Raw genomic sequence first — 115,343 nt, 5'->3', positions numbered from 1 at the left:
GATGGGGATGTAGAGTCCATAGAGTTTAAAAATGTATCTTTTAAATATCCTAAAAGCGATAGATTAGTATTGGATAATGTTTCTTTTAAGATCAATAAAGGGGAGAAGATATCCATAGTAGGGCTTAATGGTGCGGGAAAGACTACTTTAGTAAAACTTATCTGTAGACTTTATAGGCCTACTGAAGGGAAAATATTGATAAATGGTAGGGATATATTTGAATATGAGCATGAAAGCTATATGAAAAGAATTGCTGCAGTTTTTCAGGACTATAAGTTGTTCAACTTTAGTATAGAAGAAAATATAACTGGAAAAGAGTTAAATGAGGATTCCAAGAAGGCCTTGAATTTAATAGAGGAAGTGGGATTAAAGGATAGAGTTGAAAGCCTTCCTGATGGAATAAAGTCCCTCTTGGGCAAGGCCTATGATGAAAGGGGAGTTGAATTATCTGGTGGGGAGCAACAGAAAATTGCCATAGCAAGAGCTCTTTATAAGAATTCTTCCTTAGTCATATTGGATGAACCTACATCAGCTCTTGATCCAATTGCAGAAGCAGAAATATATGAGAACTTCAATAATTTAGTAGGGGATAAAACTGCATTCTATATTTCCCATAGGATGTCAAGCAGCGTTTTTTGTGATAAGATATTGGTAATAGATGGCGGGGAGGTCAAGGATTTTGATACCCATGAGAATTTAATGAAGAAAGAAGATAGTCTATATTATAAACTATATAATGCTCAAGCTGTTAACTACCAATATAATTAATATCATTTCTACGAGTTCTATTTAAAGAACTCGTTGTTTTTATGTTGCTCTATGGAATTATAATAGTTATAATGATTATTATCGAACATATAGTAATATATGATTAGGTTATTTTTAGAATTAAGTTTAGATTAAACTTTGAGTATCATAATTATTTTCATTTTTCTGTTGACAATGATAATGTTTTAGTGTACTATACAATTAATACTGCAACACAGCATTAGTTACATACATATAATATTATTTAAAGGTTTATGCATTATACTAACTAGATATAGGGAGGGAAAACATGGCATTTATTGAAATCATAAAAGCAATTATTTTAGGTATTATCGAAGGAATAACGGAGTGGCTGCCCATTAGTAGCACGGGACATATGATAATAGTTGATGAATTCTTAAAACTTAATGCCTCTGAGGAATTCAAGGAAATGTTCTTTGTTGTTATACAATTGGGAGCAATTTTGGCAGTAGTTTTACTCTATTTTAATAAATTAAATCCTTTTTCTACTAAGAAGACTAGTAGAGAAAAAATAGATATCTGGAATCTATGGTTTAAGGTAGTTGTAGCCACAATACCTGCAGCAATTATTGGGTTTCTGTTTGACGATTTATTAAATGAACTATTTTATAATTATAAGACTGTAGCTATAATGCTTATTGTATATGGTGTACTTTTCATTATAGTTGAAAATAGAAATAGGTATAGGAAACCTTTAGTGAAGGACCTAAAAGACTTAACATATAAAATTGCCTTATACATAGGCTTATTCCAGGTATTAGCGTTAATACCTGGCACATCCAGATCAGGTGCTACTATACTTGGAGCTATGATAGTGGGTACATCTAGGAAAGTTGCAGCAGAATTTACATTCTTTTTAGCAATTCCTGTAATGTTTGGAGCTAGCCTATTAAAATTAGTCAAATTTGGATTAGCTTTTGCTGGCTTAGAATTAATTATACTATTAGTTGGAACTTTAGTGTCTTTCTTGGTTTCAATAGTAGCAATTAAGTTTCTGTTAAGATATATTAAGCGAAATGACTTTAAAGCTTTTGGATACTACAGGATTGTATTGGGTTTAATAGTAATATTATACTTTGCTCTTATAAACTGAAATGCGGTTTCCTTGGAAGCCGTATTTTTTTAAAAAAAAGGATTGTATAATGATGGAAAAATTTTTATAATATAGTAGGCACGTTATATAGGACAAAAGACCTATTGATGATATAATAATTAAGTGTACTGTTTTTAAGGTTGTGTTTTATATGTATGGGATGAGATTGACCAAGGAGGGAAATCTAAATTTGGATGCCTATTCTAATGATAATGATTTAACATTAAAAACCCTAAGTTATGAAAAACTGGAGGTTTTAGATAAGTTTATCAATGTGCCAATGATTCTATTAAATGATAAAGAAGTTTTATATTTAAATGGTGGTTGCTTGGAAGTGCTAGGATATGAGAAAGGTAGTTTAGCAGAGGATAAACCTTTAGACCTATCAAAATTAATTCCAGATGAAAGCTCTATCGAATTTATTAGTTCTGTTATTAACAACGTTATATCCCCTGTTAACCATAGATTTACTATGTATAATAAGTGTAATGAAAGAAGACATTTTGAGCTTAAAGGAGAAATAGTAATCTATAATTCAGAAAAATGTATCCTAGCTACCTTAAGGGATATTTCATATTCAAAGGAGTTAGAGTCTTATATTTTCAGGATTTCTGAGCTTAGAAGATTAATGCTTGAAGTAACAAGGCTTGCTTTAGAAATAGATGATATACACCAATTGTTCCAATTGATTTTAGAAATTACATTGAAATGCATTGAAGGCGGTACAGTTGGGACCATAATGATCAATAAGGGTGACCATTTTATTGTTGGTTCACAAGTAGGTTTTTTCGATGATATAAAGGACTTTAAATTGCCCTTTGAAGATGCTTTCCTATACAGGGCTACCAATGGAAAGATGGATAGGATTGCAATTATTTCAGATTTGATGAATTCTAACAAGTATTATCGCATTAGAACTAAATACGGAGAAGAGATTTTTATAAAATCTTCCTTATCAGCTCCAATCTACGTAAGGGGAAAATTATTGGGTATGATTAATATTGATTCAATAGAAAATAACTCTTTTGATGAAGATGACGTAAAAACTATGGAGTTCATTCGTAATTATATTGAAATTATTATTTCAAATTACCTTTTATATGAAGAAAAATGTCATTTGGCTAAGTATGACTATTTAACTCAATTTTATAATAGGTCCTGCTTTGAAGAAAAAACTGGGGTTATATTAGAAAATGCTGCAAGCTGTAGCGAATCTTTTAATTTAATTATTTTCGACATTAATGATTTGAAGGAGGTTAATGATTCACTAGGGCATTTGGCAGGGGATGAAGTAATTAAAAAATTCGCTAGCATACTTAAGAATAATATTAGAAAAACTGATATTGTAGGTAGGCTAGGGGGAGATGAATTTGTTGGGGTCTTTTTCAATACTAACAAGGAAAATCTCAACAAAAAATTTCTAAATTTATTAAAAAAAATGGAAAGTCAAACTATTATGATAAGAGGTAAAGAAATCAAATGTACCTTTAGCTATGGTATAGCAAATTTTCCGGAGGATGGAGCAACTTTCAAAGAGTTAGTATCAGTAGCAGATAAAAGGATGTATCAATTCAAAAAGGAATACAAAGCAAAATTATAATATAATCCTATATTGATTTATAGGATTATATTATATTGCCTAACATATCTGCAAGGGTTATGTCTTCAGGATTCCAATGTCTATGCTTAAGGTTTAAAACCGTATATGGTTTATTAAAACTATCTATTAAATAGAATAGATGGTGGTCTAACCAAGGGGGAGTCCAAGCTCCAGAGCGAGCAATGTGTATAAAGGATATATCTGGCAGGTCTTTGATTTCATCCATAGTAATATATTCAATATTGAATTTACTATTAATTTCTTTGAATTGGTCCTTATGTTCAAAGGAATAAGGGCTTAATATAATATATGCAGTATCTATAAAGGACTCCCATAATAGTTTTCCCAGCCAATTGGCGCAATTTACTTCGAATTGGAGGGAATTTAATCCTCCATAGCCTAAATCCGTATGGGCATCGAATGAATAGATAGTATTACATTTATTTTCCTTTGCTATATAATAGCTAGTTTTATGGGAATCAGATACGTATATATTTGCTTTATCTAATTTGAATTTAGTGTTAATATCGTTGATAAAGGAGTTTAATAGGTTGGAATCCACATTGACCGTTGTTTCTAAATTTTGACCTTTCCTTTTATAATCAAAATACCTTTCATACCATTTTAAATTCCTGTACCTATTATTTTCCATGTATGAGCCAGTCCACTCTCTTTTTAAAGGTATAAAATAATCCCAGTCAATACTTAGTATATTGACCATTCTATTACCCCCTTATACCTTTTTGACTATCGATTTAGATACTAATCCATTTTTAGGACAGCTTCTGTGGCTTTATTTGGAATGCCGATGTCTTCTACTACGACATCTCCAGTGTAATATATATTATTGGCAAGTCCTTTTTTCATCAGATGGAATGTAATGGTCTTATTAGCTTTAACTGAAATTCCTAGTGGGACGCCTGTATCACCATCTAATCCTGATGGGATATCTATAGAAAGGATTTCCTTTGAATAGTAGTTTATAATTTCTATAGTTTTATAGAACAAGTCTTGAACCTTTCTTGTTAGGCCAATTCCAAAGATGGAATCTATAGTTAAATCTCCATTTTTAGCAGCTTCCTTTAACTTTTCTAAGCCTCCATCATTCTTTATATGTGTAAAATTTGTATCCATGTTTTTGAGTATATTAAGGTTAATATTAAAATCCTTGGTTCCCTTATCTAGATTTCCTATTATGAATAGGTCAATTTTTTTATTTATTAATGCTAAATGACGAGCTAGGGCTAGTCCGTCGCCACCATTATTGCCCACTCCACACACAATGGTAAAGTAGTTCTTATTTTTTAGATCAATATTCTTTAATACTTTTAAGGCGGCATTTTCCATTAGTACTATGCTTGGAATTCCAATATTATTAATTGCATAGCTATCCATAGCTTTCATTTGGCTACAGCTGATGGTTAACATACTCATCCCTCCTTATAACATTAGTAATGCTTTAGTTTAATTATACAATAAAATATTTAATAATAGATAAATAAGTTTTTATGAATAAAAGCAGGAAAAAAAATAATTTTAGCGAAATATAATATAAAATGCTATAAGGGAGGTTAAAAAATGAAGTCTAAATATTATGCTGAACCATTTAGAATAAAAATGGTGGAACCTATAAAGATTTTAACTGCTGAAGAACGGCTGGAAAAGATTAAAGAAGCCCATTATAATCTTTTTTATTTAGACTCAGAGGATGTTTATATTGACTTGTTAAGTGATAGTGGTACTGGTGCCATGAGTACAGCTCAATGGGCTGGGATGATGGTTGGAGACGAGGCCTATTCAGGTTCGAGGAATTATAAGCGATTAGTAAGAACAGCTCAGGATATTTTTGGCTATAAGTACATACAGCCAGTACACCAGGGAAGAGCAGCAGAAAAGGTAGTTTTACCTATTATATTAGGACCAGGCAAATATGCCATATCCAATATGCATTTTGATACCACAAGAGCCCATGTGGAAATAGCGGGAGCAAGGGCTATAGACTGTGTAGTGCCAGAGGCTTTAGATACTGAGGTTTACAGTCCTTTTAAAGGGAATATGGATACCGTCAAATTGAGACAGCTTATAGAAGAATATGGGCCAGAAAATATTGGAGTCATCATAATGACTATTACCAATAATAGTGCAGGTGGTCAGCCAGTTTCCATGTCAAATCTTAGAGAAACATCTGAAATAGCTGAAGAGTATAATATACCTTTATTAATAGATGCAGCAAGATTTGCGGAAAATGCTTACTTTATTAAGAATAGAGAAGAAGGATATCAAGATAAGTCCATTAGGGAAATAGTCCTTGAAATGTTTAGCTATGGGAAAATGTTTACCATGAGCTCTAAAAAGGATGCCATAGTCAACATAGGTGGGTTAATAGGAATTAAAGATGATGAAAAATTATATGAAGAAGTCAAGGCAAGGACCATATCCTTTGAAGGTTTTATTTCCTATGGTGGCTTGGCAGGTAGAGACCTTGAAGCATTAGCTATTGGTCTAGAAGAGGGAATTGAATATGATTATTTAAAATATAGGATAGGGCAAATGGAGTACCTGGCAGCCAGACTTGATGAGGCTAATATTCCTTATCAAGCCCCAGTTGGTGGTCATGCAGTGTTCATAGATGCAAAGAAACTGCTTCCACATATACCCTATTATGAGTTTCCAGGTCATGCTTTGGCAGTGGAATTATATAAGGAGGCAGGAATTAGAAGCTGCGATATAGGTTCCTTTATGATAGGCAATGACCCAGATACGGGAGAACAGATCCAATCTCAATTTGAATTTACTAGGCTGGCCATCCCAAGAAGGGTTTACACTCAGTCCCATTTAGATGTGGTTGCTGATACTTTAATAGCTATTAAGGAAAGGGCTGATTCCATATCTGGATACAGGATAATCTGGGAACCTAAGATTCTTCGCCATTTTACAGCCAAGTTGGAACCAGTTAAATAGTGTTTTATTAAGACCATATCTGCTATTGGATATGGTCTTACTTATTCAAGATAAGCCTTCTTAACCTTTTCGTCTTTCAAGAGATCTTTTGATCTTCCTTCCAACTCAATTTTGCCATTTTTAATTATATATGCTCTATCTGTCACATTGAGGGCCATATTAGCATTTTGCTCCACCAATAAGATTGTAGTACCCAATTTATTTATATTTTCAAGTATGGAGAATATTTCCTTAACTATTAAAGGAGCCAGTCCCATAGAGGGTTCATCCAGTAGAAGATACTTTGGCTTTGCCATTAAAGCTCTGCCTATGGCCAACATCTGCTGTTCTCCACCAGAAAGGGTTCCAGCAATTTGATTTTTCCTTTCTTTTAGCCTAGGAAATAGGGAAAACACTTCATCATAATCCCTTTTTAAGTTTCCTCTATCCCCTCTTATATAGGCTCCCATCTCAAGATTTTCCATTACCGTCATATTGGCGAAAATCCTTCTGCCCTCTGGTACATGGGAAATTCCCATTCTAACTATATCTGAAGCCTTTAATGAACTGATGACCCTTCCCTTAAACTTTATTTCACCCTTTTTAGGCTTATTTAGTCCCGATATGGCCCTTAAAGTAGTACTCTTTCCTGCTCCATTAGCCCCTATTAGGGTTACCATTTCTCCTTCTCCTACTGTAAGGTTAACTTCCTTTAAAGCTTGGATATTGTCGTAAAATACATCTATATTTTTTAGTTCTAACATTCTTTTACCTCCTCACCAAGATAAGCTTCTATAACCTTCTTATTGGCCTTAATTTCTTCAGGCAATCCGCTGGCAATTAGATTTCCATGGTCGAATACAAATATCCTATCGCAAACCTCCATTACTAAGCTCATATCATGTTCAATTAAGATTATAGTTAAATTATAGGTTCCTCTAATCCATTTGATCAAATTGGTAAGATTATTGGTTTCATTTGGATTCATACCAGCAGCAGGCTCGTCCAACAACAGTATTTTAGGTTCAGTAGCCAGTGCCCTTACTATTTCTAGCCTTCTTTGTTCTCCATAGGAAAGATTTTTGGCTAATTCGTCTTTTTTATCTGCTAAATCGAATTCTTCCAATAATTTCATCGCTTTTTCTGTAGCTTCTCTTTCAACTTTATAATAGGAAGGGAACCTAAATAGAGTAGTAAAAAGGCTGTAATTTAAATTGCTATGGCAGCCTAAGAGCACATTATCTAGTACTGTCATATTTTTAAATAGCCTTATATTTTGGAATGTTCTCGATATGCCATATTTGGCTATTTTATAGGGTTTTAAATCTTTGGAACCTATTTTTACATCTAGATTAAACTCTATTTCTCCTGAACTGGGGGAGTATATGCCCGTTAATAAATTGAAGAAAGTGGTTTTTCCAGCTCCATTTTGGCCAATTATTCCTACTATTTCCTTGTTCTTTATGTTTAAAGATATGTTCTTGATGGCCTGTATTCCTCCAAAGGATTTGGAAAGATTAGTAACTCTTAGTACTGCCATAAGCCTTTCTCTCCTCTCTAGGTAACTTTTTTCTAGGCAAATTAATTAATTTGAATTCCTGTTTTCCCATAATTCCCGTTGGCCTGAAAACCATTATTCCAAATAGTATGAGGGCATAAATTATCATCCTTAACTCTGAAACGCTTTGAAGCAGCAAGGAGATTATGGATAATAAAACTGCACCTACTATTGAACCGGTGATACTGCCTAACCCACCAAATACTACTATTACCAATATATCTATAGATTTCATAAATCCAAAGGAATCGGGCTTAATAAAGTAGAAGTAATTTGCATAAAGGGATCCTGCTATTCCAGCAAAGAAGGCACCAATAGCAAAGGCCAATACTTTGTAGAAGGTCGTATTAATTCCCATGGCCTCGGCGGCTATTTCATCTTCTTTAATGGCAATACAAGCTCTTCCTCGGTAGGAGTTTATGAAGTTTTTAATCAATAAAACTGTAATAAGGGTCATTGAAAAAGCCCAGGTCCAATTGGTGTACTTAGGAATATCATTAAATCCTATAGCACCCCCAATATAGTCCGTGTTCAATGCTAGGATTCTCACTATTTCATTAAAGCCTAAGGTGGCAATGGCTAGATAATCACCCTTTAACCTTAAGGTAGGGATTCCTATTAATATACCTGCAAGTGCTGCTGTGATCCCAGAAACTATTAATGCTATAAAAAAGGGTTGCCCTAATTTTGCTGTGAGAATGGCTGAAGTATATGCCCCTATGCACATGAAAGCAGCATGTCCTAGGGAAAACTGCCCGGTAAATCCGGTTATTAGATTTAATCCTACAGCTAGTATTATATTGATGCAGATTATGATTATATTAAGTTCCATATATGAGTCTATGAATCCCAAATTTATTGCCATTTGAACTGCAATAAAAGTTACAATTAGTATTACTACCTTTATTATATTTTTTCCTTTAAGTCTATCCATTTTATACTATCCTCCTATACCTTTTCCTTTAAAGCTCTGCCTAACAATCCATTAGGTTTTATTAAAAGGACTAGAATTAAGATAATGAAAGAGACTGCATCTTTAAAGATTGAACCTCCATTAGCGCTAACAATAGTTTCGATCATTCCTAAAGTGAAACCACCAAATACAGCCCCAGGAATAGCTCCAATTCCCCCTAAAACAGCTGCTACAAAGGCCTTTATCCCTGGTAGGGAACCCATTAAGGGATTTATGGTATTGTAGTAAACTCCTACCAAAACCCCTGCTGCTCCGGCTAATGCAGACCCAATAATGAAAGTAAAGGAAATTATCTTGTCCACATTCACACCCATAAGCTCTGCAGCATCCATATCATAAGATGCAGCTCTCATTGCTTTGCCCATTCTAGTGTTGTTGATTATATATTGCAATGCTGCCATTAGAATTACAGTAATTACTACTATGATTATATTTTTAATATCCAGCACTACCTTTCCATCAAACAATTGAATGCTGTTGCTCTTAAGAATTTCAGGGAACGTTCTCGTTTGAGGGCCTACAAAGTACATCATGGTATATTGTAAAAATAGGGATACGCTTATTGCAGTTATTAGGGCAGAAATTCTAGGTGAATTTCTAAGGGGTTTATAGGCCACCTTTTCTATTAACATTCCCAACAGGCTGCATATAACCATGGATATTATTAACGAAGGTAGCAACCCTAGACCAAAGTAAGTGGTTAAAGCGTATCCTACAAAAGCTCCAACCATGTATATGTCTCCATGAGCGAAATTTATAAGTCCTATTATTCCATATACCATTGTATATCCTAATGCTATTAATGCATATATTCCTCCAAGGGATAGCCCGTTTATCATTTGTTGTATAGCTTGCTCCATACTTTAACACCTCTCTATCTAAATTATTTTGTTAATACTCAGGTAGATAACCTGAGTATTAACAATTTACTGTTCTGGGTCTAATTTCATCAAGAATGTTGGTTCTCCATCTACTATTTTAATTATGGTTACCGATTTTATCGGGTTATGAGATTCGTCAATAGTTAATGTTCCTGTAATTCCAGCGAAACCATCTGTTTCCTCAAGAGCTACTTTTAATTTTTCTGGATTGGCTTCTCCAGCTCTTTCTAATGCATCGGCTACTAAATACCCTAAGTCATATCCTAGAGCGTTGAAAGCATCTGGTTCCTTATTGAATTTCTTTCTAAAGTTTTCTTTGAATTTCAATACCTGTTCTGAATCATCCATTGGTGAATAATGGCTGGAATAATATATGTCGTTTAAGGCATCCTTTCCTGCCAACTCAAATAGTTTTGGAGATTCATATCCATCACCGCCAAGGATTGGTACATTTAATCCAAGTTCCCTTGCTTGTCTTATTATTAGCCCCACTTCTTCGTAATATCCTGGAACATATAGAAGCTCTGGGTTTTCCCCTTTCAAATTGGTCAAAACCGCTTTAAAATCCGTATCTCCAGCTGCATAGGCCTCTACACTTAATATTTCTCCTCCTAATTCTTTAAAGGTTTTTTGGAAGGATTTTGAAAGTCCTTGTGCATAGTCGCTGGTAGTATCTGCTAACACTGCTGCTTTTCTTAATCCTAAGTCATTGTAAGCAAATTGTGCCATCATAACTCCTTGGAAGGAATTATTAAAGCAGGTTTTAAAAGCATATTCTTTTACATTTCCATTTGCATCTAAGGTTACATCATCAGCCGTTGCGGAAGCTGAGATCAGTGGTATTTTATTCTGCATTGCAGCGGGTATGGCTGCTTTTGTATTTCCAGAGGTAGCTGGTCCTAATAGAGCTACCACATTTTCTCTAGTAGCCAATCTAGTTGAGACGTTAGCAGATTCAGTAGCATCAGATTTATTATCTATTACAACTGTCTCTAATTCCTTACCTAGTACTCCTCCTGCTGCATTTATTTCTTCAAAGGCTAGAAGAACTCCATCTTTTAAGTTTGTTCCATAAGTAGCAGTATTGCCTGTAAGCTCATAGTTTAGACCTATCCTAATTTTGTCAGATTCGCTTATATTTGAATTTGAAGCGGAACAACCAACAATAAGTATTAACACCAATAGGGTTAATGTTGCTAAAGATAGTTTTTTGATCATATACAATCACTCCTTAAATTTAATATTTTGTATAACTGCAATAAACCAATAATTCCATCATCACTATTATCCATAAGATCACCTCCTGTGAAATAATGTAAAGTATATAAAAAATGCCTCTATATGTTTTTAACATATAGAGGCTATGTAAATAGCGGTACCACTCTATTTCTTAATTATCTCGCGATAATTAACTCACTAGGTTCGATAGGAATAGTATATTCCTATTTAAACCTTGGCCTTATAACGGAGCCTACCGATACAACCTACTACTATTACAGGTTCAGCTGTATAACTCAGAAGTGAGAGATCCCTATCAAATCAAAACTGGTTCTCAGCTACCCCAGCTCTCTGTATTTGATTATTTAGATAGTTCACGTCTTCGTCATAGTATGTCAAAAATATGGTCGAATTTTTATTTTACAAACTAATATAACACAAAAAAAATAATTGTCAATAGAAATTATGCAATTTTATTTAAATAAATTTCAAATGTTAAATACTTTAAAAATTTTAAAAGAAACAGATAAAGAAACTGGCAATAAAAACATTGAAAATTACAACACAAAAGAGGCGGAATTGTCAGAAAATATAGAAGGAAAACATTTTCATACACAAAAATTGAAGGGGATAGTTATATTAGCTTCAATTATCAGAAAATAATGATGTTTTATTTTATTAATCCCCGAAAAAGTCTATTTGGAAACTTAAAATGATAGGGCATTGGAATTAAAATTTAATTAATCTAGAACTTATGATATAATATATTATAATAATATTAGAATTGTTATGAATATTGCATATAATAATCAATGGCAATCAATAATTTCCATTAGAGAGAAGGGAAATAATGCGTAGTCCTACTTATGGCAAGGTAAGTTATGAAAAGATGATCGAAATAATCAAGGAGTTCATTAACAAATCTCCTGATAGCACTTATCATATATCTATAGGTACTGACAGCCAAAATTTCAGTTATACTAAGCTGGTTATAGTAATAGCAGTTCACAGGGTTGGCAGTGGCGGTATATTCTTTTATGATATAAAAAATGCAAAAAAGATAACCAATATTAGTCAAAAACTATTTTTGGAAACTAGTGCAAGCATTGATTTAGCAACTAAACTTTCAAAAAGCTTGCATAAGGAAGGCATAAACTTAGGGATTAATATCCATGTAGATGTAGGTAAAAATGGAAAGACCAAGAAATTAATTCCTGAAATAGTAGGTTGGATAAAGGCTTGTGGATTTAGCTGTGAAACAAAACCCGATTCATATGCTGCTTCTTGTATAGCGGATAGATATACTAAATGAGCTTAGGGGGACAAATGGATGAAGCAAAGAAGAATTGAAGATTATGGAATAAGTATCGGAACTTTGCCGAAAGGAAAACTCAATAAGATTACCGATGTAAGGGGAATCAAAGTAGGACATTCAACAATTGATAGGGAAAATATTAAAACTGGGGTAACCGTGGTTATTCCGCGAGAGGAAAACATATATTTAAATAAACTGATTGCTGCTTCTTATGTATTAAATGGCTATGGTAAGACTATAGGATTGGTACAAATAGAGGAGTTGGGGACCTTAGAATCCATAATAGCATTAACTAATACATTGAATGTAGGCCTAGTTCATGATGCTCTAGTTGAATACATGATAGAAGAATGTAAAAAGGAAAATTTTGAACTTACTACCTATAATCCAATAGTCTGTGAATGTAACGATAGTTTCCTGAATGATATATCTTTACGGGCTGTTAAGAAGGAACATGTGTTTGGAGCTATAAAAAATGCGATGGTAGATTTTGAGGAAGGCGATGTGGGTGCAGGAAAGGGAATGAGCTGCCATCAGCTTAAGGGTGGAATAGGTTCAGCGTCTAGAATTGTAGAACTGGATGGTGAAAAATATACTGTGGGTGTATTAGTTCAATCTAATCACGGAGCCTTGAAGGATTTAACCATTAATGGGAAAAATATTGGAATAAAGATAGCTGAGAGCTTGAAAGCGAAGCAAGAGGCAGATGAAGGATCTATAATATCCATAATTGCAACGGATATACCCCTTAGCAGTAGGCAATTGAAGAGAATATGTAAAAGGACTGGGGTAGGATTGGCAAGGCTTGGTTCCTTTATAGGTCATGGTAGTGGAGAGATAGTAATAGCCTTTTCAACGGCCAACACAATTCCCCATAATAGGGATGAGGCAATACATAGTATTAAAGTGTTAAATGAAAATAAGATAGATTTAGTCTTTAGAGCAGTGGCTGAATGTGAGGAGGAGGCGGTTTTAAATTCCATGATAACAGCAGAGACCGTTACTGGATTTAAAGGAAGAACAAGGTATAGCTTAAGGGCTTATATAGAGTATTTAACTGATTGCTAATAAAACAGCATGGCTAATTTGCCATGCTGTTTTATTTTTAGATCAAAGCACTAATGGAGACTTAATTGGATTTAAACAAAATGCAAGATAAAAAAATAAACTTGCAAAAATCTATTGCAACTAATTTTGTTTTATGTTAAAATTGTTTCAATCATTCATACTCACAGTTTAAAAATAACAATAAAAATAAGGAATTGAAGAGTGGCGCGCCTTTGTTTACAAAAATTTACAACAATACTAGATGAATAAAAAATGAATGAAAAAGCAAATTAACTTGCAAATACATAATTAGGAGGATTGAAAATGGTTTATAATGGTGTGGATACTTTAAGGCCAAATCTATTTAAAGACATATTCCCTTATGATGAGCTACCTAGGATTAAGTTTAACAATATTCAACTGCCTATGGAAATTCCAGAGGAGATCTGGATTACGGATACCACTTTTAGAGATGGGCAACAATCTATGTCATCCATGACAGTGGACCAGATGGTGAGGATTTATGATTATCTCCATGAGTTGGATAATGGTTCTGGTATTATTAGACAGACTGAGTTTTTCCTTTATTCGGAAAAGGATAGAAAAGCAGTAGAAAGGTGTATGGCTAGAGGATATGATTTTCCTCAGATTACCTCATGGATTAGGGCTAATAAAGAGGATTTCAAGCTGGTTAAGGAGATGGGAATTAAGGAAACGGGAATTCTCATGTCCTGTTCAGATTATCACATATTCCATAAACTGAATATGACTCGGAGGGAGGCTATGGAGAACTATCTTTCCATAGCAGAAAGTGCATTGGAAAATGGGATAATTCCCAGATGCCATTTCGAGGATATAACTAGGGCAGATTTCTTTGGATTTGTAGCCCCATTGGCTAAAAACTTAATGGAATTATCTAAAAAGTATGGGTTGCCAGTTAAAATAAGGGCCTGCGATACATTGGGCCTTGGAGTACCCTTTGTAGGAGTGGAGTTACCCCGGTCTGTACCTGCCATAATCCATGGGCTAAGGTACTATTGTCATGTACCCTCTGAGTCCATAGAGTGGCATGGGCACAACGATTATAATAAGGTGGTTGTAAATTCTACCACTGCCTGGTTATATGGTGGAGCTTCTGCTAACTGCACCTTATTTGGAATTGGGGAGAGGACTGGTAACTGCCCTCTTGAGTCCATGGTGTTTGAATATGGGCAGATTAAAGGGAATACTAAGGATATGAACTTGAAGGTGATCGTGGATATAGTAGATTATTTTGAAAGAGAGCTAGGCTATAAGGTTCCAGAGAGGACTCCCTTTGTTGGAAGTGAGTTCAACGTTACTAGAGCTGGAATACATGCAGATGGAATCCTTAAGGATGAAGAAATATACAATAGTTTCGATACTGACAAAATTTTAGGCAGACCACCCTTGGTGGCAGTAAATTCCTATTCTGGCTTGGCTGGAATTGCTGCATGGATAAATGGCTATTTCAGGTTGAAGGGTTCCAAGAAAATAGATAAAAGGGACCCAAGGATTCTCCCAATAAAGAAATGGGTTGATGATGAATATGCCAATGGTCGTACTTCCATCATTAGAAATGATGAGTTGGAGGAACTCGTATTTAAATATATTCCAAACATATTAGATGAACGGGATTCGAAAGCGATTTAGACTGGAGGTAATAGAATGGGATTAACTGTTACAGAGAAGATAATCAAAGAACATCTAGTAGTTGGTGAAATGAAAAGGGGTAAGGAAATCGGAATAAAAATAGATCAAACCTTAACCCAAGATTCGACGGGAACCATGGCCTATTTGCAATTTGAAGCCTTAGGTATTGATAGGGTGGAGACAAAAAAATCTTTAGCTTATATAGACCATAATCTATTGCAGACGGGACCAGAAAATGCAGATGACCATTTATATATTCAGAGCATAGCTAAAAAATATGGGATATACTATTCTAAGGCTGGCAATGGGATTTGCCATCAGGTACATCTGGAAAGGTTTGGAGTGCCTGGAGAAACCCTATTAGGTTCCGATAGCCATACTCCAACATGTGGAGGGGTAGGGATGCTTGCTATTGGAGCAGGAGGGTTGGATGTGGCTGTAGCGATGGCAGGAGGAGAATATTATATTACCATGCCTTATATTGTAAAAGTAGAATTAAAGGGAAAGTTAAGAACGGGTGTTTCTGCTAAAGATATCATATTAGAGGTTTTAAGAAGATATAAGGTTAAAGGAGGATTGAACAAGGTATTTGAATATGCTGGGGAGGGAATAAAGTACCTTACTGTACCAGAAAGAGCGACTATAACCAATATGGGGGCAGAATTGGGATCAACCACTTCCATATTCCCTTCCGATGAAGAAACCTATAGATTTTTAAAGGCTCAAGGAAGAGGGAGAGATTTTACTCCTATAGAAGCTGATTTTGATGCCCATTATGATGAGGTTATAATCATAGACTTGGATAAATTAGAGCCTTTAATAGCTTGTCCTCATAGTCCGGATAGGGTAGTGCCAGTATCTTCCTTGAATAGGATTAAAGTAAATCAGGTAGCTATAGGAAGCTGTACCAATTCTTCTTACATGGATTTGATGAAGGTAGCTAAAATATTAGAGGGAAAGACTATAGGGGAGGAAGTTTCTCTAGTTATATCCCCTGGTTCCAAACAGGTTCTCAATATGCTAGCTCAAAACGGAGCCTTAGCAAAGCTTATATCTGCAGGAGCCAGAATATTGGAATCAGGTTGTGGCCCCTGTATTGGTATGGGACAATCCCCTAATACGGACGGAGTCTCTTTAAGAACTTTCAATAGGAATTTTAAAGGAAGATCTGGAACGCCTTCTGCAAAAGTCTATCTGGTAAGCCCTGAAACTGCTGCAGTTTCTGCTTTAACTGGATACATCACAAACCCTGAAGAATATGTTAAGGATATAAATATAACTATGCCTGAAAAGTTCTTAATCAATGATAATTTAATAATTAGTCCAGCAGAAAAGGGAGAAGATGTAGAAATAGTTAGAGGTCCAAATATTAAGCCTTTCCCAAGAAATAAGGCAATGGATGAGACTATAGGTGGGAAAGTGTTAATAAAGGTAGGGGATGATATTACCACCGACCATATTATGCCTTCCAATGCAAAACTCCTACCCTATAGGTCGAATATTCCCTATCTGTCCAACTATTGTTTGATCCCTTGCGATAAAGATTTTCCTAAAAGAGCAAGAGAATTTGGAGGAGGCATTATATTGGCTGGACATAATTATGGACAAGGTTCTAGTAGAGAACATGCAGCCTTGGTGCCCTTGTATTTGGGAATTAAAGCTGTAATAGCTAAATCATTTGCAAGAATTCATAGGCAAAATTTAATCAATAATGGAATACTTCCTTTAATCTTTGAAAAAGAAGAAGATTACGGGCGAATTGATGTGTTGGATGAATTACTAATAAAAAAAGTATTGACACAAATGAAAGGGAATAAGATAATAGTAAAAAATATTTCAAAAGATGAGGAATATGTTCTGCTGCTAGATGTAACTGAAAGACAGAGGAATATATTAAAATCTGGCGGACTACTAAACTATATAAAAGCCAGATCTTCTCATAGATAGGAGGAGTGGATATGGCATATGATATAACATTAATTCCAGGAGATGGTATAGGACCAGAGGTCATTTCTTGTACAGTTGAGATCATAGAAGCTGCAGGAGTTCCTATTAATTGGCAACAGGTAGAATCTGGAGCTAAAGCGGTGGAGAGTGTTGGTACCCCCCTGCCGGACCATGCAATGGATAGTATAAAGAAAAACAAAATAGCTCTAAAGGGGCCTCTAACCACACCTATTGGGGGGGGTTTTAGGAGTGTAAATGTAAGGTTAAGAAAGGAATTAGGGCTATTTGCTAATATAAGGCCTATTAAATCCTTTGAAGGGGTTAAGGCTCTTCACAAGGATATGGATTTGATAATAGTTCGAGAGAATACGGAGGACCTTTATATAGGCAAAGAAAGAATGATAGACGAAAACAAGGCAGAAAGCATCAAGATAATCACTAGGGAGGCTAGCGAAAAGATTTGCAGATATGCTTTCCAAATGGCTAAAGATTTAAATAGAAAAAAAGTAACTTTAGTCCATAAGGCCAATATTATGAAATTAACCGATGGTCTTTTTTTGGAATCGGGAAGAAAGGTAGCTAGAGATTATCCAGAAATAGAATTTGAGGAAATGATTGTAGATGCTATGAGCATGAAATTAGTCCAATTTCCCCAGGATTACGACATAATAGTAGCACCTAATTTATATGGAGATATATTATCCGATTTAGCCGCAGGTCTTATTGGTGGATTGGGTTTGGCTCCAAGTGCTAATATGGGGGAAGACATTGCCATATTCGAACCTGTTCATGGTTCTGCTCCTGATATAGCCAATAAAAACATTGCCAATCCTATTTCGGCCATATTGTCTGGAGTTATGATGTTAAAACATATTGGGGAGTTGGAAGCAGCTACAAGAATAGAAAGGGCTGTATCAGCAACATTAAAGGTAGAGGGAAACTTAACTAAAGATTTAGGCGGATGCCAGGGAACTAAGGAATTTGCTGAAAAGGTGATAGAAAGAATCACATAAACATTAGTAGCATAATAAGGTTAAGGGTGATGGATATGAGGAAAAGATTTAAAAAGGTGTTAGTAGCCAATAGAGGAGAAATTGCCATTAGGATATTTAGAGCATGTAGTGAGTTGGGAATTAGAACTGTTGCAGTTTACTCTAATGAAGATAAAAATTCCCTCTTTAGGGTAAAAGCAGATGAATCCTATTTGATTGGAAGGAATAAAGGACCTATTGAGGCCTATTTAAGTATTGATGAGATTATAGAATTGGCCCTTAAAAAAGGGGTAGATGCAATTCATCCTGGATATGGATTCTTATCTGAAAATCCAGAATTTGCAAAGAAATGCCAAGAGGTAGGGATAGAGTTCATAGGTCCCACCTATGAGATGATGGTGAGTTTAGGGGATAAGATTAAATCTAAAAAATTGGCCCATAGCTTGGGAGTACCTATTGTCCCTGGAATTGAAAGGGCAATTAGTTCTGTAGAGGAGATTATGGAATTTGCCAACTCCTATGGCTACCCTATCATGTTGAAGGCCTCTGCAGGAGGTGGCGGCAGGGGTATGAGAGTGGTAAGAAGCGAAGATGATCTAAAAAGACAGTTCCAAAGCGCTAAGGAAGAGGCGAAGAAGGCTTTTGGGATTGATGATATTTTCGTGGAAAAATATTTAGAAAAGCCAAAGCACATAGAGGTTCAAATATTAGGGGATAAATATGGCAATATAGTACATCTATATGAAAGGGATTGTTCTATTCAAAGAAGACATCAGAAAATTATTGAATTTACACCTGCATTTTCTATTTCCGAGGAACTTAGGCAGAAGATTTGCGACGATGCATTAAAAATTGGAAAGGCTATCAATTACAGGGGGGCGGGAACTGTTGAATTCTTATTGGATAGGTATGGTAACCATTATTTCATCGAGGTAAACCCTAGAATACAGGTGGAACATACTGTTACTGAAATGACTACAGGCATTGATATAGTGCAGGCACAGATTTTAATAGCAGAAGGTTATTCTCTTGATTCAAAAGAAATAGGGATAAAAGGGCAGGGGGATATTCAGCCTAGAGGTTATGCCATCCAATGTAGGGTGACTACTGAAGACCCATTGAAGAATTTCATACCGGATACGGGTATCATTGATCAATATAGGACTGGTTCTGGATTTGGAATAAGGTTAGATGGAGGCAATGGGTTTACAGGCTCCATCATTGGACCTTACTATGACAGCCTACTGGTAAAGGTTACAGCTTGGTCTCGAACCTTTGAGGATGCAAGTAGAAAGTTAGTTAGAGCATTGAAGGAAGTAAAGATTAGGGGAGTAAAGACCAATATTCCATTTTTAATAAATGTTTTAAACCACAAGGAATTTTTAAGTGGCAAGTGTGATACTGGATTTATCACCTATAATCCAGAGTTATTTAATATAGAGACTAAAGAGGATAAAGAGCTTAAGGTGTTAAAATTTATTGGTGAAAAGGTGGTAAACGAAACAAAAGGATATAAGCCCGATTTCAATATTCCTAGGGTACCAAGGGTGGATAATACTAACCCAAGTCCTGGTACAAAACAGATACTGGATGAAAAAGGGCCGGAAGGATTGGTAAAATGGATTAAGGATAATAAGAAGCTGTTGTTGACTGATACCACCATGAGAGATGCTCATCAGTCCTTGATGGCTACGAGGATGAGAACCATAGATATGCTTAGGATTGCTGAGGCTATTTCTGTATTAGGGAAAGGATTATTTTCCTTGGAAATGTGGGGAGGAGCAACATTCGATGTAAGCTATAGGTTTTTAAAAGAATGTCCTTGGAAGAGGCTGGAATTGTTAAGGGAGAAGATTCCCAACATACTATTTCAAATGTTAATTAGAGGAGCCAATGGAGTTGGATATACGAATTATCCAGACAATGTTATAAGAGAATTTATAAAAGAGGCGGCTAATAGCGGAATTGATGTATTTAGGATATTTGATTCATTAAACTGGTTGAAGGGTATGGAGGTAGCCATATATGAAGTACTAAAACAGGGGAAAGTGGCTGAAGTCTGCATCTGCTATACAGGAGATATTCTTGATGATAGAAGGGATAAATATACATTAGAATATTATATAAAGACTGCAAAGGAAATTGAAAAGACAGGAGCTCATATTTTAGGGATTAAGGACATGTCCTCTTTATTAAAACCACAAGCTGCATACAAGCTTATTAGTGCATTGAAGGAAGAAATAGATATTCCGATACATCTCCATACTCACGATACCAGTGGAAATGGTGTGGCAACCATTCTGATGGCAGCTCAAGCGGGTGTGGATGTAGTGGATACTGCCTTTAATAGTATGGCAGGCTTGACAAGCCAACCAGCACTGAATTCTGTAGTTGCAGCTTTAGAATATACGGAAAGATCTACTGGTTTAGATTTAGATGATTTACAGAAAATTTCAGATTACTGGATGGATATAAGGCCAATATACAGCCAATTTGAATCCGAGTTAAAGTCTGGCACAGCAGAGATATATAAGTATGAGATTCCTGGAGGACAGTATTCTAATTTAAGGCCTCAGGTCGAGAGCTTTGGACTAGGTCATAGATTTGATGACATTAAGGAGATGTATAGGATTGTCAATGAAATGCTTGGGGATATAGTAAAGGTTACTCCTACATCAAAGGTGGTAGGAGATTTGGCCATATTTATGGTACAAAACGATTTAACCCCTGAAAATATCTATGAAAAAGCAAAGGGTATGGCTTTTCCAGATTCAGTGGTGGCTTATTTTAAAGGTATGATGGGTCAGCCTATAGGTGGTTTTCCTGAGAAATTTCAGAAATTGGTGCTTAAAGGAGAAAAACCAATAACCTGCAGACCCGGTGAACTATTAGAAGATGAAGATTTCGATAAAATTGCTAACTACTTGAAGGAGAAATATAATATTGAGCCAACCATGAAAGAGGTGCTGTCCTATGCTTTTTATCCTAAGGTATTTGAAGAGTATTTAGAATTCATTGTAAGAGATGGTGATTTTAGCAGAGTAAGTAGCGATGTGTTCTTCTATGGTATAAAGGAGGGAGAAATAGCTGAGGTCGAAATCGAAGAGGGAAAGATACTGGTAATTAAACTACTTGAAATAGGAAAGTTAGACGAGGAAGGCTATAGGACACTATATTTTGAAGTAAATGACAGCAGAAGAGCCATAAAGATATTCGATAAAGCAAGCAAAGTAGTTGATAAACCTGAGTTCATTCAGAAGGCAGATCCAGATAATAAATTGGATATAGGTGCTAATATACCAGGGATAGTGGCTAAAATATTGGTTAAAGAAGGAGAAAAGGTTGAAAAGAATCAATTGATGGTCATAATAGAGGCCATGAAGATGGAAACTCATGTAATATCAGCTGTGGAAGGTACAGTTAAATCTATTTTCGTTAAAGAAGGCCAGAATGTAGAATTAGGCGAGTTATTGATTAGATTAGAATAATTTTTTGCTCCTCCCTTTTGAAGTAAACATCAATTAAATTATTTGTAGGTTAATGTGGTATAATGTAGAAAAAAAGGGGGGAGCTAGTTTGATTCTCACAGTAAGTCTAAATCCTTCGATAGGAAGAAGGTATAATATTAAAGATTTTCAGTTAGGCAAATCCTTTGTAGCTACAGATATCCAATATACTGCTGAAGGTGGCGGGTTAAATGTGATGAATGTGATAAAAGGCTTTAATGTTCCGGTGATGGTCACTGGTTTTTTAGGTGGTAGAAATGGTGATTATATTAAAAAAGAACTAGACCTTATGGGAATCAGACAAGAATTTATCCCCATTAATGAAGAAAGTAGAAGCTCCATCTCAATTATTTCTGAAAATGGAATTAGTACGAAAATATCAGAAAGAGGACCATCCATATCGGGAAATGAAGTATTGGCCTTTTATGAACTTTATAAAGAGATTATAAAAGAAGTAGATATTATTTGTGCTTCAGGAAGCCTTCCTCATGGTTTACCTCCTGAAACCTATGCTAACCTAATCATTATGGCTAAAGAAGTAGGGAAGAAATTCTTCTTAGATACCAGTGGAGAAGCTTTAAAGCTAGGAGTAGATGCTAAACCTTTTTTTGTCAAGCCCAATCGGGAAGAACTAGAAGAGATAATGGGGTGCAAAATTCAATCGGAAATGGAACTAGTACAAGCTGGTAAATACTTAGCGGAAAATGATATTGAAATAGTGATTATTTCATTAGGAGATGAGGGTTCTATAGCTTTTCATAACGGATATATCTATAGGATTAGGGTACCTAAAATAGAAACTATAAATCCAGCAGGTTCTGGTGATGCTATGGTAGGAGGTTTTGTGGCATCATTATATAGGGATTATGATTTTGAATTTGCACTAAAGGTTGCAGCTGCCTGTGGTACAGCCAACGCTATGGAAAAGGAAACGGGTAAAGTTGATATGTTCAATATGAAAAAGATAATGAAGGATGTGATTATTACTAAATCCAAGTTCTGAAGCAAGTAAAATTCATATGTTATATTTAAAGTATCGTAAGCAGGGATGTAGGCTAGGTTGATATACGAAAGACATAAATAATTACAGAAATCATATAATAAGTATATCGTTATGAGAGGAGGTTTTATAAACAGAATGGCTGAAAATAGATATGATGGAATTAAAATATTTAAGTTTATCTTATATGCAGCAATTGGAATATTCATGTTCTTCGTTCCTATTAAAGTGAATGGTAATAGTTCTATTCCACTAGACCATATTGTTAACTATATTAAAACATTGCCTTACTTTGAGCCTGTGTATTCAGGTTTAATAGTAACTGTAGGCGGAATATTGCCTTTTGTAAACAAAACTTGGAACAAGGATAAAACAACAGCAGTTTTTTCACTCATTAAGATATTAGGAATTGTATTCATATTGATGGGGATTTCTAATAGAGGACCAGCATTTTTAATGGCTGAAGGCGTAATCCCATTTATCTACAGTAAAATCGTCATCCCAGTAATCACAATAGTTCCGATTGGATCAATATTTCTTGCATTTTTAGTCAATTATGGTTTAATGGAGTTTGTTGGAGTTTTTATGCAGCCTATTATGAAACCAATTTGGAAAACACCCGGAAGGTCTGCTATAGATGCTGTAGCCTCGTTTGTTGGCAGTTATTCACTAGCTTTGCTTATTACTGATAAGGTATATCAAGAAGGTAAGTATACTGGAAAGGAAGCTGCTATTATAGCAACTGGTTTTTCAACTGTATCTGCCACCTTTATGATTATAGTGGCTAAAACTTTAGGTATTATGGATCAATGGCTCTTATATTTCTGGTTAACATTGATTATTACATTTATTGTAACAGCTATAACAGCAAGACTTTATCCTTTAAACAAGAAGCCAGACACATATTATAATAATCAGGAAGGATATCCAGAAGAATTATATACTGGTAATAGGTTTAAGCTGGCATTAGAAGAGGGGATGGAGGCCTTTGATAATGCCCCAACTGTTGTGCAAAGTACATTGGATAATCTGAAATCTGGAGTTATACTAGCTTTATCAATTGGGCCATTGCTAATGTCCATTGGTGTTATAGGGGTAGTTCTAGCTGAATATACGCCCTTGTTTGATATAGTTGGATATATATTCTATCCATTTACCCTTATCACAAGAGTACCTGAGCCACTATTATCAGCTAAAGCAATGGCTCTTAGTATAGCAGAGATGTTTCTACCAGCATTAATTGTAACAGAAGCTCCTATTATCACTAGATTTCTTATAGCCATAGTGAGTGTATCTGAGATATTATTCTTTTCTGCTTCAATACCATGCATTATGGGTACCAAAATACCAATTTCATTAAAAGATATTATCATAATATGGATAGAAAGGGTTATATTATCCATACTTATAACAGCGCCAATATTGCATATAATGTTTTAGACTATGAATAATACGGAGCCTTATGCTCTGTATTTTTTATAGTCAATTAATAGAATAATATGTAAATAAAATGTTGACTTTATACTAAACACATTAAGGGAGTTATTAACGTTATTTGATATAGAAAAAAATATATAGACCGAGAATTACAGTGCTAAGTATATTTAAATAAAATTTTTAAGTGTGTTAATAATTTCCTGCCAAATATGATCTCTATTTCCCTCTGTTATTCTAATTATCATTACATCTTTCCTATTTCGAATATTGTTCAAAAATTCACAGTCCTCATCCTTTAAAACTCCAAATACTATTTTTTGGCTATCCAATAATTCAAATATTTTAGAGGTAAATACATCTATATTCTTTTCTGATGAGCCTAATTCATCTAGTACTATAATATCGTCACTTTTTAGGCTTTTATCTAAGAGTGGTGCCAACCCCTTTTCAAAAGCTTCAGGAAACCATATCTTTGAGTTATCCCTAGAATCAGATCTAACTATTGTATATTGTTCATTAGGGTTTTTTACTGATTTCGCAATATATCGTCTATAATAGCCTTCATATATTCTTTCTGTAATATAGCCGCCGATGGACAGGTCTATATTATTTAAAACCTTTTTTAATATTGTAGATTTACCTATTCCAATTCTTCCGGTTAAAAATAGATTATTCAATAAAAACACCCCGTTACAATTTGTCTATATAGTAATAGTTTAGCATATTTAGAAAAAGATTAAAACTGCCAAAATATCTTATAAACACTGTTTGATATTATGGATAATTTTGATACTATACAGCTTTACATAGGAAGATTTGTATGTTAAAGTATTAATAAGTAGAATAGTTGAATAGCTCCATAGTCTCCGAGCATTTTGGCCTGGGAATTTACACTATAAATTTATGGTCAACTTGCCGATAGGGTTTGACTGGAAACGGTCAAGCCTCCCAGTGGAAAGGAGAAGTTTAAAGATGCGGCATTTCCATCTGGGATGCTGCTTTAAATTTTTCCTCTCCCTTTATTTGCTTTAAATTTAGTTTTGACTAAATTTAAATAAATTAGAAAGGTGGAGGTATTATGTTTATCAAAAAATTCAAAATTGTCTCAATTATTATGGCAATGGTATTAATATTGTCACAAGGAATAGTATTTGCAGGTAATGTTAACGCTTTTGCCATTAAAATTTCAGGACCAGGTGTGGAAAAGGAATTGGAATTTAGCCTTGATGATTTAAAAGCTATGCCAGAAGAAGCCCAAATTAATGAAGAATACATATACAACAGTAAATCGGGTCAAAAGTCTGTAAAGGTTAAAGGGGTTAGCTTAGCTTACATATTAGAGAAAGTAGCTGGATTAACTGTTGAAAATGCTTTGGTAAATTTTGAAGCATCAGATGGATATCCAATAGATCCACAGACTTTACAAGATATATTAAACCAAGATTTAAAATATGTTTTAGCTTATGAGATTGATGGAGAGCCAATCGATAATGACGATAACCCAGAGAGTGAGGAAATAGTCATCTATAGAAAGTTAAAAGAAGAAGGAGAATTTGGTACTGTATTTAAATTGGTAGTAAGAATAACTGTAGGAGAAGCTATTGAACAAGCAGAGGAATCGGTTAAAGAACTAACAAAACCGGAAATAGAGCCAGTAAAAGAAATTGAGGAGATTGTATTTACCGACATTACAGAAGAGTATAAATTTGCAGAAACAGCCATCTATGAACTTGCTAAGAGGGGAATTGTAAGCGGAGTAGGTAATAATATATTTGCTCCAGGTGATGTTTTCACAAGAGCTCAGTTCTGCAAGATAGCAGTTGAAGCTATAGGCTATGAACTAGAGGAATATTCTGGAAACTTTACCGATGTAAAAGCTGAAAACTGGTTTGCTCCTTATGTAGAAGCAGCCGTTAGAGAAGGCTTATTTACGGGGTATACTGATGGAACTTTCAGACCAGATAAAGAAATAACTAGAGAAGAATTAGCTGCTGTTGTGGGAAGGGCTGCTGTACTAGCTGGTCTAGTAGATCAGGAGAAGATGAACAAGTTTGTAATGGAAAAAACATCTTTTGAAGATAAGGACGAAGTTTCATCATGGGCAGCTAACCAAGTGGCGTGGTTAGATGCTCAAGGCGTATTTAAGGGAGTTGCTGAGGAAAAATTTGAACCTAAAAAAGTGGTTACTAGGGCAGAGGCAGCTTTAATAGTATATAATGCCTTGTTTAATAAATAGTTTTAATAAATAGATGAAGAGGGAAACAATGGTTGTCCCTCTTTATCCATAATGGAAGGAGGTAAACTATGAAAGGTAAAAGAAATAGATTATTTTCAGTCCTATTAATAATAGGGATGCTACTTTCCAAATTTGCCTTTCTAGGGGACATAGTTGAAGCTGCAGCAGTTGAACTATTGATTACAGGTACAGGAGTTTATGAGGATGTCAAAATTACAGAATCCGACTGGGATAAGTATCAGATGGTGGAAAGATATTTTTCTGGAAACAATAGCCTATATTTCCACAAGATCATCAAGGTAAAGGGGTATGACCTATTCGAATTAATAGGTAAGGATAACCTAAAGACTGACAAGGACTATCAGGTTAAGTTTACCTGTGCTGATGGTTTTGAATTTACTAAGACCATAAGCGAACTTAAAAACACCTATTTCTTCCGAGATTTCACTGAAAAGACCAAGGAAAAAGTTGAGCCCATGATAGCTAAGTATACTTTGGAGTTGGTCGATTTCCCTAAAAACAATTTTTCACCTCCAATTAGATGGGAAGATAAAGAGATTGCCAACAAGGATTTGGACAAGGGTTTTCCAAAATTAGCTTTTGGTCAGACAAGTATTGATGATATGAACCTATCTCAATGGGGAAAAGAGGTTGTGAAGATAACCATTGGCGATGAGAGGCTATCTGAAAAGCTTAGCCAAGGAATTAGCAAGGATTCACCCTATAAGCACATTAGCTATGTTGGGGCTCCATATAATATAGATGCCATAACTGGCGCAACCTTTACCATCGAAGGTCCTGGGGTGGAAGGCTATAGGGCTATTTCCTTGAGGCAGATCGAAGAGGATGTTGCTGGTCAGGAACAGGTTACATACTATGAAAAGGTAGATGGGAAAGTTGTTCAAAACAACTATGAAGGAATAAATGCAAAATACTTAGTAGACAACTACGTAAAGGTTACCCCCAAGGCAGGAAACCTAATATTTAAGGATAAGTCCAGAAAAACCATCTTAACTATACCTATAGAGGAAGTAGGCTATTACACTATTGCCTATGGAATAAATGAGGTACCCTTTGTATATTTGGACACAGATGCAGGTTACAGGCCTGAAAAATATAACGCCAATGGCTGCTTTAAGCTAGTATATGAACAGGATAAGAACACAGCCAAGGAATTCTCAAATGTTGCTTATATCTACGTAGAGGAGAAGGATGCAAAGAATATATACGAGCATACCTATCCGCCTTATGATGACCTTAAATATACCAACTATGAGATAATTATCCATGGTAATAAGGTGAATGGGGAGGTAAGGCTTAAGGTTTCTGATATAGAGGCCATGGATGATCTAAAGTATGAAGATGAGTACAGTTTATCCAACAGCGAGTACTTCTGGTATTACAATCGGTATAAGGGGATTCCACTATGGGATTTACTCCTTAAGATAGGAATAGACCCCAATATAGATGAAAATACTAGTGTCCAGTTTATAGCAGCCGATAGGTATTATTTTGCACCAATGACTATCAAGGAGATAAAGGATAGTTCATTGTATGGATATTATGAAAAGAATCCAGAGGATTTAGGTGATGGAAGATTTGATGGTTCTAGTGAAGTGCCTCTTCATACGGGGATGCCTGTATTAGTAGCCTATGGTTTTAACGGATACCCCTATGTCATAAGGTCTACTGATGAAGGATATAATTCTGGTTTAGGTAATGATGGAGGGCCTGTAAGGGTTATATTTGGTAAGAAGGATTATAACGATCCTAATGGGTCTAATCAAGTACAGTTTTTGAAGGAGATAATCATTGGAGGAGGAGAGCCTGTATCCTTTGATGAGGACAGGAAGGATTCTGGAGAATCCACCTACAAGGAAGTAGGTAAGGATGCAGCCTGGAACCACAACCAAGGAGTTTATACACAATACCTAGACATGCCAGTTTTAAGAATAACCGGTTCCCAAATTAAGGAACCTATGACCTTTACTCTAAGGCAATTAGAATCCTTGACAGATCATATAGTCAGGGATGTATATACTGGAGATGGTGTGCGTGAATTTGAAGGCATAGTCTTGTGGGATATTATATCCAAGGTTGTAGGACTTAAGGAAGGTGTAGAGATACCCAGCAGCGTAAGGGTATTTAGTGGGCCGAATTATAATCAAATTATAAGAAGTAGCAAGGATCTAATGGAGGGCATAGTAAATTCAAAAGGGGAGTTGAAGAAGATAATATTGGCTTATGCAGTTGATGGATATCCGCTAGTACCAAATGAGAGCGATGGAGGCTATGCATATAATAACGCTTTTGGTCCATTAAGGCTTATATTTGAGGAAAGCAAATCCATGTGGGTTAAATGGACGGACTGTATTGTGGTAGGTAACGGAGACTATGAAGAGCCTAAGATGGAAGATGTGAAAGATTTAGGTATACCCCTTATTGGCACTGGAGGTTTTGAAGATATTAAAAACCATTGGGCTAAGCAGGAAATAGAAGAGATGGCTGCTATGGGATATGTAAAGGGAAGCCAGGACAAATTTAGGCCCAATGATGATATTACAAGGGCTGAGTTTATAGCAATACTGGTTAGAATATTGGGATTGGATTCTTTTGAATTGGACAGTCCATTTAAGGATGTAAAGGATTCAGATTGGTTTTATAAAGAGGTATTATCTGCTGTAAATGCTGGGCTTATTAAGGGCTATGGCGATGGCAGCTTTAGACCTAATGCGCCAATAAAAAGGCAGGAGATAGCTTCTATATTAGCTAGCCTATTAGATAATGAATTAAGTGAGGAAGAGGTAGCATATATATTGTCTAATTTTGATGATGAAGTTGAAGGATGGGCCAGGGATTCGGTAGCTAAAGCAATAGATGCAGGAATTATGAAGGGCTTATTAGGTAGTATTATTGGAGGAAATAATAATGCAACTAGGGCAGAAGCTACGGTTATGTTACTGAGGTTTATTAAAAACTAATGCGGCAATAGGATTTTCCTATTGCCCTATTTAGGAGGGTTCTATGAGAAGGTTTAAGCTAATCAAATTAGTTATTATCATCATTTTAACCATTTCCTTATCATTAACAGGATGTAAATCTAAAGATAGGAGTGAGAACATTGCCATAGATCTGGAACAGGAAAAAATGGTAGACCTAGCTGAAGAGGAGGAAATGGGCACAGATACTGGAGGAGAGGTTACTCCTACAGAGGAGGAAGCAGTTCAAGAGGAAATCGAAGAAGTTGAGGAAGAGGAGGTAGTTAAAGAGGAGACTACTGATCAGGCTCAAAAACCTAAAGAAACCGAGCCTCAAAAAGCTGATGAGGAGGAAGTAGTGGAAGAAGAGGCAGCTCTATTAAAGATAGAGGGAAAGGTTGGCAAGGAGTTGAAGCTGACCTTAAAGGACCTTAAGGCTATGGATGATATCATATTCCAAGCTGACTACTATTCCATAAACAATTTTGGAACGACTGCCCATACTAATTTTAAGGGAGTTAATTTGTGGAAGTTGCTTGAAAAAGCAAATATATCTTCAGAAGCTGCTAAAGTTTCTATCATTGCAACGGATGGTTACAGTATGGAGTTTACTGTTGAAGAGGTTAAGAGGCAGGACTATATAGACGAAACGGATCCAAATAAAAAACTTCCCATGATAATAGCTTGGGAAGAAAATGGAGTAGAATATGACCCAGTAGAAGGACCTCCTTTTAAACTAATAGTAGGCCAGAAGGAAGCAGGAGATGTGAACAAGCCACAATGGGTTTCAAATATAGATAGAATTGTAGTGGAGTAGGTAATAAGATGATGAGGGGCAAAAACTTTTACATAATTTTTTTAGTAATAGTAGTTACCATAGTAGGCCTACTTTTTGGCATGAAGAATAAAGCTTCTGAAGAGGAACTTAAGGTTAGGGCCTTTTTTCCCAATGCAAAAAAGGTTAGACTAGTAAAGAATATTGCAGATGATATGTTTATCTCCATTAATTTTCCTGGGGTAAAGAGGGCCTATGAGGTAGATGGGGACTTGAAGGTCTTTGTATCCAGCTGTGTAGGTTATAATGGGCCTGTAGATGTGTTGGTAGCAATAGATAGCAGTACCGATGAATTGCTGGGAATAGAGATATTGGATCATGAAGAATCCTTAGATTATGCAGAACATATTGAATCCAACTGGTTTCTGGATAGGTTTAAAAATATAGTGGCAAACAAATACTTAAATCTGGTGGTTTTAGAAAAGGAAAAGCCAGAGGACATCATTCAGGTGACGGGAGCAACGGTTAGTTCCCAAGCTGTGGTCAATGCAGTTAATGCAGCTATAGGTGCCTACCAATATTTGATGAAGAGTTTAAAGATGGAAGGGGTAGCAGATGTGGTACCTCAGGAGATGTGGGAGAAGGACAGCAATAGCTTCGCCATAAATTGGGAAGGTGGTTTAATTAGGATTAATACTGAGAAAATAAAGGAATATGAGCAAGTGGAAATAGATGTAATCCTTATCAATACCACAGGTACGGAGACCCCCCTAAGTGTAAAAGGCCCTACCCTTCGAGATATTCTAGAAGGAGAAGGGATAGACTTAAGTGACTATGAGGGCATAGGGGTAACAGGCCGGGATGGGTATTATACCTTGATAGATAAAGAAAAATTGGAAACCAACGATGTGATACTGGCCTGGGAAGTTAATGGCAAGCCCATTAAGGAGGATGAGAAGCCTGTAAGGGTAATTTTGCCTAATGAATTGGGGCCCTATTGGGTGAAGATGGTAACAAACATCGACCTGTACGACAAAATTTCTCCCAAGGATATAGATAAGGTTCATATATTTGAACCCTTAGTGGAAGATATTGAACCCTACTACTATGAATACTACGGTAGTAAGGATAAATCCTACGAATTAGGCAGGATTTTAAGCAAGTTCGACGAAGTAGATGAAAAGGGGTTTTTTACCATGGTTTCTGTCGATGGTTATGTTAAAAATGAAACCATATCTATGGTCAGGCAAAGATACTTTATAAAGGTTGAAGGGGATAATGCCCCAATGAATATAGCCCCTACCTTTAAACTGGGCATGAATGTAAAGCATATGACCCATTTTTCCACTACCAAGGATGCTGTCATATTCCCAAATAAAATGTCGCAAGTGGTTAGAACCAAGGACATAGGTGGTAAGGAAGGGTTACTCTTGGAGGATGTATTGTTAACAGCAGGGATGAGATGGAGTGAGGAAGCTAGATTTGCTCTAGCGGATAGAAATGGCGGAGAAAGGGAAATATCCTATGAGGAAATGCTCAATTCCTATATGGTGTATGATGAAAACATGGTAAGCATCTACCAGGGCGACAGGGAGCTAATGAAGGATATAATAAGGGTTGAGAAAAGATGAAAATAGGCAAGAGAAGTATCATACAGATAGCTTTTACCTTATTTACCATAATAACTTGTATAGTATATTATCTATATATCAATGGGCTTGTGGACTCTAAAGTACTATCTATAGGGGATATCAACCCCTATGGGGGCTGGAGTGCCCTAAAATCTACTTTTACTGATCCATCCTACAAGTGGAGGGGGATAAGCAGGTCTATTGCCCTTACCATTGGAATATCCCTTGTTGCCCTATTAATGGGCAGGTTCTTCTGTGGATATATGTGTCCCATAGGAGCCCTACAGGATTTCTTTAAATATATGGGAAGAAGGCTGGGGATTAGGGGGAGAAGGCTTCCAAGAGGGAGTTATTTCAAACCTGAAGTATTAAAATACTTAATATTGTTAATAGTCCTAACATTGAGCATTTTAGGTCTGGGGAACAGGGTATCGTTCTATTCTCCCTGGCTTGCTTATTTAAACCTATTCCTAGGCTTTAATTTGCAGGTAGGTTTTTTTATACTATTGATAATAGCCTCAACTTCCCTATTTATAAAAAGGGCTTTCTGCAGGCTTTTGTGTCCATTAGGGGCTTTTCAGAGCTTACTTACTGTCCTTGGCCCATCTGGAATCTATGCCAATGAAAGGTGCGGTGGATGTACCTATTGTTTAAGGGATTGCGCTGTTGCCATAGATAAGCCTGATAATGGTGAGATTTCGCCAGAGTGTATTCGGTGTTTAAAATGTGTGGAAACCCAATGTATAAGGCATACTGAGGGCTATACTTTAAAATTTGTAAGGCAAACCCTTAATAGGAATTCCTATATAGCCATTAGTCTTACCTTGATAATAGGAATTTATCTATTCTTTCCATCAATTAAAGCAAACAACAATACCCAATCTATAATGGATTTAGGTATTTTAAAGGATGGAACCTATATTGGGACTGGAATTGGTTTTGGTGGCAGGATGCAGGTAGAGGTAATTATAAGAAATGGGAGGATTGTAGATATAAATCCAACTGACCACAATGAAACTATTGGATATTTTGAGGAGGTTTTTAGGAGGATTTCCATAAATATAATTGAGAGCCAAAATTTCAATGTGGATGCTATAAGCGGAGCTACAGCCACAAGTAGAGGTTTTATAAATGCGGTTAAGAGCGGAATTAATCAAGCCTTAGAGGAAAATAGGAGGATAAGATGAGTATTAAAAAGATAATTGCCATAGGAACTGTAAGTGGGTTGATAATTATTTTTGCCTTTTCATTAGGATTTTTTGCAGAAGAGGATATTTTTATAACCATCGTTCAAGGAGAAGCTGAGAAGATTGTTGATAAGGAATTTATATATAGTCATTCAGAAGCAATTGTTTTTCCTGCTGTAGTAAGGAGTAGCGGGAAAAAGCCTATTGAAACGGAATATAAGGGTATTGAATTATCCACTTTCTTTTCATCCTTGGGTATAGATACATCTGGTGCAAAGAGGATAACCTTCAATGCAACAGATGGATATAGGATAATTTTGAAGGTTGAGGAGCTTTTGGAACCAAACAATGTTTATCTCACTTTTGAAAGGGATGGAGAGCTTATGAAATCTAAGAAACATGGAGGCAATGGCCCCTTTCAGTTGGTAATAAGAAGAGATCCTTTTAGTCAACGCTGGATTAAACATGTTGAAGAGATTATTATAGAATAGCTGAAGGGCTTGAGGATTTTGGAGGAAAAACTATGTTTAAGAATTTGGTGAATAAATTTTCCATTTTTGAAATAATAGTAATTGCACTAATGGCTACCTTAGGTATTGCCACCAAGCCAGTTATAGTGCCCTTGGCCCATATCATCACCGGTCCCCTATTCATTCCCGGTGGGGCTATTGCAGGAGGCCTATATATGATGTGGATAGTGTTGGGAATGGGCTTAATAGGAAAGGTTGGAGTTGCTACCTTAATATCCCTAGTTCAATCCATCATGGTGGTAAGCCTTGGCATATACGGAACCCATGGAATTGTAAGCTTTTTTACATACATAATTCCCGGATTGGTTGTAGACCTTTATCTTCTATTGATTAAAAGAAGGGAGTTTAATCCAGGTAATTATTTTATAGCAGGAATATTAGCCAACATAAGTGGAACTTTTCTAGTTAATTTGGTGTTCTTCAGGCTGCCATTAATACCTTTAGTACTGACTTTAACTTCAGCTTCCCTTTCAGGAGGAATTGGCGGATTGATAGCCTATAATATAATTAAAGGTTTGAAGAAAAATAACGCATTAAAAAACCTAATAGACAAAGGAGGACACGATGAATAAGAAGTACATATTTCTACTTTTCCTATTTAGCTTAATAATGCTATTGATACCTTCCTGTGGGAAGTTGGGTTCAAGGGATGGGGAAGTTACTAGTGATGATAGAAGGGAAATGGGAATGAATATAATCGATGGGGAAAGGAATATAAAAAGTATATCTCCAAAGGAATATAGGGAATTTAGGCTAGAGGATCTTATAGATGAGGAATATGATAGAGCAGTGATAATGGGTAGATTAGGCCAAGTGGAAAGCCTTCAAGAAGGGGGGTATTTCCTAACTAATAACGATGTTATCGGTTACATGGACCGAACTGGCACAGCTCTAGTTGAGGATGTGATAGGTGTAGTATTAAATCCTCCTAATAAAAACATTACCCATGCCTATGAGGATATGTCTAATTTTTTGGTAGAGGAAGATGTATTGTTTATTTTGTTAGATGGATTGGGATACCATCAATACCTATATGCTATTGAAGGGGAATATTTACCCTTTTTAAAGGAACAAGCAAGGGCTGAAAAGGCCATGTCAGTCTATAAACCTGTAACCAATGCAGGATTAGCTGCCATAATAACAGGCAGGTATCCTATAGAAAATGGAATCCATTCTAGAAATGAGAGGGAGTTAAAGGTTGATTCCATATTCAAGTTAGCAGAGGAATTGTATAAGAAGACCTTATATGTAGAAGGGAATATAGGTATACTTAAAACGGAAATTGAACCCATCTTGCATTTGGATGAAAATAAGGATGGTTTTACCGATGATGAAGTATTTAAAGCTACTATGGAGGCTATAAAGGAAGGCTATAATTTTATATTTACTCATTTTCATGGAATTGATGATTGCGGCCACGCCTATGGACCCCTTTCTGAGGAAACTATGGAGTTTATCAAACGGATAGATGGCTATTTAGAAGAAATGGTATCCAAGTGGAAGGGGAAGGTAATTATAACTGCAGACCATGGAATGCATTCAACTGATGATGGTGGTGATCATGGCCTATTTAGATATGAGGACCTAATGGTTCCTTATATAATTCTTGAAGGAGGGGGCCAATTTGAGTAATAAAACCATTGGTATTATTATATTGATATTAGTAATTATACTGGGGGTTTTTGCCTTAATGAATAGAGAGCTTGTAAAGGATAAAAGGGGGGCCTTGGAAATGGCTGAAATAATCGTAAAAGGGGATGAAATGGAGAGCATGATAAAATTTGAGGATATAGTTGAATTAGGAGAAGTAGAGTTTTTGGCTACCCTAGACACTAGCGATACAGACCCGCAAGACTACAGCTATACTGGAATACCATTAATTAATTTAATTGAGGAAGTGGGAATATCTATAGCTGATAAAAGGCAGGTAATAGTGCGGGGGATAGATGGTTATACCGTTGTTTTTAGCATAGATGAGGTGATGGATGAGGATAATATTTATTTGGCCTATAAGATAAATGACAGATATCTGGATAGCAGGGAAAGGGGAGGCAGTGGGCCTTACCAGATAATTGTTAAGAAAGACCAGTTTAGCCAAAGATGGTGTAAATTCGTTGTGGAGCTGGAAATAAGATGATTAAGCCAGTGGAAGTACATAATTTATATTTTAAATATAGGATAGGTTCAGATTATATATTAAAGGGAGTAGACTTAAGCCTAAACAGGGGAGAAGTATTGGCTATTACAGGATTAAGCGGATCTGGTAAGAGTACCCTCTTAAATATCATCTGCGGGATTATACCCCATATTAGGAAGGGCAAAATCCAAGGGGAAGTTAAATTATGGGGGAAGGATGTTAAGGACTTAAAAATAGCCCAAATAACTAAAAAAGTGGGGATAGTATTCCAAGACCCAGATACTCAGCTATTTTCACCTACTGTAGAAGATGAGATTGCCTTTGGGCCAGAGAATCTAATGGTGGAAAGAGGAGAAATAGGAAGAAGAATCGAAAAGACCCTTAAATTAGTTCAAATGGAAGAGTATAGATGTGAAAATCCTAATAATCTATCTGGAGGGCAGAAGCAGCTTATAGCCATTGCTGCAGTATTAGCTATGGAACCGGAACTCTTATTATTTGATGAGATTACATCACAGGTAGATGAAGAAGGTAAAGGGAGGATAAAGGATATAATATCCAAACTGAAAGAACAGGGAAGGACTATTATATTGGTAGATCATAATAGGGATATATTAGAATTAGCAGATCGGCTAATGGAGCTTAAGGACGGGAAATTAGAGGTTAAAGGCTGGTGACCTATTTGGATTTTATAGAAATAAAGAATTTACATTTTGAATATGTAAATGGAAGGCCTATATTTAATAATTTAAGCTTAAGGATAAGAATGGATGAAGTTACAGCCCTACTGGGTTCCAATGGAAGTGGAAAGACTACCTTGGGTAAGCTTATAATGGGGATTTTAAGGCCTATTAGGGGACAAGTTCTTATATCCAATAGGGATAATTCTAAAATGACCTTGGCAGAAATAGGTTCCAAGATAGGGTATCTATTTCAAAATCCAGAAAAGCATTTTTTTTGTAATACGGTAGAGGAGGAATTGGGATTTGCATTGAAGTTTAATGGCTGCGAAGAAGCTTTTATTAAAAACAGAGTAGAAGGCTTACTAAAAGAATTTCACTTGGAGGGTTTAAGGGAGAGTTTTCCATTACTGTTAAGCCAAGGGGAAAAGCGAAGGCTTGCCATTGCCACCATATTGATTAATGAACCTGAATATATGATTTTAGATGAACCGACTAATGGGTTGGATTTTGAGAGGAAAAGAATACTCGTAGGAGTACTAAGGGAACTAACAGAAAAAGGAGTTGGAATGACAATTATTAGCCATGATCATTCCTTTATTGAAGAAATTGCCCATAGGAAAATAGAAATCCATAGGGGTGAAATAATATATGACCAGAGGATTTAAATTAGATCCCAGAACCAAGCTTCTTATGGTCTTTTGCTTTTCCACTTTAGCCATTATAAGTGAAGATACTCTTTCCCTTTGTATTATATTAATTTTAACCTTAATAGTGACTTTGTTTTTTAAGGTGAATTTGAAGAGGAGTTTAAATAAGGTAAAGAGACTTTTATACATGATAGCTGTTATTGCAATAGTCCAGAGCATATTTTCTAGCAAAGGGGAAGTTCTATTTTCCATTGGAAGTCTTCCGGTCTTAACTAGCATAGGATTAGAAAAGGGAATCCAATTCATAGTAAGAATGATGATAATAGTATTTTCAGCCACTATAATTACCACTTCAAATTCCAGGAAGATAGTACAAGGACTGGTTCAATGGGGATTACCCTATGATATAGCCTTCATGGTAGCAGTAGGTATTCGTTTTTTGCCCTTATTAACTGAAGAGGTCAAGGATTCATTAATTGCCCTCCAGCTAAGGGGAATTGAAGTAAATAATATGCCTCTTAAAAAAAGGATCAGTTTGTATTCCCATATATTCACCCCTATATTAGTAGGAACTATATTAAAGGCTGAAAGGTTGTCGGTTGCTATTGAAATGAGGGGGTTTAGAGCCTACGATAGTCGCACAAGCTTTCTAGTGTTAAAAATGTCTAAGTGGGATTATCTGATAATTTTTTCCATTGTTGTGTTTACCCTTTCATATATAATTGATTATTATTTCATATAATTGGAGGGAAGTAGATGAAGGTTTTTTCCGTAGTGGGAATAACGGAATCTGGCAAGACCACAACTATCGAGAATATAATCAAGGAATTGAGAAGTAGGAATTATTCTGTAGGTTCAGTTAAGGAAATACATTTTGAGAAATTTGCCATAGACACGGTAGGGTCCAATACATATAGGCATAGAGAAGCTGGCTCCCAACTGGTAACAGCAAGAGGATATTTCGAAACTGATATATTGTTCCAGGAAAAATTGAGTATGGATGAAATCCTTAAGTTTTATAACCATGATTTTGTTATATTGGAAGGAGTTACAGATTCCAATGTGCCAAAGATTATTACTGCCCATAATGAGAAGGAAATCTTGGAAAGGTTGGATGATTTGGTATTTGCTATATCTGGGAAAATATCCAATAGCTTAGACGAATTTGAAGGCTTGCCGGTTATCAATACTATAGATAATGTAGAAAAGATAGTGGATTTAATAGAAGAAAAGGTTTTTGATAAATTGCCAGATTTTCCTGAAGATTGTTGTGGCGAATGCGGTTATAGTTGTAGACAATTAGGAGCCTTGATATTAAAAGGAAAGGCTAGAAGGGAAGATTGTGTATTGGCACAGTCCAGAGTAAAACTGCAAATTGGAGGAAAGGATATAGAAATGGTTCCCTTCGTCCAGAGAGTTTTATATAATGCTGTACTTGGAGTGGTAAAGGAATTGAAAGGCTATGAGGAAGGGAAAGAAATAACAGTACGGATATTGTAGGAGGTTTTAGCATATGATTTAATGAATCAAAGCTGTTAATGGGGATGAGAAAATGACCAACGAAGAATTCCAAAGATTAATTTTGGAAAAATTGAATAGTCTAGATGGAAGACTGGAGAATGTAGAGAAAGGTTTAAGAGAACTTAATAAAATGGTGGACCCAATTCATGAACAGACTGCTGAATTAACAGAATTTAAATCTGAAATCAGTTATAAACTTGATGAAATTATGGAGAACGATAAATCCTTCAATGAGATAATAGAAGAACATGAGATTGCCATTAGGAGTTTGAGGAGGATGTCAATATAATTAACATAGCTCAAAAGAACTCTTGTTTAATGATGTATAAGAGTTCTTTTTTAGTTTATTTTACTAGTTTACCTAATTTATAAACCTCATCTATATTAAATAGGGTATCTAGATTATCTAAAGGATTTTCATCTAATACCAGAAAATCAGCAAACTTCCCTTTTTCTAAAGTACCATAATTTTCATCTATATATAATAGTTCAGAGGCAATTTTAGTTGAGGCTACTATAGCATCCATTGGAGTCATTCCTGCTTCTACCATCAACTTCAACTCATATGGAGTTTTATCATGGAAATTGAAAGGAGTTCCTGCATCTGTACCATAACATCTATTCCAGCTTTTAATTGTTCTCTACAGGTTTTTCTAACTTCATCTACACCATCCGCCTCTCTTCCTATAGACCAGCCATGGTCTCCAGTCATGGTAATACATTTTCCAGCTACTATGAATTCTGGCCCTTCAATTATACCTTCGTTTACTGCATCCCTTAAGTCTATATCTATATAGTTTGGGGCTCCTAAGTCCCTGAAAAATGTTGTGCCTGATCTTAGATGTTTCTTTAAATTAGCAGCACTTCTTAAAGTAGTCATAGCATCTGATTCTCTGATTAACATGGCGAAGGGGGCTGCTACGGGTTCCATGGTTATATGGACATGACAATTGATTAACCCTGGCATAACAGTCTTGCCATTTAAATCTACTACTTTAGTATCCTCTATATTTGGATGATCATTATCTCTTCCAATTTCTATGATCCTCTTATCTTCCACTATAAACCAAGCATTTTTAATAGGTTCCTTTCCACTTCCATCAATCAATGTGAATCCCTTATATAAAACTTTATCTGTCATAATTAATTCCCTCTTATCAATCTTAGTTTACATTAAATTTGGCAAGTATTACAGATGATATGGTTATAGTCATAAAACCAGCTATTAACATCTTAGGTAATATTTCATCTAGAATGACCTTTTTCTCATCTTTATTTTTCCCCACTGTATTGACTACCTCATTACTCAATATATAGGTTCCCGGAAATCCTAACAATGCTGTAACTTCGATGGATATGGCCATTTTTTTTAGAATATCCCAATATTTTACCCAGCATGCTTGAGGAAATGATTATACCAATTAACCCCAAAATTAAACTGACAACCAAAGGGTCTAATAGTGAAGCCAATAGTTTTGGAGTAGCCATTGTGAGATTATCAAAAAAAAACAGACATAAGGCCAACCATAGCAAGACCTAAGGAATTAGCTTTAGTCATTTTTCTTCCAAAAAGCCTATTTTTCTTCCTATTATACCCTCTTTTGTTGATAGTTGATTTATTGGGTAAGCTTTGGCCAGACTTACATATAAAAAAACCCGTCCCTAAAATATATTCATGTTCTAGAGACGAGGTATTCTCGTGGTACCACTCTAGTATACAATCCACTTGAGTGAATTGCCTTTTCAGGTCGAAGGTAAAAATCCTTTAACCATAACTATATAACGGGGGCATCTACATGAGTAGAGCTTCGGCCTAGACTACTGGGAATTTCAACCAGCTAGTTTCAGAGTGAATATTATATACTGGATTAATGTGATTTCCACCAGCCTCGTCTTTCTTTAGTTAATTTACCAGTTTTTTTCTCTCTGTCATAACCTTTATTTATAAAAATATTAAAAAGCAGTATACTATCAATAAAAATATTTATCAACAAAAAAATTAAAAAAATCTTTTATTTGCAAATTTTTGCATAACATTTCTTAAGGTATGATATAATTCAATTATAAATATGACTAAAGCAAATATTATCAATATAGAAATGAGGTTGAAGACTATGGATAGGGAGGTAAAATTTGGATGATAAAAATTATAATGGATAGCACTTCAGATCTGCCAGACAATATGATTAAAAAGTACAATATAGATATTTTACCATTAAGGGTATTATTGAAAGAAAAAGAACATTTAGATAAGGTGACCATTTCTGTAGAAGAAGTATATGAGGCTATGAGAAAAGGAATAAGTCCTAAGACTTCTATGCCTAATCCAAAGAATGCTTATGATTTATTTAAGAAATATGCATCTAAAGGAATAAATTTCATATATTTTTCCTTTTCATCCAAATTATCGAGTACTTACGAAAACTGTTATATGATTATCGAAAAGCTAAAAAAGGAGTATCCAGAAGTGAAAATGGAGATAATAGACACAAAAGCTGGCTCTTTTGCTTCAGGATTAATAACTTTACAGGGAGCCATTTTTGCAAAGCTAGGCAAAAAATTTGAGGATATAATAGAATATTCCAAGGAAAATGTTAAGCATATTGAACATATTTTTACTATTGACGATTTAAGTTGGTTATTAAAGGGTGGTAGGATTTCAAAAAGCAGTGCCATAATAGGAAGAGCCCTCAATATTAAACCTATTTTAGATCTTCAAGATGGTAGAATAGTAGTAATTAAAAAAGTGAGGGGAAGGAAAAGAGCTTTGAATACTATAGCAGATCTAGTTCAAAATAGAATTAAAGATTTTCCTGACCAAATTATAGGTATAGCTCATGCTGATGACTTAAGTTCTGCTTTAGAGTTAAAAGATATGTTAATTGAAAGGATTGGCCACAATTGTAATATTTTAATTGAAAAAATAGGAAGTGTTTTAGCTTCCCATATAGGCATTGGAGGGGTTGGAGTATTCTTCTTTAGCAAAAAGCCTGATTTTTACGTAAATGAAGAATTGTTGTGCTAGGACATAGGTTGAATGCCTGTGACAATCATGTAATATGGTATAATATTATTTTAGACTCTCATAATATCATCGTGATAAGCGTAAACTAATATGAGAGTCTTTATTATTTTTACATACTATATAATCATTTTGGGAGGTTTCCATATGGTGAAGATTAGGAGAATGTTTCCTGGAGGGAATACAGCTGACGGTTTTTATTCCTTACATGACAATATACTTGGTTCGAATAGGAAGATGTTGTATATATTAAAGGGAATGCCTGGTGGTGGTAAGTCATCACTGATGAAGGAAATAGGAAGAATGTCAATAGAAAGGGGATTTTCTTTAGAATATCATCACTGTCCATCAGATCCGAATTCTATAGATGGATTGGTAATAGAGGAATTAGATATAGGTATAGTAGATGGCACCGCTCCTCACATAATCGATCCAGTATATCCTGGGGTAACAGACTTGATAATAGATTTAGGCCAGTTTATCGATAGGGACAAATTACTTGAATCTAGAGAAGAAATAATGAAGGCTAAAAATGATAATAAAAAGGCTTATGGAAAAGCCTACACCTACTTTAAAGCTGCAAAGACAATATATGATCTGATTGAGGAAAATAATAAACAAGGGGTAGATTTTAATGGAGTCAATCGAGTTACCATGTTATTGATAGAAGAAATTTTTTCCCAAAAGCCAGAAACTACCCGATTTGCTATAAAGGAAAGACATCTTTTTTCTAATGCAAATACTCCAGAAGGTTTTGTAGATTATACTGAATTCATTTTAAAAGGGGTGAAAAGAGTATTTTATATTAAAGGGGATATAGGCATAGGTAAATCTACATTGTTAAATAGATTAATAGAGGAAAGCAGAATAAGGAATTACAGCATGGAGATTTACCATAATTCAACTATTCCTAATAAAGTGGAATCTTTGATAATAAATGACATAAACACCTGTATAACCTCTAATGAACAAGGACTAAAGTATGCCTATAAAAGTATTGATTTAAACGAATATTTTGATGAAAGGGTAAAAGATGAAGAGGATTATGAAACTTACCAATTATTAATCAAAAAAGGAATCTTCCATTTATTGGGGGCCAGAAAAAACCATGAAATTTTGGAAAAAGCCTATGGACCTGCAATAGACTATAATGGAGTTGATAGGTTAAAGCTTGAGATAGTTAAAGAAATATTTAAGTAAACCTAAAGTTATAAGGAAGGATAAAAACAACCCTTCCTTATAACCTTTCCAAAATCTTATCATAGAAGGTTTTAATTACATCATCTAGCTTATCGATGGAACAACCGCCTTGTATAGTTTGAGGGCTGCCTCCTCCTTTAATTTCTATGTTCTGAGATACCTCTTCCAATAATTTCTTCATGTTTATATTAAGATTTTGACTTCTGCTTATTATAAATTGCCCAGTGGAATTGCCCTTTACGCCAAATAGAATTATAGTATTTTCTATTAAATTGACGTAGGGTATTAAATTCTGAAGTTCTTTAAATTCCATATCCATGGATTCATTAATGATGAAATTGATCCCATTAATGTTCTTTGCTTCCCTTATTAAATCTGTTGCTATGAATTTGAATAATTTTTCTCTTAAAAGCCTATTTTCCTTCTCTAAATTTTCCTTATCATTATACAGTTTTTCAACTCTATTATAAACGTCCTTATCCTTTGAGGATAGTAGGTTGCTAATCTTTTGAATGGCATTGCTTTTCCAGATATAATCCCTTAAGGCCCTATTGCCACATACAAATTCTACTCGGATATTCCCTTTGTAGGATTCTACTCGCCTTATCTTAATCATGCCAATTTCCCCTGTACTCCGTAAATGAGTGCCACAACAAGGGGAAAAATCTATTCCATCTATTTCTACTATTCTGATATTGGAGCTGACTATTGGGTCCTTTCTCACAGGTATTTTATCAATATCTTCCCTTTCCACAATATAGGATTTGATGGAGAAGTTTGAAAAGACTATTTTATTAGCAAATTCTTCCACTTTCTGTATCTCTTCTTCACTAATCTTAGGTATATCTACATCGATATAAACATATTCCTTTCCAATATAGAATCCAATGGTTTCACCATTGAATAATTTATAGAATACAGAAGATAGAAGGTGTTGTCCAGAATGTTGCTGCATATAATCGAATCTATTATTCCAATCTATGGATAGTTCAACTCTATCGCTATGAATGTTATCTTTAAGAACATGGACTATATCTATTCCATCTTCATAAGTATCTATCACTTCTACACCATTGATAGTTCCTCTGTCCCCAGGTTGTCCACCAGCTAAGTTTGGATAGAATATGGTTTTATTGGTCTTGACATAATATCTGTTATTCATATATTTTTTTTCTACAATCCTAGCCTCAATATTACGTAAATATGGATTCTCTAAGTAGATTCTTTCTGTCAACTTTTCCACCACCTAACAAAATATGTATTATAATTATAATACCATTTTTATTTTAAATTAAAAACAAAATTGTATGAGTATGTTATAATTTAAGTAAATTAATTAGAAAGGAAATGGATATGGATAAGCAAAACTTGGGAAGTTATTTTACCATCGTAGGGATGCTTTTAATAATATGGGCATTGAATAGAATGAATAGGAGGAAAAAGAATTGATCTATGAAAAGACCCTTTGTCTTTCTTACCCTTCCTTTAATATGTGGTATTATATTTTATTATTGTTTTCAAATAGACATCCACTTAGTATTTTTAATATTTTTATCCCTTATACTAATTAGCTTCATAAGATTGAAATATAATAGACCTATTACAATTTTCATTTTTCTAAGCTTATTCTTATTAGGAATCATATTAGCAAGCGTAAAAGTAGAAAACAGCAAATTGAAAAAATGTATCGATAAGCCTATTGAATTGGTGGGAACTGTAAAAGAAGTGAAATCTCTTTCAGAAGAGGTTGGAAGATACATAATTAGAGTAAATGGAATAAATGTGGATGGAGAATATATAAAAGTATCTGAAAAACTAATTTTAAAGGTAATAGGCGATAAAAATTTGGAAATGGGAGATCAAATAAGCTTTAGAGGAGTATTGAAAGAACCTTTACCTAATACAAATCCCAATCTATTTAACTATAAATTAAATCTATTGACGGAAAACATTCATGTTACTATGACCATAAGGGATAGCTCCATAATAGATGTAAAAGGAAGGGAAGGAGATTTTTTTATAAAGATTAAATCCGGATTTATTAAAAAAATAAGAAATGGATTAGATCTTTATCTAAATGAAAAAAGCAGTCGTATGATGAAATCCATATTATTAGGTGAATATTCCTACTTGGATGGAGAGGATATTCAGTTATTTAGGGACCTAGGCTTAGCTCATTTATTGGCTGTATCCGGTTTACATATTGGAATTGTTGCAAACCTATTTACTTCAATATTTGTTTATTTGGGGATAAACAGAAAGATAAGTTCAATAATAACTATTGGATTTATCTGGTTTTACGCCTATGCAATTAACTTTCCCCCATCTATATTGAGGGCAAATATAATGTTTAGCATATTACTGACTTCTCAGATTATAAGACTTCCTTATGATTCCATCAATGCTCTATTCTTTGCCCTATTCATATTGATTTTAATAAACCCCTTTTGGATTTTTAGTATTGGACTCCAGCTATCCTTTGGGGCTACTCTTGCAATTTTATTTTTTGCAAATAAGGTTAGTCCAATATCTATATATAGGGGAGGCCTTTCTAAAGCCTTGGCAGCAATTATATATGTTCAAATAGGGTTGTTACCCATTTTATCCTATTATTTCAATAGGCTGCCAGCTATTAGCGTAGTGGCAAATTTGGCATTGATGCCGATATTTAGTTTTTCTTTAGTGCTGTGTATAATTTTATTATTTTTTTCATTATTCAGTAGTGCTATTTCCAATTCTATCGGGATTATAATAAACTTTTTTCTGAATATTCAGTTTAAAATTATGGAGATATTAAGTTATTTCCCAATATTAAATATTAAAGTACCTTCCTCATCTATTTATGGTATATTCATTTACTATGTAATGATATTAATGTTATTTAGAATCATAGATATTAGCAAATTTAATAAACGGTTAAATAAAATAATAGTGTTTTTTCTTTTATTTATAGCTTTAGTAAATGCTATATCTTATTATTTTGATTCTAGTATGACCATAGAATTTATCGATGTGGGGCAGGGAGATAGTATTTTAATTAGAACAAAGGAAGGAATCTATTTAATTGATACAGGAGGAAATTCGTTTGGGGACTTCGATGTAGGTAAAAATATTCTTCTTCCCTATTTAGAAAAGGAAGGAATATTTAAGTTGGATGGAGTATTCATAAGCCATTATGATGCAGATCACTGTAAAAGTCTACCCTATTTGATTGACAATATAAGAATTGAGAATATATACTTAGGATATGAAAGAGAGGGAAATCAGCTATATAACCAGATAATGGATAAGGCCATTGAGAAGGGAATACCTGTAAAATTATTGAAGAAGGGCGATAAGGTTAGATTATGCAGGCATGGTAATATATATGTAATTGGACCTAGCCATGAGCTATTAAACTATATCAATATTTCAGACAATGACCTGTCCTTAGTCTTATTATTGAGGTATCATAATTTTAATATTCTGTTTACAGGAGATATTGAAGAATTGGGGGAAAAAAGTATTCAAAATAGCTTAAATGTGGATGTGGACTTTTTAAAGGTGCCTCACCATGGCAGCAATACTTCTTCAAGTGAGGATTTTTTAGATGAAATTAAACCAAGAATAGGTTTTATATCTGTGGGAAGAAATAATAGCTTTAGCCATCCTCATAGGGATGTTTTGGAAAGATATGAAAAGCACAATATTGAAATATTTAGAACCGATGAGTTAGGCCTTATAAGTCTTAAACTAAATAAGAGTGGGTATGAAATTGAGTTTTTCTTAAGAGATAAGTGGATAATATTAGATATATTAAAGGAATATAAGCTTTGTATCATATATTTAATTATATTATTCTTCCTTTCCTATAGGCTAGCAATTGAATTTTTACTGATTGAGAAGGAGATGGAGAAAATTGAATTACAAGGAATTTATCGATAAGGCAAAAAAACATGAGTTGAAATCGGTTTATCTATTTTATGGTGAAGAAGAATATTTAATTGATTATACGGTATTAACCTTAAAAAATATTTATATAGATAGCTCATTAGAAGCATTGAATTACGTAATATTAGATGGTAAGTCCTTAAAGTTTGATTCCATTTTAAATGCTTGTGAAACGCTGCCCTTTATGTCTGAAAAGAAAATTGTGGTAATCAAGGATTTTCCTTTATTTAGCAATAAAAGGGAAAAGGAAGAAATTTCTGAGGAGTTTAAATTACCTCCTTCAAAGAATCCATTAATTAAATACTTTGGAGAATTACCCGATTATTTGTGCTTAATATTTGTTGAAAAGGATGAAAGTATTAATAAATCTAATGCCTTGTATAAGTCTATAATTAATTCGGGAGAGTTAGTGGAATTTGCTAAATTAAAGGGAAACGATTTAAACGATTGGGTTGAAAAGAGTTTCAAAAAATATAATAAGAAGATATCTAAATCCAGCATAAATTACTTTGTGCAGCAATCCTCTTATTTGGATTCCAACTATAATAGGACATTATATGATTTAGAAAATGAAATAATTAAGATTTCCAATTATCTATCCAATGGAGAAGAAGTTACCAATGATATTATTGACTTATTGATGTCTAAGCCTTTGGAGATGAATGTGTTTAATTTGTTGAATAGCATCAGCCAAAAAAATGGGGAAAAGGCTATTAGATTGTTTAACGAAATGTATAGGTCTAATGAACCCGTATTATTTATTCTTCATATGATTGTTAGGCAGCTTAGAAATATGCTGAATTATAAGGTATTGAGGCTTAAGGGTTATTCTGAAGGTGATGTGTTTAGCAAGATGAATTTAAAGCAATATGAGTATCGTAAGGTGGCTAATCAAAGCAGCAACTTTACAATTCCACAATTGGAGAGGGCAATGTTTTACTGTCTTGAAGCGGATAAGATTATAAAATCCAGCTCAATAGATGATAGATTGGCTTTGGAAATATTAATAACAAATCTATGTTTTAAAATTTGACAAACAAAAAACTTCGGTAATCCGAAGTTTTCTTTATACTGCTTCGTTTATTCTATTGTTTAACTTTTTAGTTAAAGAACTTATTCTTCTTGAAGCGGCATTTTTATGAATAACCCTTTTATGGCTCGCTCTTTTTAATTTTCTATCTATAATCTTAAGTAATTCCTTAGCTTCATCCAAATTACCATTTTCCAAGGCTAAATCGAATTTTTTGATATAAGTTTTAATTTCAGACTTTCTACTTCTATTTAAAGCAGTTCTCTTCTTGATAGTTTTAATTCTCTTCTTTGCTGATTTAATATTTGCCAACCCTTTCACCTCCTCATTTCTTAACAAAAGATATTTTACCATGAAGATGGATAAAAAGCAAGGAGAATTAACCTCATTATACATAAAATTCAGCTTTTAAAGAAAACTAATATTTAAAACAAGTAAATTTACAACAAAAAATTATATATTTAATAAAACAGGAGGGATTTAATTTGATTCAAATAAGGACTGATTTGGCCATAGAAAATAGGGAGTTCTATCAGGAGCAGAATGACGGAGAGGTACCTGGAATTAAAGTAGAGGAGGAAATAGAAGAAAACTATACTATAACCAGAGTTCGAATTATAGATGAAATAGGTTCAAACCATTTAGAAAAGCCAAAGGGAGTTTATATTACAATAGAGGTTCCAAAATTAAAAAGTGCAGATCAGGATTTGAAAGACGAGATAAGCCAAGTCGTAGCGAAAGAGATAAAAGGATTAGGATTATCCAATGAAGATACAAAGACTTTAATAGTAGGACTAGGCAACTGGAATGTTACTCCCGATGCATTGGGACCTAAAGTAGTAGACAGGGTACTGGTAACAAGGCAATACTTTGTTGCTTATAATAAGAAAAGGGATGAGACGGTGGCTAATGTGGCTAAAATCTCACCAGGGGTAATGGGATTAACAGGCATAGAAACGGGGGAAATTGTAAAGGGAATAGTTGAAAAGACTAAACCTGATTTGGTGATTGCAGTAGATTCATTGGCGTCTAGGAGAATGGAGAGGGTTAGTACTACTATTCAAATATCTAATACAGGAATAATTCCTGGCAGTGGTATTGGGAATAAGAGGACTGGGTTAAATGAAGAATATTTGGGAGTACCTGTAGTAGCTATTGGGGTTCCAACGGTGGTTGATGCAGCTACCATGATTAATGATACTATGGATTTAATAATTGGTTCAATGAGAAAGGTAGCAAGGGTTGGTACTGAATTTTACTCCACATTGGAAAGAGTATCTAGAGAGGATAGATACCAGCTAATAAAAGAAGTGTTAGAACCCTACATGACCAATGTGGTGGTTACTCCTAAGGAAATTGATTTAATTATAGATGATTTGTCAATAATTATTGGAAATGGATTAAATATGGCTCTCCATCATGGAATAGAACTTAAAGACGTAAATCGATATATTAGATAGAAAAAACTCCTCAATCATTATCATATACTAGGACTAAACTGAATATAATCTATGTATTGAAAGCTAAATTGAGGAGTGTTTTTATGAAGGATAAGGATAGTAGAAGCACATATATAATAATTGCATTGATATGCCTTATACTATTCAATTTAGGTACAATACTTATTAATATAACGAAGGATAGAATTAAAACTGATTTTAATGGTGAAGTAGCAATTTTCAAGGATGGGAGCATTTTTGTTTCCCTAATTAGTAGAACAAGCTCCATTTTTAATTTGTATAGGAGTCAATACTACCCTGAATCCCCTGTTAAGGAAACCTTTTACAATAGTTTTTCAATAGCTAACAATCTAATGGAATTTATTAGATCTCAATTTCCTTCTATAATGGTTATGAATGGCGATTTACGACCTATAGGAGAACCTGTAGAAGAAAGGGATATAGAAAATAACCCATCAATTGTTGAGGATTTAATAATCATAGACAGGTTAGAGGAGTATGAGAATTTAATAATCATAGACGATTCAAATAGGGATGATTATGCTTCCAAGGTGCCCAAACCATTGAATATAGCACCATTGATAATAGATAGAGAAAGACCTTATATTTTAATTTACCATACTCATGGAACCGAATCCTATTCGTCTTTTGAAAATGATATCCATCACACTACGGATAAAAGCTTAAATGTTATTAGAGTTGGCCAGGTTATATCTGAAATTTTGGAGGAGAGAGGACATAAGGTAGAGCATGTAACTAAATACCACGATGTACCCTCCTATAGTAAATCCTATAGCCAATCATTAAAGACTATTAGTGCAAAATTAAAAGAGAATGACAACTTTAAAGTATTGCTGGATATCCATCGAGATGGTTTTGACCATAAGGATTCTAGTGTAAGCAAAAACTTGAAAAATTTGCTTGAAAAGACTAAAATCAATATTGAAGGAAAAGATGTAGCAACATTTTTTTTCGTCATAGGCCCAGATTCGCCTAATAAGGAGGCAGTTTTGAGCTTTGCTAAGTACATTAAGGCAGTAACCGATGTATTATATCCTGGGTTATGTACTGGCATTTTGATTAAGCCAGTAGGGAAATATAATCAGTTTCTTTCAGATTACTCGGCCTTAATAGAGGTAGGCAGTAACTTAAATACTATAGAAGAAGCTTTGGAAACAGCTAAAATATTAGGGGAGATATTAAGTATAGCAATAGATAATATTCAAGAATAATCTTTTTATTAATGATAATAAATGGTATAATAAAAATACCTTTAGAGAAGGAGGCTATGAATATGGAAGGCGATAACAATAAAACTGCTAAAAATGAAGTATTAGAATGGATTAAGAGTATATTATTAGCTGTTGTAATAGCGGTTTTGATAAAGACATTTATCTTTAATACTACCTATGTGTTGGGAAATTCCATGTATCCAACTTTACATGAAAGGGATAGACTTTTTGCCAATAAAATCCCTCTATATTTTTCCGGGCCAAAAAGAGGGGAAATAGTAGTTTTGAAAGCACCAGATGCTACTAATAAGGATTATATAAAAAGGGTAATTGCTATTGGTGGAGATACAGTATCTATAATAGATGGAAAGGTATATTTAAATGGTCAATTATTAGAGGAAGATTATATAGAAGAAGGAGCTTATACCCATGTATATGACCAGAATTATTGGGAAGTTCCTGAAGGATACGTTTTTGTACTGGGAGATAATAGAGAAGAAGGGGCTAGCAAAGACAGCAGATACTTTGGTTGTGTACCTGTGGATTCTATTAAAGGTATAACCACCTTTAGATACTATCCATTTAATCATCGATTTGGGAAAATAGAATAGCATAAAATATATATTTTTTATGCAAAATAAGTAGGGTGATTAAATTGGAGACTAGAGTCAGTAGGATGAAACGCATTAGGAGAGAGAGAAGAGTAAGGAATTTAAAGTATCTAATCATCATTTTTACACTATTCATATTATATTATGGAATAAAGATGGTAAATGATTATATAATATATCTAGATTATTTAGAAAGACCTATTATATTCGATTTAGATTTGAAGGATGGGAAACTATACTTATTTGGAGAAAGCTATTTAATAGATTTAAAGATTTTGAAAAGAAGCGAATAGAAGGCCAGCCTTGCTGGTCTTTGTTTACTTCCAGCTCCATTTCTGATATAATTTAAGTCTAGAGTTACTGTAACACTTAAGGAGGAAAAATATGCCTAATGTCAAACAAACCAATATAAGAAACTTTTCAATTATTGCTCATATTGATCATGGAAAATCTACTCTTGCAGATAGGATAATAGAAAAGACTGGATTATTATCTACTAGACAGATGCAGGATCAAATATTAGATAGTATGGATTTAGAAAGAGAAAGAGGAATAACCATAAAGCTTAAAAATGTAAGGCTAAAATATAAGGCCAAGGATGGGGAAGAATATATTTTAAACCTAATAGATACTCCAGGCCATGTAGACTTTAATTATGAAGTATCCAGGTCTTTAGCTGCCTGTGAAGGGGCTCTTTTAATTGTAGATGCTTCCCAGGGAATTGAGGCTCAAACTTTAGCAAATGTGTATTTAGCCTTAGAACAGGATTTAGAAATCATACCCGTTATAAATAAAATAGATTTGCCTAATGCAAGGCCAGAAGAAGTTAAAAAGGAGATAGGAGATATTATAGGCATAGATGCGGAGGATGCGCCTTTAATATCAGCCAAGGAAGGTATAAACATAGAAGCAGTTTTGGAGGAAATAGTCAAAAAGGTACCCGCTCCTACAGGAGATAAAAATGCCCCCCTAAAAGCCTTAATATTTGATTCCTATTATGATAGTTATAAGGGAGTGGTTGCTTACATAAGGGTATTTGAAGGTGCTATCAAACCTGGCATGGAAATAAGAATGATGTCGACAAACAAACATTATGAGGTGACAGAAGTAGGTGTAACCACATCAAAGCAAAACCCTGTAGATAGTCTCGAAGCTGGTGATGTAGGCTATGTTGTAGCAAGTATAAAGAATGTTAAGGATGCTAGAGTAGGGGATACTATAACAGACCATCATAATCCAACAGATACACCTCTTCCAGGCTATAAGAAGGTAGTTCCAATGGTTTATTGCGGTATTTATCCTGCTGAAGGTGAAGATTTTAATTCAGTTAGGGATGCTCTTGAGAAATTACAGGTAAATGATGCAAGTCTTGTGTTTGAGCCTGAAACTTCAGCAGCCCTAGGCTTTGGATTTAGATGTGGATTTTTAGGATTGCTCCACATGGAAATAATTCAGGAGAGATTGGAAAGGGAATTTGATCTAAATATTGTAACTACTGCCCCTAGTGTAATATACAAGGTAAAGAAAAAAACGGGAGAAGAGCTATATATTCAAAATCCAACCAACTTGCCTAAAGAGACTGAAGTAGAATATATGGAAGAGCCCATTGTATCTGCATCAATCATGACTCCAACAGAGTATGTGGGTGCAGTCATGGAGCTTTGTCAGAATAGAAGGGGAGTATTCCACAACATGGAATACTTGGAAGAGACCAGAGTAACCCTCCATTATGATCTGCCTTTGAATGAGGTAATATACGATTTCTTTGATGCATTGAAATCTAGGACTAGAGGTTACGCTTCTCTAGATTATGAGCTAAAAGGATACCAACAGTCAGATTTAGTCAAATTGGATATATTAATCAATGGCGAATTGGTTGATGCCTTCTCTATAATAGTTCATAGAGATAAAGCTTATGAAAGGGGAAGGAGTATTGCTGAGAAGTTGAAGGATGAAATACCTCGCCACCAGTTTGCCATACCTATCCAAGCAGCAATAGGGTCTAAGATAATTGCTAGAGAAACGGTAAAAGCTTTAAGAAAAGACGTATTGGCTAAATGCTATGGCGGAGATGTTACTAGAAAGAAGAAACTGCTAGAGAAACAAAAGGAAGGAAAGAGAAGGATGAGACAAATTGGTTCAGTAGAAGTACCTCAAGGAGCCTTCTTAGCTGTATTAAAATATGATGACAAGTAAAAGTGCACACTTAGGTGTGCATTAATTTATAGGTAGAAAATAGCAACTTAAGAGAGGAAGATATTTTTGAAAGACTTAGGGTTATATGTTCACATCCCCTTCTGTAGTAGCAAATGTTTTTACTGTGATTTTATATCCTTTTCCAATATCGATGTTGAAGTACCTGAATATATATCCTATTTGATAAAGGAAATTGAATTGTATGAAAGTATATTGGAAGGATATAGGATTAAAACCATATTTATTGGAGGGGGTACACCTTCTTATATTGATGAAGAATACATAGGAAGAATACTAAATAATATTTTTAAGGTCTACAATACAGATAGAGTTGAGGAAATTACGATAGAGGCTAATCCTGGAACTTTAAATGAAGAAAAGCTAAAGGCTTACATGGAGTATGGTATAAATAGAATAAGCATGGGAGTTCAAAGTTTAGAGGACAATCTATTAAGGGCTATTGGCCGGATACACAGTTCAAAAGATTTTTATGATAGCTTAGACTTGTTAAGGAAGTTTGGTTTTAATAATGTTAATGTGGATTTAATGTTTGGACTACCAGGTCAATGCATAGAGGATTGTCAAAATACTTTGAAAGAGGTAATAAGGCTTGGAGTAGAACATATTTCCTATTATAGTCTAATATTTGAAGAAAACACCTTAATGACAAAATGGTATGGTGAAGGAATAATTGAATTACCTAATGAAGATGAGGAAAGGGAAATGTACCATAAGGGGATAGAAATTCTTAAGAATAATGGATATAAACATTATGAAATATCTAATTTTGCCAAAATGGGATATGAATGCAAACACAATTTATTTTACTGGAAACTGAAACCATATATAGGTTTGGGATTGGCTGCTCATTCTAACATCAATAATAAAAGGTATTGGAATCATAATAATTTTAAGGATTATTATGATAAGTTAAATGAAAATAGATTGCCTATTGAAGGGGAAGAAATAATTGATAAGAATATGGAAATTGCTGAATACTTGATAATGGGGTTAAGGCTTGTTGAAGGTATAAATAAAAGGGAATTTAAGAATAGATTTAATGTTGATGTTGAAAATATATATGGAAATGTATTAAAAAAATATGAGGCCCAAGGCCTATTATATATGGATGATGAATGGATAAGGTTTACAAGCAGAGGACTAGATTTATCTAATGTAGTATACGTGGATTTATTGGTATAAATTTAAAAAGGGTATTGACAAAGGACTTGGAATTATGGTAATTTTAAATTAGCACTCAACTCTATTGAGTGCTAATAAACTTCCTGCCGTTAATTTGAGGTGATCATATGTTGGATGAAAGGAAGATAAAGGTTCTTTATGCTATTATAGATAGTTATCTAATGACTGCTGAGCCAATTGGTTCAAGAACCATATCGAAAAATTATAATTTAGGTGTGAGTTCTGCTACCATAAGGAATGAAATGTCCGATTTGGAGGAGTTAGGTTATTTAAGTAAACCCCATACTTCATCAGGGAGAATTCCTTCAGATAAGGCCTATAGATTGTACGTGGATCAATTGCTGAAGACCCAAAAGCTTAAAATAGATATGGATAAGAAGGAAAAAATAAAGCAAATACTAACTAAGGAATCCAAGGAAATAGACCAATTAATCCAAAATGCAGCCAAGGTGTTATCAGCCATTACCCATTATACTGCATTAGCTATATCACCTCAATTGAAAAAGGTGCGATTAAAACATATCCAATTAATTCCTCTGGATGCTACTGAAATATTATTAGTCTTAGTTGGGGAAAAAGGTATAGTGAAAAATACCATGTTTAAGGTTGAGCAGGAAATTCCAGATAATCAACTGAATAGGATAACCAATTTTCTGAACCATAGGTTGAAGGGATTGACTATAGATCATATTGGTAAGACTATTGAAAAAGCAATAATTGAAGAAATGTATGAGTTTAAAGATATCATAGATAAAATAATCCCTATAATAGATAAATCCTTAGAAACTATGGAAAATGTGGAAGTATATTCAGATGGAATAACTAAAATATTCGATTTTCCTGAATATAAGGATTTGGATAAAGCAAGATCCTTTATTTCTTTTATAGAGGATAAAGAATTGCTGTTTGACCTATTGATGAACAACCCTATGGAAAATTGGATAGAAATTACAATTGGGGGTGAGAATATATATGAACCCCTCAAGGATTGTAGTGTAATTACTACCACTTATAAATTAGGTGATATGACTATTGGCAGAATTGGGGTTATTGGTCCTACAAGGATGGATTATGCAACAACTATAAATGCATTGCAACTATTTTCAATGAATTTAACAGAAATATTGACTATGTTGATGGGGAAAAAGTAGAGTGTAATTTTTATTACACTCTATATAAGCTTAATATGGGATAAAAAGGGTGATTAAATGGAAAAAAAAGATGTACTTAATGAAGAAGCGGTGGATATGGAAGAAGCCGCTGAAAAATTAGAAAAGGAGGACACAGAAGAAAAACTAGAGAAGGGAAATTTAGAAGAGGGAATAGCAACTGACGAGAAAGAGGATGAAGAAGCAGATGAAACTGAAGTAGAACTGAAGCAAAATAATGAAGTAAAGGAGCTAACCAACAGACTCCTCAGACTGCAAGCTGACTTCATAAACTATAAGAACAGGGTTGAAAGAGAAAAGGAAAGGATATTCAGCTATGCAGCTGAGGAGATTATATCTGAATTGTTGCCTGTCCTAGATAATTTCGAAAGGGCTTTAGAAAGCACTGAGGAAAAGGACGGGTTCTATGAAGGGATAAAGATGATTTATGAACAGATATTAACAATACTTAAGGGAAAAGGTCTTGAGGAAATAGACTGTTTAGGGAAGGAATTCGACCCTAGTTATCATCATGCTGTATTTGTTGAAGAAGTAGAAGGAGAAAAGGAAGGGACTATAATAGAAGTAATGCAAAAAGGATATATTCTGAATGACAAGGTTATTAGACCTAGTATGGTTAAAGTAGCTAAGTAATAAATTTAAGGAGGAATTTAAATGGGAAAGATAATTGGTATCGATTTAGGAACCACTAATTCATGTGTTGCTGTAATGGAAGGTGGAGAACCTATTATTATTCCTAATGCGGAAGGGAACAGAACTACTCCTTCGGTGGTTGCTTTTACTAAGGATGGAGAGCGATTAGTGGGAGAAACTGCAAAAAGACAAGCAATCACAAACCCAGACAGGACAATTATTTCCATAAAAAGGGAAATGGGTAAAGATTATAAGAAGGCCATTGATGGAAAGGAATACACGCCTCAAGATATTTCTGCAATGATACTTCAAAAAATAAAAGCAGATGTAGAAAGCTACTTAGGAGAAACGGTAACAGATGCTGTAATTACAGTACCTGCATACTTTACAGATAGTCAGAGGCAAGCTACAAAGGATGCAGGTAGGATAGCAGGGCTTAATGTAAAAAGGATAATTAACGAGCCTACAGCAGCTGCTTTAGCTTATGGCTTGGATAAAGAACAAGGTCAACATAAAATTATGGTATTCGATTTAGGTGGTGGTACTTTCGACGTTTCAATCCTGGATGTAGGAGATGGAGTTTATGAAGTATTAGCCACAAGAGGAAACAACCATTTAGGTGGGGACGATTTTGACCAGGCTATTATAGATTATGTAGCTGAGGAGTTTAAAAAAGAACATGGTGTGGATTTAAGACAGGATAGTATGTCCTTACAGAGACTAAAGGAAGCAGCAGAAAAGGCTAAAAAGGAATTATCCTCTACTATGACAACCAATATTAACTTACCTTTCATAACTGCGACAGCTGCTGGACCTTTGCACTTAAATATAGATATTACTAGGGCTAAATTTGAAGAGTTAACCTCCCATCTGGTAGAGAAGACCATGGAACCAGTTAGATTAGCATTACAGGATGCTGGATTATCACCTGGAGATATAGAAAAGGTGTTATTAGTTGGAGGTTCTACTAGAATTCCTGCAGTACAGGAAGCTGTTAAGAAGTTAATAGGAAAAGATCCACAGAAGGACATAAATCCTGATGAATGTGTAGCTATAGGTGCTGCAATTCAAGGAGGAGTATTGAGTGGAGAAGTTAAGGATTTACTTCTATTAGATGTAACCCCATTATCGTTAGGGATTGAAACTTTAGGTGGGGTAACAACTGTATTGATTGAAAGAAATACCACCATTCCAACTAAGAAGTCCCAAATATTTACTACTGCAGCAGATAATCAAACTGCCGTAGATATACACGTGGTACAAGGTGAAAGGCATATGGCTAAAGATAATATAACATTAGGAAGATTCCAATTAACTGGAATTCCACCTGCCCCAAGAGGAGTACCACAAATTGAAGTAACCTTTGATATAGATGCCAATGGTATTGTAAATGTAAGTGCAAAGGATTTAGGTACAGGCAAAGAACAAAGAATTACCATTACCGCATCAACTAACTTAACAGAAGAAGAAATACAGCAAAAGATTAGGGAAGCTGAAAAGTATGCTGAAGAGGATAAGAAGAAGAAAGAAGAAATAGAGGTTAGAAACAATGCAGATTCTATAGTCTATCAAACTGAAAAAACTTTGAAGGAATTAGAGGGTAAAATTTCTTCTGATGAAAAATCAAGGATAGAAGATAAGCTCAATGCTTTAAAGAAAGCTTTAGAAGGAAATAATGTAGAGGATATTAAGAAAAAGACTGAAGAGTTGACCCAAGAATTCTACACTATTTCTCAAAAAATGTATGAGCAAGCTCAAGGACAGAACACTGGTTCAACCGGTACAAGTTCCAAAAACGATGATGATGTAGTAGATGCAGATTATGAAGTAATGGATGATGATAAATAAATAATATAGATATTTTGAAAAATCAAAGCTAAATCTATTGGATTTAGCTTTGATTTTTGATAAACTATGAAAGGAGCAAATTAAAGGTTGGTGATATCCGTTGAAAGATTACTATGAAATACTCAATGTATCAAGAGATGCTACTCAAGAGGAAATTAAGGCTTCTTTTAGGAAGTTAGCGAAGAAATACCATCCTGATTTAAATCCAAATGACAAAGAAGCAGAGAGAAAATTTAAGGAAATCAATGAAGCATATGAAGTACTAGGGGACCCAGAAAAGAGAAGGAGATATGATACCTTTGGACCTGATGGAGTTAATGGTCAAGGAAACTTTAGTGAAGGGTTTGGTGGATTTAACGATATATTTGATGATATATTCGATATATTTGGTGGTGGTTTTGGGCGTACTTCTTCACGAAGGAGGGGTCCCGTAAGAGGAGCCGATTTAAGGTATAATTTAGATTTGGAATTTGAAGAAGCCGTTTTTGGAATAGAAAAGGAAATTCTAGTCAGGAAAATGGATGTATGTAGTACCTGCCATGGCAGTGGAGTGAAACCAGGCACCCATAAAGAAACTTGTAGCAGATGTAATGGTACAGGAGAAGTAAGATATGCACAACAAACCCCCTTTGGCCAATTTGTAAGAGTTGCCACCTGCGACCAGTGTGGAGGCACAGGAGAATTTATAAGGGAGAAATGTAGTACTTGTTCAGGAACTGGAAAGGAAATGAAGAGTAAAAAGATTAAGGTTAAAGTACCTGCTGGAGTGGATACGGGTTCAGTTATTTCCATAAGAGGGGAAGGGGAAGCAGGAGAAAACGGGGGCCCATCTGGGGATTTATTCATATATATCAATGTCAAGGAGCATGAAATATTTAAAAGAAAAGGAAATGATATTTATTTGACAATCCCTATTTCTTTTACGGATGCTGCTTTAGGGGCTGAAATTGAAATACCTACCCTTGAAGGGACAGAAACCTTTACCATTCCAGAAGGGACTCAACCTGGGACTAGATTTAAGCTTAGAAATAAAGGAGTTCCCAATGTAAAAGGAATAGGAAAAGGCGATTTATATGTTAAGGTAGAAGTCAAGGTTCCTAAAAAGTTAACTGAAAGGCAGAAGGAATTGTTAAGGGAGTTTGCTAAGGAAAGTGGAGAAACCCATAAGGAAAGCAAAAAGAGCTTTTTTAATAAAGTAAAGGATGCCTTTAGCAATTAGTCAATCACTCGTCACTGGAGTGATTGTTTTTCATATATGGTATTTTTGCTGATTTTAGGGTATAATATGTTGAGACTTAATAGAAGGATGTGAAGGTTTATGAAATGGGTAGAAGTTCAAATAAAAACTACTACGGAGGCAGAGGAATTAGTCACCAGTATAATGTATGAATTAGGAGTAACTGGACTGGCTATAGAAGATCCTAAGGATATTTTAGCTTTTCAACAATCGGAAGAGGATTGGGATTTCATTGACCCAAGTATTATTAATCAGGATTATGAAGGGGTAATTATAAAAGCCTATTTTCCAGAAGACGAAAACTTGTCCGATAAGATAGATTTGGTTAGAGAAAACATTGAAAGGATTCCTTACAAGGAGAGAGGTAAAAGATTAGGAGAGGTTACTATAACGGAAGTATACGAGGAGGATTGGGCAGAAAGTTGGAAGAAATATTATAAGCCAGTTAAGATTGGCAAGCGAATAGTCATTAAACCTACTTGGGAGGAATATAAGGCAGGAGAAGATGAGTTGATAGTTGAACTTGACCCAGGGATGGCCTTCGGAACTGGAACTCATGAAACCACCATGATGTGTATTGAAGCCTTAGAGGACTATGTGAAAAATGGGCATACAGTATTTGATATTGGATGTGGAAGTGGAATCCTTAGCATTGTGGCTGCTAAATTAGGTGCGGAAAAGGTTGTTGGTGTAGACTTAGACTCTGTATGTGTTAAAGTTTCCAATGAAAATATTAGTATTAATGGAGTCGAAGATGTAGTAGAAACTAGACAAGGTAATTTATTTGAAGCAGTCCATGAAAAAGCCCATGTAATTGTTGCTAATATCATAGCAGAAGTCATTGTGGAAATGGTGGATTATATTAATGAATATCTTTTTGATGAAGGAATATTTATAGCTTCAGGTATTATAACGGAAAAGCTTGAAAAGGTAAAGGCAAAATTAATGGAAAAGGGCTTTAAAATATTAGAAATAAAATGTATAGGCCAATGGGCTTCAATAGTTAGTACTTTAGAATAAGGTGGATATATGAATAGATTTTTTGTGGATAAGGATCAAATCATTAAGGATAGAATTGAGATAAGAGGAAAAGACGTTAAACACATTAAGGATGTGTTGAGGCTAAGAAAAAAGGATAGAATTGAGGTTCTGTCGGAAGGGAGAATCTATATTTCAGAGATTATGGATTTGGATTCGGATAAGGTATCAGTGTTCATTTTAGATTCCTTTATGGGAGAAAATGAACCACCAATAGATCTCCTATTATTTCAGGGATTAGCCAAAGGAGAAAAGATGGATTTTATAATTCAAAAATGTACTGAAATAGGAGTAAAGGAGATATATCCTTTAATAACTAGTAGGACAGTAGTTAAAATTAAGGATGTTAAAAAAGAGCAGAAAAAGGTTGAGCGCTGGAGAGTTGTTGCTGAAGAGGCAGCAAAACAGAGCAAAAGGGACATAATACCTAGAATTCATAATATTATAGATTTCAAGAGGATGGTAGATATATTAAAGGATGAAGAGAATATAATAATACCCTATGAGATGGAAAGGGAGTCTACATTGAAAGATGCTTTGAAGGAAGCCAAGGGCAATAGAGTTTCCATAATAATAGGTCCAGAAGGTGGATTTGATGAAAAAGAGATAGAACTGATTAAGGGTATAGGAGGGAAGCCTGTAACATTAGGTCCTAGAATACTTAGAACTGAAACTGCTGGTATATTAACCCTTTCTATTGTTTTATATGAACTGGGAGATTTAGGAGTGAGAAGATGAAGAAAGTAGCATTTTATACTTTGGGGTGCAAGGTAAACCAATATGAAACTGAAGCTATGGAAGAACTATTCAAAAATAGAGGTTATGAAGTTGTAGACAATAGGGAGAAGGCAGATATTTATATAATAAATACTTGTACAGTTACCAATTTAGGAGATAGAAAATCCAGACAGTTTATTAGAAAGGCTAAGAAGTTAAACAAGGATTCCATAATAGCAGCTGTAGGGTGTTATTCTCAGGTAGCTCCTAAGGAGGTAGAATCCATAGATGGCGTGGATATAGTTGTTGGTACTACTGACAGGCATAAAATAGTGGATTTATGTGAGAAAGCTAAAGCAGAAAATAAGAAGATAAATATTGTAAAGGATATAAAAGGGCATAAGGAATTTGAAAGTTTAAATATATCTGATTTACAGCATAAGACGAGAGCTTATATTAAAATACAGGAAGGCTGTAATCAATACTGTAGCTATTGCATTATCCCCTATGCAAGAGGCCCCATACGAAGCAGGGATTTAGAAGATATAATACTTGAAACGGAAAGGTTGGCGAGGGCGGGTTTTAAAGAAATAATCCTTAGTGGGATTCATGTTGCATCTTATGGTAAGGATTTAAGAAATGTAACCCTTACCGATGTTATTGAAGAAGTGGCAAAAATTGATGAGATTAGAAGAATACGATTAAGCTCCATAGAGCCTACCTTTATCGATAGGAACTTTATGGAAAGGGTTATTAGTACTAAAAAGTTATGTGACCATTTCCACCTATCATTGCAAAGTGGTAGTAATACTGTATTAAAGAGGATGAATAGGAAGTATACCACTGAAGATTATCAGGAAATTGTTAATTTAATAAGGGAATACATGCCAGATGCAGGTATTACAACGGATATAATTGTAGGCTTTCCAGGTGAAACGGATGAAGAATTCAATGAAACCTATCAATTTGTAAAGGATATTCATTTCTCAAGAATACATGTATTCAAGTATTCTCCAAGAAAGGGTACTCCAGCAAGCAAATTCAAAGATCAAATCCATGGAGATATAAAAAACGAAAGAAGTGATAGGCTTATCCATTTAGGAGAAGAATTGATGAAAGATTTTAATAAAAGATTTGTAGGAAGGACCTTAGAAGTATTATTAGAGGATAAGAAGGATGGTTTTATAGAAGGTTATACCACAAATTATATTAGGGTAAAAGTAAAATATGAATATGAAGACGATCTGCAAGGTAGAGTTTTGCCAATAAAAACAACTAGATATGATGAAGATTTTTTATTGGGAGAAATAGAGGAATTTTAGAATTTTTGTAGAATATATATCTATTGGAGGAGGTGAAAAGATGAGCGATTGCATATTTTGTAAAATAATTAATAAAGAAATTCCCTCTCAAATAGTATATGAAGATGATGAAATTATAGCTTTTAAAGATGTTAATCCTCAATCACCTGTTCATATTTTGGTAATACCGAAAGAACATATTGAATCTTTAAATGACATAAATAGTAATCATTCTGATCTAATTGGTAATATTTTTATAACCATAAAAAATATTGCAGAAGAGCTGGGAATTGACGAAGAAGGTTATAGGGTTGTGAATAACTGTGGCGAATTTGGAGGTCAAACGGTCTCCCATATTCATTTTCATATATTAGGAGGACGAAAATTTTCATGGCCACCTGGTTAATATTTTCTTGCACAAATTCTAAACATAATGTATAATAATTGAGTGTTGTATTCCTATCTCCATAGATAATATGGGGCACTCTTTAAGCAGAAGAGGGGAGGGAGAAGTTCATGGCAGAAATAAGGGTAGGACAAAATGAATCTCTAGACGATGCGCTAAGAAGGTTTAAGAGGCAATGTGCCCGTGCTGGTGTTCTTTCTGAATATAGAAAAAGAGAACATTATGAAAAACCAAGTGTAAGGCGTAAAAAAAAGTCAGAAGCAGCTAGAAGAAAAAGAGGTAGATATTAATAAGAAGGTGAAGGTATGTCCTTAAAAGAAAAACTTATGGAAGATTTAAAGACTTCTATGAAAAATAAGAATACCGTCAGGAAAAATGCCATAACCATGATTAGAGCTGCTATAAAACAGGTAGAGGTTGACCGACGGATTGAATTAAACGATGAAGAAATATTGGAAATCATATCTAAACAAGTAAAAGAGAAAAAGAATGCTTTAGAGGATTTTAAAAAGGGACAACGACAAGATCTAGTTGATTTAACTGAACAGGAAATTGAAATATTATTGGAATATTTACCAAAACAGCTTACTGACGAAGAATTAAAAGAAATTGTTGTGGAAACAATAAATGAGGTAAAGGCAAAGGATATCAAGGATATGGGTAAAATTATGAAATCCATAATGCCTAAGATAAAAGGAAGAGCTGATGGCAGCAGAGTGAATGAAGTAGTTAGACAAGTTTTGAAATAAACCTGGAGTTATACTCCGGGTTTTTTATATGCAATTTTTATTGTATAAATACTAGGGTAGTAATATAATAAAATGAGGGGGTGAAGTATTGAAAAGGACTAGAATTTTGGCGTTTGTAATTTTAATATTCTTTTTGCTCAATGGTTTAATATTCGCTAATGAAGATGCAGATGTATATGTAATACCAATTAATAGTGAAATAACTAAAGCTACTTACAATTTTTTAAACGATAGCTTAAATAGGATTGTCAACAACTCACCTAAAGCAATAATATTTGAGATCGATACTTATGGAGGATTGATTAGCGAGGCAGAGAAGATAAAAAATTTAATAATTGGTCTAGAAATTCCTACTATATCTTTTGTAAATAACAAAGCAGAGTCTGCAGGAGTGTTAATTACTATAGCAGCAGAAAAAGTTGTTATGGCTGAAAGCTCTACTATAGGTTCAGCTGAAACCATACCCAATACGGAAAAGGTATTATCCATGTGGAGAAGTTTCTTAAGAGATGTGGCGCAGTTAAGAGGTAGAGATGAAAAAATAGTTGAAGCAATGGCTGATAAGGATATTTATATAGAAGGCCTTTCTGAAAGGGGCAAGCTATTAAATCTTACCGGCAGAGAAGCTTTGGAATATGGGGTTTGTGATTTGATATCTAATGATTATCATGAAATGTTATCTTATTTTAATGTTTCCTATAATAATATTGTAAAAATTAATGAGAGTATAGAATTAAAGGCAGCTAAATTTTTATCTAGTTCCTTTATGAGCACCCTATTATTAACGCTAGGTTTTGTAGGGTTGGTGGTAGAACTGTTTACACCTGGGTTTGGAATAGGAGGGACCATAAGCATTATCTCCTTTGGATTATTCTTTGCAGGCAATATTTTGGTTGGTAATTCCCAGTGGACTTCTTTGGCAGTGTTTGTTACCGGATTAATATTATTGGTTATAGAAGCCATTATACCCGGATTTGGTTTACCTGGAATTTCTGGAATTATATTAGTTGTTTTAGGATCAATTTTTGCAATGGGATCTTTTACCACTGCATTAATGTCCGTAAGCATTGCAATTATCATTACTACTTTGATTACCTTATTGTTGATTAAATATGGGCGCAGAAGTCCTATATTTGATAAAATAATTTTAAATACCCAACAGAAGGATGAGGAAGGGTATTTAAGCGTTAATACTAAAGATGAATATTTGGGAAAGGAAGGAATTGCTGTAACAGAACTTCGGCCTGCTGGGATCATAGACATTGATGGGGTTAGATTAGATGCATTGTCTAATGGAGATTTTATTAAGAAGAATACGAAGGTGAAAGTTATAAAGGTCGAAGGTTCAAAAATAATTGTAAGGAGGATTTGATATATGCCAGGAACTTTTATTTTTACTGTAGGTATTGCTTTTCTAATCATAATATTGGTGATACTATTTTTTACTTTTATTCCCGTTGGATTATGGATTACAGCCTATTTTTCAGGGGTTAAAATTGGGATTAGTACATTAATAGGTATGAGATTGAGAAGGGTAGTGCCTTCAAGAATAGTTAACCCTTTAATTAAAGCTACAAAAGCTGGTTTAGATATAGGGGTGGACAAACTGGAAGCCCATTACCTTGCTGGAGGGAATGTTAACACTTTAGTAGATGCATTAATTGCTGCCCAAAGGGCTAATATACCTTTAGAATTTGAAAGGGCTGCTGCTATTGATTTAGCAGGTAGAAATGTGCTAGAAGCAGTACAGGTAAGTGTAAACCCAAAGGTTATTGAAACCCCTCAAATCTCAGCTGTTGCTAAGGACGGAATTGAAGTAATAGTAAAAGCTAGGGTTACGGTAAGAGCTAATATTGAGAGGTTGGTAGGAGGAGCAGGAGAAGAAACCATAATAGCGAGGGTAGGAGAAGGTATAGTAACAACAGTAGGTAGTTCAGAATCCCATACAGATGTATTGGAGAATCCAGATCTGATTTCTCAAACCGTCTTAGACAAGGGCTTAGACTCTGGTACTGCTTATGAAATACTATCCATAGACATTGCCGATGTAGATGTAGGAAGGAATATTGGTGCAAAACTTCAAACCGACCAAGCTGATGCGGATAAGCGGATTGCTCAAGCTAAAGCAGAAGAAAGAAGAGCTATGGCTGTAGCAAGAGAACAGGAAATGGTAGCAGAAGTTCAAGCTATGAAAGCAAAAGTAGTAGAAGCGGAAGCTCAGGTGCCTTTAGCCTTAGCACAAGCATTAAAGGAAGGAAAAATAGGTTTTATGGATTATTACCATATGAAAAATATATTGGCTGATACAGACATGAGAAGTTCCATTTCTAAAATGGTTGATGTTGACAAGAACCAAGATTAAGGGGCGATAAGATATGTCAAGAAGTTTGCTAGTTTTTATAATAGCTTTTATAATAGACTTAATATTAAAGAGTATAAAGGACAAGAAAAAAATAGAAAAAGCTATGGATAAGAAAAAACAACAATTGGAAGCAAACCCAGAAGGTGATAAAGATCTACTGCCTCAAATTGATGAAAAACCTATAGAAATTAAAATTCCTGAATTGTTGATAGAAGGTGATACTGTAGAGTTGGGAAAAGAGCCTGTTAACGTTACTACAGCTACAAAGGAAGATGATTCTCATATTAAGAGAGAAATTTTTATTAAAGATGATATAAAGAAATCATCAAAAAATCCTAAAGCGGAATTGAAAAAGGACATTTTGAAAGGGATAATCTATTCAGAAATATTATCGGAACCAAAAAGCCTTAAAAATATAAGAAAAAGCATATAGAAGTGCGTAGTTTTCTATATGCTTTTTACTTTTTTGTTAGTAATACTAATAGTCCCCTTGGCATAAAGTGTTAAGAGGGGGATTATTATGAAAAACAGGATAGAAAATTTGAAATATAATATATCGGAAGCTTTAGAATTCCCTAAAGATGTGGTAATGGATCTACCTAAAATTACTGTAATTGGGAATATTCAAGTCAATATTTCTAACCACAAAGGAATTGTTGAATATACCCAGGAAACTCTTAGGGTTAATTCTAGTATAGGATTAATAAGAATAACCGGAACAGATATGGAGCTGAAAACAATACTTTCGGAGGAGATAATTGTAAAAGGAAATATTGAAGGAATAGAGATATACTCTTAAGGAGTGTTGTTATGGGGGTTGTTAAGATTTGGTTTTTCTTAAAAGGATATGTTACCATTAGGGTAGAAGGATTGACATTAGAAAGGTTTTTAAATTTAGCAGCAGCCAACGATATATATCTTTGGGATATTTATCGTGAGGGGTATACCATATTAAGGATGAAAGTGACAATTGAAGGTTTTAGGGCCTTGAAGGGGATAGTCAAAAGGGTTGGCTGTAAGGTAGAAATAATAGATAAAAAAGGACTACCTTTTATATTCTATAGGTTAAAACAAAGGAAGATGTTAGCTTTTGGATTTGTTTTATTCTTGGGAATAATATTTTTTTTGTCTTCCTTAATATGGAATATTGAAATTCTTGGAAATGAAAAGGTAAAAACTGAGGATATAATTAAAATTTTAGAAAAAGAGAATATAAAACATGGTATAATAAAATATAAAATAGATAAAGATTATATAAAATACCTACTGTTAAATGAGTTCGACATTTTTTCTTTTCTATCAGTTGAAATAAAAGGGACTAAAATGATAATTGAAGTAAAGGAACAGGATTTACCGCCTGAAAAGATAAATAAGGATATACCTTGTAATATAGTGGCAACTAAAAAAGGGGTAATAGTAAAGGCTATTGCTAGGAATGGGAAGGCAGTAGTTAGGAAGGGTGATGTGGTAGATGAGGGACAAATCCTAATAATTGGCACTATATCTGATGAATATTCCAAAGAGAAGATATTTGTCCATGCAGAAGGTGAAGTATTGGCTAAGACCATTTACAGTTATAGAATTGATGAACCAGTAATAAAAGTGATAAAAGAAGAAACTGGTAATATCTTTGAGAGAATGGAATTGAGGATTGGTGAAAAGGGGATACAGTTTGTTAAAGGTGAAATCCCTTTTGCTAACTATGTTGAGGAAGTAAGGGAAATTAAGCCCTTTAATCTGGATATTGATTTACCAGTAAAAATATTAGTCCATCAATACAAAGAAGTAGAAGTAAAAGAGGTTAAGCAGAATATAGATTTTTTAAAAAAAACTACCCATATTAAGGCTGTAGAAGAGTTGAATAAGCAATTACCGAAGGATGCTCAAATCCAGTCTAAAGATGTTAAGTACTATCTTAAAGATGATGTGCTATCTACCTATGTGACTATGGAAGTTATAGAAAACATTGGAAAAAAGGAAATTATACATGAAAGATAAAAGGAGGAATAAGTAATTTGGAGAAAGCATTTGAGGAAAGACAAGTTTTTGTGGAGGACAATCAAATAATATCTCAAATATTTGGACAGCTTGATGAAAACGTAAATATAATTAAGAAGGAATTAGGCGTAGAACTTTTCTTAAGGGATGGAAGCATTGTAATAAAGGGAGAAGGTTTCTTAGCTGAATTGGGAGAAAGATTAGTAAATAGGTTGATTGAAATTATAAAGAGCCAAAGAAGGTTGACTAAACAGGAGTTAAGATATACTATTCAACTAATACTTGAAGGTAAAGAGGAGGGAATTAAGGATTTATTAAATGATATAATATGTATAACAGCATCGGGAAAAAGCATTAAACCTAAGACCCTAGGCCAAAAAAGATACGTGGATAGTATAAAGAGGAATGATATAGTATTTGGAATAGGGCCTGCTGGTACTGGAAAGACTTATTTGGCTATGGCGATGGCAGTAAATGCCTTTAAGAATAAAGAAGTCAATAGAATAATTTTAACTAGGCCTGCTGTAGAAGCTGGAGAAAGTTTAGGATTTTTGCCGGGAGATTTGCAAGAAAAGGTAGATCCCTATCTAAGGCCTATTTATGATGCCTTATTCGATATATTGGGTGGAGAAACCTATATGAAACTTATGGAAAAGAATTTAATCGAGGTGGCTCCACTTGCTTATATGAGAGGAAGAACTTTAGATTCAGCTTATGTAATATTGGATGAAGCTCAGAATACTACTAATGAGCAGATGAAAATGTTTTTAACTAGACTTGGATTTGGTTCAAAAGCAATAATAACGGGGGATGTTACTCAGATAGACTTATCTAAAAATAGAACATCTGGTTTAGTTACTGTTCAATCAATTCTCTCAAATATAGAGGGGATAGATTTTGTTTATCTTACTAAACTGGATATTGTAAGACATCCATTAGTACAGAGGATAATTGCAGCTTATGAGAAGTATGAGAAAGAAGAATAAGGAGGACTACCCGGGTGAAGGAAAAAGCAAAGGATTACAAGATTAATCCTAAAAAAAATCTAGTTTCAAATCTGAAGAGGAGAAAATTATATATAAAAGGGATACTAATTATCCTTTTTACAACAAGTCTCTTTTTTATTACGATCCAAAAGGTGGAGACGGAAAGAATCAATGTTAAGATAGGAGATAGAGCACCTTTGGAGATAAGGGCTACTAAGGATATAGTGGACAAACAGGCTACGGAAAAGCTAAAACAGGAGGCTGCTAATAGAGTACAACCTAGGTATAGAATAAGCCCCTCAGTTCAAATGAACATGAAAACTATAATCAAGGAATTCTTTGATAAGGTAAGAACACTTAAAGCATATGATAGCATGAGCTTATCCAAAAAGGTTGATTTAATGATAGAGGAATCTAGGATGCCCCTTTCAAGAAGCGAATACCAAATAGCTTTAAGGATGGACGAGAAGGAATTAAATGATTTTGAATCGCTTATAAACGATATAGTAAACCAAATAATGGGGGCAGGTATAAAGGAAGAGGAATTAGAGTATGAGAAGGAAAATGTAAGAAAAATATTTGAAACTTTAGATCTAGATAGCAATAAAAAGGAGTTAGGAGTTTCTCTTATTAATAGCATTATCCAACCAAATGAATTCATAGATGAAGAAGCAACTCAGCGTAGAATAGATGAGGAAGTGGAAAAGGTAGAACCGGTAATCATCAAGGAACATCAGATTATAGTAAGAAAAGGGGATATAATAGATGCAAATAATCTTGAATTAATTAAGGAAACCGGGCTTTTGAAGGAGAAGGAAGGATATGATAGTAGGACCGTATTAGGGATAATCATTTTAGTGGTTTTATTGGAGACTTTGATTCTAGGCCATATTTACAATTTCAATTTAGAAATAATGGGAGATAATAGGTTTATAATTTTGCTCTTAATTGTAATGGCTATATTATTAATTTCTCAGGGAATGCATAATATTTCACCTTTTATAATGCCTGTATCGACGGTAGCTTTTTTGATTGCTATATTATTAGATGTGAGGTTGGCTTTAATAGTAAATGTATTCATGGTATTCTTATTAAGCTTTATATTAAAATTAGATGATACTTTGGTGGCTATGTATTTGATAAGTGGCAGCATTGGGGCTTTTTTGGCAACAAGACCTCAACAACGATACAATATATTTGTCCATGGGCTGATAGTAGGAATTACAAACGTATTGGTCATATTGTCCTTTGGGCTGATAAAGAAATTGGAGTTGATGGATATACTCATTAGGAGTGGTTATGGTATTATAAATGGAATATTTTGTGCAATTCTAACTATCGGGTCTTTGCCCATTTGGGAAAATGTGTTTGAGATATTAACGCCTTTAAAGCTTATGGAACTATCTAATCCCAATCAGCCCTTGCTAAAGAGGCTACTAGTTGAAGCACCTGGAACCTATCATCATAGCATAATTGTAGGAAATTTAAGCGAAAGAGCTGCAGAGGTAATAGGAGCAGATCCCTTAATATCAAGGATAGGAGCCTACTATCACGATATAGGAAAGCTTACCAGGCCTTATTTTTTCAAGGAGAATCAGATTGGAACAGATAACCCACACGACAAATTAACCCCAAATATGAGCACTTTAATAATAACCAATCATGTTAAGGATGGAATAGAATTGGGAAAGAATAATAAATTGCCAAAGGAGATAATAGATATTATTGCTCAGCACCATGGAGACACTGTAGTTTTCTACTTTTATCATAAGGCAAAACAGAATGGACAAGCAGATGCTAATATAGAAGATTATAGGTATGAAGGTCCAAAACCTCAGACTAAGGAAGCAGCTATAGTAATGTTGGCAGATTCAACGGAAGCTGCCATAAGGGCAATTAAAGAACCTAATCGAAGGAATATAGAAGATACAGTTAGAAAAATCATCAAAGGGAAATTAGAAGATGGGCAGCTAGAGGAGTGTGGTCTGTCCATAAAAGACCTAAAGGATATTGCCAATGCATTTGCATCGGTAATGTTAGGGATTTTTCATGAAAGAATAGAATATCCAAATTTAGACTTAAAAGAGGAAGAGGGGAAAGCATAAACTATGGAATTATATATTGATGATAGACAGGACAAAATAGAATTAGATGAAGAGGTATTCAATATAGTAGAAAAGGCTATTAAAGAGACTTTATTGTTTGAAAGTAAGCCTTTAAGCTTTGAAGTAAGCCTAACTTTTGTGGACAATGAAGGAATCCGGGAGTTAAACAAGCAATATCGAAATATTGATAGGGAAACGGATGTATTATCTTTTCCCTTATATGAAGACTCATCTATATCTCCAGCACCAATGTTAGGAGATATAGTGATATCAGCTGAAAAAGCCTGGGCTCAATCCATTGAATATGGTCATTCTTTCATAAGAGAGATAGCCTACTTAACTGTGCACAGCATCCTACACCTTTTAGGTTACGACCATATGGAAGAAGAGGATAAATCTATTATGAGAGCTAAGGAAAAGGAGATTATGAAAAGACTAAAGATATTTAAGAAGGGAAAGGAAGATTAGCTCTAAATGAAATCCAGAAATATAATAGAAAGCTTTAATTATGCTGTGTTGGGAATAATCAACGCTCTTAAAACTGAAAGAAATATGAGGATTCATTTTTTTATAGCTACTATAGTTATAGTACTAAGTCTATTCCTCGATTTTTCTAGGATTGAACTATTAATGCTATTTGTCGCTATTGCTTTTGTATTTATAACAGAGATGATAAACACAGCTATAGAGAGGACTGTAGATTTAATTACAGAAGAATATCATCCATTGGCGAGGGTGGTAAAGGATATTGCAGCAGGGGGGGTACTAATTGCTGCCATCAATTCATTGGTGGTGGGGTATTTACTGTTTTTTGATAGATTAAATCCTTTAACCAATTTGGTACTGTATAAGATAAAAAATTCTCCTATTCATTTAACATTTATCGCTTTAGTATTGGTTATAATATTGACTATTACCTTTAAAACAATATACCATAAAGGAAAAGGTACCCCTTTTCAAGGCGGAACCGTTAGTGGACACGCTGCTATTTCTTTCTGTATTGCAACCATAATAGCTTTTATTGCCCAAAATATGTTAATATCGACTCTTTCCTTTATTCTAGCTATTTTAGTTGGGGAAAGCAGGGTAGAAGGGAAAATTCATAGCATAATGGAAGTAGTTTTAGGCGGATTACTAGGCATATTAGTAGGGATATTAGTATTTCAAATAATTGGATAGCGGAGGGGAATATGAAAGGCAGGACTAAATATTTTTTACTAACCATATTAATAGTCATTTTATTAACTAGCTGTAAAAAAGAAGATGTCAAAGATATTGAAGATGAAATAATTCAGGAAGAAGATGAACAGATTGAAGAAGTAATAGTAGAAGAAAAAAATGAAAAAGAGGGAGAACCATCGCCATTGAGTGGGATATATGCACCGGAGGAAAAAGTAAGCAGAAGGCCAGTAGCTGTAATGTATGATAACCATCCTAGTGCAAGATGGCAAGCCGGATTATCTAAAGCTGAAGTGATATATGAGTTTATGGTAGAAGCTCCGTATACTAGATACATGGCTTTATTTTTAATCAATGACCCTGAATCCATTGGTCCGATTAGGTCCTCAAGGCCCTATTTCGTGAGTACTTTACTTGAATATGACCCAGTGTATGTAAGGGTAGGTGGAAGTCCCGAGGCTAAACGGGATATAAAGAACTATAAAATTGCAGATATAGACGGACTGTCATCATCTAATAGGGTGTTGTGGAAGAATAAAAAAGTAGGTAAAAAAGCTCCCCATAACACATATACCAGTATGGAAGCAATAAGAAAAACTCAACTGGAAAGAGGGTATAGGGAAACTGGTAACTATGAAGGATTTAAGTTTAATGAAGAAGATGTGAATTTAATTGGATTTGCTGCAGAAAAGGTTCAAATAAACTATTTTAAGAACAATACTACTTTATATCGTTATAATCCAGACGAAAAAGTTTATTATAGGGAAAAGGATGGTAAGCCTCATGTGGATGAATGGGATAATGTTCCAATTGTAGCTAAAAATATTATAATACAAGAGGCAAAGACTAGGGTTATAGATAATGAAGGTAGGCTGTCCATAGATATAGTTGGAGAAGGAAAAGGTAAGTATATAACAAACGGGAAAGGAATGGATATAAAATGGGTAAAAAAAACGAGGGAAGGAAAGACCTATTTTTATGATGTAACAGGGAATGAGATTATTTTAAACCCTGGAGTAACGTGGATTCAAGTTGTAGACGTTAATCCAGATTTGATTATTGAATAAGAATAAGAGGTGGTAGGATGGATAAAAGGCTATTAATTAAAAAAGCTTTAGAAGCTCGTGAAAAAGCTTATGTTCCTTATTCTAATTTTAGAGTAGGCGCTTCTGTATTGACGGAAGATGGAGAAATATATACAGGGTGTAATATAGAAATATCCTCCTATTCTCCAACTCTCTGTGCTGAAAGGACTGCTATTTTTAAGGCCATATCTGAGGGGCATAAGAGAATTAAGGCAGTTGCAGTAGTAGGAGATTCGGATTTTACTTATCCTTGTGGGGTGTGTAGACAGGTAATTAGGGAATTTGGAAAAGATGCTATAATAATAGTAGCCAATTCAGAGAAGGATTATAAAGAGTATAGATTAGATGAATTGCTTCCCCATAGCTTTGGGCCAGAGGATTTAGAAAATAAAAAGAAGTAGGAGGGACTGTATGTATAGATCAGGTTTTGTTACAGTAGTTGGCAGGCCTAATGTGGGAAAATCCACTCTTTTAAACGAAATAGTTGGCGAGAAGATATCCATAATATCTGATAAACCTCAAACTACCAGGAATAAAATTCAACTGGTATATACTGATAGGGATTATCAAATAGTATTTTTAGATACTCCTGGTATACAAATGCCTAAGAATAAATTAGGAGAGTATATGCTAAAAATATCTAAGGAGACCTTAGAAGAAGTGGATATTATAACCTTCATGGTGGATTCCAGCTTTGAGACAGGAAGATTGGACAATTATATAATAAAAGAATTGGGAACTATTAAAACTCCTATAATACTTTTAATAAATAAAATTGACACCATTAATAAAGAAGATGTAGAAAAATTGGTATTAAAGTATGAACAGATGAATATGTTTCATAAGATAATTCCAGTATCTGCAATCAATGGCACAAATATTGATTTATATATAAGGACTGTAAAGGACTTGCTACCAGAAGGACCTCAGTATTTTCCTGAGGATATGATTACCGATCAACCGGAAAGGTTCATTATATCAGAGATCATTAGAGAAAAGGCTTTGTTAAATTTACAAGAGGAAGTTCCCCATGGCATATTTGTAGGCATTGAAGAAATAAAGAAAAGGCAAGAGCAGGATTTAATAGATGTATTTGCTACTATATATTGTGAAAAGGAATCTCATAAGGGAATAATTATAGGGAAAAATGGCAGAATGCTTAAAACTATTGGTCAGCAATCAAGGAGTGATATTGAAAAACTATTGGGTAGCCGCGTGAATTTACAGATATGGGTAAAGGTAGAAAAGAACTGGAGGGAAAAAGAAGCTAAGGTGAAGTACTTTGGCTATAGATAGGAAGGAAATTTAAATGCATGTAAGAACAGAAGGAATAGTATTAAAGGAGTACAGGTTTAAGGAAACCAGTAAAATATTGATTCTTTTTACAAAAAAATATGGTAAAGTCCATGCAATGGCCCGAGGGGCATATAGGCCAAAGAGTAAACTTTTGGCTAATACACAACCTTTTTCATATAACGATTATGATCTATATAAGGGCAGAAATTTTTATTATATCAGTCAAGGAGATATAATCAATTCTTTTTATTCTATTCGAGAGAATATATACAGGATGATGTATGGTTCTTATTTGCTGGAATTAATAGAACTGTCCCTACCAGAGGAAGAGGAAAATGAAACCATATTTAAACTATTGATAAAAGGCTTAAAAGTTCTTTCTAATATAAACAGTGATTTTTATAAGTTCATAATTTCTTATGAATTAAAATTTATTTCTTTTTTAGGATATAAGCCCGAATTGGAGTACTGTACAATTTGCAGAAAAAAGGGATTTTCCGATTTTAGATTCAGCATTGATAAGGGAGGAATAGTTTGTTATAATTGTCTATCCAAAGAATCCTATAGTGAAGCTATGGATAATAGGATGAGGAAGGTGTTACTTTGGTTACTTTATACTCCTTTGGATGAATTGGATTCTATTAATATTCCTAAAGAAACTATGTTTAAATTACATGATATTTTGGTAAAATACATATTAAACAAAATAGATAGAAAGCAGTTTAATTCCCTTAAAATATTGGATTCTATAAATTATAATGGAGGCGATTAGTGTGGATATATCTTTGGAAAAAGTCGATTTGGTTGTTGAGAGAACTGGGGCAACTTATGCTGAAGCAAAAGAGGCTCTAGAAAAAACTGATGGTGATGTGGTGGATGCAATAATATTAATCGAAAAAAGTAAAACATCATGGTCGGATAATATGGCAGATAGAGGACAACAGCTAGTCGATAAAGTAAAGGAATTGTTGAGGAAGGGCAATGTTACTAAGATAACTGTAAAAAAGGATGGGGAACTATTGATGAACATACCAGTAACAGCAGCTGCCATAGGAAGTATGATTTCTGCTCCTCTGGCTTTAATAGGTTTAGGTGGAGCTATTTTATCTAAATGCACAATAGAGGTACAAAAGGAAGATGGAGAAATAATCAATGTAAACGACATGATATCAAAAAACATACATCATAAAACTGATGAGGAAGACTAAGCTAAAGCATATTGACAAAATTTCTTTATTTTGCTAAATTATTATCTACAGGAAAGTTTAATATACTATAGATTTAGGAACAGGGAAGTCAAAGGGTGGAACCGTTGAAGTAACCTTTCGTCCCTATGGGGATGTAAAGGTTTTGTTCTTTTTAATATGCAAATAAGGAGGTTTATTATATGTATTTTCAGGATTTAATGCTTAAATTGCTGGAATTTTGGGGAAATCAAGGCTGTATTGTACTTGAACCTTACGATGTGGAAAAGGGAGCAGGAACTATGAGTCCCTATACCTTTTTAAAAGCTTTGGGACCAGAACCTTGGAAGGTAGTTTATATAGAACCATCTAGAAGACCAGCAGATGCTAGATACGGAGAAAACCCTCACAGAGTATATCAGCATCATCAGCTTCAGGTAATATTGAAGCCTTCTCCAGATGATATTCAGGACATATATTTAAACAGTTTGAAAGCAATAGGAATCGATCCGATAAAACATGATATACGTTTTGTCGAAGACAATTGGGAGGCTCCAACTTTAGGGGCATGGGGTCTAGGTTGGGAAGTTTGGTTAGATGGGATGGAAATAACTCAATTCACCTATTTTCAACAAGTCGGAAGTATCAATTGCCAATTGGAGTCAGCTGAATTAACCTATGGGTTAGAGAGAATTGCTATGTATTTACAGGATGTAGATGATATATTTCATATAAAATGGAATAAGAATATTAGTTATGGAGATATATTTAAAAAGGCTGAATATGAGCATTCGGTATATAGCTTTGAAAAGGGAAATATAGAAATGTTAAAACAGCTTTTCAATATGTATGAAGAAGAAGCTAAAAGAATCATAGAAGAAAATTTGGTGCTACCAAGCTACGATTATGTACTTAAATGTTCTCATGTATTCAATGTATTAGATGCAAGAGGGGCTATAAGCGTAACGGAAAGGACCCATTATATTGGTAGAGTAAGAAATTTAGCTAAGTTAGTTGCGACTAAGTATATAGAGCAAAGGGAAAAACTCAAATTTCCTCTTATGAAGGAGGGTATGTAATATGTCTAATAGATATTTATTAGAAATAGGAGTTGAAGAACTTCCTGCTAGATTTATAAGCGGTGCATTAAATCAGCTAAAGGGAAATTTTAAAAATATGCTAAAAAATGAGAGGATTGGTTATGCAAATGTAGAAACTTATGCTACCCCAAGGCGATTAGTTTTAATTGTCGATGGTTTGAAAGAAGACCAAGATACGCTAGAGGAAATAGTCAAAGGACCTGCTAAAAGGATTGCTTATGATAGTCAAGGCTATCCAAGTAAGGCTTTAGAAGGCTTTATGCGAGGACAGGGAGTTAAAGAGGATCAAATTTTTACAAAAGAGTATAATGGCGAAGAGTATATATATGCAAGGGTCATTAAGGAAGGAAAGGATACTTTTACCATTTTATCAGAAAATGTGGCGGATATTATCAAGTCTATTGTATTTCCTAAATCTATGAGATGGGGAGGCAAAAATATAAGATTTGCAAGACCTATTAGGTGGATTGTTTCCCTATTAAATGATAGGATAGTGCCTTTTGATTTAGAAGGCATTAAGGTAGGAAATACTACTAAGGGCCATAGGTTTTTGGGAAGTAAATCTATAGAAATTAACAAGGTAGATGAGTACTTTGATAAGCTAGAAGAAAATTACGTTATAGTGGATCAAAACAAGAGAAAAGAGATAATAAAATATAATTCTGAAAAATTGGCAAAGGAAAAGGGAGGGAATCTTTTAGTAGATGAAGATTTACTTGATGAGGTAACCAATATAGTAGAATATCCTACACCTATGATTGGAAGGATTAAAGAAGAATATTTAAACTTACCAGACGATGTGGTTATAACTCCAATGAAGGAACACTTAAGGTTCTTTCCTATAGTAAATGATAAGGGAGTTTTACTACCCTATTTTATCACTGTAAGAAATGGTAATGACCAGTATATTGATGTGGTTATAAAAGGCAATGAAAAGGTATTAGGAGCTAGATTGGAAGATGCTAAGTTCTTCTACTATGAAGATATAAAAAATCCTATTGAAGACTATGTAGAACCATTAAAAAATATAGTTTTCCAAGAAAAGTTGGGAACCCTTTATGATAAAACAATTAGGATAAGGAAATTAGCCAAAAAAATCGGGGATTATTTGGAAGTAGGAGAAGAAACTCAGAGGAATATTGATAGAGCTGCATACCTCTCTAAAGCAGATTTAGTTACTAAAATGGTAGGTGAATTTACCGAATTGCAAGGCAGGATGGGAATGGAATATGCAAAACATTCAGGAGAAAATGAAATAGTAAGCACTGCTATATATGAACAATATCTACCAAGGTTTGCTGGAGATGATCTTCCTACAACTACAGCTGGTTCCATTTTAAGCATTGCTGATAAGTTGGATACCATAAGTGGTTGTTTTGCAATTGGAATTGAGCCTACCGGTTCTCAAGACCCATATGGGTTGAGAAGGCAAGCTCTAGGCGTAATAAATATAGTTCTGGACAGAAGGTTGAATTTGAGTCTAGGGGAATTGATAGATTTTGCTTTATATATTTATGTAGAGGAATTAGGATTGGTTTTCGATTATGCAGAGGTTAAAAATAGTATATTAGGGTTCTTCAATGGAAGAATAAAGAATATGTTTAGTGATATGGGGATAAGGTATGATATAATTGATGGTGTAATAAGTACAGGTATCGACAATATATATGATTTGATGATAAGAGCAAACAAACTTAATGAGTATTTTGAAAAATATGGATTAACCGATGTATTGTCTACTTTCAATAGAGTAACCAATTTAGCTGAAAAATCTACGTCAACGGAAGTAAAGAGGGATTTGTTGATAGAAGATGCGGAAATAGAATTATATGATGGATTTAACGATATTGAAGAAAAAGTACTAAATCATCTTGATAAGAAGGAATATGATAAGGCTTTAGAACAGTTTATTGTGCTAAAGGAAGCAATAGACAATTTCTTCGATAAAGTAATGGTTATGGTAGATGATGAAGCAATAAGAGAGAACAGACTTAACTTGTTAGGGAAAATATCTAAAACAATGCTCTTAATATGTGATTTATCTAAATTGGTTAAGCAATCCTAGGTATTTGGTTTATTCCCATCTGAAGGGATGTGATTCAAATTCAATTAACTGAAAGACAGGAAAAGATTATAGAAATTGTGAAAGCTAATGAGCCAATAACTAGTGAGAATATTGCTAAAGCTCTTAAATTAACTAGAGCAACTCTCAGGCCAGATTTAGCAATATTAACCATGTCGGGAATTTTAGATGCAAGACCTAAGGTTGGTTATTTCTATACTGGAAAAACTAGTCTAAGCTTTATATCTGAAAAGATACAACAAATTAAGGTGGCAGATAGGAAGTCTCTACCCGTTGTAATTGATGAAGAAACTAGCATCTATGATGGAATTGTGACTTTATTTTTGGAGGATGTAAGCAGCATATTTGTAACTTCTAAAGGGTGTTTAGTGGGAGTGGTGTCCAGAAAGGATTTTTTAAAGAATGCCATTGGAGGGCTTAATTTAAGTAAAACTCCCATAGGTGTAATTATGACTAGGATGCCCAATGTTATAGTAACAACACCAGATGAAAGCATATTAGATGCAGCAATGAAATTAATAGAACATGAAATAGATAGTCTGCCTGTTGTAGAAGAAATTACTTTAGAAGATGGATCTCTAGCTTATAAAGTAGTGGGCAGGATTACAAAAACTACCATTACCAGGCTCTTTGTTGAACTGGGTAATGATGGATAGGAGGTGTCTTATGGACAATTCCATTACGATATATGTATTATCAGACTCAATTGGAGAAACTGGTGAACAAGTTGCCAGAGCTGCTGTTAGTCAGTTTTATCCTTGTAAATTTGAGGTAAGAAGGTTTCCCTATATTACTTCAGAAGACCAGATTGTAGAGGTATTTGAAGAAGCTGTAAACGAAAAGAGCGTAATCGTATATACCATAGTAATAGAAAAGCTCAAGAATTATGTGGTTGAATTGAGTGAAAAATATAACATACCATCGATAGACTTAATGACACCTGCCTTAGAAGCCCTGGAAAAGGTATTTGGTTATGCACCTAAGCGGGAGTCTGGCCTTATAAGGAGATTAGATGAGAAATATTTTAGAAAAGTAGATGCTGTGGAATTTGCAGTAAAATATGATGATGGCAAGGATGCTAGAGGGATTAAAAAGGCAGATATAGTACTTATAGGTGTATCACGTACATCTAAAACCCCTTTAAGCATGTACTTAGCCCATAAATATTACAAAGTTGCCAATGTGCCTTTGGTCCCAGAAGTTCCGATACCTAAGGAGCTTTTTGAAATAGATAATAGAAGGATTTTTGGACTTATTGCCAATCCCTTTAAGTTGAATGAGATAAGACAAGAAAGGTTAAAATCCTTGGGGTTGAATAATAATGCAAATTATGCAAGTATCGATAGAATTAATTATGAGCTTGAATATTCTAAAAAGATTATGGAAAAGCTTAAATGTACAGTTATAGACGTTTCAAACAAAGCAGTAGAGGAAACTGCAGGGATAGTAATAGAAGACATGAAAAGGAATTTTGGTGAAAATTTCTAGAGAAGTGTTGTAATTTCAACACTTCTTTTGGTTTTGTAAAATAATGTACTAAAAATTTATAAATAAAATTGAAGGATTCTAGGAACTTATGTTGTATATATAATATATATATTATTTTTGTTAATGGGGTTTTAAATATGAGAAAAAGAATAGAGATGGAAGCGTTGGAAAAAAGGATATTATCTCCTTATGCTGCTTTAAGCCAAAATACTAAGGGAAGAGCAATAGAGGAGGAAAAGTGTCAAGTTAGGACTGAATACCAAAGGGATAGAGATAGAATAATTCATTCTAAATCCTTTAGAAGATTGAAGCATAAAACTCAAGTTTTTATTGCACCAGTGGGGGACCATTATAGAACTAGATTGACTCATACTTTAGAAGTGGCCCAAATATCCAGAACCTTGGCAAGGGCTTTAAGATTAAATGAAGATTTAGTGGAGGCCATAGCTTTAGGTCATGATTTAGGTCATACTCCCTTTGGGCATACAGGAGAAAATATATTAAACAAGCTACATCCTAAGGGATTCTGTCATAGTAAGCAAAGTTTAAGGGTTGTGGATTATTTAGAGCATACATCAACTAGAAAAGGGTTAAATTTAACTTATGAGGTTAGAGATGGAATTTTAAAACATACTGGAGGGGCAAAACCAGAAACCTTAGAAGGTCAAATAGTAAGGTTAGCAGATAGGATTGCGTATATAAATCATGATATTGATGATGCAATAAGGGCAAATATTATTAGATTAGATGATTTACCAAAGGATTGTATAAAGTATTTGGGGGAAAATCATGGAGAAAGGATTAATTCCATGATTTTAGATGTAATAAAGAATAGTTCAAATAGTGATAGAATATCCATGAGTGAGGAGGTTAATTATTATACCAATAAATTAAGGAGTTTCATGTTTGAAAGGGTGTATTTAAACAAAGAAGCCAAAGGTGAAGAGGATAAAGCTAAATATGTAATTGAACAGTTGTACAATTATTACTTGACCAATTTCGATAAATTACCAAAAGAGCATATTCAATTATATGAAGACTATGAATCCAAGGAGGACATTATAACCGATTATATAGCTGGTATGACTGATAGATATGCTATAAATCAATTTAATGAGCTATTTGTTCCAAAGTCTTGGAGAAAATACTAATAAAAGAAGGATTTTAAGACTTTGTGTCGAATAATATATAATGTTCTCCTATTGGAGAGAAAAGGTGATGAGCCATGTCATATAATATTGATGAAGAGTTGATAGAAAGGATACATGATACCGTCGATCTGATAGATGTAGTATCTAAATATATCCAGCTCAAAAAAACTGGTAGTAATTATGTGGGCTTATGCCCTTTTCATAATGAAAAGACACCATCTTTTACTATATCCGAATCTAAGCAATTATTTCATTGTTTTGGCTGTGGAGAAGGTGGCGATGTAATAAGTTTTATTATGAAAATTGAAAATCTATCCTTTGTCGAAGCAGTAAGATTCATTGCTGAACAAGAGGGAATACCCATAATGGAAAAAAACCCTATAGACCATAAATTGAAATTGCAAAAGGACCTCTTATATGAAATTAATAGAGAAGCAGCTAAGTTTTACTATCTTAACCTTGGTCAAAATAGAGAAGCTTTAGAATATTTGGGAAGAAGGAATTTGAATAAGGATATAATAAAACGATTTGGATTAGGTTATGCTCCAGACAAATGGGACAGTTTAAAAAATTATCTAATTAAGAAAGGATATGAGGAAGAGGATATAGAGAAAGCAGGTTTAATAGGTAAAAGAAAGGATAATACGGGATATTATGATAAGTTTAGAAATAGAATAATGTTTCCAATAATTGATGGTAAAGGTAGAGTAATAGGATTTGGAGGACGAGTACTGGACCAGACTATGCCTAAGTATCTAAATTCAAAGGATACTTTAATTTTTATAAAAGGTAACAATCTTTATGGCTTAAATCTCATAAAGCGGAATTTTAATCTAAATAAGATAATATTGGTTGAAGGGTATATGGATGTCATTTCATTGTACAGAAATGGAATTGATTATGCCGTAGCAAGTCTTGGTACTGCTTTTACCTCTAATCAAGCAAAGCTTTTAAAAAGGTTAAATAAAGAAATTTATATTTGCTACGATTCGGATAATGCTGGAATAAATGCAACTATCAAAGCATTAAATATATTAGATAAGGAGGGGCTTAACCCTAAGGTAATACTTTTGCCCAAAGGGCATGATCCAGATGATTTTATCAACAAAATGGGATTGAAAGAATTTGAAAAATTGATAGATAATGCTTTCAATCCAATAGATTACAAAATATTAATATTGAGAAAGAAATATAATGTAAATGATATTGATGGAAAGATTAAATTTGTTAAAGAAGTGTCTGTTATATTAAGGAATATAAATAGCCCTGTAGAAAGGGAAATATATATAGATAAAATTGCAAAGGAAATGGAAATATCAGAAGATGCAATTAAAAAAGAGGTTTTGGGGAATAATTATAAAAACGAATCAAGTTTTTCCAAGGACAAGTATATAATTGGTAGAAATAGGTATAATAAGAGTAAAATAGCCCCAATTAAAGCTGTTCTGGAACCAGCACATTTAACAGCTGAAAAGATGTTGATTAGATTGATGCTTGAAAGTAGAAGTTATTACAACATTATAAAAGGTTATTTAAACGAAGAAGATTTCTTGAATTATGAAAGCAATATTTTGGCAAAGATTATTTTTGATGAATATGAAAAAAAAGTTGATTTGATGAAAATTGCTAATGATTTTATTTTAGTCAAATTAAAACAGGAGAAAGACCTAGATTACGATCTAATATATGAAATTATGGATTTGAATGTAGGAGTGTTGCCTGAAAACAAAAATACTTTGATAAAAGATTTAATAAAGAGGATTAAAATATCAAAATTAGAGATGGAAAGGAAAAAGATTTTGAATGAAATAAAAGAGATTGAATCAAAGAATGTAAAAGATGAAGGAGATGTGGAGAGATTCAAATTGTTATGCTTAGAGTTGACGAAATTAGACAAAGAGTTACAATCACATACGTAAAGGTTAGGAAGGGAGGGAGCTATATTGAGCCCAAATAATAAACCAGAATTAGAGAAAGAGAAAATATTAGCAATTAAACAATTAATAGATAAGGGTAAAAAAAGTGGAGTCTTAACATATAAAGAAATTATGGATGCACTAGAGGAAATAGAACTGGATCCAGATCAAATAGATGACATATATGTAAGATTTGAGGATATGGGGATCGATATAGTAGGAGATAAAGAAGACGATATGCTCCTTGAAACTAGTGATGAAGCAGAGGAAGATATAGATCTTAAGGAAGATTTATCTTTACCAAGAGGAATAAGTGTAGATGATCCTGTTAGAATGTATCTAAAGGAAATTGGGAAAATTCCATTGCTTACTGCAGAAGAAGAAATAGAATTAGCCAAGAGAATGGAAGAAGGAGATGAATTAGCTAAAAAGAAATTAGCAGAAGCCAACTTAAGATTGGTGGTTAGCATTGCAAAAAGGTATGTAGGCAGGGGTATGCTGTTCTTAGATTTAATTCAGGAAGGAAATTTAGGGTTAATGAAAGCAGTAGAAAAGTTCGATTATCAAAAGGGTTTTAAGTTTAGTACCTATGCTACTTGGTGGATACGTCAAGCTATAACTAGAGCTATTGCTGACCAAGCTAGAACCATTCGTATTCCAGTTCATATGGTTGAAACCATTAATAAGTTAGTGAGAGTTCAAAGACAATTAGTTCAAGAGTTAGGAAGAGACCCTACACCTGAGGAAATAGGGAAAGAAATGAATATGGAAGTAGAAAAGGTAAGGGAGATTATGAAAATAGCTCAAGAACCCGTGTCTTTGGAAACTCCCATTGGAGAAGAAGAAGACAGTCATCTTGGTGATTTTATAGAGGATGACAATGCTTTAGCTCCTGCTGAAGCAGCAACCTACACTATGTTAAGGGAACAACTGGTAGATGTATTGGACACCCTTACTCCAAGAGAACAGAAGGTTTTAAGGTTGAGGTTTGGGCTTGATGATGGTAGAGCCCGTACATTAGAAGAAGTAGGCAAAGAATTTGATGTAACAAGAGAAAGAATAAGACAGATAGAAGCTAAGGCTTTAAGAAAATTAAGACATCCTAGCAGAAGTAAGAAGCTAAAGGACTTTCTTGAATAATTAAAGATTCGCTAAATGCGAATCTTTAATTATAGATATTACAAATTAATTATGAAAGGAATGTACTGATGAGACTATCCAGTAGATTACAAGCTATCGCTGATTTAATACCACCTAATACAATAGTAGCAGATATTGGAACTGATCACGGGTATATACCTATATACCTGATAAAAAATAAGATAGCAAAAAAGGTAATAGCTACAGACCTCAGTAAGAATTCTTTGGCAAAAACAATACAATTGGTTAAAGAGGAAAATCTGGAAAACCATATAGATATTCGATTAGGCAATGGATTAGAAGTGTTGAAGCCTTTTGAGGTAGATACAGTTGTGATTTCTGGAATGGGCGGGTTACTTATTAGAGACATATTAGATAAGGACAGAAATAAAAGAGATTCTATAACTCATTTTATACTACAACCAAATGTAGCAAGCAGGGAATTGAGAGAGTATTTGTATATTAATAGTTTTGAAATAATAGATGAAAAGTTGGTAAAAGAAGATGATAAATTTTATGAGATCATCTATGCAAAAAAAGGCAAATCTATAGTTGAAGACTATATCCATTATGAAATAGGAGAAAAGTTGATATTGAAAAAAGACCCTTTATTAAAGGATTTTGTAGAAGAGAAGATAAGTATACTCAATAATGTTTTAGAAAAATTAAAGGACAAGAATACAGAAAAAAGTAAAAACAGGTATGAAGAAATAGTGATGGAGGTTAATAAATTAAAGGAGGTGCTTAAAGGAATTGAAGGCAATAGATATAATTAAGCTATTAGATCAATGGGCTTTTCCTTATTTAATCGATAAATGGGATAATACTGGCTTTCAGATAGGTGACCCTGAAAGGGAGGTTTCAAAAATATTAATATCCTTGGATTTGGACCGAGAGGTTTTCTTGGAAGCCATGAATAAAAAAGTCCAAATGATAGTTACCCATCACCCTATTATATTCAAATCCTTGTCCAGAATAACCAAAGAATCATATAAGGAAAGTTTGATCTATGATATAATTAAGGAAGACTTAGTTGTATACAATGCACATACTAATTTGGATTTGGTACCAGGTGGCGTAAATGATGCTTTAGCCAATACATTGGGGATCAAAAATCATGAGCCTTTAAGGGTTAATTATCGAGATCCCTTATATAAATTAGTGGTATTCGTTCCAAAAGATTATGCACCTATTATAAGAAAAGTTTTAGGTGATATGGGTGCTGGTTGGATTGGAAACTACAGCCATTGTACCTATAATGTTGAAGGTATGGGAACCTTTTTGCCTTTAAGGGGGACTAAACCTTTTATCGGAAAAGTTTATGAATTAGAGGAAGTTGAAGAAGTTAGAATCGAAACCATTGTTGAAGACAATAATTTAGATGAAGTATTAAAAGAGATGATAAGGCATCATCCCTATGAAGAAGTAGCCTATGATATATACCCATTAAAAAATGAAGGTAAAGCTTATGGGTATGGTAGAATAGGCAGTATAAAGGAAATGGCTCTATTAGATTATTTGGATATCATTAAAAGAAGTTTAGAGGTTGATAGAGTAATAGTTTATGGAAACCGAAATAGGATCGTTGAAAGGGTAGCAGTATGTGGAGGAAGTGGTGCTTCTTTTATCTATGATGCCTATAAAAGAGGTGCAGATTTATATATTACTGGAGATGTTAAATACCATGATGCCCAGTATGCTAATGAATTAGGGCTTACCCTTGTAGATGCAGGTCATTATCACACTGAAAAGGTGATACTCCCAATTATAAAGGATTATTTAGATAAAATACTAGAAAATAAAGTAGAAATATATTTGCACGATAAAAGCAGTCCACCTTTTGCTTTCTATTAAATTTTTGGAGGTAAATATATGGATGATATAGAAGATTTGTGGGAACTGCAAAAAAATAAAAGCTTATTAGCAGATATTAAAAAGAAGCTTAAGGAAATTCAAAATGGAGAAGATATAAAATTATTAGCTATTGAATTGGATAGGAAGGAAACGGATATTATAGAATTGGAAACTTCTATAAAAGAAAATGAAAGGAAACTTAATAAGGAAAATCAAATTCTAAGAAACCTTGATTTTAAACTTAAAGAAGTGGAAAAAAGTCTATTCGATGGCAGTATTAAAGATTTGAAACAATTAACTTTTCTAAATGAGGAAAGGGAGAAGATTAAAGCATTAATTGAAGAAAAAGAGTTGGAAATGATAAATATGATGGAAGATATTGATGAGTTCAAAAGTAAGCTTGTTAATCTAAAAGAGGATTTTAATAATTTAAAAAAGGAGTATAAAAGCTTAGTGAAAGATTATAAATCCATTATTGAGGAATTAAATGGAAAGGCAATAGATGTTAGAAAGAGAATTGAAAGTATATCCTCCAATATGGATGAAAATTTGATTTTAGAATTCAACAAGTTGATTAAAACTAGGGGGATTGCAGTAGTTAAGGTTATAGATAATAGATGTGGTGGCTGTAATGTGGTCCTTCCTGCCATTACGGTGGATCGGTTAAAACATTCTAATTCTGTACTACATTGTGAATACTGTGATAGGATATTATATTTGGAGAAGGAATAATATTTTGATTATGGCTGGCAAATATTGTTGTTGAAAAAGTTTTGGATTTATGCTATAGTTATGATGCAATAAAATATCGGATAATGAGTAAATCGGGTGATCGCGTGCTTTAGCATGAGGAAAGTCCGTGCTCCATAGGGCAGGATGCTGGATAACGTCCAGTGGGGGCGACCCTAAGGATAGTGCAACAGAAATATACCGCCTAACATTCCATTTGAAATGTTGGGTAAGGGTGGAAAGGTGAGGTAAGAGCTCACCAGCAACTAGGCGACTAGTTGGCTCTGTAAACCCCATCCGGAGCAAGACCAAGCTAGGGATTAAAAAGGCAGTGGCCCGCTGCTGTCCCGATTGGTAGGTCGCATGAACCTATTGGTAACAATAGGTCATAGATAGATGATCATCCAAGACAGAACACGGCTTATAGATTTACTCATTGCTGTAAAATACACCTTTTTATAAGGTGTATTTTACTTTTTGCCACCTAATTTCCACCGTGTAAAATTTCATTTAGTTTTGTAGTCGCATCTTTCTGCATTTCTAAATTAACGTGAGAATAAATATTTAAAGTAGTATTAATATCGAAGTGGCCAAGTCTAGTTTGAATCACTTTAAAATCTACACCATGTGACAAGAGAAGAGTCGCATTTGTATGTCTAAGATCATGAAATCTTATAACCTTGTCGAAGTTAGGTTTCTTCAATATCTTTCTAAATCTATGACTATAATAATTAGGTTGAATGTATTTACCATCTTCCCAAATCATAATAAAATTGCATTTTCTATCTTAAATATATTGTCGTGATAATATTCCCCATATTTTAGTTTATGTTGATTTTGCATTTTTTTATGTTGTTTGAGAAGTTTTTTAAATTATCTGATATATAAAGAGTTCTTTGACTTTCTTCTGTTTTAGGAGTATTTAAGTATACTTTTCCATTTGATACAACTAAATTATTGCTTATTTATATAAGATTGGGTAGTGTAAAATAATTTGTACTTCTGTGAAAAATTTAGCTCCTTTCTGGCAAGTATTAAAAATAGAATTCTTAAAAGAAAGGAGCTAACTTTATGTCAATATTACCTAAAGAAGCATTAAGAGATATGATTAAAGATGGTAATCTAAAAACAGCAACAGATTTACATTCATACCTCAAGGATATGTTTAAAGATATTCTCCAAGAGATGTTAGAGCAGAATTAGAAGTGGAATTAGGCTATGCCAAAGGGGATAAAAAAAACAAACAAACCGATAATGTGAGGAATGGCTATTCAGAGAAAACAGTAAAAACTCAGTTTTGAGAAATACCAATAGAAGTCCCAAGAGACAGAAATGGTGAATTTGAGCTAGTAGTCGTACCAAGGAATAAACGTGATATTTCAGGCATAGAAGGGAAAGTAATATCCCTTTACTCAAGGGGTATGTCTACCAGAGACATACACAATCAAATTAAAGATATATATGGAATTGAATTATCTGCAGAAATGGTGAGTAAGATAAATGATAGTATAATACCTCAAATAAAAGAATGGCAAAACAAACCTTTAGATTCAATATACCCTTTTGTTTTCATGGATGCTATTCACTACAAGGTTAGGGAAGATGGGCAAATTAAGAATAAGGCTGCTTATTTAGTCTCAGGTGTAAATATAGATGGATGTAAAGATGTACTCGGTATTTGGATTGGCGAAAATGAAACAGATAGAAGTACTAAACGACCTAAAAAATAGAGGTGTAGAAGAAGTACAAATATTTAGTGTAGATAGCCTAACACGACTAAAGGAAGCAATTCAAGCAACTTATCCTAATGCTAAATTCAAATATGCATAATATATCAACTTAGAAGCTCCTTCAAATACGTAAGTTACAAGGATTTAAGAGAATTCTCCAAAGACTTTAAAAGTGTATATAAGGCTGTTAATGAGGAAGCTACCCTAGATAACTTAACAAGAATAGAAGAAAAGTGGGGCAAAAAGTATCCTTATGCTTTTAAAAGTTGGGAAATGAATTGGGAGGTACTATCACCATTTTTCAAGTATCCAGGTGAGATTAGGACAGTAATGTATACCACACACATAATTGAAGGCTTTCATAGACAGTTAAGTAAGGTTACAAAGACGAAATCAGTATTCCCATCAGATCAAGCATTAGAAAAAAATATTGTATCTAGCAAGTCAGAATATCATAAAGAAATGGACTCAGAGATATAGAAGTTGGGACCTAATATTAAACCAGCTAATGATATTCTTTGAAAGTTGAATAGAAAAGTATCTATAAAAACTAAATAAAGAAAAGAGACTATAGCAAAATAGTGAAATCTTTAAAAGCTATAGTCTCCCCTACCTAAAGAAGTTTTAAGAGAATATAAAATTATCATTATGAATTATTTCCCAAAATTTAAATTTTAATGCATAAATTTAAAAATCAATGGAAAAATAAGATTAAATCAGGGATCACAAATTTCCAAAATATCAAATTTAATTCTTGTCAGTAAGGTACAATTCAATTCTAAAATCACAAAATTATTTACAGTCTCAATCTTTTAGCAAATTGGTCTGATAGAATAGCACTTTGAATTTAGCCACAAGCCCTTGGGTATTAAAGAAGCAGCTTATATCAAAAAATGTCCCATGTATATAATGTCATTCTATAAAGTTAAAAGAACTTTTAACTACATCCTAATTCATAACACATACCTTTAACAATATAAAAAGGAAAATTTTATGCATGGAGCTTTTTCTACAAATATAATTAATAGGGTTAATTTAAATTATTGAAAATTGACAATAAAAAGAAAAGTATTTTTTATAGTTGGAACTATATACAAAGTTGGAATATAATAGAATAAAGTATCAGTGCAAGAAATGTTCAAAATTTTTTATAATGCTCATTTTGTAAAGGGGATTCATATGGAAAAAAGTTTTAGCTGCTTAAGATGTAATGATGAGATGAAGTATATAAAAGAGTATCGCTTCGATTCTCAAGACAATAATAGGGGCTTTTTTGGTGCACTATTTGATATTGAAGAGCATTTGATATTTGATGTGTATGTTTGTCCTAGATGTAGACATACAGAGTTTTTCTTTACAGGCAAAAGAAAAGGATTTGATGAGTGGATTGATTATTAATTTGAAATTATAGAAGGTAAAGTATGGAAGAAAATAGATTTGAAGTTGTATATAAAAAAGGAATGTTATCAGGTTGTAAAATTATTGTAGATATTGAAACTGGTGTTAATTATTTATTCGCTTGGGATGGGAACTGCGGTGGTCTTACTGTATTAGTGGATAAGGATGGCAAGCCTATTGTTACACCAAATATAGATAGGTCTGATGATGATTTTAGATAATTAATCTTTATGTTCCTTAATGTTGAAGGAGGATACAAATGCTAACATATGAAAAAATCATAAGATACTGGAACAATGTCTTTAAAGAAGATATAAATATTAACTCTATAACAAAAAGTACTGGCAATGAGGATTTAGATAGGGCATTAGACTGGCTTTGTGAGGAGTCAAATACTATACTTGATTTTGGATGTGATAACGGACTTTTACTTTTTAAGTGTTTTTTTAAGGGGTACTAAAAACCATATTGAAATTGATATTTCAGTTGAAGGTATTAAAGTCGCTAAAAAAATCAGGAGCAATTACAGGAACAATTAAGAGAAGGTAATTTTGACTTTATTGTAGGTGGAGTTGAAGAACTTAAAAAAATTTTAAGTGATTTTGCAAAATGACGTAGTTTTATCAAATATTATTGATAACCTTATTCCTTCAGATGCTGTTAAAGCTTTAAAAGAAATAAAGCGAATATTAAAAGTTAATAGTAAAGTATTACTAAAACTGAATCCATTTCTTACTGACAATCAGATCAATGAATGGAATATAAAAGCTATAGAGGATAACCTATTAGATGATGGGCTTTTTCTGTAGAATCAGACAACAGAAGAATGGGAAAAACTATTAAGCCACTTTTTTAAGATTGTAGGCTATAAAGAGATATATTATCTCGAATATGATCAGTATAATAGGCTATTCTTAATCTACAATGATTACAAATAGTTTCTATCTATTAAAACCAATATTTACCAGTATCATGCAAGGGGGGAAAACTATGAGATATTTTAAGAAAATAGCTGGCTAAAGAATATACTTATCTCCAATAAATGTGGAAGATGCAGAGCAATATGCTCAATGGATGAATGATATTGATGTAACCATAAATCTATTAGCAGTTCCAAATATATATTCCTTGGAAAAGGAAAGGGAAGCACTTATTAAGTTAAGTAAAGAAGGATATAACTTTGCCATTGTAACCTTAAACAATAATGAGGTTATAGGCAACTGTAGTTTAGGCGGTGTAAATCCAATACATAGAACTGCAGAAGCAGGTATATTCATAAGAAATAAGAACTATTGGAACAAGGGCTATGGCACAGAAGCTATGAAACTATTACTTGATTATGATTTTAATGTATTAAATTTAAACAACATCATGTTAAGGGGATATTCCTTTAATAAAAGGGTAATAAAATCCTATAAGAAGTGTGGACTTAAGGAAATTGGCAGAAGAAGAGAAGCTGTCATAATTGGAAGTAAGAAATATGACCATATATATGGACATATTGGCAAGTGAGTTTCAGGGGAAAATACCTGAAAAAGTAGAAGAATAATAGTGGTAAGATAATATATGTGTGGAAGATTCATGCTTGATAGTGACATAGAGGATATATTGAAGCAGTATAGGATATTAAAAAGAGTGAAGTTGATGATTACAAGAAAGGGGACTTTTACCCATCACAAATTGCTCCAATAGTATTAAAAGAAGAAGTTAATAAACTAAAATTTGCAAAATGGGGCTTTCCCTTCTATGGTAATAAAAGACTAGTAATAAATGACAGAGCTGAATCTATAATGGATAAGCCAATGTTTAAAAATTCCTTTTACAGTGCAAGATGTATTACTCCTGTCAATTTATTTTATGAGTGGAAGGATGAAGGAAGTAGGAAAAAGGTTAAACATGGCATATATTTAAAGGATAAAAACATCATGTCTCTAGGAGGGATATTTAAATTAACTTCTGATGAAAAGGGAAACAGGGAACTATCCTTTGTAATAATAACCACTGAGGCTAATAGATATATGAAAGATATTCATTCCAGAATGCTTCTTATAATAGACGATGGAACATTAGATTACTGGCTTGATAAGGGTACTCCTATTAACATTATTGAGGAAATATTTAAATCTAATGGCAATCATGAACTTGAAACAAAAAGAGAAAATAATGACGAGCCTTTCCAGCAGTTAAAGCTATTCTAACAAGCTTTAATAGCTTTCCTGTACAAGAGTTAAGCAATAAAATTTCCATGATGGATATTAATAACAAACAAGGTGAGATAATACAAGGGAGAATATAGAAAAAATTAACAAAAACTCATTAGAAAATGCATTAAGTGGTAGTAATGAATATAATTTAGTAGAGATACTTAATTTTAATCGTAAGCTGGGGAGGGAAAGGAAATTGAAAAATCTGACTGATTTTGCCTTGCAAAGAAACTGGAAGCAGGCCATAGGTTTCTATATAGCTTACCTAATACTTGTTTTCTTTATAGGTGCTCTAGTTGGAGGTATAGTCGGGCTTGTGGATCCTTGTGGACCAGAGGAGACAGCATAGTTGGCAGGAAGTGTTGCGGGAACCACATACAGCATGGTATTATACTTTATTATTTATATTAAAAAGAAGCTAAACTCTTTTGTATTTATTATGTTAGGTGTAATTACAGGTGTAGCAAATGTTCTCTTTGCCAATATTGTTTCCTTTGAGGGAATCTACTCTGTGGGAAAATATGGATATAAATGTTCATTTCTCAAAATTATAAAATATCATATGATGAATTTGTGATTAAAAAATTATTATACATACAGAAGGGTGAAGGCTATGTATGAGTTGAATAATATTGCTGATACAGTTCAAAAATATGCAAAGATTACTTCAGAAATAGCTAAGGTAGATGTTGAAGTTGTAGATTCTAAACTAGTAAGAATTGCTGGTACAGGCATATTTAGTAGAGTGAATGTAGATGTGTCAGAGAACTCAAATGTTTATAAATATGCAATGAGGACCGGAGAAAGACAAGTTCTGCTGGAGCCTAGAGTAGATGAAAGGTGCAAGGACTGTATAAAGAAGGAAGAGTGCAAAGGGATATTTGAAATTTCAATGCCTATCAAGATAAAGGATGAAATTATAGGAGTAATAGGCATGGCTTGCACTACAGAGGACAGAAAAAAGGTTATATTGAACAACTTAGAGAGCTATTTGGATTTTCTAGAACAGATAGCCGACTTTATCGCTACAAAGGCGTATGAGGTAGAGGAGGCAAAGAGCAAGGCAGCTATTACAAACATGATGGAGCTAATAGTAAGGAGAATGGATGAGGGAGCTATTATCATAAACAATGAGGGTAATGTCTCCATCATTAACGCAAGTGCTAAAAAGCAGTTAGGTATTACGAGGATAATCAACAATGAACAGATTGAAATAGAGCCTACGGGAGATACAGTTAATAACAGCAAGGAGTATAAGGTGAGAATTGGAGAAAATGTAAGCACAGTAATAGGAGATATATTTGATGTACCTAAGAATGAATTCTACAAGCAGGTATTACTATTTAGAAATTTGGACAAGGTTCATTCAAGTATATATGCCATGACATCAACCGTCAATGCAGTAGATACAGACGATATAATAGGATGTAGTAAAAAGACTATAGAGCTTAAAGAAAAAATTAAAAAAGTGGCAAATTCAGTTTCAACAGTGCTGATAACTGGTGAAAGTGGGACTGGTAAGGAAGTTGTTGCTACAGCAATATGGAAGAATTCAGATAGGAGAAACAATAGGTTTGTAGCTATAAACTGTGCAGCTATACCTGAACCTTTACTAGAAAGTGAGTTGTTTGGATATGTAAAAGGTGCTTTTACAGGCGCAGATCCTAATGGAAAAATAGGAAAATTTGAACTAGCTAATAAGGGAGTTATATTTTTAGACGAAATTGGGGACATGCCCCTATATCTTCAATCGAAGCTTTTAAGGGTGATTCAGAATAAAAAGATTGTAAGAATAGGTTCAAATCAGCAAATACCATTGGATGTGAGAATTATAGCTGCAACAAATAAAGACTTAAGGCAAATGATAAATGAAAACAAGTTCCGTGAAGACCTATACTATAGATTAAACGTAATCCCCATAGAGATTGCTCCTTTGAGGGAAAGAAAAGAAGATATAAGAGATTTAATATACCATTTTATCGACTACTATAGAAAGCTCTTTGGCAAGAACTTTGTACGAATAGAAGAAGAGACTATGGAAAAGCTTATGAATTACCCATGGCCTGGTAATGTTAGGGAATTAGAAAATACAGTAGAATTCATAGTCAATATGATGGAAGACGGAATTGTAAACGACAATACCTTGCCTTCAAATATAAGAAACAATGATCTTATGGGATATGAAAATCAGCAAGGCATAAGGACTCTAAAGGAAATAGAACAGGAAGAAATAAGAAAGGCAATAGCCTATTATGGAGATACAACAGAAGGGAAAAAGCAGGCAGCTAGAGCTTTAGGCATAGGAATAGCAACTTTATATAGGAAATTATAAAGCTAAACATAAGTTGTTTAGCTTTCTTTTATGCATAAAATTTAAAAATAAAAAATTTTTCTAAAAAATATTTTTTTAGAAAAAAAAGAAAAAATAACAAATATCTGTGAAAATGTTATCAAAATGATAAAAAAAGAATTAATTTTCCCTCAAACATTGGAAAATACAGCCTTACCTAGCTTTATCATTATGATAAAAAATTATCAAAACGATAAAATAGTAAATTTTTGTGTAAAAAGTACGTAAAGTCCAAAAATCTTCTTTTATGTGAAACGTTGAAATTTCAAGGAAAATTAACAATCGTTGATAAAAAAGTTGTTTTAGATAAGCATTAAAAGTTGGCACGGTTTATGTAATATATTATTAGCGAAAATAAAGAATAAGGAAGGTTGTTGAAATGACTGTTAAATATCAGATAGTTAAAAACGATACTTCAAAAAGAGAGAAAGTATCATTAGACTTTTTGAGTGAAGATGTTGCAAAGCAAACTATTAAATACCACTCAAGTTTCGACCAATATAGCGAAACACCATTGGTGGAATTAAAGGAACTTGCAAAGTATTTAGGACTTAAAAATATATTTGTTAAAGATGAGTCCTATAGATTTGGTTTAAATGCATTTAAAGTATTAGGTGGAAGTTTTGCAATTGGCCAATATATTGCAAATAAATTAGGCAAGAGCCTTGATGAACTTCAGTATAGAACTTTAATATCAGATGAAATAAAAGAACAACTAGGCGAAATAACATTCATCACAGCAACAGATGGTAACCATGGTAGAGGAGTTGCTTGGACAGCTAATCAATTAAAACAAAAAGCAATTGTTTACATGCCTAAGGGAAGTGTTCAAGAAAGAGTGGAAAATATAAGAGCCCTTGGTGCAAAATGTGAAGTACTAGACAAGAACTATGATGATTGTGTAAGACAAGCTAATGAAGAAGCTGAAAAATATGGTTATGTAATGATTCAAGATACTTCATGGGATGGCTATGAAGATATACCAACTTGGATTATGCAAGGCTATATTACAATGGCATATGAAGCATATCTAAAGATGGAAGAACAAAATGTAAGACCTACACATATTTTCCTTCAAGCTGGAGTAGGATCACTTGCATCAGCGGTTACTGGTTTCTTTAGTTCAGTTTACAGTGACAACAAGCCAATTATTACAATAGTTGAACCTGACAAAGCTGCATGCTTATACAAGACAGCAAAGGCTGATGATGGCGAGCTTCATCCAGTAAAGGGAGATATGAATACTATAATGGCTGGTCTTGCTTGTGGTGAGCCAGTTACAATTGGATGGCCAGTTCTTAATGCGTATGCTGAAAACTTCCTATCAGTTCCAGATGAAGTAGCTGCACATGGTATGAGAGTATTAGGTAATCCATTAAAAGGTGATGAAAGAATTATATCAGGTGAAAGTGGAGCTGCAACAATGGGAGTTGTTTCACAAGTTATGTCATTAGAAGAACTAAAGGACATAAAAGAAGCATTAAAACTTGATGAAAATTCAGTTGTTCTTTGTTTCAGTACAGAAGGAGACACTGATTTTGAACATTATAGAGATGTAGTATGGAATGGATTGTATCAAAATAAATAAAAGATATAAATAGAAAAAATACAAAAAGAAGGAGAGTAGAAAAATGAACACAAACTTTAAAGAACTATTAGCAAAACTTGAAAAATTAGATTACAAAAACTTATACCATAATGACTTTTTATTAACTTGGGACAAAACACAAGATGAGTTACATGCAATCTTTACAGTTGCAGATGCTCTAAGACATTTAAGAGAAAACAACATAAGCCCAAAAATATTTGATTCAGGACTAGGAATTTCAATATTTAGAGATAACTCTACAAGAACCAGATTCTCATTTGCATCAGCTTGTAACCTACTAGGATTAGAAGTTCAAGATCTAGATGAAGCAAAATCACAAATTGCTCGCGGAGAAACTGTAAAGGAAACTGCAAACATGATTTCCTTCATGGCAGATGTTATTGGTATTCGTGATGACATGTACATTGGGAAGGGACATACTTATCAAAAAGCTGTTGCTGAATATGTAAATGAAGGATACCAAGACGGTGTTCTTGAACAAAGACCAACTATAGTAAACCTACAATGTGACATTGATCATCCAACACAAACAATGTCAGATATGCTTCATATAATTCATGAATTTGGTGGAGTTGAAAACCTTAAAGGAAAGAAAATTGCTATGACTTGGGCATATTCACCATCCTATGGTAAACCACTTTCAGTACCACAAGGAATTATTGGACTTATGACAAGATTTGGAATGGACGTAGTACTTGCGCATCCAGAAGGATATGAGGTAATGTCAGAAGTAGAAGAAGTAGCTAGAAAGAATGCAGAAAAATACGGTGGAAAATTCACTAAGATAAATTCAATGGAAGAAGCATTTAAGGATGCAGACATCGTATATCCAAAGAGCTGGGCCCCATTTGCAGCAATGGAAAAGAGAACTCAACTTTATGGAGAAGGCAAATTTGATGAAATTGATATATTAGAACAAGAATTATTAGCTCAAAATGCACAACACAAAGACTGGGCATGTACTGAAGAAATGATGAAGATTACTAAAGATGGAAAGGCTCTATACATGCACTGCTTACCAGCTGATATAACTAGATTAAGCTGTGAAGAAGGAGAAGTTGACGAATCAATATTTGATAGATATAGAATACCACTATACAAAGAAGCAAGCTACAAACCATACATTATAGCAGCTATGATATTCTTACAAAAAGTTAAGAATCCAGTGGAAACACTACAAAAATTATTAGACCGAAATAAAGCCAGATTAGTTAGATAATAAATATAAGGAGGGATTAAAATGGTTCTAGATTTTGCTAAGATCAAAGAAGCGGCTCAAGGATATGAAAAGGATATGACTAAATTCTTAAGGGATTTAGTTCGTATTCCTGGAGAAAGCTGCGGAGAAAAAGGTGTTGTTGAACGTATTGCAGAAGAAATGAGAGCAGTTGGATTTGACAAAGTTGAAATTGACCCAATGGGAAATGTTTTAGGATACATGGGAACAGGAGAAACTCTAATTGCATTTGATGCTCACATTGATACAGTAGGCATAGGAAATAGAGACATTTGGGAATTTGATCCATATGAAGGGTATGAAAATGAAACTGAAATTGGTGGACGTGGAACTAGTGACCAATTAGGTGGAATAGTCAGTTCTGTTTACGGAGCTAAAATAATGAAAGACCTAGGTCTTTTAAATGACAAATACCAGGTATTGGTAACTGGAACAATACAAGAAGAAGACTGCGATGGACTTTGCTGGGAATATATAATAAAAGAATGTAAAATCAGACCAGAATTCGTAGTTTCTACAGAGCCTACAGATGGTGGAATCTATAGAGGACAACGTGGACGTATGGAGATTCGTGTTGATGTAGAAGGAGTTTCATGCCATGGTTCAGCTCCAGAAAGAGGAGACAATGCTATTTATAAGATGGCTGAAATTGTACAAAATATTCGTGACCTTAACGAGAATGATGCTTCTGATGAAAATGAAATAAAAGGATTAGTTAAGATGTTAGATGAAAAATACAATCCACAATGGAAAGAAGCACGTTTCTTAGGACGTGGTACTATTACAGTATCAGAAATCTTCTTTACATCACCAAGCCGTTGTGCAGTAGCAGACTCCTGCTCAATTTCACTAGACCGTCGTATGACAGCAGGTGAAACTTGGGAAAGCTGCTTAGAAGAAATTCGTCAGCTTCCAGCTGTAAAGAAATACAATGCAAAAGTAAACATGTATGAATATGCGAGACCAAGCTATACAGGATTAGTATATCCAATTGAATGCTACTTCCCAACTTGGGTTATACCAGAAGATCATCCAGTAACAAAAGCAATGAAAGAAGCATATACAAACCTTTACGGAACAACACGTGTAGGAACAGAAGAAACTGAAGAAATGAGGAAGGCTCGTCCATTAATTGATAAATGGACATTTTCAACAAATGGAGTTTCAATTATGGGAAGAAATGGAATACCATGTATAGGATTTGGTCCTGGTGCTGAAGCACAAGCTCATGCTCCAAATGAAAAAACTTGGAAAGCAGACTTAGTAAGATGCGCTGCAGTTTACGCTGCTTTACCAACAGTTTATGTTGAAAATAAATAGTTTAAATGAAGTTATAATTAAAGAAAATATTAGTAAGGGACGGGGGACGATATTACCGTCCCTATAGGTTCTTAATTTTAGCTGAAAGGTGGATGGTGAGCAATGACAGAATTAATGAGGGTAATCCCATTTGAAAACATGATTGATATTTGCCTAAATGACTACTATACAAAGGGGAAAATAATGGAAATTGATGAAAAATATTTTTTTAGAGGGAATAATGAAAACCTTTCCATGAATTATAACGGTGAATACTTAAGATTTCCTATAGGACCAGCAGCTGGACCTCATACTCAACTTTGTCAGAATATTTTAACTGCGTACTTGACAGGATCTAGATTTTTTGAAGTTAAGACTGTTCAAGTAGTAGATGGAAGAGAAATGATGAAGATGATTCCAAGGCCATGTATTGATGCTAAAAATGCAGGATACAATGTTGAATGGTCTACAGAACTAACAGTAGAAGAAGCAAAAGAAGAATACATTAAAGCATCAATATTATTGCAAGTTTTTGCAATTGAATTAGGACTGTCTGATGTAAAAGATTTTGTAATAAACATAAGCGTAGGATATGACCTTAAGGGAATTACATCAAAGAAGATTTCAGATTTCATTGATGACTTAAAGGATGCTTCGAACACAGAAATATATAAAGAATGTATTGAAGTATTGAAGAAGAACATAAATAAATTTAAAAAGTTTAAACTAGAGGACATAGAAAAGATAACACCTCATATAACTAATACAGTTACACTGTCAACTATGCATGGTGCTAAACCTGAAGAAATATTTGATATAGCATCACACTTAATAGTTGATAAGAAGATGAACACCTATGTAAAATGTAATCCAACACTTTTAGGATATGACAATGTTAGAAAGATCTTAGATGAGCTAGGGTATAATGATATAGTACTAAAAAGAGAAGGCTTTGACAACGACCTACAATTTGACAATGCAGTTGAAATATTTACAAAATTGAAGAAACTAGGAAAAGAGAATGGTTTAAATGTTGGAGTTAAGCTTACAAATACTCTAGCTGTATATAATGCAAAAGGATATTTAACTGGAGAAAGTATGTACATGTCTGGAAAACCTCTGTATCCAATTGCTATTAACGTTTCTAAAACGTTTGCAGAGGCTTTTGATGGCGATATTAACATATCCTTCTCAGCAGGAATCGATAGAAACAATGTAATAAGTGTTCTTAAGGCAGGTATAGCACCTGTAACATTCTCTACAATCCTTCTAAAACCAAGAGGATATATTAATACAAATGGAATAATAGATCAACTTATTAATGAAGATATTGAATTTGGAAAGCTAAATGTAGATGCTATAAAAGAATTAGCTGAATATGCTAAAACAGATAGTAACTACAGGAATAAAGGCGAAGGCAAACTATTGGAGGATACACTACCAACATTTGATTGCTTTAAGAAGAACTGTGGAATCTGCGTAGATGTTTGTCCAAACAGAGCCAATATAAAGGTTGAAGATAAACATTTTGAAGCGCCATACCAAATACTTCACATAGAGGATAGATGTAATGAGTGTGGAAACTGCCATCTATTCTGTACAAGAGGCGGGTATCCATATTTTAAAAAGCCAACATTATATTCAACTGTTGAGGATTTTGAAAGCTCAAAGAATCCAGGCTTTGTTAAAATTGGGGAAAATAAATACAAAATAAGAGATGAAAAGAAAAATGTATATGAATATGAACCTGATTTTAACAAATCTGATGATGAGAAAGAAAAAATCCAAGTATTACTTGAAACAATAATAAAAGATTATTCTTATATTATTTATTAGTTGATAAGATAATTAAAAAAATTATATGAGTAAAGGAGAAGCAGCAATGAAAAGGAAAGTAGTAATCGCATTGGGTGGAAATGCTTTAGGAAATGACCCAGAATCACAAAAAGAAGCAGTAAAACATACATCTAAATCAATAGTTGATTTAATAGAAGCAGGGAATCAGGTTATTATATCCCATGGTAATGGACCACAGGTAGGTATGATTAACTTAGCCATGGATGCAGCAGCAAAGACAGATGCAGGGACTCCAGAAATGCCATTCCCTGAGTGTGGAGCCATGAGTCAAGGGTATATTGGCTTCCACCTACAGAATGCTATTCAAAACGAATTGAGAAGCAGAGGATTAAATATTCCTGTTGCAACAGTTGTAACGCAAGTTGTAGTAGATAAAAATGACCCAGCATTCCAAAATCCAACAAAGCCTGTAGGCGCATTCTATACCAAGGAAGAAGCAGATAAGATGATAGAAAAGGGCTTCGTATTTAAAGAAGACGCTGGAAGAGGATACAGAAGAGTAGTTCCATCACCAGAACCAAAGGATATAGTAGAAAAAGAATCTGTTAAAGCTCTTGTTGATGCTGAAAATGTTGTAATAGCTGCTGGTGGCGGTGGAATACCTGTTGTTGAAGAAGATGGAAATCTAGTTGGAGTACCAGCAGTAATAGATAAGGATTTTACTACAGCTAAATTAGCTGAGTTAGTAGATGCAGATAGTCTAATAATATTGACTGCAGTTGAGAAGGTAGCAATTAGATTTGGAAAACCAGATCAACAATGGCTAGATAAGCTTACAATCGAAGAAGTTCAAAAATATATAGATGATAAGGAGTTCGCTGAAGGTTCTATGCTGCCAAAGGTGAAAGCTGCCATGAGCTTTGTCACATCAAAACCAGGAAGAAAAGCGCTTATTACATCATTAGAAAAGGCAACTGATGGATTGGCAGGTAAGACTGGAACATGGATAATTTCTAAATAAAGGGGTAATGACTATGATTATAGGAAATGGTATGGTAATAACTAATGACTCAAATAATACCTTTATAGAAAATGGAGCAGTTTTTATTAGAGACAATATCATAGAGGATGTAGGCGGCTTTGAGGAACTCAAAAAAGCTTATCCTGAAGAGGAAGTAATAGATGTAAATGGTAAAGTAATAATGCCAGGAATGATATGTGCACATAGCCACATATATAGTGCTTATGCTAGGGGTATGTTTGTTGCAAAGCCCCAGCGAAACTTCTTTGAGATTCTGGAAAATCTATGGTGGAATCTGGACAGAAAGCTTACATTGGAAGATGTAAAGCTAAATGCATTGACAACTTATATTGAATCAATCCAAAATGGTGTGACTACACTAATAGACCACCATTCTGGACCTAATTCAGTAACAGGAAGTTTATTTGCCATAGCTGAAGCAGCTAAGGAATTAGGTATAAGGACCTCTCTCTGTTATGAAGTATCCGACAGAGATGGAAAAGAAATAACATTAAAAGAAATTAAAGAAAATATCAATTTTATAAAGGAGACTCAAAAAGATGACAATGGCGATATGATAAAAGGGCTATTTGGGCTTCATGCATCCTTTACACTTTCTAATGAAACATTGTACAAGGTAAGAGAAGCAATGGAAGGGGTTTATGATGGCTACCACATTCACGTTGCTGAAGGAATACAAGACCAATATGATTCATTGAAAAAATATGGGAAAAGAGTCGTAGAAAGACTTCATGACTTTGGCATATTAGGTGAACATACAATAGCTGTTCATGGAGTTCATATAAATCAAAGGGAAATTGAAATATTAAAGGAAACTGATACTAGCGTTGTACACAATCCTGAATCAAATATGAACAATGCAGTAGGAGCACCACCAGTGGTATCAATGATTAAACAAGGATTAAGAGTAGGACTTGGAACAGATGCCTATACCAATGATATGTTTGAATCTATGAAGGTTGCTAATATACTACAAAGCCATCAACTGTGTGATCCAACAGTAGGCTTCAATGAAACTAAAATAATGCAATTTGATAACAATCCTAAAATTCTTAGGAAATATTTTAAAAGGGATTTAGGAGTCATAGCTAAGGGTGCCTATGCAGATATAATAACTGTTGATTATATACCATTGACACCAATGAATAAGGATAACTGGTTCGGCCATGCATTGTTTGGGATGACAGGAAGACTTGTTAATGACACAATTATCAATGGTAAGTTTGTTATGAAGGATAGAGAAATCTTACCAGTTGATGTAAAGGAAGTGCTGGCAAAGTCAAGGGAAAGAGCAAATAAGATATGGCCATTAATGTAATTGCATAATATTATTCTGTATATATGTGACAGAATAATAACAAACATGTATGAGGTATTATGCAGCCGTACACTTTATTGCTCAAAGCATACATGTAATAAACTGCTATCAGGAGGAACAATACTATGAAAAATGTTAAATCTGTTAATACATCAGTATTTAGTTTGGAAGGAAATCCAAGTATTAAAACTACAACTCCACTATCTCTTCAACACTTGTTGGCGATGATAGTTGGAAATGTGTTACCTGCATTAGTATTGTCAGGTGCATTGGGATTATCTACAGAACAACAGATACTTTTGGTACAAGCTAGTATGTTCATTGCAGCAATTGGAACACTTCTACAAACCTATCCCATATTAGGGGTTGGCTCAAGGCTACCAATGATTGTTGGTGTAAGCTTTGCTTATATACCTACTATTTTAGCAATTGGCAATGGATATGGAATTGGAGCAATATTTGGTTCTCAATTAGTAGGTGGTCTTGTAGCATATGTAGTTGGTATATTTATCAAAAAGATAAGAAAGTATTTTCCACCAATGGTGGCAGGAACTGTAGTATTTACTATAGGACTTTCTCTATATAAAGTTGCTGTAAACTACATGGCTGGAGGTTTTCAACCAACAGACCCTAGATATGGTGGATTAGTTTACTGGGGTATAGCATTACTAACCCTTGTAGTAGTACTAGTGTGTAATATGTTTGGTAAAGGCTATATAAAACTTGCTGCTATATTGATCGGTATAGTTGTTGGATATATAGCAAGCTTATTTGCTGGTATAGTTTCATTTGAATCTATAGCTTCAGCTTCATGGTTTAACTTGCCATCAATAATGCCTTTCAAATTAGAATTTCCATCAGCAGCAGTAATCAGTATGGTAATTATGTATGTAGTTAATGCAGTTCAAGCAGTTGGAGATTTGTCTGGAACTACAGTAGGAGGAATGGATAGGGAAGCTACAGACGAAGAGCTTTCAGGTGGAATTAAAGGAAATGGTATAACAAGTGTTATTGGTTCAATTATAGGCGGTTTGCCAACAGCTACATACAGTCAAAATGTTGGTATTGTTGCAATGACAAAAGTAGTAAGCTTGAAGGTATTTAGGCTAACAGCTGTTATGATATTGATAGCTGGTTTTATCCCTAAATTTGGTGCATTTATGACTTCTATTCCTCAATGTGTTATTGGAGGGGCAACAATATCCGTTTTTGCTCAAATTACTATGTCAGGCATGAAATTAATAGTACAAGATGAATTGTCAGTAAGAAACACAACAATTGTTGGACTTGGAGTAGCATTAGGTATGGGAATTACTCAAATTCCAGCACAAGGACTACAATATTTACCAGAATGGTTTACAATGGTATTTGCAAGTTCACCAGTAATACTTGCAACTTTAGTAGTGTTTGTTCTTAATATAGTATTACCAAAGAAAACACTTGTAGAAGAACAAGCAGAAAGAGAAGCTATGGAAAGTAAATAAAAATATTAACTTATCATATAGGGTATGATTCCCTATATGATAAGTTTTACCATTATAAGGAGTAAAATCATAAGTTTATAAGCAAGGTGATACTTTGAAAACAGTAATAAAAAATGGAACAATAATAAATACAGAAGGAAGCTTTATAGGAGATATTCTGATTGAGGATGGAAAGATAGAAAGTATTGGGATAAATATAGATATTGATAATTGTAGTGTAATAGATGCAAAAAATAAGCTTGTATTGCCAGGTGGTATAGATGTTCATACCCACATGGATTTAGATTTAGGAAAATACAGAGCAATTGATGACTTCTACACTGGAACAGTAGCAGCTGCCTTTGGAGGAACTACAACTATTGTAGACCATATTGCCTTTGGCCCTGAAGGCTGCAGCTTAAATTACATGATTGATAAATATTATGAGCTGGCAGAAGGCAAAGCTGTTATAGATTACAGTTTCCATGGAGTATTCCAGCATGTAAATGAAGAAGTGCTGAAAGAAATGGAAAAGCTAGTTGAGGAAGGTATATCAAGCTTTAAAATATATATGACCTATGACAATAGGTTAAATGACGAGGACATATTAAAAATACTTATTAAGGCTAAAGAATTAGGAGCGGTAATTGCAGTACATGCTGAAAATCATGGAGCAATTCAGCATTTAAGAGAATATTATGGTTCTTTGGGAAAATCAAAACCCATATATCATGCATTATCTAGACCTGATTCTACAGAAGCAGAAGCCATAAACAGGATGATTTACTTAAGTGAAATAGCTGGATGCCCACATCTCTACTTTGTCCACGTATCCACTAAAAAGGGATTAGATGAGATTATTTCAGCTAGAAGAAGAGGAGTTAAGAACATATACTGCGAAACATGTACACAGTATTTAACATTGACTGAAGAAAGGTATGAAGACGATGTTGATGGCCTTAAATACATTATGGCACCTCCCTTAAGAAAGCAGGAGGATATAGAAGCTTTATGGGAAGGAATTAAAAGTAGTCAGGTTGATGTAATTGCTACTGATCATTGTCCATTTTTTCTTGAGGAAAAGATGGATGGAAAAAGTGACTTTAGAACTGCTCCAGGTGGAGCTCCTGGAGTAGAGGAAAGGGTGGAAATAGTCCTTAGTGAAGGCCTCAAAAGGGGAATTTCCATAAGAACCTTAGTTGATAAGCTAATGACTAGGTCAGCACAGATTTATGGCCTGTATCCAAGAAAAGGAGCTGTGCAGGTAGATTCTGATGCAGATATAATTATTATTGCAAAGAAAGACAAGATTATAACTATTGAAAATAGGCACAGTTCAGCGGATTATACACCCTATGAGGGATTTAAAGTAGACTATGTGGTGGAAAAGGTAATTCAGAGAGGAAAAGTATTAGTAGATAATAACAAGTTCATTGCCAACAAAGGTGATGGAATGTTTTTAAAGAGAAGTAATTTATGTGATTTATAGAAATGGTTCAATAAATTTAAAAACTATAAGAAAAGAGGGGCTTCTATGTTTACAATAAAGGTAAATGGAAAAGAATATCAATGTGAACAAGACATGAAGCTAATGGACTTCCTTCGCGATGAACTGGGAATAACATCAGTAAAGAACGGATGTAAGGAAGGTGCCTGTGGTACCTGTACTGTTCTAATAGATGGCAAAGCAACCCGTGCTTGTATACAAAAGCTATCAAGGTTGGAGGGCAAAGAGATACAAACCATAGAAGGATTTACAGAGAGGGAAAAAGAAGTATATTCTTATGCCTTTGCTGCAGCTGGAGCTGTACAATGTGGATTCTGTATTCCAGGTATGGTTATAGCTGGAAAGGCTTTAATAAACCAACATCCAGATCCAACTAGACAAGATGTGAAAAATGCTATTCGTACAAATATTTGTCGCTGTACTGGATATGCAAAGATCGAAGAGGCTATCTTATTGGCAGCAAAGATGTTGAGAGAAAACCTAGAGGTACCAGAGCTTAAACAAACAGGTAAGGTTGGAGAAAGAGTCTGCCGTGTAGATGCAGTTCCAAAAGCTTTAGGACAAGCTAAATATGCAGATGACTATAAATTTGAAGGCATGCTTTATGGTAAAAATGTATTCAGCAAGTATGCCCGTGCAAAGGTTCTATCTATAGATACAAGTAAAGCTCTTGAAATGCCTGGAGTTGTAGCTGTATTTACAGCAAAAGATATTCCTGGAAATAGATATATAGGTCATTTGGCTAAGGATTGGCCAGGAATGATAGATGTAGGTGAAGAGACAAAATGCATTGGGGATACATTGGCTTTAGTTGTAGCAGAAACTAGAGACCAGGCAGAAGCAGCTGTTAAGGCTGTAGAAGTGGAATATGAAGTATTAGAACCAGTAACAAGTCCAGAAGAGGCTGCTAAACCAGGTGCTCCTCAGATCCACGGAGAAGGATTTATGCATTTTGGCAAATTTAGGGTTCCTGAAAACAACCTATTTGCTCATGAAAAGCTAAAAAGAGGAGATGCAGAAACTGCTCTTGAAAATTCTAAATACGTAGTAGAAGGCACTTTCTATGTTCCACCAACAGAGCACGCCTTTATGGAACCTGAAACGGCAGTGGCATTACCAGACGGGGATGGAGTAATGGTTATTACAGGAGGACAGGGTATATACGATGAATATAATGAGATTAGTGAATATTTAGGTATTCCACATGAGAAAGTAAGAATCAAGAGTGCAGTTGTTGGAGGCGGATTTGGTGGTAAGGAAGATATGAGCGTACAGCATCAGGCTGCTCTTTGTGCATATCTATTGAAAAGGCCTGTAAAAGTATACTTTAGCAGACAGGAAAGTATCAACTACCATCCAAAACGCCATGCTATGAAGATTTATGCGAAAATTGGCTGTGATGAAAATGGTATATTGCAAGGAATGAAGGCTAGACTAATATCTGATACAGGAGCATATGCTTCCTTAGGTGGTCCAGTGCTTCAAAGAGCATGTACCCATGCTGCAGGTCCATATAACTATCAGAATGTAGATATTGAAGGAAAAGCTTACTATACAAACAATCCACCTGCAGGAGCATTTCGCGGATTTGGTGTAACACAATCAGCCTTTGCCATAGAATGTCTTATAAATCAGCTTGCAGAAAAAGTTGGACTTTCAGGATGGGAATTTAGATACAGAAATGCCATAAGACCTGGTCAAGTTCTTCCAAATGGGCAGATAGCAGATGAAGGAACTGCTTTTGCTGAAACATTGGAAGCAGTAAAAGAGAAATTTGAGAAATATGAGAATGATCCTAATTATTATGTAGGAATTGCCTCTGCTATGAAAAATGCCGGAGTTGGGGTAGGGATTCCTGATACAGGACGTTGCAACTTAGTTATAATAGATGGAAAAGTCCATGCTAGATCTTCCGCTGGAGCAATTGGACAAGGTGTACAAACTGTAATATTACAAATGATTTGTGAGACTACAAGATTATCACCAGATAAGATTGTAATAGAACATCCTGATACTAAATATACTCCAAATGCTGGCACTACAACAGCTTCCCGTCAAACTGTATTTACAGGCGAAGCAGCTCGTCAAGCTGCAGCTGAGTTAAAAGCAGATTTAGATAGCGGAAAAACACTGGAGGATTTAGAAGGCAAGGTATATGTTGGAGAATTTGATTTCCCAACGGACCCAATAGGTTCCGATAAGCCAAATCCAGTAAGCCACATTGCATATGGATATGCGGTACAGCTTGTTGTCATAGACAAGGAAGGAAAGCTTGTAAAAGTAGTGTCTGCACACGATGTTGGAAGGGTAATCAATCCACTTTCAATAGAAGGTCAGATAGAAGGTGGAGTTGCTATGGGGCTTGGATATGCTTTAACAGAAGACTTCCCTTTAAAAGATGGGGTACCTCAAGTAAAACTTGGCACATTAGGTCTTTTCAAAGCACCACAAATGCCACCTGTTGAAATTCATCTGATTGAAAAGAATGATCCTAATGGTGTGGCATATGGAGCTAAAGGTATTGGTGAAATTGTAGCTATTCCAGGAGCACCAGCTGTACAAAATGCTTACTATAAGAAGGATGGCGAATTCAGGTATAAATTGCCACTAGAAAACACCTATTATCGCAAGCCAAAGATTAAAAAATAGAAAATGAGAATTTAAAGGGAATGATAAGGAAATGCTTAGGATAAGTGCTATTGTGATGGCTTCTGGCATGAGTAAGCGAATGATGTCAGATAAGCTTCACTTAAAGATTAATGATAAATATATATATGAATATATTTTGGAAACCATTAAAGAATGCGATTTTTACGAAACCATAGTAGTTGCAAAGAATGAAGATATTTTAAGAAAGGCTGAAAGGCTAGGATATAAAGGAATAAAGAATCCTAGATACTATTTAGGTCAAAGCGAATCTATAAAGGCAGCATTGAGAAGTTCAAAGGAAGCAGATGGTTTTATGTTTTTTGTCGCTGATCAGCCTTTTATCAAGCTGACTACTATTCAAAAATTATGTAGTGAATTTGAGTATAATCCATCTAAGATCGTACTACCCTATTACAACGGCACAAGGGGAAATCCTGTAATATTTCCTTTTCATTTAAAAGAGGATCTTTTAAATCTAAAAGAGGACCAAGGGGGTAAAATTGTCATACACAATAATCAAGATCTTGTAATTGGGGTAGATATTCAAACAGAGTATGAGAATTTGGATATAGATACTATAGATGATTATGAAAAGGCTAAGAAACTTGGTATAAATTTATGATAAGCTGAATAAGCTCAAGTATCAAAGGGTTTGTACCCTTTGATACTTTAATCTACGTTATATTTTAAGAAATATAACGAAAGTAAGGAGGGTTATTATGAAAAAGAGATTACTAGTAACATTACTTGTATTTATTATGGCATTTACAGCAGTTGCTTGTACAATAGCCAATGTTGGAAATGAAGTAGAAAAAGTTGATGAAAACCTATTAGAAGAAAGTCCTGATGAAAATAGAGATGAAGAGATAATTTCAGTTGTTGATCATTTGGGAAGAACTGTAACCATTGAAAAAGAAGCTGAGAGAATTGTAAGTGGTTATTACATACCTACATCAGCATTAATTGCATTAGGTTTACAGGACAGGGTAGTAGGCATTGAAGCTAAGGCTGATGAAAGACCCATATACTCTCTAGCAGCACCAGAGCTGTTAGATTTGCCAAATGTAGGAACTGCTAAAGAATTTGATCTTGAAGGATGTATTTCATTAGAACCAGACCTTGTAATTTTACCTATTAGATTAAAAGACCAGATAGAGACCTTAGAAAGCATGGGAATTACAGTAATAGGAGTAAATCCTGAAAATCAGGAGCTTTTATCTGAGATGATTGCAATGATTGGTAAGCTTACAGGTGTTGAGGACTATGAAAAGCTTTTAGATTACTATAAGGAAAAGGACAACCTACTTAAATCTATCCATGCAGATATTGAGAACAAGCCAACAGTTTATCTGGCTGGAAATGGCGGTTTCCTATCAACTGCAACAAAGAATATGTATCAAAACGATTTAATAGAAATTGCTGGTGGAATAAACGTAGCTGGTAATATTGAGGATAGCTATTGGGTTGACATTTCATATGAACAGCTTGTAGAATACAATCCAGAATACATTATAATAGCACCTGAAGCGAAGTACACCAAGGAAGATGTGCTAAATGATAGCAATCTAAAGGGAATTACAGCAATAGAAAAAGGCAATGTGTTTTCTATGCCGAATGAGTTTGAGGCTTGGGGTTCATTAGTTCCCACAAGCATATTAGGTAAAATGTGGCTAGCAAGTATTCTTTACGGAGATGAATATCCATACGATGAGTTTGTTATGGAAAAATACCATATTTAACTCTTCGTCTGCGTAGAACCTTTCTATTAATGTTTTATATTGGCCTGAACCTGCTATATTGTTCCATCCATTTGCACTTCGGTCTGAAACCATGGTGTCAAATTTAACAAGTTGAATATGATATCCTACAATATCAGTTAATGTTTTTAGCTGGAAGTAGGTTTTTTCTATATATTTTGGCAATAGACTTGTCTAACCTACCTATATACAATCTCCGACATTTGCACGTAATAACAAGGGGTTCTACCTTAATTTCTCCACGTTCAACTTTTTTAGTATATCTTTTGAAGCTTTCATGCTCTTTAATTTCTTCCTTTAATACGAAGAAGCGCCCCTGTGGGCCATGCCAACCATAATCATTATATACCAGTTTTGCCTGTACTAGGGTTATTTCAAATATTTTTAAGTTTTTTCGGGAATCATAGGGGCAGGTTTGGCTATATAAATCCCCAGGTGCTCTAGTAACAAAGTTTGCCTTTTCTAAAGGTGTTGGTTCTATTTTGTTTTTTCTATCTCGAGTGAGAATACCTAAAGGAGGTTGCAATGGTCTTTCTCCAAATTTACCATTGATGAAATATGTATATCCTGAGTGCATTTCATCCTTTTCTGGTGGTGGCAATTTGTCCTTTAATGGCATTAGTCTTTCAATTGGAGTACCATCAGGCATTTTCCCACTTCCATCTTCTAATTTGTCATATATCCTCCATAAGCCCACATACCTTCATGAAAATGGGGGTATAGGTGGCAGTACCATATTGCATCTCCAATCATGTGATTATAGCTACCCGCACCATGAAAAATGTCTATGGTATAGCATTCCTGTGGACTTATGGAAATAAAGTCTATAATAGTAGACTTCGGGTCATCAGGCTCTAATCTCCACTGATGGTTGTAAAGATGGAAAACGTGAGTTTCCTTTATGCCAGCGTTTATGAGTCTTATCTTTGCAGAATCTCCTGCATAAGGCCTTAATAGCTCGATTGCAGAGTCTCCATATAGCCACGAACTCATGAAAATATCTTCACCAGATACTATATGCTCATCCCCATCCGTAGGATAGTCAAGTGACTTTCGATTTCACATAGGTTCTGAGCGATAGCTTACTCCTATAGCCGATGATGGTAAATTAGTATTGGGATTTATAGGTGTTTCGCCATTTTTATCTTTTATTTCCATCTTATCATGGAAGAAGACTATATATTCCATGAAGGTTGGTTTAGTGGGGTGGTAGATATCTGCAAACAATCCGCTTTCTAGAGGCTCTCCAGTGACTGGGTCAAACCATGTTGATTCTGCTTCTTCAACAATAATAGCAGCAAATAGACCATGGACATTTGTACCTAATTCATTGCTTCTTGTATCTGCATGTCGCTGAAAAAGTAAATTCCCTCCTTTTCGGAATAATAAGTGTAGTGTGCACATTGTCTGTAGTAATATCTCTATTGTATCCAACATTTGTTCCATCAGAAGTCTGAACATCGTATTTTAACCCTTACACGTGAAGGGATACTCTCCTATTAAGTTTATTGTATAGATTTATACATATCTCATCACTTACATTTCCTCTTATAACCAGAGGTTGAACCTCTTTATAGTGCTGAGGTGGTGACATTTCAAGGTACTTTTAGCCATTTTTGAATTCTACTTGAGTCTTTTCTCAATACAAATATAAGGCCATTTGGATCATGATATCCATATTTGTTATATACAATTGGAATGGATATGGCTTCTATATCGAAAGTTCTAACAGTACGAGGACCTAGATAATTTTTTAACTTTTTCATATTCACTCTTCCTTTTATTTTACTGGACAAACTTATTGATTAAGTACTATATTTGTTATAGATTTGGAAAGGGTATTGGATTATAAATTAAAAGACTATGTACCTGAAAATTCTATGGTGAAATACTAATGTTTAATAAAAAAATAATTGTCCTAGGCACAGTTTATTTTGTTACGCAGTGATGTATTATCTATAAAATATGTGTTTTTCCTTGAAATATAACTAATAGAGTGTAAAATATAATTGGGTATGAAAAGTATGTATATATTGCTATTACTTTGAGTAAGACTTAATTTACCAGATAAAGTTTAAATATATAGAAATATATTATGAAAGGGGTGTCTTATATGAAAAAAATAGGATTTATAGGATGTGGCAATATGGGGGAAGCTATGCTTTCAGGTGCTTTAAATTATGGATTCGTAAAAAAGGAAGATGTTATTGTATATACAAAGAGCATTGAAAATCTTGAAAGATTGAACAAAAAATATAATGTTGTTATGGCTAAGGATAGCAAAGATGTAGCTGAAAATGCTAGAATAAATGTTCTTGCAGTTAAACCTGATATTTATAGTGAAGTTATAGAAGAAATTAAAGATAAAATTTCTAAAGACTCTATAGTTATTGCTATTGCACCAAATTTTTCCATAAATGTGATCAAGTCTATGTTTGATAAAGATGTAAAGGTAGCAAGGGCAATGCCAAATACTCCTGCTATGATTGGATGTGGCATTACAGGAATATGCTTTTCAGATAATATGACTATAGAAGAAAGAAAGGAAATCCTGAAGTTTTTTACAAGTTTTGGCGAAGTTATAGAAGTTAAAGAAGACTTAATGAAGGCAGTAGGTTCTGTAAGTGGTTCATCTCCAGCCTTTATATATATGCTAATTGAAGCCATGTCAGATGGAGCAGTTCTTTTAGGAATACCAAGAAAAGATGCCTATAGATTTGCTGCAAAGGCTGTTGAAGGAGCTGCAAAAATGGTGCTAGAAACTGGGAAACATCCGGGAGAACTTAAGGATGCAGTTTGTTCACCAGGAGGAACAAGTATTGAAGGTATTATTAAGCTGGAAGAAAAAGGTTTTAGGAGTGGTATCATAGAGGCTATGCTAAAATCAGCAGAGAAGTTTTATAGTATGGAGGAAAAGGAAGAGAAAAAGTATATGAAAATTGAGTAATATAGCATTATAGTATAGATAAGTTAGAATACTTTTAATTAAATATTGGATGTCAAAATGATTCATATAGCTATATGATGAGAAGGTTACTGCTGAGCTTATAGAAAGGTATGTGAAAAGTTGGGCAAACAAAAGAGGAGTAAAGGCTGCAACAAAAGCTTTCTATAGTGTTGAAAGCTTTGATTTTACCTAGAGCATGGACAAAAGCTTTAATATAGTTTTACTGGATATTCAAATGCCAGGACTAAATGAGGTTGAATTAGTTAAAAGAATAAGAAATAAAAGACCAATTGATAAGTATTATATTTATAACTGCCATTGTTGATTATATACAGAAAGGATATGATGTAGAAGCAATAAACTACCTTATTAAGCCAATAGAAGAGAAGAAACTATGGTAGTGTTTAGATAAAGCAGCTAGTAAGATAGAGAAAGAGGATAAATCAATTCTCATAGATGTAGATGGTCATATTATCAGGATTATTCATGATGATATAACATTTATAGAGGTAAGCTCTCATTTCATAAATATACATATTGCTGATGAATACATGATTCAAAAGAATATAGGTGACGTAGAGAAAGAATTGGATGAAAGCAGGTTTATTAGATGTCATAGATCCTATATTGTTGGATTGAAGCACATAAATAAAATAGGTAAAAAGGGTGGATAGTATTGTTGGGAAATATAATGGCTTTGTAAAGAGACAGTCAGAGGAAGGAGTATTTGCCACGGTAATAATGTTGCCAATATAAAGTACCATTGGTGTTATATTTACGACCGTTGGTGCTTTTTTTATACATAAACATATGACTATTGTTATCATATACTTAAGGTGATAGATATGAAGGAGAAAAGGAAGAAAACAAAACCCAAACATTTTACATGGAACAATACTGTTTATTTAATAAAAAATCTTTGGACATGGGATAAGATACTGTTCTTAATATGTGGAGTACAGATTGTGGTAACAGTAGTTATTCCATTACTAGAGATATACTTACCGAAGATATTGCTAGATTCCATGCCAAGTAATGTAAATTTCCTTCAGCTATTAAAAAACATAGGATACCTATTAATATCCTGGTACAGATAAGTATGCTCAAGAATGTTTCTATGAAATTGAAAATAGGTAAATGTTTAGCAATAGTAGGTATGAATGGTTCAGGTAAGACTACATTTATAAAGCTATTATGCAGGCTATATGACCCAAATGAAGGTGAAATACTTCTAAATGGAATAGATATTAAAAAATATAATTATGAAGAATATAAGGGGCTATTTTCAGTAGTATTTCAGGACTTCAAACTATTTTCCTTCTCTTTGGGAAGAATGTTGCTACTTCAGTAGACTTCTATGAAAGTTATGTGATGGTTACTATAGAAAAAGTTGGATTAAGATAAAGAATAGATAAGATGTCTAAAGGTTTGCATACACCTTTGTATAAGGACTTTGATGAAGATGGAGTGGAAATTTCAGGGGGAGGCTCAAAAGATAGCTTTTGCTAGAGCCTTATACCGTGATGCACCTAGAATAATATTAGATGAACCAACAGAAGCTTTGGATCCTATTTCTGAATTTGAAGTATACTCAAAATTCAATGAAATTGTAGGCAATAAAATTGTCCTTTATATATCTCATAGGCTTTCATCCTATAGATTTTGTGATATAATTGCAGAAGTGACTGAGGGAGGAGAAAAATATAACGATTTTACAGCTGGGCAGGTAAAAACTATTGTTGTTCCAGTCGCATATGTGGCTAATGTTGAAAATATAGATACAAGTTCAGGAGGTTCTGATATTGAGGTGACGAAAGTTACCGTGAACGAATTCGCCTAGCTCCAGAGAGTTTTTCTGTGGCTGGACCAGAAGGAGCATATATTTATTGGGCTCAGACTGCATATGTAAATATAACCCGATATATCAGTTACATCATCTGCTCCATGAGTAGTTGATATAGTAGTATTGATGAAAGGTAGAAAAATACCTACGCAGGATATACTTGATAAAGTGGAAGCTATTGTGAGCGCAAAGAATCGCAGGCCCTTAACAGACAATGTTCAGGTGTCAGCTCCAGCGGAAGTAAGTTACAATATTAATTTGAA

115 protein-coding genes, 1 other RNA gene, 1 pseudogene, 1 riboswitch and 1 other annotated feature (2 of these 119 cut by a window edge) are annotated in these 115,343 nt (G+C 34.1%); of the genes and pseudogenes, 99 read left to right on the top strand and 18 right to left on the bottom strand.

What is annotated here, in order from left to right; genetic code table 11:
• The 3 genes from BLV68_RS03320 to BLV68_RS03310 form a co-directional block, all read left to right on the top strand.
• Positions 1 to 768: the end of an ABC transporter ATP-binding protein gene (locus tag BLV68_RS03320; protein ID WP_093750881.1), read on the top strand. Its footprint begins 1,017 nt before the window's first position; the window shows 768 of its 1,785 coding nt (coding positions 1,018-1,785); its start codon lies off the left edge, out of view; it ends in the stop codon at positions 766 to 768.
• A 289-nt stretch (positions 769 to 1,057) separates the two neighbouring features.
• Positions 1,058 to 1,882, top strand: coding sequence for an undecaprenyl-diphosphate phosphatase (locus BLV68_RS03315; protein ID WP_093750879.1), 825 nt, complete (start codon positions 1,058 to 1,060; stop codon positions 1,880 to 1,882).
• A 151-nt stretch (positions 1,883 to 2,033) separates the two neighbouring features.
• Positions 2,034 to 3,482: a sensor domain-containing diguanylate cyclase gene (locus BLV68_RS03310; RefSeq protein ID WP_093750877.1), complete on the top strand. Its 1,449-nt coding sequence runs from the start codon at positions 2,034 to 2,036 to the stop codon at positions 3,480 to 3,482.
• A 25-nt stretch (positions 3,483 to 3,507) separates the two neighbouring features.
• On the opposite strand, the gene BLV68_RS03305 is transcribed toward BLV68_RS03310, so the two are convergent.
• Together BLV68_RS03305 and BLV68_RS03300 are read right to left on the bottom strand one after the other, a co-directional pair.
• A complete protein-coding gene (locus tag BLV68_RS03305; RefSeq protein WP_093750875.1) occupies positions 3,508 to 4,203 on the bottom strand; it encodes a hypothetical protein in 696 nt (231 codons plus the stop codon).
• A gap of 41 nt (positions 4,204 to 4,244) precedes the next feature.
• The gene (locus BLV68_RS03300) at positions 4,245 to 4,910 is read right to left on the bottom strand and encodes an NAD(P)H-hydrate epimerase (RefSeq protein WP_200773621.1); all 666 of its coding nucleotides are present in this window, start codon (positions 4,908 to 4,910) and stop codon (positions 4,245 to 4,247) included.
• 150 nt (positions 4,911 to 5,060) lie between these two features.
• Here BLV68_RS03300 and BLV68_RS03295 point away from each other — a divergent pair, with 150 nt between their 5' ends.
• The gene (locus tag BLV68_RS03295; protein WP_093750871.1) at positions 5,061 to 6,443 is read left to right on the top strand and encodes a tryptophanase; all 1,383 of its coding nucleotides are present in this window, start codon (positions 5,061 to 5,063) and stop codon (positions 6,441 to 6,443) included.
• Between the two features lie 41 nt (positions 6,444 to 6,484).
• Here the strand turns inward: BLV68_RS03295 and BLV68_RS03290 are convergent, their stop codons facing one another.
• From BLV68_RS03290 to BLV68_RS03270, 5 genes are all read right to left on the bottom strand, one after another.
• Complete coding sequence (locus BLV68_RS03290; protein ID WP_093750869.1) at positions 6,485 to 7,186, bottom strand: ABC transporter ATP-binding protein; 702 nt, start codon at positions 7,184 to 7,186, stop codon at positions 6,485 to 6,487.
• On the bottom strand, positions 7,180 to 7,962 hold the full coding sequence (locus BLV68_RS03285) for an ABC transporter ATP-binding protein (RefSeq protein ID WP_093750867.1): 783 nt from the start codon (positions 7,960 to 7,962) through the stop codon (positions 7,180 to 7,182). Before BLV68_RS03285 ends, BLV68_RS03290 begins: the two co-directional genes overlap by 7 nt.
• Positions 7,940 to 8,914: a branched-chain amino acid ABC transporter permease gene (locus BLV68_RS03280; protein ID WP_093750865.1), complete on the bottom strand. Its 975-nt coding sequence runs from the start codon at positions 8,912 to 8,914 to the stop codon at positions 7,940 to 7,942. Before BLV68_RS03280 ends, BLV68_RS03285 begins: the two co-directional genes overlap by 23 nt.
• 14 nt (positions 8,915 to 8,928) lie before the next feature.
• On the bottom strand, positions 8,929 to 9,813 hold the full coding sequence (locus BLV68_RS03275; protein WP_093750863.1) for a branched-chain amino acid ABC transporter permease: 885 nt from the start codon (positions 9,811 to 9,813) through the stop codon (positions 8,929 to 8,931).
• A gap of 66 nt (positions 9,814 to 9,879) precedes the next feature.
• Positions 9,880 to 11,052 (bottom strand): ABC transporter substrate-binding protein, encoded by a 1,173-nt coding sequence (locus BLV68_RS03270; RefSeq protein ID WP_093750861.1) that lies wholly within the window; start codon positions 11,050 to 11,052, stop codon positions 9,880 to 9,882.
• 135 nt (positions 11,053 to 11,187) lie between these two features.
• Positions 11,188 to 11,450, bottom strand: a binding site (T-box leader).
• A gap of 452 nt (positions 11,451 to 11,902) precedes the next feature.
• On the opposite strand from BLV68_RS03270, the gene BLV68_RS03260 reads away from it, so the two are divergent.
• From BLV68_RS03260 to BLV68_RS03225, 8 genes are all read left to right on the top strand, one after another.
• Positions 11,903 to 12,364: a ribonuclease H-like YkuK family protein gene (locus tag BLV68_RS03260; RefSeq protein ID WP_093750857.1), complete on the top strand. Its 462-nt coding sequence runs from the start codon at positions 11,903 to 11,905 to the stop codon at positions 12,362 to 12,364.
• A gap of 18 nt (positions 12,365 to 12,382) precedes the next feature.
• Complete coding sequence (locus BLV68_RS03255) at positions 12,383 to 13,435, top strand: DmpA family aminopeptidase (protein WP_093750855.1); 1,053 nt, start codon at positions 12,383 to 12,385, stop codon at positions 13,433 to 13,435.
• A gap of 303 nt (positions 13,436 to 13,738) precedes the next feature.
• Positions 13,739 to 15,085, top strand: coding sequence for a beta/alpha barrel domain-containing protein (locus BLV68_RS03250; RefSeq protein WP_093750853.1), 1,347 nt, complete (start codon positions 13,739 to 13,741; stop codon positions 15,083 to 15,085).
• A gap of 15 nt (positions 15,086 to 15,100) precedes the next feature.
• Entirely contained in the window at positions 15,101 to 17,032 is a 1,932-nt protein-coding gene (locus tag BLV68_RS03245; protein ID WP_093750851.1) for an aconitate hydratase, read from the top strand.
• Between the two features lie 11 nt (positions 17,033 to 17,043).
• A complete protein-coding gene (locus BLV68_RS03240; RefSeq protein WP_093750849.1) occupies positions 17,044 to 18,045 on the top strand; it encodes an isocitrate/isopropylmalate dehydrogenase family protein in 1,002 nt (333 codons plus the stop codon).
• A 35-nt stretch (positions 18,046 to 18,080) separates the two neighbouring features.
• A complete protein-coding gene (locus BLV68_RS03235; protein WP_093750847.1) occupies positions 18,081 to 21,512 on the top strand; it encodes a pyruvate carboxylase in 3,432 nt (1,143 codons plus the stop codon).
• A gap of 88 nt (positions 21,513 to 21,600) precedes the next feature.
• A complete protein-coding gene (locus BLV68_RS03230) occupies positions 21,601 to 22,533 on the top strand; it encodes a 1-phosphofructokinase family hexose kinase (RefSeq protein ID WP_093750845.1) in 933 nt (310 codons plus the stop codon).
• Between the two features lie 135 nt (positions 22,534 to 22,668).
• Complete coding sequence (locus BLV68_RS03225) at positions 22,669 to 23,970, top strand: YjiH family protein (RefSeq protein WP_093750843.1); 1,302 nt, start codon at positions 22,669 to 22,671, stop codon at positions 23,968 to 23,970.
• Between the two features lie 164 nt (positions 23,971 to 24,134).
• Here BLV68_RS03225 and BLV68_RS03220 read toward each other — a convergent pair whose 3' ends face one another.
• Positions 24,135 to 24,644, bottom strand: coding sequence for a nucleoside-triphosphatase (locus tag BLV68_RS03220; RefSeq protein WP_159428600.1), 510 nt, complete (start codon positions 24,642 to 24,644; stop codon positions 24,135 to 24,137).
• A gap of 175 nt (positions 24,645 to 24,819) precedes the next feature.
• A riboswitch (molybdenum cofactor riboswitch) is annotated at positions 24,820 to 24,945 on the top strand.
• Positions 24,946 to 25,045: 100 nt separating this feature from the next.
• On the opposite strand from BLV68_RS03220, the gene BLV68_RS03215 reads away from it, so the two are divergent.
• The 14 genes from BLV68_RS03215 to BLV68_RS03150 all read left to right on the top strand — a co-directional run bounded on the left by BLV68_RS03215 (position 25,046) and on the right by BLV68_RS03150 (position 38,581).
• Positions 25,046 to 26,203, top strand: coding sequence for an S-layer homology domain-containing protein (locus tag BLV68_RS03215; protein ID WP_093750839.1), 1,158 nt, complete (start codon positions 25,046 to 25,048; stop codon positions 26,201 to 26,203).
• Between the two features lie 68 nt (positions 26,204 to 26,271).
• The gene (locus BLV68_RS03210; RefSeq protein WP_093750837.1) at positions 26,272 to 29,184 is read left to right on the top strand and encodes an S-layer homology domain-containing protein; all 2,913 of its coding nucleotides are present in this window, start codon (positions 26,272 to 26,274) and stop codon (positions 29,182 to 29,184) included.
• Between the two features lie 43 nt (positions 29,185 to 29,227).
• Entirely contained in the window at positions 29,228 to 29,998 is a 771-nt protein-coding gene (locus BLV68_RS03205) for a molybdopterin-dependent oxidoreductase (protein ID WP_093750835.1), read from the top strand.
• Positions 29,999 to 30,006: 8 nt separating this feature from the next.
• Complete coding sequence (locus tag BLV68_RS03200) at positions 30,007 to 31,587, top strand: FMN-binding protein (protein ID WP_093750833.1); 1,581 nt, start codon at positions 30,007 to 30,009, stop codon at positions 31,585 to 31,587.
• Positions 31,584 to 32,774 (top strand): 4Fe-4S binding protein, encoded by a 1,191-nt coding sequence (locus tag BLV68_RS03195; protein ID WP_093750831.1) that lies wholly within the window; start codon positions 31,584 to 31,586, stop codon positions 32,772 to 32,774. The genes BLV68_RS03200 and BLV68_RS03195 overlap by 4 nt, the downstream gene beginning before the upstream one ends.
• Positions 32,771 to 33,265: a molybdopterin-dependent oxidoreductase gene (locus BLV68_RS03190; RefSeq protein ID WP_093750829.1), complete on the top strand. Its 495-nt coding sequence runs from the start codon at positions 32,771 to 32,773 to the stop codon at positions 33,263 to 33,265. The genes BLV68_RS03195 and BLV68_RS03190 overlap by 4 nt, the downstream gene beginning before the upstream one ends.
• A gap of 32 nt (positions 33,266 to 33,297) precedes the next feature.
• Positions 33,298 to 33,876 (top strand): ECF transporter S component, encoded by a 579-nt coding sequence (locus BLV68_RS03185; RefSeq protein WP_093750827.1) that lies wholly within the window; start codon positions 33,298 to 33,300, stop codon positions 33,874 to 33,876.
• A complete protein-coding gene (locus BLV68_RS03180) occupies positions 33,869 to 34,936 on the top strand; it encodes an alkaline phosphatase family protein (protein WP_093750825.1) in 1,068 nt (355 codons plus the stop codon). The genes BLV68_RS03185 and BLV68_RS03180 overlap by 8 nt, the downstream gene beginning before the upstream one ends.
• On the top strand, positions 34,929 to 35,441 hold the full coding sequence (locus BLV68_RS03175) for a molybdopterin-dependent oxidoreductase (protein WP_093750823.1): 513 nt from the start codon (positions 34,929 to 34,931) through the stop codon (positions 35,439 to 35,441). The genes BLV68_RS03180 and BLV68_RS03175 overlap by 8 nt, the downstream gene beginning before the upstream one ends.
• Complete coding sequence (locus tag BLV68_RS03170) at positions 35,438 to 36,118, top strand: energy-coupling factor ABC transporter ATP-binding protein (RefSeq protein WP_093750821.1); 681 nt, start codon at positions 35,438 to 35,440, stop codon at positions 36,116 to 36,118. The genes BLV68_RS03175 and BLV68_RS03170 overlap by 4 nt, the downstream gene beginning before the upstream one ends.
• Positions 36,115 to 36,789 (top strand): energy-coupling factor ABC transporter ATP-binding protein, encoded by a 675-nt coding sequence (locus BLV68_RS03165; RefSeq protein WP_093750819.1) that lies wholly within the window; start codon positions 36,115 to 36,117, stop codon positions 36,787 to 36,789. Before BLV68_RS03170 ends, BLV68_RS03165 begins: the two co-directional genes overlap by 4 nt.
• Complete coding sequence (locus BLV68_RS03160; protein WP_093750817.1) at positions 36,773 to 37,513, top strand: energy-coupling factor transporter transmembrane component T family protein; 741 nt, start codon at positions 36,773 to 36,775, stop codon at positions 37,511 to 37,513. Before BLV68_RS03165 ends, BLV68_RS03160 begins: the two co-directional genes overlap by 17 nt.
• Before the next feature lie 14 nt (positions 37,514 to 37,527).
• Positions 37,528 to 38,271, top strand: a complete 744-nt coding sequence (gene mobB / locus BLV68_RS03155; protein ID WP_093750815.1) for a molybdopterin-guanine dinucleotide biosynthesis protein B — start codon at positions 37,528 to 37,530, stop codon at positions 38,269 to 38,271.
• A gap of 52 nt (positions 38,272 to 38,323) precedes the next feature.
• A complete protein-coding gene (locus BLV68_RS03150; protein ID WP_093750813.1) occupies positions 38,324 to 38,581 on the top strand; it encodes a hypothetical protein in 258 nt (85 codons plus the stop codon).
• Between the two features lie 55 nt (positions 38,582 to 38,636).
• On the opposite strand, the gene BLV68_RS15925 is transcribed toward BLV68_RS03150, so the two are convergent.
• The 3 genes from BLV68_RS15925 to BLV68_RS03140 are packed head-to-tail and all read right to left on the bottom strand — an operon-like array spanning position 38,637 to position 39,656.
• Positions 38,637 to 38,846, bottom strand: a complete 210-nt coding sequence (locus BLV68_RS15925; RefSeq protein WP_234949813.1) for an amidohydrolase family protein — start codon at positions 38,844 to 38,846, stop codon at positions 38,637 to 38,639.
• Between the two features lie 2 nt (positions 38,847 to 38,848).
• Complete coding sequence (locus BLV68_RS03145; protein ID WP_234949812.1) at positions 38,849 to 39,433, bottom strand: amidohydrolase family protein; 585 nt, start codon at positions 39,431 to 39,433, stop codon at positions 38,849 to 38,851.
• Between the two features lie 22 nt (positions 39,434 to 39,455).
• Positions 39,456 to 39,656, bottom strand: coding sequence for a hypothetical protein (locus BLV68_RS03140; RefSeq protein ID WP_093750811.1), 201 nt, complete (start codon positions 39,654 to 39,656; stop codon positions 39,456 to 39,458).
• A gap of 773 nt (positions 39,657 to 40,429) precedes the next feature.
• Between BLV68_RS03140 and BLV68_RS03135 the strand changes: the two genes are divergently transcribed.
• Together BLV68_RS03135 and BLV68_RS03130 are read left to right on the top strand one after the other, a co-directional pair.
• Complete coding sequence (locus BLV68_RS03135) at positions 40,430 to 41,317, top strand: DegV family protein (RefSeq protein ID WP_093750809.1); 888 nt, start codon at positions 40,430 to 40,432, stop codon at positions 41,315 to 41,317.
• A 144-nt stretch (positions 41,318 to 41,461) separates the two neighbouring features.
• Positions 41,462 to 42,514: a hypothetical protein gene (locus BLV68_RS03130; protein ID WP_093750807.1), complete on the top strand. Its 1,053-nt coding sequence runs from the start codon at positions 41,462 to 41,464 to the stop codon at positions 42,512 to 42,514.
• A gap of 37 nt (positions 42,515 to 42,551) precedes the next feature.
• Here BLV68_RS03130 and BLV68_RS03125 read toward each other — a convergent pair whose 3' ends face one another.
• The gene (locus BLV68_RS03125) at positions 42,552 to 43,748 is read right to left on the bottom strand and encodes an alanyl-tRNA editing protein (RefSeq protein WP_093750805.1); all 1,197 of its coding nucleotides are present in this window, start codon (positions 43,746 to 43,748) and stop codon (positions 42,552 to 42,554) included.
• 218 nt (positions 43,749 to 43,966) lie between these two features.
• Here BLV68_RS03125 and BLV68_RS03120 point away from each other — a divergent pair, with 218 nt between their 5' ends.
• Together BLV68_RS03120 and holA are read left to right on the top strand one after the other, a co-directional pair.
• Positions 43,967 to 46,438, top strand: a complete 2,472-nt coding sequence (locus BLV68_RS03120) for a DNA internalization-related competence protein ComEC/Rec2 (protein WP_093750803.1) — start codon at positions 43,967 to 43,969, stop codon at positions 46,436 to 46,438.
• Entirely contained in the window at positions 46,413 to 47,477 is a 1,065-nt protein-coding gene (gene holA / locus BLV68_RS03115; RefSeq protein ID WP_159428598.1) for a DNA polymerase III subunit delta, read from the top strand. Before BLV68_RS03120 ends, holA begins: the two co-directional genes overlap by 26 nt.
• Positions 47,478 to 47,510: 33 nt before the next feature.
• On the opposite strand, the gene rpsT is transcribed toward holA, so the two are convergent.
• Positions 47,511 to 47,786, bottom strand: coding sequence for a 30S ribosomal protein S20 (gene rpsT / locus BLV68_RS03110; RefSeq protein ID WP_093750799.1), 276 nt, complete (start codon positions 47,784 to 47,786; stop codon positions 47,511 to 47,513).
• A gap of 173 nt (positions 47,787 to 47,959) precedes the next feature.
• On the opposite strand from rpsT, the gene gpr reads away from it, so the two are divergent.
• From gpr to rnpB, 41 genes are all read left to right on the top strand, one after another.
• Positions 47,960 to 48,934 (top strand): GPR endopeptidase, encoded by a 975-nt coding sequence (gpr, locus tag BLV68_RS03105; RefSeq protein ID WP_093750797.1) that lies wholly within the window; start codon positions 47,960 to 47,962, stop codon positions 48,932 to 48,934.
• Between the two features lie 83 nt (positions 48,935 to 49,017).
• Positions 49,018 to 50,166 carry a stage II sporulation protein P gene (gene spoIIP / locus BLV68_RS03100; protein WP_093750795.1) on the top strand — a complete coding sequence of 383 codons (1,149 nt, stop codon included), beginning with the start codon at positions 49,018 to 49,020 and terminating at the stop codon, positions 50,164 to 50,166.
• Between the two features lie 62 nt (positions 50,167 to 50,228).
• Positions 50,229 to 50,777 carry a signal peptidase I gene (lepB, locus tag BLV68_RS03095; RefSeq protein WP_093750793.1) on the top strand — a complete coding sequence of 183 codons (549 nt, stop codon included), beginning with the start codon at positions 50,229 to 50,231 and terminating at the stop codon, positions 50,775 to 50,777.
• 44 nt (positions 50,778 to 50,821) lie between these two features.
• Positions 50,822 to 51,070 carry a hypothetical protein gene (locus BLV68_RS03090; RefSeq protein ID WP_093750791.1) on the top strand — a complete coding sequence of 83 codons (249 nt, stop codon included), beginning with the start codon at positions 50,822 to 50,824 and terminating at the stop codon, positions 51,068 to 51,070.
• Positions 51,071 to 51,161: 91 nt separating this feature from the next.
• A complete protein-coding gene (gene lepA / locus BLV68_RS03085; protein WP_093750789.1) occupies positions 51,162 to 52,973 on the top strand; it encodes a translation elongation factor 4 in 1,812 nt (603 codons plus the stop codon).
• Between the two features lie 66 nt (positions 52,974 to 53,039).
• Positions 53,040 to 54,176 carry a radical SAM family heme chaperone HemW gene (hemW, locus tag BLV68_RS03080; RefSeq protein ID WP_093750787.1) on the top strand — a complete coding sequence of 379 codons (1,137 nt, stop codon included), beginning with the start codon at positions 53,040 to 53,042 and terminating at the stop codon, positions 54,174 to 54,176.
• A gap of 107 nt (positions 54,177 to 54,283) precedes the next feature.
• Positions 54,284 to 55,327 (top strand): heat-inducible transcriptional repressor HrcA, encoded by a 1,044-nt coding sequence (gene hrcA, locus BLV68_RS03075; protein ID WP_093750785.1) that lies wholly within the window; start codon positions 54,284 to 54,286, stop codon positions 55,325 to 55,327.
• A 57-nt stretch (positions 55,328 to 55,384) separates the two neighbouring features.
• Complete coding sequence (gene grpE / locus BLV68_RS03070; protein ID WP_200773620.1) at positions 55,385 to 55,978, top strand: nucleotide exchange factor GrpE; 594 nt, start codon at positions 55,385 to 55,387, stop codon at positions 55,976 to 55,978.
• A 21-nt stretch (positions 55,979 to 55,999) separates the two neighbouring features.
• Positions 56,000 to 57,826 carry a molecular chaperone DnaK gene (gene dnaK / locus BLV68_RS03065; protein WP_093750783.1) on the top strand — a complete coding sequence of 609 codons (1,827 nt, stop codon included), beginning with the start codon at positions 56,000 to 56,002 and terminating at the stop codon, positions 57,824 to 57,826.
• A 100-nt stretch (positions 57,827 to 57,926) separates the two neighbouring features.
• Complete coding sequence (gene dnaJ / locus BLV68_RS03060; RefSeq protein ID WP_093750781.1) at positions 57,927 to 59,045, top strand: molecular chaperone DnaJ; 1,119 nt, start codon at positions 57,927 to 57,929, stop codon at positions 59,043 to 59,045.
• Between the two features lie 99 nt (positions 59,046 to 59,144).
• On the top strand, positions 59,145 to 60,083 hold the full coding sequence (gene prmA / locus BLV68_RS03055) for a 50S ribosomal protein L11 methyltransferase (RefSeq protein ID WP_093750779.1): 939 nt from the start codon (positions 59,145 to 59,147) through the stop codon (positions 60,081 to 60,083).
• A gap of 9 nt (positions 60,084 to 60,092) precedes the next feature.
• Complete coding sequence (locus BLV68_RS03050) at positions 60,093 to 60,839, top strand: 16S rRNA (uracil(1498)-N(3))-methyltransferase (RefSeq protein WP_093750777.1); 747 nt, start codon at positions 60,093 to 60,095, stop codon at positions 60,837 to 60,839.
• A complete protein-coding gene (mtaB, locus tag BLV68_RS03045; protein WP_093750775.1) occupies positions 60,836 to 62,140 on the top strand; it encodes a tRNA (N(6)-L-threonylcarbamoyladenosine(37)-C(2))-methylthiotransferase MtaB in 1,305 nt (434 codons plus the stop codon). Before BLV68_RS03050 ends, mtaB begins: the two co-directional genes overlap by 4 nt.
• Before the next feature lie 40 nt (positions 62,141 to 62,180).
• Positions 62,181 to 62,525, top strand: a complete 345-nt coding sequence (locus BLV68_RS03040; RefSeq protein WP_093750773.1) for a histidine triad nucleotide-binding protein — start codon at positions 62,181 to 62,183, stop codon at positions 62,523 to 62,525.
• A 110-nt stretch (positions 62,526 to 62,635) separates the two neighbouring features.
• The gene (rpsU, locus tag BLV68_RS03035) at positions 62,636 to 62,815 is read left to right on the top strand and encodes a 30S ribosomal protein S21 (RefSeq protein ID WP_093750771.1); all 180 of its coding nucleotides are present in this window, start codon (positions 62,636 to 62,638) and stop codon (positions 62,813 to 62,815) included.
• Positions 62,816 to 62,830: 15 nt separating this feature from the next.
• Positions 62,831 to 63,274 carry a GatB/YqeY domain-containing protein gene (locus BLV68_RS03030; RefSeq protein WP_093750769.1) on the top strand — a complete coding sequence of 148 codons (444 nt, stop codon included), beginning with the start codon at positions 62,831 to 62,833 and terminating at the stop codon, positions 63,272 to 63,274.
• An 88-nt stretch (positions 63,275 to 63,362) separates the two neighbouring features.
• A complete protein-coding gene (locus BLV68_RS03025) occupies positions 63,363 to 64,646 on the top strand; it encodes an NfeD family protein (protein ID WP_093750767.1) in 1,284 nt (427 codons plus the stop codon).
• A gap of 3 nt (positions 64,647 to 64,649) precedes the next feature.
• On the top strand, positions 64,650 to 65,636 hold the full coding sequence (floA, locus tag BLV68_RS03020) for a flotillin-like protein FloA (protein WP_093750765.1): 987 nt from the start codon (positions 64,650 to 64,652) through the stop codon (positions 65,634 to 65,636).
• Between the two features lie 13 nt (positions 65,637 to 65,649).
• Entirely contained in the window at positions 65,650 to 66,069 is a 420-nt protein-coding gene (locus tag BLV68_RS03015) for a hypothetical protein (RefSeq protein ID WP_093750763.1), read from the top strand.
• 87 nt (positions 66,070 to 66,156) lie between these two features.
• A complete protein-coding gene (gene yqfC, locus BLV68_RS03010; RefSeq protein WP_093750761.1) occupies positions 66,157 to 66,435 on the top strand; it encodes a sporulation protein YqfC in 279 nt (92 codons plus the stop codon).
• An 11-nt stretch (positions 66,436 to 66,446) separates the two neighbouring features.
• Positions 66,447 to 67,634 carry a sporulation protein YqfD gene (gene yqfD, locus BLV68_RS03005; protein ID WP_093750759.1) on the top strand — a complete coding sequence of 396 codons (1,188 nt, stop codon included), beginning with the start codon at positions 66,447 to 66,449 and terminating at the stop codon, positions 67,632 to 67,634.
• 17 nt (positions 67,635 to 67,651) lie between these two features.
• Complete coding sequence (locus BLV68_RS03000; RefSeq protein WP_093750757.1) at positions 67,652 to 68,620, top strand: PhoH family protein; 969 nt, start codon at positions 67,652 to 67,654, stop codon at positions 68,618 to 68,620.
• A 14-nt stretch (positions 68,621 to 68,634) separates the two neighbouring features.
• Positions 68,635 to 70,725 (top strand): HD family phosphohydrolase, encoded by a 2,091-nt coding sequence (locus BLV68_RS02995; protein WP_234949811.1) that lies wholly within the window; start codon positions 68,635 to 68,637, stop codon positions 70,723 to 70,725.
• 3 nt (positions 70,726 to 70,728) lie between these two features.
• Complete coding sequence (gene ybeY, locus BLV68_RS02990; protein ID WP_093750753.1) at positions 70,729 to 71,193, top strand: rRNA maturation RNase YbeY; 465 nt, start codon at positions 70,729 to 70,731, stop codon at positions 71,191 to 71,193.
• Positions 71,194 to 71,199: 6 nt separating this feature from the next.
• Positions 71,200 to 71,904 (top strand): diacylglycerol kinase, encoded by a 705-nt coding sequence (locus tag BLV68_RS02985; RefSeq protein WP_093750751.1) that lies wholly within the window; start codon positions 71,200 to 71,202, stop codon positions 71,902 to 71,904.
• 11 nt (positions 71,905 to 71,915) lie between these two features.
• Complete coding sequence (locus BLV68_RS02980) at positions 71,916 to 72,971, top strand: DUF3048 domain-containing protein (protein ID WP_093750749.1); 1,056 nt, start codon at positions 71,916 to 71,918, stop codon at positions 72,969 to 72,971.
• A 17-nt stretch (positions 72,972 to 72,988) separates the two neighbouring features.
• Positions 72,989 to 73,390, top strand: a complete 402-nt coding sequence (locus BLV68_RS02975; protein WP_093750747.1) for a cytidine deaminase — start codon at positions 72,989 to 72,991, stop codon at positions 73,388 to 73,390.
• Positions 73,391 to 73,400: 10 nt separating this feature from the next.
• Positions 73,401 to 74,285, top strand: a complete 885-nt coding sequence (gene era / locus BLV68_RS02970; protein WP_093750745.1) for a GTPase Era — start codon at positions 73,401 to 73,403, stop codon at positions 74,283 to 74,285.
• A gap of 13 nt (positions 74,286 to 74,298) precedes the next feature.
• The gene (recO, locus tag BLV68_RS02965; protein WP_093750743.1) at positions 74,299 to 75,057 is read left to right on the top strand and encodes a DNA repair protein RecO; all 759 of its coding nucleotides are present in this window, start codon (positions 74,299 to 74,301) and stop codon (positions 75,055 to 75,057) included.
• A 1-nt stretch (position 75,058) separates the two neighbouring features.
• Complete coding sequence (locus BLV68_RS02960) at positions 75,059 to 75,493, top strand: DUF4342 domain-containing protein (RefSeq protein WP_200773619.1); 435 nt, start codon at positions 75,059 to 75,061, stop codon at positions 75,491 to 75,493.
• A 179-nt stretch (positions 75,494 to 75,672) separates the two neighbouring features.
• A complete protein-coding gene (glyQ, locus tag BLV68_RS02955) occupies positions 75,673 to 76,548 on the top strand; it encodes a glycine--tRNA ligase subunit alpha (protein WP_093750739.1) in 876 nt (291 codons plus the stop codon).
• Position 76,549: 1 nt separating this feature from the next.
• Positions 76,550 to 78,634 carry a glycine--tRNA ligase subunit beta gene (gene glyS, locus BLV68_RS02950; protein ID WP_093750737.1) on the top strand — a complete coding sequence of 695 codons (2,085 nt, stop codon included), beginning with the start codon at positions 76,550 to 76,552 and terminating at the stop codon, positions 78,632 to 78,634.
• Positions 78,635 to 78,663: 29 nt separating this feature from the next.
• Positions 78,664 to 79,308: a helix-turn-helix transcriptional regulator gene (locus BLV68_RS02945; protein ID WP_093750735.1), complete on the top strand. Its 645-nt coding sequence runs from the start codon at positions 78,664 to 78,666 to the stop codon at positions 79,306 to 79,308.
• Positions 79,309 to 79,318: 10 nt separating this feature from the next.
• Entirely contained in the window at positions 79,319 to 80,140 is an 822-nt protein-coding gene (locus BLV68_RS02940) for a pyruvate, water dikinase regulatory protein (RefSeq protein WP_093750733.1), read from the top strand.
• 137 nt (positions 80,141 to 80,277) lie between these two features.
• Entirely contained in the window at positions 80,278 to 81,291 is a 1,014-nt protein-coding gene (locus BLV68_RS02935; protein ID WP_093750731.1) for a deoxyguanosinetriphosphate triphosphohydrolase, read from the top strand.
• Between the two features lie 74 nt (positions 81,292 to 81,365).
• Positions 81,366 to 83,210, top strand: coding sequence for a DNA primase (dnaG, locus tag BLV68_RS02930; RefSeq protein ID WP_093750729.1), 1,845 nt, complete (start codon positions 81,366 to 81,368; stop codon positions 83,208 to 83,210).
• Positions 83,211 to 83,234: 24 nt separating this feature from the next.
• Positions 83,235 to 84,347 (top strand): RNA polymerase sigma factor RpoD, encoded by a 1,113-nt coding sequence (gene rpoD, locus BLV68_RS02925; RefSeq protein WP_093750727.1) that lies wholly within the window; start codon positions 83,235 to 83,237, stop codon positions 84,345 to 84,347.
• A 68-nt stretch (positions 84,348 to 84,415) separates the two neighbouring features.
• Positions 84,416 to 85,123, top strand: coding sequence for a tRNA (adenine(22)-N(1))-methyltransferase (locus BLV68_RS02920; protein ID WP_093750725.1), 708 nt, complete (start codon positions 84,416 to 84,418; stop codon positions 85,121 to 85,123).
• Positions 85,101 to 86,201, top strand: a complete 1,101-nt coding sequence (locus BLV68_RS02915) for a Nif3-like dinuclear metal center hexameric protein (RefSeq protein WP_093750723.1) — start codon at positions 85,101 to 85,103, stop codon at positions 86,199 to 86,201. Before BLV68_RS02920 ends, BLV68_RS02915 begins: the two co-directional genes overlap by 23 nt.
• An 18-nt stretch (positions 86,202 to 86,219) precedes the next feature.
• Positions 86,220 to 86,933 (top strand): zinc ribbon domain-containing protein, encoded by a 714-nt coding sequence (locus BLV68_RS02910; protein ID WP_093750721.1) that lies wholly within the window; start codon positions 86,220 to 86,222, stop codon positions 86,931 to 86,933.
• An 84-nt stretch (positions 86,934 to 87,017) separates the two neighbouring features.
• Positions 87,018 to 87,370: RNase P RNA component class A (rnpB, locus tag BLV68_RS02905), an RNA gene on the top strand.
• Between the two features lie 44 nt (positions 87,371 to 87,414).
• Here the strand turns inward: rnpB and BLV68_RS16230 are convergent.
• Positions 87,415 to 87,696, bottom strand: coding sequence for a tyrosine-type recombinase/integrase (locus BLV68_RS16230; protein ID WP_200773618.1), 282 nt, complete (start codon positions 87,694 to 87,696; stop codon positions 87,415 to 87,417).
• A gap of 305 nt (positions 87,697 to 88,001) precedes the next feature.
• Here BLV68_RS16230 and BLV68_RS02895 point away from each other — a divergent pair.
• From BLV68_RS02895 to BLV68_RS02805, 21 genes and pseudogenes are all read left to right on the top strand, one after another.
• Positions 88,002 to 89,189, top strand: a pseudogene (locus tag BLV68_RS02895) (IS256 family transposase).
• Positions 89,190 to 89,839: 650 nt separating this feature from the next.
• Positions 89,840 to 90,058: a hypothetical protein gene (locus BLV68_RS02890; protein WP_093750719.1), complete on the top strand. Its 219-nt coding sequence runs from the start codon at positions 89,840 to 89,842 to the stop codon at positions 90,056 to 90,058.
• Between the two features lie 23 nt (positions 90,059 to 90,081).
• Complete coding sequence (locus BLV68_RS02885; RefSeq protein ID WP_093750717.1) at positions 90,082 to 90,279, top strand: DUF6440 family protein; 198 nt, start codon at positions 90,082 to 90,084, stop codon at positions 90,277 to 90,279.
• 38 nt (positions 90,280 to 90,317) lie between these two features.
• Positions 90,318 to 90,518: a hypothetical protein gene (locus tag BLV68_RS15655; protein WP_200773617.1), complete on the top strand. Its 201-nt coding sequence runs from the start codon at positions 90,318 to 90,320 to the stop codon at positions 90,516 to 90,518.
• A gap of 142 nt (positions 90,519 to 90,660) precedes the next feature.
• Positions 90,661 to 90,867: a hypothetical protein gene (locus tag BLV68_RS15650; RefSeq protein WP_200773616.1), complete on the top strand. Its 207-nt coding sequence runs from the start codon at positions 90,661 to 90,663 to the stop codon at positions 90,865 to 90,867.
• A 214-nt stretch (positions 90,868 to 91,081) separates the two neighbouring features.
• Positions 91,082 to 91,570, top strand: a complete 489-nt coding sequence (locus BLV68_RS02875; protein WP_317921269.1) for a GNAT family N-acetyltransferase — start codon at positions 91,082 to 91,084, stop codon at positions 91,568 to 91,570.
• A 113-nt stretch (positions 91,571 to 91,683) separates the two neighbouring features.
• Positions 91,684 to 92,256, top strand: a complete 573-nt coding sequence (locus BLV68_RS02870; RefSeq protein ID WP_093750715.1) for an SOS response-associated peptidase — start codon at positions 91,684 to 91,686, stop codon at positions 92,254 to 92,256.
• Between the two features lie 202 nt (positions 92,257 to 92,458).
• A complete protein-coding gene (locus BLV68_RS15360) occupies positions 92,459 to 92,611 on the top strand; it encodes a hypothetical protein (RefSeq protein ID WP_159428597.1) in 153 nt (50 codons plus the stop codon).
• Positions 92,612 to 92,839 (top strand): hypothetical protein, encoded by a 228-nt coding sequence (locus BLV68_RS02865; RefSeq protein ID WP_093750713.1) that lies wholly within the window; start codon positions 92,612 to 92,614, stop codon positions 92,837 to 92,839. It abuts the gene before it with no gap.
• A gap of 36 nt (positions 92,840 to 92,875) precedes the next feature.
• Positions 92,876 to 94,594, top strand: coding sequence for a sigma-54-dependent Fis family transcriptional regulator (locus BLV68_RS02860; protein WP_093750711.1), 1,719 nt, complete (start codon positions 92,876 to 92,878; stop codon positions 94,592 to 94,594).
• 397 nt (positions 94,595 to 94,991) lie between these two features.
• Positions 94,992 to 96,200 carry a diaminopropionate ammonia-lyase gene (gene dpaL, locus BLV68_RS02855; protein ID WP_093750709.1) on the top strand — a complete coding sequence of 403 codons (1,209 nt, stop codon included), beginning with the start codon at positions 94,992 to 94,994 and terminating at the stop codon, positions 96,198 to 96,200.
• A 43-nt stretch (positions 96,201 to 96,243) separates the two neighbouring features.
• Positions 96,244 to 97,440: a knotted carbamoyltransferase YgeW gene (gene ygeW, locus BLV68_RS02850; RefSeq protein WP_093750707.1), complete on the top strand. Its 1,197-nt coding sequence runs from the start codon at positions 96,244 to 96,246 to the stop codon at positions 97,438 to 97,440.
• A 21-nt stretch (positions 97,441 to 97,461) separates the two neighbouring features.
• Positions 97,462 to 98,778, top strand: coding sequence for a YgeY family selenium metabolism-linked hydrolase (locus BLV68_RS02845; RefSeq protein WP_093750705.1), 1,317 nt, complete (start codon positions 97,462 to 97,464; stop codon positions 98,776 to 98,778).
• 102 nt (positions 98,779 to 98,880) lie between these two features.
• On the top strand, positions 98,881 to 100,593 hold the full coding sequence (locus BLV68_RS02840) for a hypothetical protein (RefSeq protein WP_093750703.1): 1,713 nt from the start codon (positions 98,881 to 98,883) through the stop codon (positions 100,591 to 100,593).
• Positions 100,594 to 100,639: 46 nt separating this feature from the next.
• Entirely contained in the window at positions 100,640 to 101,575 is a 936-nt protein-coding gene (gene arcC, locus BLV68_RS02835; protein WP_093750701.1) for a carbamate kinase, read from the top strand.
• Positions 101,576 to 101,588: 13 nt separating this feature from the next.
• A complete protein-coding gene (ssnA, locus tag BLV68_RS02830; protein WP_093750699.1) occupies positions 101,589 to 102,914 on the top strand; it encodes a putative aminohydrolase SsnA in 1,326 nt (441 codons plus the stop codon).
• Positions 102,915 to 103,039: 125 nt separating this feature from the next.
• Entirely contained in the window at positions 103,040 to 104,398 is a 1,359-nt protein-coding gene (locus tag BLV68_RS02825; protein ID WP_093750697.1) for a uracil-xanthine permease family protein, read from the top strand.
• A 94-nt stretch (positions 104,399 to 104,492) separates the two neighbouring features.
• Positions 104,493 to 105,866, top strand: coding sequence for a dihydropyrimidinase (gene hydA, locus BLV68_RS02820; protein WP_093750695.1), 1,374 nt, complete (start codon positions 104,493 to 104,495; stop codon positions 105,864 to 105,866).
• A gap of 45 nt (positions 105,867 to 105,911) precedes the next feature.
• Positions 105,912 to 108,533, top strand: a complete 2,622-nt coding sequence (xdh, locus tag BLV68_RS02815) for a selenium-dependent xanthine dehydrogenase (RefSeq protein ID WP_093750693.1) — start codon at positions 105,912 to 105,914, stop codon at positions 108,531 to 108,533.
• A gap of 31 nt (positions 108,534 to 108,564) precedes the next feature.
• On the top strand, positions 108,565 to 109,155 hold the full coding sequence (locus tag BLV68_RS02810) for a nucleotidyltransferase family protein (RefSeq protein ID WP_093750691.1): 591 nt from the start codon (positions 108,565 to 108,567) through the stop codon (positions 109,153 to 109,155).
• 97 nt (positions 109,156 to 109,252) lie between these two features.
• Positions 109,253 to 110,272, top strand: a complete 1,020-nt coding sequence (locus BLV68_RS02805) for an ABC transporter substrate-binding protein (RefSeq protein ID WP_093750689.1) — start codon at positions 109,253 to 109,255, stop codon at positions 110,270 to 110,272.
• Positions 110,273 to 110,405: 133 nt separating this feature from the next.
• Here the strand turns inward: BLV68_RS02805 and BLV68_RS02800 are convergent, their stop codons facing one another.
• The 4 genes from BLV68_RS02800 to BLV68_RS15355 all read right to left on the bottom strand — a co-directional run bounded on the left by BLV68_RS02800 (position 110,406) and on the right by BLV68_RS15355 (position 112,056).
• On the bottom strand, positions 110,406 to 110,939 hold the full coding sequence (locus tag BLV68_RS02800; RefSeq protein ID WP_093750687.1) for a hypothetical protein: 534 nt from the start codon (positions 110,937 to 110,939) through the stop codon (positions 110,406 to 110,408).
• A gap of 17 nt (positions 110,940 to 110,956) precedes the next feature.
• Positions 110,957 to 111,283 carry a hypothetical protein gene (locus tag BLV68_RS02795; RefSeq protein WP_093750685.1) on the bottom strand — a complete coding sequence of 109 codons (327 nt, stop codon included), beginning with the start codon at positions 111,281 to 111,283 and terminating at the stop codon, positions 110,957 to 110,959.
• 66 nt (positions 111,284 to 111,349) lie between these two features.
• Positions 111,350 to 111,751, bottom strand: coding sequence for a hypothetical protein (locus BLV68_RS02790; protein ID WP_093750683.1), 402 nt, complete (start codon positions 111,749 to 111,751; stop codon positions 111,350 to 111,352).
• A gap of 134 nt (positions 111,752 to 111,885) precedes the next feature.
• Complete coding sequence (locus BLV68_RS15355) at positions 111,886 to 112,056, bottom strand: hypothetical protein (protein ID WP_159428596.1); 171 nt, start codon at positions 112,054 to 112,056, stop codon at positions 111,886 to 111,888.
• 347 nt (positions 112,057 to 112,403) lie between these two features.
• On the opposite strand from BLV68_RS15355, the gene proC reads away from it, so the two are divergent.
• The 7 genes from proC to BLV68_RS02765 all read left to right on the top strand — a co-directional run.
• Positions 112,404 to 113,237, top strand: coding sequence for a pyrroline-5-carboxylate reductase (gene proC, locus BLV68_RS02785; RefSeq protein ID WP_093750681.1), 834 nt, complete (start codon positions 112,404 to 112,406; stop codon positions 113,235 to 113,237).
• Between the two features lie 425 nt (positions 113,238 to 113,662).
• Positions 113,663 to 113,911: a LytTR family transcriptional regulator DNA-binding domain-containing protein gene (locus BLV68_RS16225; protein ID WP_093750679.1), complete on the top strand. Its 249-nt coding sequence runs from the start codon at positions 113,663 to 113,665 to the stop codon at positions 113,909 to 113,911.
• A gap of 171 nt (positions 113,912 to 114,082) precedes the next feature.
• The gene (locus BLV68_RS02775) at positions 114,083 to 114,334 is read left to right on the top strand and encodes a hypothetical protein (RefSeq protein WP_093750677.1); all 252 of its coding nucleotides are present in this window, start codon (positions 114,083 to 114,085) and stop codon (positions 114,332 to 114,334) included.
• 2 nt (positions 114,335 to 114,336) lie between these two features.
• Positions 114,337 to 114,588, top strand: coding sequence for an ATP-binding cassette domain-containing protein (locus BLV68_RS15645; protein ID WP_268807603.1), 252 nt, complete (start codon positions 114,337 to 114,339; stop codon positions 114,586 to 114,588).
• Between the two features lie 105 nt (positions 114,589 to 114,693).
• Positions 114,694 to 115,077 carry a P-loop NTPase family protein gene (locus BLV68_RS15640; protein ID WP_200773613.1) on the top strand — a complete coding sequence of 128 codons (384 nt, stop codon included), beginning with the start codon at positions 114,694 to 114,696 and terminating at the stop codon, positions 115,075 to 115,077.
• Between the two features lie 17 nt (positions 115,078 to 115,094).
• A complete protein-coding gene (locus BLV68_RS16220) occupies positions 115,095 to 115,193 on the top strand; it encodes a hypothetical protein (protein WP_399263347.1) in 99 nt (32 codons plus the stop codon).
• A gap of 1 nt (position 115,194) precedes the next feature.
• On the top strand, positions 115,195 to 115,343 hold the 5' portion of the coding sequence (locus tag BLV68_RS02765) for a baseplate J/gp47 family protein (protein WP_268807608.1). Its footprint extends 115 nt past the window's final position; 149 of the gene's 264 nt are visible here — the first part of the coding sequence; the start codon lies at positions 115,195 to 115,197; the stop codon falls past the right edge of the window.

It is taken from the genome of Tepidimicrobium xylanilyticum, from assembly GCF_900106765.1.
GTDB classification, from domain to species: domain Bacteria; phylum Bacillota; class Clostridia; order Tissierellales; family Tepidimicrobiaceae; genus Tepidimicrobium; species Tepidimicrobium xylanilyticum.
Note: the sequence above shows the minus strand (reverse complement) of the source record. Positions and strands in the feature narration are given on the sequence as shown.

Bases quoted from the DNA above. Each gene is read 5' to 3' on its own strand.
- BLV68_RS03315 (WP_093750879.1), top strand. From the start codon at position 1,058: ATGGCATTTATTGAAATCATAAAAGCAATTATTTTAGGTATTATCGAA.
- BLV68_RS03310 (WP_093750877.1), top strand. From the start codon at position 2,034: ATGTATGGGATGAGATTGACCAAGGAGGGAAATCTAAATTTGGATGCC.
- BLV68_RS03305 (WP_093750875.1), bottom strand. From the start codon at position 4,203: ATGGTCAATATACTAAGTATTGACTGGGATTATTTTATACCTTTAAAA.
- BLV68_RS03300 (WP_200773621.1), bottom strand. From the start codon at position 4,910: ATGTTAACCATCAGCTGTAGCCAAATGAAAGCTATGGATAGCTATGCA.
- BLV68_RS03295 (WP_093750871.1), top strand. From the start codon at position 5,061: ATGAAGTCTAAATATTATGCTGAACCATTTAGAATAAAAATGGTGGAA.
- BLV68_RS03290 (WP_093750869.1), bottom strand. From the start codon at position 7,186: ATGTTAGAACTAAAAAATATAGATGTATTTTACGACAATATCCAAGCT.
- BLV68_RS03285 (WP_093750867.1), bottom strand. From the start codon at position 7,962: ATGGCAGTACTAAGAGTTACTAATCTTTCCAAATCCTTTGGAGGAATA.
- BLV68_RS03280 (WP_093750865.1), bottom strand. From the start codon at position 8,914: ATGGATAGACTTAAAGGAAAAAATATAATAAAGGTAGTAATACTAATT.
- BLV68_RS03275 (WP_093750863.1), bottom strand. From the start codon at position 9,813: ATGGAGCAAGCTATACAACAAATGATAAACGGGCTATCCCTTGGAGGA.
- BLV68_RS03270 (WP_093750861.1), bottom strand. From the start codon at position 11,052: ATGATCAAAAAACTATCTTTAGCAACATTAACCCTATTGGTGTTAATA.
- BLV68_RS03260 (WP_093750857.1), top strand. From the start codon at position 11,903: ATGCGTAGTCCTACTTATGGCAAGGTAAGTTATGAAAAGATGATCGAA.
- BLV68_RS03255 (WP_093750855.1), top strand. From the start codon at position 12,383: ATGAAGCAAAGAAGAATTGAAGATTATGGAATAAGTATCGGAACTTTG.
- BLV68_RS03250 (WP_093750853.1), top strand. From the start codon at position 13,739: ATGGTTTATAATGGTGTGGATACTTTAAGGCCAAATCTATTTAAAGAC.
- BLV68_RS03245 (WP_093750851.1), top strand. From the start codon at position 15,101: ATGGGATTAACTGTTACAGAGAAGATAATCAAAGAACATCTAGTAGTT.
- BLV68_RS03240 (WP_093750849.1), top strand. From the start codon at position 17,044: ATGGCATATGATATAACATTAATTCCAGGAGATGGTATAGGACCAGAG.
- BLV68_RS03235 (WP_093750847.1), top strand. From the start codon at position 18,081: ATGAGGAAAAGATTTAAAAAGGTGTTAGTAGCCAATAGAGGAGAAATT.
- BLV68_RS03225 (WP_093750843.1), top strand. From the start codon at position 22,669: ATGGCTGAAAATAGATATGATGGAATTAAAATATTTAAGTTTATCTTA.
- BLV68_RS03215 (WP_093750839.1), top strand. From the start codon at position 25,046: ATGTTTATCAAAAAATTCAAAATTGTCTCAATTATTATGGCAATGGTA.
- BLV68_RS03210 (WP_093750837.1), top strand. From the start codon at position 26,272: ATGAAAGGTAAAAGAAATAGATTATTTTCAGTCCTATTAATAATAGGG.
- BLV68_RS03205 (WP_093750835.1), top strand. From the start codon at position 29,228: ATGAGAAGGTTTAAGCTAATCAAATTAGTTATTATCATCATTTTAACC.
- BLV68_RS03200 (WP_093750833.1), top strand. From the start codon at position 30,007: ATGATGAGGGGCAAAAACTTTTACATAATTTTTTTAGTAATAGTAGTT.
- BLV68_RS03195 (WP_093750831.1), top strand. From the start codon at position 31,584: ATGAAAATAGGCAAGAGAAGTATCATACAGATAGCTTTTACCTTATTT.
- BLV68_RS03190 (WP_093750829.1), top strand. From the start codon at position 32,771: ATGAGTATTAAAAAGATAATTGCCATAGGAACTGTAAGTGGGTTGATA.
- BLV68_RS03185 (WP_093750827.1), top strand. From the start codon at position 33,298: ATGTTTAAGAATTTGGTGAATAAATTTTCCATTTTTGAAATAATAGTA.
- BLV68_RS03180 (WP_093750825.1), top strand. From the start codon at position 33,869: ATGAATAAGAAGTACATATTTCTACTTTTCCTATTTAGCTTAATAATG.
- BLV68_RS03170 (WP_093750821.1), top strand. From the start codon at position 35,438: ATGATTAAGCCAGTGGAAGTACATAATTTATATTTTAAATATAGGATA.
- BLV68_RS03160 (WP_093750817.1), top strand. From the start codon at position 36,773: ATGACCAGAGGATTTAAATTAGATCCCAGAACCAAGCTTCTTATGGTC.
- mobB (WP_093750815.1), top strand. From the start codon at position 37,528: ATGAAGGTTTTTTCCGTAGTGGGAATAACGGAATCTGGCAAGACCACA.
- BLV68_RS03150 (WP_093750813.1), top strand. From the start codon at position 38,324: ATGACCAACGAAGAATTCCAAAGATTAATTTTGGAAAAATTGAATAGT.
- BLV68_RS03145 (WP_234949812.1), bottom strand. From the start codon at position 39,433: ATGACAGATAAAGTTTTATATAAGGGATTCACATTGATTGATGGAAGT.
- BLV68_RS03140 (WP_093750811.1), bottom strand. From the start codon at position 39,656: ATGGCCATATCCATCGAAGTTACAGCATTGTTAGGATTTCCGGGAACC.
- BLV68_RS03135 (WP_093750809.1), top strand. From the start codon at position 40,430: ATGATAAAAATTATAATGGATAGCACTTCAGATCTGCCAGACAATATG.
- BLV68_RS03130 (WP_093750807.1), top strand. From the start codon at position 41,462: ATGGTGAAGATTAGGAGAATGTTTCCTGGAGGGAATACAGCTGACGGT.
- BLV68_RS03120 (WP_093750803.1), top strand. From the start codon at position 43,967: ATGAAAAGACCCTTTGTCTTTCTTACCCTTCCTTTAATATGTGGTATT.
- spoIIP (WP_093750795.1), top strand. From the start codon at position 49,018: ATGAAGGATAAGGATAGTAGAAGCACATATATAATAATTGCATTGATA.
- lepB (WP_093750793.1), top strand. From the start codon at position 50,229: ATGGAAGGCGATAACAATAAAACTGCTAAAAATGAAGTATTAGAATGG.
- lepA (WP_093750789.1), top strand. From the start codon at position 51,162: ATGCCTAATGTCAAACAAACCAATATAAGAAACTTTTCAATTATTGCT.
- hrcA (WP_093750785.1), top strand. From the start codon at position 54,284: ATGTTGGATGAAAGGAAGATAAAGGTTCTTTATGCTATTATAGATAGT.
- grpE (WP_200773620.1), top strand. From the start codon at position 55,385: ATGGAAAAAAAAGATGTACTTAATGAAGAAGCGGTGGATATGGAAGAA.
- dnaK (WP_093750783.1), top strand. From the start codon at position 56,000: ATGGGAAAGATAATTGGTATCGATTTAGGAACCACTAATTCATGTGTT.
- prmA (WP_093750779.1), top strand. From the start codon at position 59,145: ATGAAATGGGTAGAAGTTCAAATAAAAACTACTACGGAGGCAGAGGAA.
- BLV68_RS03050 (WP_093750777.1), top strand. From the start codon at position 60,093: ATGAATAGATTTTTTGTGGATAAGGATCAAATCATTAAGGATAGAATT.
- mtaB (WP_093750775.1), top strand. From the start codon at position 60,836: ATGAAGAAAGTAGCATTTTATACTTTGGGGTGCAAGGTAAACCAATAT.
- BLV68_RS03040 (WP_093750773.1), top strand. From the start codon at position 62,181: ATGAGCGATTGCATATTTTGTAAAATAATTAATAAAGAAATTCCCTCT.
- rpsU (WP_093750771.1), top strand. From the start codon at position 62,636: ATGGCAGAAATAAGGGTAGGACAAAATGAATCTCTAGACGATGCGCTA.
- BLV68_RS03030 (WP_093750769.1), top strand. From the start codon at position 62,831: ATGTCCTTAAAAGAAAAACTTATGGAAGATTTAAAGACTTCTATGAAA.
- floA (WP_093750765.1), top strand. From the start codon at position 64,650: ATGCCAGGAACTTTTATTTTTACTGTAGGTATTGCTTTTCTAATCATA.
- BLV68_RS03015 (WP_093750763.1), top strand. From the start codon at position 65,650: ATGTCAAGAAGTTTGCTAGTTTTTATAATAGCTTTTATAATAGACTTA.
- yqfC (WP_093750761.1), top strand. From the start codon at position 66,157: ATGAAAAACAGGATAGAAAATTTGAAATATAATATATCGGAAGCTTTA.
- yqfD (WP_093750759.1), top strand. From the start codon at position 66,447: ATGGGGGTTGTTAAGATTTGGTTTTTCTTAAAAGGATATGTTACCATT.
- ybeY (WP_093750753.1), top strand. From the start codon at position 70,729: ATGGAATTATATATTGATGATAGACAGGACAAAATAGAATTAGATGAA.
- BLV68_RS02985 (WP_093750751.1), top strand. From the start codon at position 71,200: ATGAAATCCAGAAATATAATAGAAAGCTTTAATTATGCTGTGTTGGGA.
- BLV68_RS02980 (WP_093750749.1), top strand. From the start codon at position 71,916: ATGAAAGGCAGGACTAAATATTTTTTACTAACCATATTAATAGTCATT.
- BLV68_RS02975 (WP_093750747.1), top strand. From the start codon at position 72,989: ATGGATAAAAGGCTATTAATTAAAAAAGCTTTAGAAGCTCGTGAAAAA.
- era (WP_093750745.1), top strand. From the start codon at position 73,401: ATGTATAGATCAGGTTTTGTTACAGTAGTTGGCAGGCCTAATGTGGGA.
- recO (WP_093750743.1), top strand. From the start codon at position 74,299: ATGCATGTAAGAACAGAAGGAATAGTATTAAAGGAGTACAGGTTTAAG.
- glyQ (WP_093750739.1), top strand. From the start codon at position 75,673: ATGTATTTTCAGGATTTAATGCTTAAATTGCTGGAATTTTGGGGAAAT.
- glyS (WP_093750737.1), top strand. From the start codon at position 76,550: ATGTCTAATAGATATTTATTAGAAATAGGAGTTGAAGAACTTCCTGCT.
- BLV68_RS02940 (WP_093750733.1), top strand. From the start codon at position 79,319: ATGGACAATTCCATTACGATATATGTATTATCAGACTCAATTGGAGAA.
- BLV68_RS02935 (WP_093750731.1), top strand. From the start codon at position 80,278: ATGAGAAAAAGAATAGAGATGGAAGCGTTGGAAAAAAGGATATTATCT.
- dnaG (WP_093750729.1), top strand. From the start codon at position 81,366: ATGTCATATAATATTGATGAAGAGTTGATAGAAAGGATACATGATACC.
- BLV68_RS02920 (WP_093750725.1), top strand. From the start codon at position 84,416: ATGAGACTATCCAGTAGATTACAAGCTATCGCTGATTTAATACCACCT.
- BLV68_RS02910 (WP_093750721.1), top strand. From the start codon at position 86,220: ATGGATGATATAGAAGATTTGTGGGAACTGCAAAAAAATAAAAGCTTA.
- BLV68_RS16230 (WP_200773618.1), bottom strand. From the start codon at position 87,696: ATGATTTGGGAAGATGGTAAATACATTCAACCTAATTATTATAGTCAT.
- BLV68_RS02890 (WP_093750719.1), top strand. From the start codon at position 89,840: ATGGAAAAAAGTTTTAGCTGCTTAAGATGTAATGATGAGATGAAGTAT.
- BLV68_RS02885 (WP_093750717.1), top strand. From the start codon at position 90,082: ATGGAAGAAAATAGATTTGAAGTTGTATATAAAAAAGGAATGTTATCA.
- BLV68_RS15655 (WP_200773617.1), top strand. From the start codon at position 90,318: ATGCTAACATATGAAAAAATCATAAGATACTGGAACAATGTCTTTAAA.
- BLV68_RS02860 (WP_093750711.1), top strand. From the start codon at position 92,876: ATGTATGAGTTGAATAATATTGCTGATACAGTTCAAAAATATGCAAAG.
- dpaL (WP_093750709.1), top strand. From the start codon at position 94,992: ATGACTGTTAAATATCAGATAGTTAAAAACGATACTTCAAAAAGAGAG.
- ygeW (WP_093750707.1), top strand. From the start codon at position 96,244: ATGAACACAAACTTTAAAGAACTATTAGCAAAACTTGAAAAATTAGAT.
- BLV68_RS02845 (WP_093750705.1), top strand. From the start codon at position 97,462: ATGGTTCTAGATTTTGCTAAGATCAAAGAAGCGGCTCAAGGATATGAA.
- BLV68_RS02840 (WP_093750703.1), top strand. From the start codon at position 98,881: ATGACAGAATTAATGAGGGTAATCCCATTTGAAAACATGATTGATATT.
- arcC (WP_093750701.1), top strand. From the start codon at position 100,640: ATGAAAAGGAAAGTAGTAATCGCATTGGGTGGAAATGCTTTAGGAAAT.
- ssnA (WP_093750699.1), top strand. From the start codon at position 101,589: ATGATTATAGGAAATGGTATGGTAATAACTAATGACTCAAATAATACC.
- BLV68_RS02825 (WP_093750697.1), top strand. From the start codon at position 103,040: ATGAAAAATGTTAAATCTGTTAATACATCAGTATTTAGTTTGGAAGGA.
- xdh (WP_093750693.1), top strand. From the start codon at position 105,912: ATGTTTACAATAAAGGTAAATGGAAAAGAATATCAATGTGAACAAGAC.
- BLV68_RS02810 (WP_093750691.1), top strand. From the start codon at position 108,565: ATGCTTAGGATAAGTGCTATTGTGATGGCTTCTGGCATGAGTAAGCGA.
- BLV68_RS02805 (WP_093750689.1), top strand. From the start codon at position 109,253: ATGAAAAAGAGATTACTAGTAACATTACTTGTATTTATTATGGCATTT.
- BLV68_RS02800 (WP_093750687.1), bottom strand. From the start codon at position 110,939: ATGCCTGATGGTACTCCAATTGAAAGACTAATGCCATTAAAGGACAAA.
- BLV68_RS02795 (WP_093750685.1), bottom strand. From the start codon at position 111,283: ATGAGTTCGTGGCTATATGGAGACTCTGCAATCGAGCTATTAAGGCCT.
- BLV68_RS02790 (WP_093750683.1), bottom strand. From the start codon at position 111,751: ATGTTCAGACTTCTGATGGAACAAATGTTGGATACAATAGAGATATTA.
- BLV68_RS15355 (WP_159428596.1), bottom strand. From the start codon at position 112,056: ATGAAAAAGTTAAAAAATTATCTAGGTCCTCGTACTGTTAGAACTTTC.
- proC (WP_093750681.1), top strand. From the start codon at position 112,404: ATGAAAAAAATAGGATTTATAGGATGTGGCAATATGGGGGAAGCTATG.
- BLV68_RS02775 (WP_093750677.1), top strand. From the start codon at position 114,083: ATGAAGGAGAAAAGGAAGAAAACAAAACCCAAACATTTTACATGGAAC.
- BLV68_RS15645 (WP_268807603.1), top strand. From the start codon at position 114,337: ATGCTCAAGAATGTTTCTATGAAATTGAAAATAGGTAAATGTTTAGCA.
- BLV68_RS15640 (WP_200773613.1), top strand. From the start codon at position 114,694: ATGAAGATGGAGTGGAAATTTCAGGGGGAGGCTCAAAAGATAGCTTTT.